Here is a 112337-nt window from a genome sequence, read left to right as displayed (position 1 = left end):
TAGCAAGATAAAATGCCGGGCATGACGCGAAATTCCCGTAATCCGAATGGCTCGCGCTTTCCCGGAGGCTTTGCGCCCGAACCGGAAGACGACGAACCGAAAAGCAAGTCGCAGCGCAAGCGCGACATGACCGCCCTGCAGGATCTTGGCGCCGAGCTCGAAGCCCTGGCCAAGGACCGCCTGGCGCGCGTGCCCATGCCCGAAGCGCTGGCCGACGCCATCCACCAGGCCCGCCGCATCAACAGCCACGAAGGCAAGCGCCGCCAGATGCAGTTCGTGGGCAAGATCATGCGCGGCCTCGAGGACGAAGAGGTCGAGGTGATCCGGCAAGCGCTGGAGGGCTTCAAGGGCACCAGCAAGGCCGAAACCGCCCGCATGCACCTGATCGAGCGCTGGCGCGAGCTGCTGCTGGCCGACGACGCGGCGCTGACGCGCTTCCTCGCCGAGCACCCCGGCATCGACGTGCAGGCGCTGCGCAACACCATCCGCAACGCGCGCAAGGAAAAGGAGCAAGGCAAGCCGCCGCGCTATTTCCGCGAGCTGTTCCAGGCCATCAAGACGGCGCTGGACGCGAAGGATGGCAACGCCGGCGCCGCCGCGGACCAACCCCCTACCCCGGAGCCCGAGGCATGACCCAGACCACGCAGCCGGTAGTCCGCAACCATCCCGATGAACTCGTTGTCGGCTTCGTTTCGATCTCGGACCGCGCCTCGGCCGGCACCTACCAGGACGAAGGCATCCCGGCGCTGCGCGAGTGGTTCGGGCGCACGCTGACCACGCCCTGGCAGGCGGTGGAGCGGCTGATCCCGGACGAGCAGGCGCAGATCTCGCGCACCCTGATCGACCTGGTCGACGTGGCCGGCTGCGACCTGGTGCTGACCACCGGCGGCACCGGCCCGGCGCGCCGCGACGTGACGCCCGAGGCCACGCTGGCCGTGGGCACCAAGGAAATGCCCGGCTTCGGCGAGCAGATGCGCCAGGTCAGCCTGCATTTCGTGCCGACCGCGATCCTGTCGCGCCAGGTGGCGGTGATCCGCGAGACCGCCAGCCGCGCCGCGCTGATCGTCAACCTGCCCGGCCAGCCGCGCGCCATCCGCGAGACCCTGGAGGGCCTGCGCGATGCCGATGGCAAGGCCGTGGTGCAAGGGATCTTTGCTGCGGTGCCGTATTGCATCGACCTGATCGGCGGCCCCTACATGGAAACCGACGAAGCCATCGTCAAGGCCTGGCGCCCGAAGAACGCCGTGCGGGCCAAGCCCGCGGCGTAAACGCCAATCCCCGCAGGCGCCCGCCTGCGGGCTCCCCTCCCCGCGCCTCAGCGCAAGCCCAGGTACAACCCCACCGGCACGAACACCACCGCGGCGATATTGCCCAGCAGCACGATCGACGCCACCTGGTCCGGCTCCTGCCGGAAATGGTCCGCCACCAGGAAGTTCAGCACTGCCGGCGGCAGCGCGGCAAACACAAAGAGCAGGCCACGCTGCAATTCGGTCAGCGGCACCCACTGCGCCAGCAGCAGCGCCACCGCGATTCCCGTCAGCGGGCAGGCCGCGGCGCCGACCAGGCCCATGCCCCAGTTGCGCAGGCTGACGTCCTTCATGCGCACGCCCAGTGCAAACAGCATCAGCGGCACGGTGGCGTCGCCCAGCAGCTTGACCGACTGGTAGACCGGGTCCGGCAGCGTGAACCATGGCCGCGCCAGCGCCAGCGCCACGCCCGCCACGGTGGCCAGCACCATGGGGTTGCGCGCGATCTGCGCCATCGACGCATGGCGGTTGACGATCTTCATGCCGATGGTGAAGTGCATCAGGTTCGATGCCGCGAACAGCGCCACCGCCGGCGCCAACCCAGCCGGACCGAAGGCAAATACCGACAGCGGCAGGCCCATATTGCCGCAGTTGTTGAACATCATCGGCGGCACGAAGGTGCGCGGATCGGCTTTCAGCAGCCGCGCCAGCGCCCACGCCAGCACGCCCGAGCCCAGCACCACCGCCACCGCGCAGCCCAGCAGCACCAGCTGGTCGGCCAGCACGAAATCCTTGCTGACGAAGGCCGACACCACCAGCAGCGGCGCGATCACGTCCAGCGTGGCGCGGTTGATGCCGGCCATGTCCGGATGGGCCTTGCGCCCGTACAGCCACCCGACCAGGATGATCAGGATGACCGGCGTGATGATGGAGACGATGCGCTCAAGCATGGGCAGGCGGGCGGGACGCGCCCCGGCGGCGGCCGCCCCGTGCGGGCGGCCCGTCGCTTGCAGTGGGTTGTTGTTCCGGGAGCAGCCGGCCCCGCTTATTGCGCGGGCGTGTCGGCGGCCGGCGCGCCCGCTGCCGGTGCGGCGCCCGGCGCGGTGTGACGGATAAAGTGCGTGCGGTAGTAGCGCAGTTCTTCGACCGATTCCAGGATGTCGGCCAGCGCCGTATGCAGTTGGCGCTTGATAAAGCCCTTGTGGATGGCCGGCTCCCAGCGCTTGCACAGCTCCTTCAGCGTGGACACGTCCAGGTTGCGGTAGTGGAAGAACGCCTCCAGCTTGGGCATGTAGCGCGCCATGAAGCGGCGGTCCTGGCAGATCGAGTTGCCGCACATCGGCGACTTGTTGGCCGGCACCCAGCGCTTGAGGAAGGCCAGCAGCTCGGCCTCGGCCTGCTCTTCGGTCAGGGTCGATGCCTTGACCTTGTCGATCAGGCCCGAGCGGCCGTGGGTGCCCTTGTTCCAGTTGTCCATGCCATCGAGCACGGCGTCGCTCTGGTGGATCACCAGCACCGGGCCTTCGGCCAGGATATTGAGTTCGGAGTCGGTAACGACGATCGCGATTTCGATGATGCGATCGGTATCCGGCTGCAGGCCGGTCATTTCCATGTCCAGCCAGATCAGGTTGTTTTCGCTTTTGACGGATTTGGCGGTGGCTTGGCTTGTCATCGGGACTGCGGAAGATAGGGATTTCAGGGAAGCGGCCGCGGCGGGGGCGGGCGCGAACAATTTATAATTCTCGCATATCCGTCCGGAATGGCCGTTTGCGCACCAGCGCCGGGGCGTTTTCCGGATATCCCGGACCACCGCCTGCCCCACCCCGGGGCCCGGCGGTCCCAACGGACGCCCGCCGCGCACAATGCGGGGCGCCCGCACCCACAACAAGGCTCTTGCCGATGTTCACGATTGTCTTTCTCGCCGCCCTGGTGCTGATGGTGCTGACCAGGCTCTGGCTGGCCGCCCGCCAGGTCCGGCATGTGGCGCAGCACCGCAATGCGGTGCCGCCGCGCTTTGCCGACACCATCAGCCTGGCCTCGCACCAGAAGGCCGCGGACTACACCATCGCCCGCACCCGGCTGTCGATGCTCGAGGTGCTGGCCGGGGCCGCGGTGCTGATCGGCTTCACCATGCTGGGCGGGCTGCAGTGGCTCAACCAGTCCTGGCTGGACACTTTCGGCCCGGGCTATGCCTATGGCGTGGCGCTGGTGGCCAGCGTGGCGCTGATCGGCGGGCTGGTCGACCTGCCGTTCTCGCTGTACGGCCAGTTCGGCATTGAGCAACGCTTCGGCTTCAACAAGATGACGTTCGGCCTGTGGCTGGCCGACATGGCCAAGATGCTGGTGGTGGCCTGCGCGCTGGGCCTGCCGCTGCTGCTGGCGGTGCTGTGGCTGATGGAGCGCGCCGGCTCGCTGTGGTGGGTCTGGACCTGGCTGGTGTGGATGGCCTTCAACCTGTTCCTGCTGGTGGTGTTCCCGACCTTTATCGCGCCGCTGTTCAACAAGTTCGAGCCGCTCACCGACGAATCGCTGCGCCAGCGCATCGAGGCCCTGATGAAGCGCTGCGGCTTTGCCAGCAAGGGCCTGTTCGTGATGGACGGCAGCAAGCGCAGCGCCCACGGCAATGCGTATTTCACCGGCTTCGGCGCGGCCAAGCGCATTGTCTTCTTCGATACGCTGCTGGAGCGCCTGACGGGCGACGAGATCGAGGCGGTGCTGGCACATGAGCTGGGCCACTTCAAGCGGCGCCATGTGGCCAAGCGCATCGTCGTCACCTTTGCGCTGAGCCTGGTGTTCCTGGCGCTGCTGGGCTGGCTGGCCACGCGCAGCTGGTTCTACACCGGGCTGGGCGTGGTGCCCAACCTGGGCGTGCCCAACAACGCGCTGGCGCTGGTGCTGTTCTTCCTGGCGCTGCCGGTGTTCACCTTCCTGCTGGGGCCGCTGTCGAGCCTGTCGTCGCGCCGCCATGAGTTCGAGGCCGACGCCTTTGCCGCCGACCAGACCGATGCCGGCAACCTGGTGTCGGCACTGGTGAAGCTGTACAAGGACAACGCCTCGACGCTGACGCCCGATCCGCTCTACAGCGCCTTCTACTACTCGCATCCGCCCGCCGCGCAGCGGATCGACCGCCTGCTGGCGCACGCATGAGCCGCGCCACGCGTCACCGCAACGCCGGCGGCGGCAGCCATGCCGGCACGGCCACCGAATCCGCGCTGATCATCGCCGCCCATGGCCGCCACTACGTGGTCGAGCTGGGCGACGGCACGCGCATGCATGCCTTCCCGCGCGGCAAGAAGAGCGACTGCGCGGTGGGCGACCATGTCAGCGTGGAACGCGCCGCCGCCGACCAGTGCGTGATCACCGCGGCCTCGCCGCGCAAGAACCTGCTGCACCGCTCCGACCAGTTCAAGTCCAAGCTGCTGGCCGCCAATATCGACCAGGTCGTGATCGTGCTGGCAACCGAGCCGGGCTTCTCCGAAGACCTGCTCGGCCGCGCGCTGGTGTCGGCCGAGGCCATGGAGATCCGGCCGCTGATCGTGCTCAACAAGACCGACCTGCCCGACCGGCTGGAGGAAGCGCGAGGGCGCCTGGCGCTGTACCGCGGGCTGGGCTACGACACGCTGGAGCTGTCGGTGCGCGCCGACCCGGCGCAGGCGCTGGCCGCGCTCAAGCCGCGCCTGGCGGGGCTGGCCAGCATCCTGATCGGGCAATCTGGCATGGGCAAGTCGTCGCTGCTGAACCTGCTGATCCCGGGCGTGGATGCGCAGACCCGCGAGATCTCGGCCAAGCTCGACTCCGGCAAGCACACCACCACCTTCACGCGGCTCTATCACCTGCCGGCCGAATGGGGCACCGTGGACGGCCATCAGGGTGCGCTGATCGATTCGCCGGGCTTCCAGGAATTCGGCCTGTACCACCTGAGCGAGGGCATGCTGGAGCGCGCCTTCCCGGAGTTCCGGCCGCTGCTGACCGCGTGCCGTTTCTACAACTGCCACCATGTCAACGAGCCCGGCTGCGGCGTGCTGGCCGCGGTCGCCTCGGGAGCGATCTCCGAGCGCCGCCACCAGCTCTACATGCAGTTGCTGCACGAATCCAACCAGCAGAAGCCGTGGTAAGGTAAGCGCACCTGGGTTACCCGGTGCGCTGCCATGAAACTGCTGCTGTCCGCCACTTCCCTCGTCCATGCGGCCCATTGCCGGAACGTCCTGCGGGCGGCCGGCATCCGGGCGGAATTGCGCAATACCTGGCTGGCCGGCGCCACCGGCGAGATCCCGTTCCGGGAGAGTGCGCCACAGGTGTGGCTGGTCGATGACGAGATGGAAGCGCAGGCGTGGGCGGCGCTCAATGCCGCCGCCAACCCGGCGCCGGGGCCGAGCTGGCAATGCCGCCACTGCCTGGAATGGCACGAGGCCCAGTTCGGGGCCTGCTGGCGCTGCGGCGCGGCCCGCGACTAGCGCGCCGCCCCCTTTTTAACGCTGGTCAGCCGACCCAGAGCGCCAGCGACAGCATCGCCAGCAGCAGCATCCACAGCACCACCGCGCGCCATACCAGGCCCACGGCCGACTGCAGCGTGCGCACGCCGGGCTCGGTGCCGAATTCGGGCGGCACCGGTTCCGGGCCGCCGTTTTCCTCTTCCATGCCGGGCGCATAGTCCACGGCCGGGCCGGCCACGCTGGCGCGCAGCACCACGGTGGAATCATCCTCGGCCAGCGGCGTGCCCAGGCGCACGCCCAGCGCCCCGCCCCCGCTGGCAAGCAGGATGCCGTTGACGGCATCGTTCCACTTGCGCGCATGGTTGCGCCAGGCGTAGACCGCGTCCTCGAAGTTGCCGACGATGGCAAATCCGATCGCCGTCAGCCGCGACGGAATCCAGTCCAGCAAATAGAAGGCGCGCGCCGCAAAGCGGCCCAGCGCGGGGCTGCGCTCGGCCGAGGGCTGGTTCCAGTGGCGGCTCAGGTATTCGGCGGTGCGGTACAGCACCACCCCGCCGGGGCCGACCGGCACCAGGAACCAGAAGAACACGCCGAACACATGCCGGTGCACGGCGATGATTGCCGCTTCCAGCGTGTGCCGCACGATCTCGGAGACCGGCATCTCGACGGTGTCCAGGCCGGTCCATTCGTGCAGCAGCGTGCGCGCGGTATGGACGTCGTCGCGGTTGAGGGCCTCGTGGATGTCGGTGAAGTAGTGGCTGAACTGGCGAAAGCCAAGCGTCATGTACAGCACCAGCACATTCCAGGCGAGCGTCAGCGCCACGCTGATCGAGGCCAGCAGGTAGTGCACCATGATCACCGCCAGGGTCAGCGGCAGGACCACGGTCAGCCAGGCCAGCGCGGCATCGCGCGGCCGGCCGGTGTCGAAGGCATGTTCCGCGCGGTCGCCGAGTGCGCGCACGATCTCGTGGATCGGGTTGTTGCGGCCCAGGGCGCGGAATTGTTCAGCGATCAGCGCCAGGAGAATGGAAACAAAGGTCATCTTGGTACGGGGTGTTCCAAGGGCACGCCTGGCCCTTCCGGGCTTGCCGGCGATGTGTCGGCGCAGGCGCAATGCATAGCGAGAAGATAGCACAGCGCTACCTGCCGGGGCCCGGCGCGCCGCGCAAAAAGCAAAAGCCCGCCGTCAGGCGGGCTTTTGCATGCGGCAATGGACGATGCTCAGGGCAGGTCGAACACCAGCACTTCGGCGCCATCGCCGCCAGACAGCGCGACCTCACCCTCGGCTTCCAGCTTCGCCGCGTCGCCGGCTTCAAGCGCCTTGCCGTTGACCGTCACCCGGCCGCGCGCCACGTGGATATAGACGCGGCGGCCCGGCGCAAGCGCCAGCGTGGCAGCCTCGTCGCCATCGAACAGGCCAGCGTACAGGCGCACGTCCTGGTGCACCACCACCGAGCCCTCGGCACCATCGGCGCTGGCCACCAGGCGCAGCTTGCCGCGCTTGTCGGCTGCGTCGAAGTGCTTTTCCTCGTAGCCGGGCTCGATGCCGTTCTCGGCCGGCATGATCCAGATCTGCAGGAAGTGGGTGGTGTCGTGCGCGGCGTGGTTGTACTCCGAATGGCGCACGCCGGTGCCGGCGCTCATGCGCTGCACATCGCCCGGGCGGATCACGCTGCCGTTGCCGATGCTGTCCTTGTGGGCCAGTTCGCCCTCAAGCACGTAGCTGATGATCTCCATGTCGCGGTGGCCGTGCGTGCCAAAGCCCATGCCCGGCGCGACGCGGTCCTCGTTGATCACTCGCAGCGGCCCAAACTGCACATGTTGCGGGTCATAGTAGTCGGCGAACGAGAACGAATGAAAGGACTTCAGCCAGCCATGATCGGCGTAACCACGCTCTGCAGACTTTCTGATTTCAATCATTTTGATGGCCCTCCTTGAGCCTGTTTGCCCGCAAGCACTGGCTTGGTAACCGTGTCGCGGCATACGTTTTCGCTTTTGATGCTAGGAAGTTTAGGGCTTGAGGCGTATATTTACGGGGATCGACTTAGAAGCAGTCATTCAGAATTTCTGAACATGGCCCTCTCGCTAGAATCCCTCGAAGTCCTGGACGCCATCGAACGCAAGGGCAGCTTTGCCGCCGCCGCCCACGAGATGGGCAAGGTCCCTTCCGCGCTGACCTACGTGGTGCGCAAGCTGGAAGAAGACCTGGACGTACTGCTGTTCGACCGGCGCCGCCACCGCGCCGAGCTGACGCCGGCCGGACGCGCCCTGCTCGATGAGGGCCGCCACCTGCTGCATGCCGCCGATGACCTGGCACGGCGCGTCAAGCGCCTGGCTACCGGCTGGGAGGCTACCCTCACCATCGTGGTCGACGACCTGATCAACTTCCGCGCGCTGCTGCCGGTGATCCACGACTTCTACGCCGAGAACACCGCCACCCGGCTGCGCTTTTCCAAGGAAGTGCTGGGCGGCGCCTGGGATGCGCTGGTCAACAACCGCGCCGACCTGGTGATCGGCGGCGCTTACGATGCGCCCAGCACGCAGGGCTTCCAGATCCGGCCGCTGGGCTCGATGCCGTTCGTGTTCGCGGTGGCCGCGCACCATCCGCTGGCCACCGAGGAAGGCCCGCTCACCACCATCCAGATCGCCAGGCACCGCATCGTCGCGGTGGGCGACACCTCGCGCAACCTGCCGGCGCGCACCCATGGCGTGCTGGCCGGGCAAGACGTGCTGGTGGTGCCCACCATGCGCGACAAGCTCGAAGCACAGATCCGCGGGCTGGGCTGCGGCTGGCTGCCGGCGCCGATGGCGCAACCCCATATCGAAAGCGGCGTGCTGCAGGCGCGCGAGACCGTCGAGGTGCGCGCGCCCGGCAACTTCAAGGTAGCCTGGCGCACCAGCAACCGCGGCAAGGCGCTGCAGTGGTGGGCCAGCAAGCTGGAAGACCCGCGCCTGGCGCAGGCACTGCTGCAGCAACCCGACTTCGCCGGCTGAGGGCAGGCCTCATGGCAGTGACAGCAACGACGGTTGCCGCGGCCGGCTATCGCGGCCGCTTCGCCCCCTCGCCCACCGGGCCGCTGCATATGGGCTCGCTGGTCACCGCGCTGGCGAGCTGGCTGGACGCGCGCGCGCACGGCGGCCAGTGGCTGGTGCGCATCGAGGACATCGACATGCCGCGCTGCGTGCGCGGCGCGGACGAAGGCATCCTGCTCACGCTGGAACGCCTGGGCATGGCGCCGGACGAGCCGCCGGTATGGCAGAGCCGGCGTGAACCGTTCTATGCCGATGCGCTGCGCCGCCTCGACGCCGCCGGGCAGCTCTACCCGTGCGGCTGTTCGCGCAAGGAGATCGCCGATTCGCTGGTACACGTGCGCGAGCGGCACCAGACCCTGGGCTATCCCGGCACCTGCCGCCACGGCCTGAACGGCAAGCTGCCGCGCGCCTGGCGCGTGCGCGTACCGGACGGCCCGGCCGCCACCGTCTGCTTCTACGACCGCTGGCAGGGCCGCCAGTGCCAGGACCTGGAAACCGAGCTGGGCGACTTCGTGCTGCGCCGCGCGGACGGGCTGTGGGCGTATCAACTGGCGGTAGTGGTGGATGACGGCCTGCAGGGCATCACGCATATCGTGCGCGGCGCCGACCTGCTCGACTCCACGCCGCGCCAGATCCACCTGCAGCACCTGCTGGGCCTGCCCACGCCGGCCTACCTGCACGTGCCGGTGGTGGTCAACCAGACCGGCGAGAAGCTGAGCAAGCAAAGCGGTGCGCAGGCAATCGACACCGCCGCACCGCTGGACGCGCTGCGCGAGGCCGGCACCCACCTGGGGCTGTCGAACCACGCGGACAATGTGAAGGACTGGCTTGCGCGCGCCACCGACGGGTGGCGCCAATTGCTGGCCGACCTGCCGCAACCCCCGCACGGATAGCGCCCCCCCAAAAGCAAATGGCCCGCGCAGGCGGGCCATTTTCAGCTACGGCAGGATCAGATCAGGACTTGCGCGGCACGCCGCCCAGCAGGGCAGCTACCGGCCGCTTGGGCGCCTGGCGGCCGCGGCTCAGCGCGGCGGCCACTTCATCGGCCGCCTTGGCCTGGGCGACGCTGGCTGCGCTGGGCTCGTACGGGCGCGAGAAGAACGGATCATCCGAGGCACGGAACACCTGGCGGTTGGCGCTGTGCTCGTGGCGGCGCGGACGCTCTTCGCCCTCGCCATTGCCGCGCGCGCGACGCACGTCGCTACGCTCGCGGCGGCGCTCAGTGTCGCCCTGGCGGGCGCGCTCGCCGGTCGGGTCGAAGCCTTCCAGCTTGCCGCGCGGGATGCTGCGCTTGATCAGCTTCTCGATATCGGACAGCAGGCGCTCGTCATTGCCCGGCACGTAGATCGACAGCGCATCGCCGCTGGCGCCGGCACGGCCGGTACGGCCGATGCGGTGCACATAGTCTTCGGCGCTGTATGGCACGTCGAAGTTGACCACGCACGGCATGTCGGGAATATCCAGCCCGCGCGCGGCCACGTCGGTGGCGACCAGCGCGTCGATGGTGCCGCTCTTGAACCCTTCCAGCGTCTGCATGCGCTCGGTCTGGGTCTTGTCGCCGTGGATGGCGGCGGCGTTGATGCCCTCGCGCTCCAAATGGCGCGCCAGGCGCGAGCAGCCGATCTTGCTGTTGACGAAGACGATGCACTGGCGCGACAGCCCCTGCTCGGCGCGCTGCTTGAGCAGGTGCACGACCGCCGCCTGCTTGTGGCCGTCTTCGACCAGGTACACCATCTGGCGCACGTTCTCGTTGGTCGAGTTGCTGCGCGCCACTTCGATGGTGACCGGGTGCTTCAGGTAGCTGGAGGCCAGCCGCTTGATTTCCGGCGAGAACGTAGCAGAGAACAGCAGCGTCTGGCGATGTGCCGGCAGCAGGTTGATGATGCGCTGCAGGTCCGGCAGGAAGCCCATGTCGAGCATGCGGTCGGCTTCGTCCAGCACCAGCATCTGCACCTGCGACAGGTTGACCGACTTCTGCTGCACGTGGTCCAGCAGGCGGCCGGGCGTTGCCACCAGGATCTCCACGCCGCGGCGCAGGGCATCGGTCTGCGGGTTCATGTCGACGCCGCCGAACACCACGGTGCTGCGCAGGTCGGTGTGCTTGGCGTAGCGCGCGACGTTGTCATAGACCTGGTCGGCCAGTTCGCGCGTGGGGGTCAGCATCAGCGCGCGCACCGGGTGGCGCGCCGGCGAGGCGCTGGCATTGGCCAGCGGCAGCAGGCGCTGGATGATCGGCAGCGCGAAGCCCGCGGTCTTGCCGGTGCCGGTCTGCGCGGCGCCCATCATGTCCTTGCCTATCAGCACGACCGGGATGGCCTGTGCCTGGATCGGGGTGGGCGTGGTGTAGCCCTGCTCGGACAAGGCGCGCAGGATGCGCGCGTCCAGGCCGAAGCTGTCGAATGTCTGCACGGCGGTCTGCCCCGCGGTAGTGGCTTCTGGTGCGTTCGTAGTGGTCATGGGTATCGGTGTCTGGCGGGAGGCGAACCCGGCACAAACGGATACGCGTCTGGAACTCATCTCGCCCTGACTCTCGCCTGGCGCCGGGAGGGTTCCGGCACGGCCAAGCTGGCTGCAGCATTTGGCCAAGAGAATCAAAGACTTAGATTTTAGCACCTCTGCCAGCACAGTGGGCATTCTGGCAGCGCCGTGCGACTGGCGCGACAGATGGCGGCACAGGCTGGCGGGATTTCAAGAAACTGTCATATCCGCCACGCAAGATGCCGGCGGCGCGGCGGCCACGGCCGGACCGCGCCACCCCACCTCACCGAGACCTACATGGACTTCGAGCTTTTCCGCCAGACCTGCCAGCAGTTCCTGCGCACCTCCAGCCAGTTCCTTGGCCTGGCCGCGGCCGCCTGCCAGCCGGCGCTGCCCTTGCCGGCGCTGCCGGCCAGCCAGCCGCAAGGGCAGCAGCCCGCCTGAGCTTCAGCCGGGCCACCGGAGCGGCATCCGAATCACTCAGTCGCCACGGATGCCATTGTCCTGGATCACCTTGCCCCATTTGCTGTAGTCGGCCTTCATGCGCGCGGCCAGCTGCTCGGGCGGCATATAGGCGGCCACCGTGCCGGCGCCCAGCATCTTCTGCTGCACGGCCGGATCGGCCAGCGCCTTCTTCAGCTCGGCCGACAGCGTGGCCACCACCTCCTTGGGCGTGCCGGCCGGCGCCAGCAGCCCGCCCCAGGCAGTGGCGTCGAAGCCCGGGAAGCCCTGCTCGGCCACCGTCTTGACGTCGGGCGTGAAGCTCACGCGCTTGGCGGAGCCCACCGCGATCGGGCGCAGCTTGCCGGCCTTGATGTGCGGCAGCGCGGCGATCATGTCCGAGAACATCATCGGCACCTGGCCCGCCAGCAGGTCGGAGATGGCGGGCGCGCTGCCCTTGTACGGCACGTGCTGCACGTCGAAGTGGCCCAGGTTCTTCAGCAGCTCGGTCGACAGGTGGCCGAAGCTGCCATTGCCGGCGCTGGTGTAGTTCAGCGCGCCGGGCTTGGCCTTGGCCTTGGCGATGTACTGCTGCAGGCTGGTCACGTCCGGCATCGCCTGCGGGTTGACCACCATCACGATGGGCAGGTCATAGGCCGCGCCGATCGGCGTGAAGTCCTTGAAGAGGTCGTAGCCCTTGCGGTTGATCAGGTGCGGCGCCAGCAGCGTGGGCGTGGCCAGCACCAGCAGCGTGTAGCCGTCGGCGGGACTCTTGGCGACGTTCTCGGCGCCGATGGTGCCGGAGGCGCCGGGACGGTTGTCGACCACCACCGGCTGCTTGAGGGATTCGCTCATCTTCTGGCCGATGATGCGCGCGGCGGTGTCGGTCGGGCCGCCCGGCGGGAACGGCACCACCAGGCGGATCGCCTTGCCGGGATAGGCCTCGGCAAAGGCCGGCGCGGCGGCGAGCGGCAGCGCGGCGGTCAGGAAGGCGGTGCCCAGGCGGCACGCGAAGTGACGGTGGAAGGTACGGCGGCTAGTGCTCTGCATGGTATGGCTAAGTCCTGCGGTAGATCGCGATAGATCGAAAACCGATGCGCGGCTCAGGGCCGCGCCGGGATGAAGCGACAGCGGTTCGGTAACGTCATGACAGATCCTGGCGTGCCTCCTCGCGAACCGGTCTTGGCCGGCCCGTCTGCTTGATGCCAATGGCGGCGGTGCTTGCGCCGCCGGCCACGAATGATTACAGGTGCAGGGGCCCGGCCTGGAACAGCCGCGCATCCATCTCGCGCAGGTCCGGCGCCACGGCCACGGGCGTTGCGCACTGGTCCAGCACATCGCGCTGCAGGACAACGCCCGGGGCGATCTCGACCAGCGTGAGGCGGGCATCGCCATCTGCGCCAGCGCGCATCTCGAACACCGCGCGCTCGGTGATGTACAGCACCGGGATGCCAAGCGACGCCACATAGGGCCCGTTGAAGCTCAGGTGCGACACCTCCGGCACGATCTTCTTCACGCGGCCTTCGCGCACGATCTGCAGGCCGCCGTCGCCGGCGCGGACTTCCAGCCCGCCCGCCGTCAGCGTGCCCATGAACACCACCGCGCGCGCGCTCTGCGTGATGTTGATAAAGCCGCCGACACCGGCAATCGATGCGCCCTCGCCTGCGCCGAACTTGCTGACGTTGACGTTGCCGTGGCCATCGAGCTCGGCCAGGCCCAGGATGGCCAGGTCGATGCCGCCGCCCTCGTAGAAATCGAACTGCGCGGGCTGGTCCACCACCGCCTCCGGGTAGGCCGAGGCACCGAAGCTGAGGCCATCCGCGGGCGTGCCGCCGATGGGGCCGGCCTCGACGGTCAGCGTGAAACCGTCCAGCCCGGCCTGGTGCGCCAGCATGCCGACCGCTGCCGGCATGCCCACGCCCAGGTTGACCACGCGCGGCGCTCGGCGCGCCAGCTCCATCACCGCACGGCGCTGCACGATGGTGCGCGCGTCGAGCGGGGCGGCAGCCACCGGCGCCGCTTCCGCTTCGGCCACCGCTGCCTCGCCCTGCCACGGCGTCACGTAGGCCGGGTTGTAGGACTCGGCAAACGTCATCTGGTGGTTGGCGGGGTTGTCGCAGACCACCACGTAATCGACCAGGATGCCGGGCACGTGGATGGCCTGCAGGATCTCGTGGTGGTCGACCAGGCTTTCCACCTGCGCGATCACGATGCCGCCCGAGTTGTGGGCCGCCTGCGCCATCGCCAGCAGCTCATGGTGGAAGGCTTCGCGATGCGTGCTGAGGTTGCCGCGGGTGTCGGCCGCGGTGCAGCGGATCAGCGCGCAGTGGATCGGGAAGCTCGGGTAGAACAGGTATTCTTCGCCGCGGAAGTCGACCGCATCGACCCAGCATGCCTTGCCCTCGGCAATGGCCTGGCGCGCGCGCTGGTTGACGGCGCCGCCGTGGTAGCGCGCATCCTGCGCGGTGCGCGGGTCGACGAAGGTGTGCAGGCCGATCTTGGTCATCACGCCGGGCTTGCCGCCGGCGATGGCGCGGTACAGGTGCGTCAGCACGCCCTGCGGCAGGTTGTAGCCCTCGCACTGCTCGGCCATGGCCAGCGTGGCGAGCCGCGTGGCCGAGCGCCAGTGGCCGCCGACGATGCTGGCGGTCATGCCGGCATTGCCGAAGTGGTTCACGCCGCGCGCGCCGCGGTCGCCCTGCCCGGCCGAGTACACCAGCGTCAGGTCGCGCGGCAGCCCGCTCTGCAGGAAGCGCTGCTCCAGCGCCTCGGTCACGGCCTCGGCATGGCCGGCGCCGACAAAGCCAGCGCTGGCCACGGTCCAGCCGTCCTGCACCAGTGCCGCCGCTTCGCGTGCGGTGATCACCTTCATCGCTGTCTCCGGTTTCGTTGTGCCGTCCCGCATCGGTGGCGGCACGTTTTTCCGTGAATCTTGTTTTGCGAACATTTGTTCGGAAAACGCTATCATACGGACATGCCGGCCGCTGGCGCAAGTCCGGATCGGCATGGAGAATCATGTGACTCCCCCTCCATTTCCCCGTATTGAGCCGAAATGCCGCAAGCAGAAGCCGCCAAGAAAGACGAACTGCTGGAATCGCTGAGCAAGGGCCTGGCGCTGCTGCGCCTGTTCGCCGCCGGCGCGGAACGCCTGACCATGCAGGACGTCGCCGAGCAGCTCGACGTGACCCGCGCCGCCGCGCGCCGGCTGCTGCTGACCCTGGAGCACAACGGCTACGTGGCGCAGGACGGCCGCCACTTTGCGCTGACGCCGCGGGTGATCGAGCTCGGCTATGCCTACTTTGCCTCGATGAGCCTGCCGCAGATGGCACGGCCCTACCTGCAGGGGCTGTGCGAGTCCCTGGGCGAAAGCTGCTCGGTGGGCGTGCTCGATGCGGAATCCGTGGTGCTGGTGGCGCGCGAGGAGCCGCGCCAGCTGCTGCGCGTGGACATGGCGCTGGGGCGGCGCATGCCGGCCTATGCGCATTCGCTTGGCCGCGTGCTGCTTGCCGGCCTGGACGATGACGCGCTCGAGGCCTACCTGGCAGGCGCCACGCTGCGCAAGCTGACGCCGTTCACGGTCAGCTCGCGCACGGCGCTGGCGCGCACGCTGCGGCAGGTGCGCACCGACGGCTACTGTGTGCTGGTGAGCGAGCTGGTGGACGGCTATGCCGGGATCTCGGTGCCGTTGCGCGACCAGGCCGGCAAGGCGGTGGCCGGGCTGGGCTTCAGCATGGTGCTGGGCAGCCGTGACCAGGCCCAGCTGGAGACGCGCTTCCTGGAGCCGCTGCGCGAGGCCGCCGCCCGCATCGAAACCATCCTGCAGGCGCGCTGAGGCGCCCGCGGCCCATGTAGAAAAGCCCCGCGTGCCGGGGAGGCAGCGGGGCTCAAATGGTAGCGGGGCAATCTGCTCGACCACCCACGCCTTGATCTTGGCGCATCGCGCTACTGCGGACATCCCCCAAATGTGGGCCATTGCCATGCCGCGTTGCCGGCAGGCCGCAAACGCGCCCTGCGAATCCTGTCAATCATGGCCCTGTCACATTCCTGAAGGAATCCGGGTTTTCGCCGAGCGGGTTTTCGCCAGCTTCCGGCCAGCAGCCGGATGCGGTCTACTGGACTCACATCGACGGCCTAGGCACCGCAAACGCCGGATCGCCGCAGCCGATGGTGCCTCAGAACAAGTCCAATGACCGGGAGACAGACCATGGTGACGAAGAAAGAAGACGCTTTCGTACTGAAGAACCTTCTCGCCCTCGCAGCAGTGGAAACCCTGGGCGGCGCGATTGCCCTGGGCATGGTCTTCCACCTGATCTGAACCCGCTTGCCTGCGCGCCGGTGCTGCCACGCCGGCGCCCGACGCGCTCATTCGTCGACAATCACCTCGAAGCCGCCAAAGATCATCCGCTGGCCGTCGAACGGCATCGGATCCATGCCTTCCTTCAGGCGCGGGTCTGCCATCGCCGCCTTCATGCCGGTGTCGCGCTTCTCGCGCGATGGCCACAGGATCCACGAGAACACCACCGCTTCATCCTCCTTGCGCTGCACCGCCATCGTAAAGGACGTGACCTTGCCTTCCGGTACATCGTCACCCCAGCATTCCACCACCTTCAGCGCGCCGTGCTCCTTGAACACCGCGGCTGCCTTCTGCGCCACCTGGCGGTAGGTCTCGCGAGTGGCCTGGGGAACGGCCAGTACAAATCCGTCGATATAGGACATGGACTTCACTCCTGGTCAGATTGAATCGGGCGAATCGGATCAAACGCGCGATTGCGTCTGACTACCATAGTCCATCGCCACGCCCTCAGCGGGTGGTCCGCTGCCCGCGCCGGTCGACCTCGAACACCATGTTTTCCCGGAAGCGCTGCCGCAGCCACTGCTCGGTCCGGCCCTGCGGCCGGCCCGACTTCGCCCAGATCAGGTCGACGCTGACCAGCCAGTCCGTGTACGGATAGGCCGCCAGGTCCAGTTCCACCAGTTCGCCGCGCTCCAGCGCCGCGCGCACCAGTTGCCGCGGCAGCGTGGCCCAGCCCAGCCCGCTTTTCACCATTTCGACCAGCGCCAGGTAGCTTTCGGCGCGCCACACCCGCGCTGCGCGCAGGTATTCGCTGGTGGGCAGCTTGTCGGCATGCGCGCTGAAGGCCAGGCGCCGATAGGCGTGCAGGTCGGCAAACGAGACCTGCTCGCGCCCGGCCAGCGGGTGTCCCGGGTGCACCACATGCACCATGATCAGCTTGCCCAACTGCACGAAGGCCAGTTCCGGCGCGTAGTGCGGCTGCGCGAAGGCGATGCCGAGCTCGGCCTCGCCCTGCAGCACCAGTTCGCTGACATCGCCGTAGACCGGATTGCGGATGGTCAGGTCGACATACGGAAACTCCCGCTCGAATTCGGCCAGCACCGGCATCACCGCGTGGTACGGGATTTCGATCGCCAGCGTCAGCCCGGGCGGGTTGGCATCGGCCAGGCTGGCGGCATGGGCCTGCAGCGAGAGGCAGCGCTCCAGCACGGCTTCGGCCTCGGTCAGCAGCTTGCGGCCGGCCCCGGTCAGCGCCGGATTGCGGCTGCTGCGGTCGAACAGCGGCACGCCGAGGTCGATCTCCAGGTTGGACACCGCCGCACTGACCGTGGACTGGGTCTTGCCCAGGCGCCGCGCGGCGGCGGAAAAGGAGCCTGTCTCAACCACCAGGGCGAATACCTGCAACTGGTCCAGCGAAAAACGCATGGCCATCCTCCCGCGACCCATCGACTGGATCGATAGGTATTGATTTGTTGTACCGATAAAGTTGCGGAGATGATGCCGCAACAACCGAGGGATCACAAATCCCGGCAAACCCGGCCGGCGCTGCCCAATCCGCTCAACGGCAGCGCCGCACAGGCCGGCACGGAAGCGCCGCTGCTGCCGGCGCAAGCCGAAGAACCCACCCAATCCTGATCCCTTTCCCCCAAACCGGAGACCCCCAAACATGACCCGAATCACAGACCCGTCCGGCGCCGAACTCTCGCCGCTCGACCTGGAACTGCTGCACCAGTCGATCGCACTGTCCGATGCATCCAGGGCCCGCGGCCGCCATCCGTTCGCCGCGCTGGTGGCCGACCAGGCCGGCAATATCATCGCCAGCGCCGGCAACAACTCGATGCCTCCGGAGGGCGACCCGACCCAGCACGCCGAACTGGTCGCCGCCGCGCAGGCCGCGCGTGCGCTGCCGCCGGAGCAACTGGCCGACTGCACCCTCTACACCAGCGCGGAGCCGTGCTGCATGTGCGCCGGCGCGATCTACTGGACCGGCATCGGGCGCGTGGTCTATGCGCTGTCAGAGCACAAGCTGCTGGGCCTGACCGGCGACCATCCGGAGAACCCGACCTTCTCGCTGCCTTGCCGCGAAGTGTTCGCGCGCGGGCAGCGCCGGGTGGACGTGGTCGGGCCAGTGCTCGAGGACGAAGCCGCGGCATCGCACGCGGGCTTCTGGAAGTAGCCATCGTGCCTGCCGTCCGCCCGGCGGACGGCAGGATCGGCGTTGGACATTCTGTCATCGGCACGTCACCCCGCCTTCCTACACTCGCCTGGCTCCGGCTCCCAGCAGCCGCCACACCCACCCAGCCAGGCGAACCCGATGCTCCCCTGCAAACTCCCAAGAACCCTGGCCGCGACCCTGATCGCGGCGGCATTGCTCACCGCATGCGGTGGCGATGACGGCGGCGGCAACCTGTCGCCGAGTGCGACTGTCACGCCGAACGCACAACCGGAACAGCCCGGCAAGAAGCCGGACCAGCGGCCCGACCCCGTGATCCGCTGCGCCCCCTGACAACGCAAGTCCCGACGCCATCCGACAAGACCATGGTCTCTCGCCGCAACTTCCTGCAAGCCGCAGCCGGCACCGGCTTCGCCGCCGCCGCGCTGGCCGCGTTCCCGCCCAGCATCCGCAAGGCCCTGGCCATCCCGGCCAACAATGCCACCGGCACCATCAAGGATGTCGAGCATGTGGTGATCCTGATGCAGGAGAACCGTTCCTTCGACCACTACTTCGGCACGCTCAAGGGTGTGCGCGGGTTCGGCGACCGCTTCACCATCCCGCTGCCCAATGCGCGCAAGGTATGGCAGCAACAGCGCGCCAACGGCGCCGTGCTGACCCCGTATCACCTGGATGGCACCAACAACAACGCGCAGCGCGCGGCCGGCACGCCGCATGCCTGGGTGGACAGCCAGCAAGCCTGGGACCACGGCCGCATGGCGAACTGGCCGACGTACAAGACCAATACCTCGATGGGCTACTTCAAGGAGAAGGAGATCCCGTTCCAGTTCGCACTGGCCAATGCATTTACGCTGTGCGACGCGTACCACTGCTCGATGCATACGGGCACTGACGCGAACCGTTCATTCCACCTGACCGGCACCAACGGCCCGACGGCTGCCAACGTGGCCTTCGTCAACAATGAGTGGGATGCGATCGACGGCCTGCCCGCGTCGGCCAACACCGGCTACACCTGGAAGACCTACGCCGAGCGGCTGGAAGCAGCCGGCATCAGCTGGATCTGCTACCAGAACATGCCGGACGAATGGGGCGACAACATGCTGGGCGCGTTCCAGCAGTTCCGCAAGGCCAACCTGGCGTCGGGCTTTCCGGTATCCAGCGGCGGCGCGCCGGGCGCGCCCTACGCCAACACCGGCCAGCCGCTGCCTTACCACGCCTACGATGCGGCCACCGACAATGCCGCCAATCCGCTATACAAGGGCGTGGCCAACACTCTGCCCGGCACCAGACCCGAGGAATACCTCGACGCCTTCCGCCGCGACATCAAGGAAGGCAGGCTGCCGCAGGTATCGTGGATCAACGCGCCGTCGATCTACTGCGAGCATCCCGGCCCGTCCAGCCCGGTCCAGGGCGCGTGGTTCCTGCAGGAAGTGCTGGACTCGCTGACCGCCGTGCCCGAGGTCTGGAGCAAGACCGTGCTGCTGGTCAACTTCGACGAGAACGACGGCTACTTCGACCACGTCCCCTCCCCCTCGGCGCCGTCGGTGAACCCCGACAAGACGCTGGCCGGCAAGGCGACGCTGAGCAATGCCGAGATGCAGGCCGAATACTTCAACCATCCGGCGCCACCGGGCAGCAGGACCCAGCCTGCTGCCGACGGCCGCGTGTACGGGCCCGGGCCGCGCGTGCCGCTTTACGCGATCTCGCCATGGAGCCGTGGCGGCTGGGTCAATTCCCAGGTGTTCGACCACACCTCCGTGCTGCGCTTCCTGGAAGCGCGGTTCGGCGTGGCAGAACCCAACATCAGCCCCTTCCGCCGCGCCGTCTGCGGCGACCTGACCAGCGCGTTCAACTTCAAGACGCCCAACTCGGAAACCCTGCCCACGCTGGGCGGGCGCACCACGCGCAGCGGTGCCGACCAGCTGCGCCAGGCCCAGCAGGCCCTGCCCGCGGTGCCGCTGCCAGTCGACATGCAATTGCCGCTGCAAGCCACCGGCACCCGCCCGTCACGCGCGCTGCCGTATGAGCTGCACACCAGCGCGCGCTGCAGCGCCGTGGGGCAGGTCGAACTGGTGTTCGCCAACACCGGCACGCAAGCCGCGGTGTTCCACGTCTACGACCGCTACCAGCTGGGCCGCATTCCGCGACGCTATGTCGTGGAAGCCGGCAAGTCCCTGAGCGACACCTGGAACGTGTTCCAGGACAACGCCGGGCAATACGACCTGTGGGTGCTGGGCCCCAACGGCTTCCACCGACATTTCCGCGGCGATACCAACCGCATCGGCGACACCGGCATCGCACCGGAGATCCGCGTCTGCTACGACATTGCCAACGGCGATGTCTATGTCGACCTGATCAACGCCGCCCGCAAGGCCTGCCACTTCAGCATCCAGGCGCTCGCGTACCGGACCGATGGCCCGTGGCCGGTCACCGTCGGCGCCAACGGCGACAAATCCGTGCACTGGTCGCTGGAGGAAAGCGGGCAGTGGTATGACTTCGCGGTGACGTGCGACAGCGACCCGGCCTTCTATCGACGCTTCGCGGGGCGGGTGGAGACCGGCAGGCATACGGTGAGCGATCCGGCGATGGGGGTGGTGACAGCGCAGGATTGAGCGGTAGTTCGAGGCAAGAAAAAAGGGACTGCAGGTATCAACCTGCAGTCCCTTTTCACATTGGTGGGCCTCCCGTGAGTCGAACACGGCACCAACGGATTATGAGTCCGCTGCTCTAACCAGGCATGAGCTAGAGGCCCTTGGAAGCGATTAGTTGCCTTCCAGGAAGCTCTTCAGCTTGTCCGAGCGGCTCGGGTGGCGCAGCTTGCGCAGTGCCTTGGCCTCGATCTGGCGGATCCGTTCACGCGTGACGTCGAACTGCTTGCCGACCTCTTCCAGCGTGTGGTCGGTGCTCATTTCGATGCCGAAGCGCATGCGCAGCACCTTGGCTTCGCGCGGCGTGAGCGAGTCCAGCACGTCCTTGACGACGTCGCGCATGGAGCCGTGCAGTGCCGCTTCGGCCGGGGCCAGCGTGTTGGTGTCCTCGATGAAGTCGCCCAGATGGGAGTCGTCGTCGTCACCGATCGGCGTTTCCATGGAGATCGGCTCTTTGGCGATCTTCATGATCTTGCGGATCTTGTCTTCCGGCATCTCCATCTTCTCGGCCAGCGTTGCCGGATCCGGCTCATTGCCGGTTTCCTGCAGGATCTGGCGCGAGATGCGGTTCATCTTGTTGATGGTCTCGATCATGTGCACCGGAATGCGGATGGTGCGCGCCTGGTCGGCGATCGAGCGCGTGATGGCCTGGCGGATCCACCACGTGGCGTAGGTCGAGAACTTGTAGCCGCGACGGTATTCGAACTTGTCCACCGCCTTCATCAGGCCGATGTTGCCTTCCTGGATCAGGTCGAGGAACTGCAGGCCGCGGTTGGTGTACTTCTTGGCGATCGAGATCACCAGGCGCAGGTTGGCCTCGGTCATCTCGCGCTTGGCTTCGCGGGCACGACGCTCGCCCTCGGCCATCTTGCGGTTGACGCCCTTCAGTTCCTTCAGCGGCAGCACCACGCGCGACTGCAGGTCGATCAGCTTCTGCTGCAGCTCATGCACGGCCGGCACATTGCGCTCGACGATGGTGCTGTAGGGCTTGCCGTCGGCGACGATGGTGTGGACCCACTCGAGGTTGGTCTCGTTGCCCGGGAAGCGGGCAACGAACTCCGCGCGCGGCATGCCGCACTTGTCCACGATGGTGTTCAGGATGGCTCGCTCGAGCTTGCGCACTTCGTCCACCTGGCCGCGCAGCGTGTCGCACAGGCGCTCGACATTGCGGGCGGTGAAGCGGATGCCCATCAGCTCGGCCTGGATGGCTTCCTGCGCCTTGACGTAGGGCTTGGAGTTGTAGCCTTCCTTCTCGAAGGCGCGGCGCATCTTGTCGAACTGCTCGGCGATCACGCGGAATTTCTCCAGCGCGTTCTGCTTCAGTTCTTCCAGCTGGCGCGCGGAGGCGCCGGCACCGGCGCCGCCTTCATCGTCCTCGTCCTCGTCGGCGTCTTCCTCGTCGTCGGACTCGAGGTCCTCTTCAGCGGCAGGCGCAGCGGCGGCGGCCGGGGACTCGGCCACTTCCTCGGCGTTCGGGTCGATCAGGCCGTCGACGAATTCGTCGATCTTGATCTCGTCGTTGGCCACGCGCTCGGCATGGGCCAGGATCTCGGAGATGGTGACCGGGCAAGCCGAGATCGCCATCACCATGTCCTTCAGGCCGGCCTCGATGCGCTTGGCGATCTCGATTTCGCCTTCGCGCGTCAGCAGCTCGACCGTGCCCATTTCGCGCATGTACATGCGCACCGGGTCGGTGGTGCGGCCGAACTCGGAATCCACCGTGGACAGGGCCGCTTCGGCCTCTTCCTCGGCTTCTTCCTCGCTGGTGGCGGACGGCGCGTTGTCGTTGAGCAGCAGCGTCTCGGCATCCGGCGCCTGTTCATAGACAGCGATGCCGATGTCGTTCAGCGTGGCGACCAGCGTGTCGATCGTTTCCGAATCGACCATGTCGTCCGGCAGGTGATCGTTGATTTCCGCGTAGGTCAGGTAGCCGCGCGACTTGCCCAGCTTGATCAGCGCCTTGAGTTTCTGGCGACGCAGCTCAAGCTCTTCCTCGGTGCCCTGCTGGGTCGAGGCGAACTCCTTGAGCAGGGCCTTTTCCTTGGCCTTGCGGTCCTTGGCTTTCTGCTTTTCGGTCTTCGGCGCCGCGGCCGGGGTTGCCGCCGGGCGCGCATCGTTCTCGTAAAACTCTTCAGTCACGTCGTCTGTTGTGCTGTCGTCGTGCTGCATCTCGGCCTTGGGCTTGCGGCCACGCTTTTTCGGCTCCGGCTTGATTGCCGGCGCAGCGGGACGCTCGGATGCAACGGATGCAGGTGTCGCGGCACGCGCCTTGGTTGCCGTAGTGTTGGTGCCGGCCTTGGCCTCCCCACTCTTGGCGCCGGCGGCTGCCGCTCGCTTGCTCTCGACTTCGGTATTCTGCTGTTTCGCCACGGTGATACTCTTACCTTTCACTGGTGCAGATGCGGCGACCTTGCCGCTCGTACTGGCGCTCTTGCCGCTCTCGCGTGCCGAAGTCGAGGCCTTTGTCTTTTCGGATGTGCGAGTCCTGGCGGGAGTCGTCACGGCGGGCGCTTGCGCGCTACGCACGGACTTTGATGGCGCAGACCGGGCTGGTGTCTTGACTGACGCGGTCGATGTCTTCGCCGCCGTTGTTTTCACAGACGCCTTGCCGCTCCCTGATTGGGGAGCTTTAGAGGTAACCCTTTCGGTTGCTTTGGCCTTTGCCATTGGCACGCTCACTTTCACCAGAACTGGAGAGAAAGATTTCGCAATCCAAACCGGCTATTGTAGCACGCCACGCATAGCCGGCTCCCTGTCAGGTGAGGTTTTCACCTGAAAAATCAAGGCTTAAGCTCGGCGGGGCCGGGCCCAGTCCCTTATCCAACGCTTACCGCTGCCTCCTGGTTGATGACCAGGGCACCCGCAGGCGCCTCAGCCAAGTTGGCGCCGCCGGTGGATTTCGCCCACCAGCCAGCGCATGCGCTGCTTGGCCGCTTCATCGGCCGTGCCGGCCACTACCTCCGCCTGCAGTCCGTCGAGTTCGCGCCGCAGCGGCTCGGCCAGCAGCTTGGTAATGGCCGCATCGAAATCCTGTATTGCAGGTGCTTCCTCGATCTCTTCTCGCAGCACCGCGGCACGCGCCACGGCATACACCTCGGCATACGGCGACTGGGCCAGGTGTTCGCTGAAGGCCGCAAAATTGACCTCGCCCTGCACGCTGTCGCACGCCTCCACCAGGTGCGCCAGCACTTCACTGTCACTGCTCTCGCCGCCCAGCAGCAGCGCGCGTGCATCCTCGTCCAGCCTCGCCGACAGCGCCGGATAGCACATCAGCAGCTGGATCACCCGCTGCTCCAGCCCAGTCGGGGCCTGACGGCGCGTGCGCGGGCGCGGCTGGGCGAAGCGGCCGACGCGGGCCGGGTCGCTGCGCAGGCCGCAGATGGCCTCGATCTCCGCGGGTGTCGTTGCCGTGGCATCGGCAAGTTCGCGCACAATCTGTAGCCTCAGGCCGCCGGCGGGCATGGCCTGCAGTAGCGGCTTGGCCTCGTACTGGGCGCGGGCGCGGCCTTCGGGCTGGCGCAGGTCCAGGTCTTCGGTGACCGACTGCAGCAGGAAGCGCGACAGCGGCATGGCGTTGCGCACCTGGGTGGCAAAGGCCTCAGTGCCCTCTTCGCGCACATAGCTGTCCGGATCGTGCTCCGCCGGCAGGAACAGGAAGCGGATGGTCTTGTTGTCCGCCACATGCGGCAGGCAGGCTTCCAGCGCGCGCCGGGCCGCGCGGCGCCCGGCAGAGTCGCCGTCGAACGAGAACACCACGGCGTCGGTCTGGCGCAGCAGCTTCTGCACGTGCACAGGGGTGCACGCCGTGCCCAGAGTGGCAACGGCATTGGCAAAACCGAGCTGGGCCAGCGCCACGACGTCCATATACCCTTCGACCACCAGCACGTAGCCGGTTTCCCGGATCGCGTGACGGGCCTCGAACAGCCCGTAGAGCTCCGTGCCCTTGCTGAACAGCGGGGTTTCGGGCGAGTTCAGGTACTTGGGCTCGCCCTGCCCCATCACGCGCCCGCCGAAGCCGATCACGGCCCCCTTGGTGTTGCGGATAGGGAACATGATGCGGTCACGGAAGCGGTCATAGCGGCGCGGCTTGCCGTCCGCATCGCGCTTGTCGCTTTCGATCAGCAGGCCGCACTCGACCAGCGGCGCCGACACGTTGTCATCACGATAGCTGCCGAACACGGCCTCCAGGCCCTGCCAGTCATCCGGCGCGTAGCCCAGGCCAAAGTTCGCGGCGATCTCGCCGGTCAGGCCGCGGCCCTTCAGGTACTGGATCGCCTGCGGCGCGCCGCGCAGCTGGCGGCGGTAGAAATCGGTGGCGCGGGTCATGGCGTCGGACAGCGCCACCGAACGGGCCTGCTGCTCCGCGCGCTGCCCGGGCGGCAGCCGGTCGCGCTCTTCCGGCACGCTCATGCCGACCGACTGGGCCAGTTCGCGCACCGCTTCCGGGTAGGACTGGCCGGAAAACTCCATCAGGAAGCCGATGGCCGAGCCGTGGGCGCCACATCCGAAGCAGTGGTAGAACTGCTTGGTCGGCGACACCGTGAATGACGGCGATTTCTCGTTATGGAAGGGGCACAGCCCCATGAAATTGGCGCCGCCCTTCTTCAGCTGCACATACTTGCCCACCACATCGACAATGTCGACACGGTTGAGCAGGTCCTGAATAAAGGATTGCGGAATCACCCGACTGACCGTCCTGAGGCATAGCCGTCCCGCGGCGGGCGGCTTCTTTTAGGAATGCGTGACCGGTGCGGCGCCCGGCTGCTTCGGAATATTGTAGTGCAGCGTGATAGGGCCGCCCGAACTGTCTGACATCTCCGTGCAACTGCACCGAACGACGCAGATCCGGTGCCTATCTTGCCAGCAACCGATTAAATCAGTATTTACTTTGCTGCAAGTGCCGCCTTGACCAGGGCCGATACGGCGGTCATGTCGGCACGGCCGGCCAGCTTGCTCTTGAGCACGCCCATGACCTTGCCCATGTCCTGCGGACCGGCGGCGCCAGTGGCGGCAACGGCCTGCTGGACTTCGGCGGCGACGTCCTCGTCCGACAGCGCAGCGGGCATGTAGGCCTTCAGCACCTCGACTTCCGCCGACTCCTTGTCTGCCAGGTCATTGCGACCTGCCTGCTGGAACTGCGAGATCGAATCCTTGCGCTGCTTGATCAGCTTCTCGACCACGGCCAGAACGGCGGTATCGTCCAGTTCCACGCGCTCATCGACCTCGCGCTGCTTGATGGCGGCCAGCAGCAGGCGGATGGTGCCGAGGCGCTCCGTTTCGCGCGCGCGCATGGCGGTCTTCATGTCTTCGCTGATACGGGCTTTGAGGGACATCGTGATCTTCCAGAAAGTGGGTGGACACTCACAGTTGGCGGCGGTGACCGCCCGCTGCAAGGTCCAGAATGCAAAAACCCGCCGAAGCGTAGGCCACAGCGGGTCGGATACAAGCGGGAGCGCCGGGGTCAGTACAGTTTCTTCGGCAGCATCTGGCTGCGGATGCGCTTGTAATGGCGCTTTTCGGCGGCTGCCTTCCTGCGTTTGCGCGCGGCGGTGGGCTTTTCGTAAAACTCGCGCGCCCGCAGTTCCGGGAGCAGCCCGTTCTTCTCGATGGTGCGCTTGAAACGGCGCATGGCAACTTCAAAAGGCTCGTTTTCCTTGAGATGGATCGTGGTCATTTGGCCAGAAAATGAAGAATTTTCGGGATAAGCGGCTCTACGAAGTTTTGGATTGTAGCACCAACAATCGAGCGCGGAAGTGGCGTGCAACGGACACTTGCCGAGTGCCGCCCACTGCCCTTCCAGCCTTCGCCAGACTACCCTTGGGCTACCGATTGCCCTGCCGAAGCGGTGCGCGATGCCTCAGCCGCGGCCTGCCCCGCCGCCACCGCGGACGCCCACGCCCACTGGAAGTTGTAGCCGCCCAGCCAGCCGGTCACGTCCACCACCTCGCCGATGAAATACAGGCCCGGCACCTCGCGCGCCATCATGGTGGTTGACGACAGCGCCCGCGTGTCGACCCCGCCCAGCGTGACCTCGGCCTTGCGGTAGCCCTCCGTGCCCGACGGCACGATGCGCCAGCCGTTGAGCGTGGCGCCAAGCTTACGCAGGGCCTTGTCGGTCACATCATGCAGCGGCATGGCGGCATCCACGCCCGAGGCCGCGCACCAGGCATCGGCCAGCCGCGCCGGCAACCGTTGCGCCAGCAGGTTGCCCAGGTGCTTGCGGCTGCCGGCCTTCTGCTCCAGCAGCCACGCGGCGGCATCCTCGCCATCAAACAGGTCGATGGCGATCGGCGTGCCGGGACGCCAGTAGCTGGAGATCTGCAGCACGGCGGGACCGGACAGGCCGCGATGGGTCCACAGCAGGTCTTCGCGGAAGGCTCCGGCCGTCTTGCCATTGCCGGTGGCGATATCCACTTCCAGCGACACGCCGGCCAGCGGCGCGAACGGCACCCAGTCCTTGCCATCGAAGGTCAGCGGCACCAGCGCCGGCCGGGTTTCGACGATGCCCAGCCCGAACTGCCGGGCGATGCGATAGCCAAAGTCGGTGGCGCCGATCTTGGGGATCGACAGGCCGCCGGTGGCCACCACCAGCGCCCCGGCCCGCACCGTGCCGGTGGCGGTGAGCAGCAGGAAGTCGTCGCCCTCGCGCCGGACCTCGGCCACGCTGCAGCCGGTCTGCCAGCGCACATGGCCGGTGTCGCATTCGGCGCGCAGCATGGCGATCACGTCTTCGGCGCTGTCGTTGCAGAACAGCTGGCCGCGATGCTTCTCGTGCCAGTCGATGCCGTAGCGGCGCATCAGGCCAAGGAAATCCTGCGGCGTGTAGCGCGCCAGCGCCGAGCGGCAGAAGTGCGGATTGGACGACAGGTAGTTGGCGGGCCCGGCCTGCAGGTTGGTGAAATTGCAGCGCCCGCCGCCCGAGATGCGGATCTTCTCGGCAAGCTTGGTGGCATGGTCGATCAGCACCACGCGCGCGCCGTTCTGGCCGGCCACGGCGGCACACATCATGCCGGCCGCGCCCGCACCCAGCACGGCCACGTCATACCGGCCCGTCCGGGCCGATGTTGCCCCGCTCATTGCACGCCTCGCGCATCCATGTGTATTGCCACCGCCAGAGAAAGGGCAGATTGTAGCGAAAAGCACGCCGCGCGCCGCTGTGCTACCCTGCGCGCTTCCTGCAACCTGTTGTTTCGACAGCCGTTTCCCTGACCGGAGACGGCCCTATGCGCTTCCCATGCTTGTCCTCGGCATCGAATCCTCCTGCGACGAAACCGGCCTCGCCCTCTATGACACCGGCGCCGGCCTGCTCGCGCACGCGCTGCACTCGCAGATCGCCATGCACCGCGACTACGGCGGCGTGGTGCCGGAACTGGCGTCGCGCGACCATATCCGCCGCGTGCTGCCGCTGCTGGAGCAGGTGCTGGCCGATGCCGGCCGTACCCGCCAGGACATCGACGCCATCGCCTTCACCCAGGGCCCCGGGCTGGCCGGCGCACTGCTGGTGGGCGCCTCGGTGGCCAATGCACTGGGCTTTGCGCTGAACGTGCCGATGGTGGGCGTGCACCACCTGGAAGGCCACCTGCTGTCGCCGCTGCTGACGCGCGAGCCGCCGCCCTTCCCGTTCGTGGCGCTGCTGGTGTCGGGCGGACATACGCAGTTGATGGAAGTGCGCGGCATCGGCGACTACACGCTGCTGGGCGAAACCCTGGACGACGCCGCCGGCGAAGCCTTCGACAAGACCGCCAAGCTGCTGGGCCTGGGCTATCCGGGCGGCCCCGAAGTGTCGCGGCTGGCCGAATTCGGCATCCCCGGCGCCTTTGCGCTGCCGCGGCCGATGCTGCATTCGGGCAACCTGGATTTCTCGTTCGCCGGACTGAAGACCGCGGTGCTGACGCAAACCCGCAAGCTCGCCAACACCTGCGAGCAGGACCGCGCCAACCTGGCGCGCGCCTTTGTCGATGCCATTGTCGACGTGCTGGCCGCCAAGTCGATGGCGGCGCTCAAGCAGACCGGCCACAAGCGGCTGGTGGTGGCGGGAGGCGTGGGTGCCAACCGGCAGTTGCGCGAGCGGCTGGACCAGATGGGCAAGCAGCGCAAGATCGACGTGTATTACCCGGATTTGGCGTTCTGCACCGACAACGGCGCGATGATCGCGTTTGCCGGCGCCATGCGCCTGCAGGCCGCGCCCGAACTGGCGCGGCACGAGTATGGCTACGGCGTGACGCCGCGCTGGGACCTGGCGGATATCCGCCTGCCTTCGGCGGCCTGAACCGGACCGAAAAAAGAGCCACCGCATGCGGTGGCTCTTTCCATTGCAGCGACAACGCGGTCAGTCGACGCGCTTGTCCCGCTCGATCACCGCATACGCGCTGTGGTTGTGGATCGACTCAAAGTTCTCCGCCTCCAGCACATAGGCCACGATGCGGTCATCCGCATTCAGCCGCATGGCGATATCGCGCACCAGGTCCTCGACGAACTTGGGGTTCTCATAGGCGCGCTCGGTGACGAACTTCTCGTCCGGGCGCTTGAGCAGGCCCCACAGCTCGCACGAGGCCTCTTCCTCGGCCATGCGCACCAGCGCTTCCACCGGCAGCTCGCCGGCCAGTTCCACGTCCATGGTGATATGCGAACGCTGGTTGTGCGCGCCATATTGCGAGATCTTCTTCGAGCACGGGCACAGGCTGGTCACCGGTACCAGCGCCTTCAGGAACACGCGCGTGGCGCCGTTGCGCACTTCGCCGGTCAGCGTGACCTCGTAGTCCAGCAGCGACTCCACGCCCGACACCGGCGCGGTCTTGCTGATGAAGTACGGGAAGGTGACCTCGATGCGGCCGGCCTCGGCTTCCAGCTTTTCCAGCATCTTGTCCAGCATCAGCCGGAAGCTGGCCAGCTCCAGCGGCGCGCGCTCTTCTTCCAGCAGCGCGACGAAGCGCGACATATGCGTGCCCTTCTGGTCCGCCGGCAGGTGCACGTCGAGATTGAAGGTGCCCACGCTCGGCACGATGCCGGTCGGGGTCTTCAGGGTCACGGGGTAACGCACGCCCTTGACGCCGACACGCTGGATGGGAATCTGGCGGTTGTCGGGGCTCGACTGGACGTCGGGCATGACGAAGGCGGGATTGATGTCATTCATCTACGGTTTCCTCCAGGGCCGCGCCCAGGTGGGACGGCACGAGCCCTTACGGTCGCGGCAATTTCGCAGTCCATCCATGCCGCGCAACGAGTGTGAAACCACGGGATCCGGCAAGTGGCACGCCGGCCCGCAGCTGCGAACACAAAAAAGGGGAGTTTAAGGGAATTCGGACGCACTCGTGGTGCGAGGGCCGAATCCCCTTCGGGACAGCAGGTGATCAGGCCACGCGCGAGGCGACCGTGACCTTGGGCTGGTCCAGCCCGAAGCGCTCGCGCACCGAGCGCTCGATGCCGGCCGCATCCAGGCCGCATTGCTGCAGCAGATAGGCCGGGTCGCCGTGGTCGACGAAGCGGTCGGGCAGGCCCAGCGTCAGCACCGGCTTGTCGATGCCGGCCTCGGCCAGTGCCTCCAGCACGGCGCTGCCGGCGCCGCCCATCACGCTGCCCTCTTCCACCGTCACCAGGTAGTCGTTCTCCGCGGCCAGGCGCTTGACCAGCTCCACGTCGAGCGGCTTGACGAAGCGCATGTCGGCGACCGCGGCGTCCAGCGCCTCGGCGGCACCCAGGGCCGGGTGCACCATCGAGCCGAACGCCAGGAAGCCCACGCGATGCCCCGCGCGCGCACCGCCCTCGCGGCGCATCACGCCCTTGCCGACTGGCACGGTGGCGAGCTCTGCGGCAATGGCCGCGCCCGGGCCGGAGCCGCGCGGATAGCGCACGGCGCTCGGGCACGCCTGGTGGAACGCAGTGGTCAGCAGCTGACGGCACTCGTTCTCGTCGGACGGCGTCATCACCATCATGTTGGGGATGCAGCGCAGGTAGGCGATATCGTAGGCACCCGCGTGCGTGGCACCGTCGGCGCCGACCAGGCCGGCACGGTCCAGCGCGAACACCACCGGCAGGTTCTGCAGCGCCACGTCGTGGATCAGCTGGTCGTAGCCGCGCTGCAGGAAGGTCGAGTAGATCGCCACCACCGGCTTGAGACCCTCGCAGGCCAGGCCGCCGGCGAAGGTCACGGCGTGCTGCTCGGCGATGCCCACGTCGTAGTAGCGGTCCGGGAAGCGCCGCTCGAACTCGACCATGCCCGAGCCCTCGCGCATCGCCGGGGTAATGCCGACCAGGCGCTTGTCGGCCGCGGCCATGTCGCACAGCCAGTCGCCGAACACCTGCGTGTAGGTCTTGCGCGCCGGCTTGGCCGCCGGGCGGATGCCCTCGGCCGGGTTGAACTTGCCCGGGCCGTGGTAGAGGATCGGGTCGGCCTCGGCCAGCTTGTAGCCCTGGCCCTTCTTGGTCACCACGTGCAGGAACTGCGGGCCCGCGCCCTCGAGCGCGCGCTCGCGGATATTCAGCAGCGTCGGCACCAGCGAGTTCAGGTCGTGGCCGTCGATCGGGCCGATGTAGTTGAAGCCGAATTCCTCGAACAGCGTGGCCGGCACCATCATGCCCTTGGCATGTTCCTCGAAGCGCTTGGCGAACTCCAGCACCGGCGGCGCCACCGACAGGACTTTCTCGATGCCCTTCTTGGTGGCCGCGTAGAACTGGCCGCTCAAGAGCCGCGCCAGGTGGCGGTTGAGCGCGCCCACCGGCGGCGAGATCGACATGTCGTTGTCGTTGAGCACCACCACCAGCGGCAGGTCCTTGTAGACGCCGGCGTTGTTCAGGGCCTCGAAGGCCATGCCCGCGGTCATGGCGCCGTCGCCGATCACCGCCACCGAGACGCGCTTCTCGCCCAGCGTGCGCGCACCCAGCGCCATGCCCAGCGCGGCCGAGATCGAGGTCGACGAATGCGCCGTGCCGAAGGTGTCGTATTCGCTCTCGCTGCGACGCGGGAAGCCCGAGATGCCGCCCCACTGGCGCAGCGTGCCCATGCGCTCGCGGCGCCCGGTCAGGATCTTGTGCGGATAGCTCTGGTGGCCCACGTCCCACACCAGCCGGTCATCGGGGGTGTTGAAGACGTAGTGCAGCGCGATGGTCAGCTCGACCGTGCCCAGGTTGGACGACAGGTGGCCGCCGGTCTGCGAGACCGACTCCAGCACATAGGCGCGCAGTTCGTCCGCCAGGGTCTGGAGCTCGCGCCGGTCGAGCTTGCGCAGGTCTGCGGGGGCGTCAATCTTGTTGAGGAGTGCGTAGGTCATGATGTCCGTTCGGCCGGCTCTCTGTTTAGTGTGTGCGCAGCACGATCAGGTCCGCCAGGTCCCGCAGGCGGTCCGCGCGCTCGCCAAAGCCGGCCAGCGCCTCGTGAGCGTCGGCGCGCAGCGTCCCGGCCAGTGCGCGTGCCGGGTCAAGCCCCATCAGCGACACATAGGTCGGCTTGTCATGGGCGGCGTCCTTGCCGGCGGTCTTGCCCAGCGTGGCGGTATCGGCAGTGACGTCCAGAATATCGTCAACCACCTGGAACGCCAATCCCACTGCCGCCGCATAGCGGTCCAGCGCGGCCAGGCCCTCGGCGTCGATTTCACCACATAGCGCACCCATGCGCACACTGGCGCGCAACAGCGCGCCGGTCTTCATGCGATGCATGGCCTCGAGCGCCTCGCGCGTCATGGCGCGGCCCACGTTCTGCAGGTCGATCGCCTGGCCGCCGGCCATGCCGGTCGAGCCCGACGCCAGCGCCAGCTCGGCCACCAGCTGCAGCCGCGCCGCGGGCGCGATCGCCCCGGCACCGGCCAGCACGATAAAGGCCTGGGTCTGCAGCGCGTCGCCAACCAGCAATGCGGTGGCCTCGTCATAGGCCTTGTGCACTGTGGGCCGGCCGCGGCGCAGGTCGTCGTCGTCCATGCAGGGCATGTCGTCGTGCACCAGCGAATAGGCGTGGATCATCTCCACCGCGCAGGCCGCCGCGTCGCAGGCGGCCGGAGCCGCCCCGCTGACCTCGCCGGCGGCATGCACCAGCAGCGGCCGCACGCGCTTGCCGCCGCTCAGTGCAGCATAGCGCATGGCTTCGTGCAGCGTATGCGGGACGGTCCCGGCAGCGGGCAGCGCCGCCTGCAGGGCGGCCTCGGTGCGGGCGCCCTGGGCCTGCATCCATTGGGCAAAATCACTCATGCCTCGTCCGCCCCCGGTGCACCGTTGGCGCCATTGCCCTCGCCGGCCAGCGGCTTGAGCACATCGCCATCCAGCACGCGGACCTGCTGCTCGACCCGTTCCAGCTTCTGCTGGCAGTAGCGCACCAGCTCGGCGCCGCGGCGGTAGGCCGCCAGCGATGCCTCCAGCGGCAGTTCGCCGCTTTCCATGCTGGCCACCAGCGTTTCCAGCTCGGCCATCGCCGCTTCGTAGGAAGCGGGCGGCGCCGATGCGCTGGTGTCGGCGGTGTTGTCGGTCTGGACCGGAGCGGTCGTCGTTTTTGGCATATCAGGACCTGGAATCAAGGACCCCGGGGGAAACCCGGATGGGGAAGCCCGGATTTTACGCCAAAGCGGGAGCTTGCCCCATCCTTGCGCACGGTCGGCGTGGACCTATCGGGGTGCACAAACCACAGAAGTGACTTGTGCGCTCGGGTCGTCTTTCCGAATGCGCCCGGTACGGCACCCCGATGACGACCCGGGTCGACTTTTTCGCTAAAAAGGCAAAAAAATCAGTCCCTTAACTTTTTGGGTCGGGTACAATCTCCCCCTCGCCGCCAGGGGGCTACCGGACCTTGCCGACCTGGCGGAAGTCTTTCCCAAATCGATTCAATTTTCGATGGTTGGGTTGTTCACTGCTTTCACCTGTTCATCTGGGAGTGGGGATAATGTCCAATCTCAGCACCGCGCTCAACCTGGCGCCGGCTGATTCGCAACTGCCCGTCGGCGTCTATTTCGACGAAGCGCTGCATCAACAAGAACTCGAACTGCTGTTCAGGAATGGCCCGGGCTATATCGGCCACGAGCTGATGGTTCCGGAAGTCGGCGACTACCACACGCTCAGGGCCGAGGACGAAGGCCGCATGCTGGTACGCAACGCCGCCGGCATCGAACTGATGTCCAACGTCTGCCGCCACCGCCAGGCCATCATGCTCAACGGCCGCGGCAATGCGCAGAACATCGTCTGCCCCCTGCACCGCTGGACCTACGACCTGAAGGGCGAGCTGCTCGGCGCGCCGCATTTCGACAAGCAACCCTGCCTGCACCTGAAGCGCTCGCCGCTGCAGAACTGGAACGGCCTGCTGTTCGACGGCAAGCGCGACGTGCGCGCCGACCTGGCCAGGCTGGGTGTGGCGCAGGACCTGAACTTCGACGGCTACATGCTGGACCACGTCGAGGTGCACGAGTGCGACTACAACTGGAAGACCTTTATCGAGGTCTACCTGGAGGACTACCACGTCGTGCCGTTCCACCCGGGGCTGGGCAGCTTCGTCTCGTGCGACGACCTCAAGTGGGAGTTCGGCGAGTGGCACAGCGTGCAGACCGTGGGCCTGCATGCCGGCCTGAAGCGCCCCGGCAGCCCGACGTACCAGAAGTGGCACGACGCGGTGCTGCGCTTCAACGACGGCGTGCTGCCCAAGCACGGTGCGATCTGGCTGACCTACTACCCCAACATCATGGTGGAGTGGTACCCCAACGTGCTGGTGATCTCGACGCTGCACCCGCTCGGCCCGCGCAAGACGCGCAATGTGGTGGAGTTCTACTACCCCGAGGAAATCGCGCTGTTCGAGCGCGAGTTCGTAGAGGCCGAGCGCGCCGCCTACATGGAAACCTGCATCGAGGACGACGAGATCGCCGAGCGCATGGATGCCGGCCGGCTGGCGCTGCTCAAGCGCGGCACCAGCGAAGTCGGGCCGTACCAGTCGCCGATGGAAGACGGCATGCAGCATTTCCATGAGTGGTATCGCCGCGCCATGGCTTACGCGGGCTAGTCCGGCGGACTAGTGCGATAACCGCACAACGCACGCAAGAATGGACCGCCCCGGCGGTCCGTTTTCCTTTGGGACGCGAAGTGCGCTGCTAGAATCATTGTCCGGTGCCGGCAGCCACACCGCTTGCGCGACGCGAGGCCAGACACGAAGCCCGCCCGCGCGCCGGACGCCTCTCCTTCCCGCTTCGTTTCGCTTCACCGCGCCCTCGCCATGCAATCGCTCTGGATGCTGTTCGCCGCCTTCGCCTTCTCGTTGATGGGGGTTGGCGTCAAGCTGGCATCCGATCTCTACACCACCGGCGAGATCGTCTTCTACCGCGGCCTGATCAGCGTGGTCATCATGTGGGTGCTGCTGTCCTCGCGCGGGATCCCGGTGCGCACGCCCTACATGCTGTCGCACATCAAGCGCAGCGTGTTCGGCGTGACCGCGCTGATGCTGTGGTTCACCTCGATCTCGCTGCTGCCGCTGGCCACCGCGATGACGCTGAACTACATGTCGCCGGTGTGGATCGCGCTGATCCTGGGCGCCGGCGCGGCGCTGGCCGGCACCGGCGGCAATGCCGACCGGCGCCTGGTGCTGGCGATCCTGCTGTCCTTTGCCGGCGTGATCTGCCTGCTGCAGCCTTCGGTCGGCAAGGACCAGCTGACCGGCGGCCTGGTCGGACTGATCTCGGGCATGTTCACGGCGCTGGCCTATGTCGAGGTGCGCCAGCTCGGCCAGCTGGGCGAGCCCGAGGGCCGCATCGTGTTCTATTTCTCGCTGGTCGGCATGATCGCCGGGCTGGTGTGGATGCTGCTGGGCGGCGTCAGCGCGCATACCTGGTACGGCGCCGGCCTGCTGCTGGCCATCGGCATCCTGGCCACGCTGGGACAGACCGCGATGACGCGCGCCTACAAGCGCGGCAACACGCTGCTGACCGCCAACCTGCAATACGCCGGCATCGTCTTTTCCAGCGTGTGGGGCATGCTGATCTGGTCCGACCGGCTGAACTGGCTGTCGTGGCTGGGCATGGGGCTGATCATCGCCAGCGGCATCGCCACCACGCTGATGCGCGCGCGCCAGGGCACCGATGCCAAGCCCACGCCGGCCACGCCGGTCAAGTCGCCGGAGGCGGAAGTCCACCCCGAGGTGTAGCATCCCCTGGTGAACTAGACCCATTTCCATCGATCGCAACAGGATTCCCATGCAGAAACCGCTGATTTCCGTCACCGCGCTGCAATCGCTGCTGGCCACCCCCGGCGGCTGCGTCGTGATCGACTGCAGCTTCGACCTGGCCGACCCGGCCGCCGGCCGCGAGGCCTACCGCACCGGCCACCTGCCCGGCGCCTTCTACCTGCACCTGGACAACGAGCTGTCCGGCCCCAAGACCGGCAGCAACGGCCGCCACCCCCTGCCCGACGCCGACGACCTGGTGGCGCGCCTGCAGGCGCTGGGCGTGGACGACGACACCCCGGTAGTGGCCTACGATGCGCAGGGCGGCATGTTCGCCGCGCGGCTGTGGTGGCTGTTGCGCTGGCTCGGCCACGATGCCGTGGCCGTGCTCGACGGCGGCAAGGACGCCTGGGTCAAGGCCGGCCTGCCGCTGGAACACGATGCCACAGAAGAGCCGGAATTCCCCGGCAAGTTCCAACGCCGCAAGTCGCTGGCGCCGACCGTCGACGCCGCCGCGCTGGTGGACAACCTCGAGCGCCCCTCGCTGCTGGTGGTGGATGCGCGCGCGCCCGACCGCTTCCGCGGCGAGAACGAGACGCTGGACCCGGTTGGCGGCCATATCCCCGGCGCGGTCAACCGCTTCTTCAAGGACAACCTGGGCGCGGACGGCCGCTTCAAGCCGGCCGAGACCCTGCGCGCGGAATTCGGCGCAGTGCTGGGTGCGCGCGCCCCGGCGCAGGCAGTGATGCAGTGCGGCTCCGGTGTCACGGCTTGCCACAACCTGCTGGCGCTGGAAGCGGCCGGCCTGCGCGGCGCGGCGCTGTACCCGGGATCATGGAGCGAATGGTGCGCCGATCCGGCGCGCCCGGTCGCTACCGGGGCCGCCTGAGGTCAGCGTGACGAGGCAATGGGCGCGGCGGGCGCAATATGGCCGTGCCCGCCGTGGCTGTGGCTCTCGTGCACGCCGTTGGTGATGAAGACGATCGCCGAGATGCCCGCGGCCACCAGCACCACCTGGATCGCCGACTCGCGCCAGCGCGGCTTGCGCTGCATCTGGGGCATCAGGTCGCTGACCGCGATATAGAGGAAGCTGCTGGCGGCAATCACCAGCACGTACGGAATCCAGCCGCTCAGCTGGTCGAGCAGGAAATACCCGACCACGCCGCCGGCGATGGCCGCCAGGCTCGACAGCAAGTTGAAGGCAAAGGCACGGGCCTTGGAGAAGCCGGCATTGAGCAGCACGATGAAGTCGCCGACTTCCTGCGGGATCTCGTGCGCCGCGATCGCCAGCGCGGTGACCACGCCGATATGCGGATCGGCCAGGAAGGCCGCCGCGATCACAATGCCGTCGGCAAAATTGTGGAAGGTGTCGCCGACCAGGATGGTCAGGCCGCTGCGCCCCGCTTCCTCGCGGTCATGGCCGTGGTGATGGTGGTGCCCGTCGCCCTCGTGGTGGTGCGAGTGGCGCAGTAGCGAGATCTTTTCCAGCAGGAAGAAACCGAGCAGCCCGGCCAGCAGCGTGCCGAACAGCGCGCGCGGGTCGGCGCCGGACTCGAACGCCTCGGGCAGCGAATGCAGCAGCGCGGTGGCCAGCAGCACGCCCACCGAAAAGCTCACCATGCGCTCGACCACGCGGGACGCCACCGTCAGCGACAGCAGCGCCGCCCCGAAGATGCTGCCCACCCCCGAGATCGTGGCGGCGAGCAGGATATACAAAAGCGTCGAATGGATGATGGGCTCCCGGGGTGGCGGTACCGGGCGGCCCCGCCGTTCCGCCCGCATCGCGCCGGGCGGCTAACGCAACAATGTTGCAATAACTCAAAGGCCGCATTGTACGTATCCGCCGGGACTTTGCAATCCTGCTGTCGGGCGAGAGGCGCCTCGCGGCGCCGGGACGGCCGGATCAGGCCACGCCGTGCTGCCTGAACCAGTCCAGGCACTTCTGCCAGCCATCCCTGGCATCGGCTTCACGGTAGCTGGGCCGGTAATCGGCATGGAAGGCATGGCCGGACTCGGGATAGACGATAAAGCGCGAGGCCTTGGCGTCCGGGTCGGACGACGCCGCCAGCGCGGACTTCATCCTCTCCACCTGCTCCTGCGGGATGCCGGTGTCCTTGCCGCCATACAGGCCGAGTACCGGGGCATGGAGCTGGCCGACCAGGTCGATGGGATTCTTCGGCTTGAGCGGGGTCGGCTCGGGCGCCAGCTGGCCATACCAGGCCACGCCGGCCTTCAGGCGCTTGCTGTGCGCTGCATAGAGCCAGGTCATGCGCCCGCCCCAGCAGAAGCCGGTGATGGCCAGGCGCGACACGTCGCCGCCGTTGGCACCGGCCCAGGCCACCGCGGCGTCCAGGTCGCCCATCACCTGCGCGTCAGGCACCTTGGCAATCACCTCGCGCTGCAGCTCCTGGATGGTGCCGAAGCTCTGCGGATCGCCCTGGCGCGCGAACAGTTCCGGCCCGATCGCCAGGTAGCCCAGCTTGGCAAAGCGCCGGCACACGTCGGCGATATGCTCGTGCACGCCGAAGATCTCGCTGACCACCAGCACCACCGGCAGGTTCTTCTTGCCTTCGGGCTGGGCGCGGTAGGCCGGCATGCTGAAGCCGCCCGAGGGGATGGTGACCTCGCCGGCGCTCAGGCCGGCAAAGTCGGTCTTGATGGCCTGCTGGGCCATCACCGGCAGCGCGGCCGCCGCAAAGGCGGAACCCAGCGCCGTCTTGACAAAGCCGCGGCGGTCGAACGTCTGGCCGGGGACGAGGCTATCCACTTCCGGTTTGAGCATGCGTGTCTCCAGGATCGTTGGTGGCTGGGCCGGGATGCGGCGCCAGCGGCAGATTTTAAGCAGACATGGAGAAAACATGGGGCGGCTTTGCAGCCACCCCCACACGCCAGCCGCCCGCGCGGCATGGTGCAGCGCGGGAAGCCCCGGCCCGGCGCGCGTCAGTGCAGTTTTACGCGCGGGCTGGTCTTGCGGCGCAGCCAGTGCGAGACCGTGTCCAGCGCCATGCCCACGGCGCCGTGCAGCGCCATCACATGCATCCGGTACAGCGACGTGTACATGACGCGCGCCATCAGCCCTTCGATGAACATCGAGCCGCCGATCAGCCCGCCCATCAGGCTGCCCACCGCGCTGAAATGCCCCAGCGACACCAGCGAGCCGAGGTCCTTGAAGGCGAACGACGGCAGCGGACGCCCGTCCAGCCGGGCGCGCAGGGCGTTGTAGAGGAAGGTGGCCTGCTGGTGCGCGGCCTGTGCGCGCGGCGGCACCGTGGTCTGCTTCTCGGCCCACGGGCAGCTGGCGCAGTCGCCGAAGGCGAAGATGTCCGGGTCGCCCTCGCTCTGCAGCGTCGGGCCGACCACGATCTGGCCCTGGCGGCTGACCGGCAGCTCCAGCGTGGCCAGCACCGGCGGCGCGGTGATGCCCGCCGCCCATACCGTAAGGTCGGCATCGATATGCTTGCCGCTGGCGGTCAGCACCGCCTGCGGCGTGACCTCGGTCACGCGCTCGCTGGTCAGGACACCGACGTCGAGCTTCTTGAGCAGCTTGGCGGTCTCGACCGAGACCCGTTCGGACAGCGCCGGCAGGATGCGTGGGCCGGCCTCGATCACGTGGATATGCACGTCGCGGCGCGGGTCAAGCTGGTGCAAGCCGTAGGCGCTGAGCACGTGCGCGGTGTTACGCAGTTCGGCCGACAGCTCAACGCCGGTGGCGCCCGCGCCGATGATGGCCACGTCAACGCGCGGCCGACCGTCCTCGCCCACGCGCCCGCGCCCGTTCTGGGCCCGCACGCAGGCCGCGATCAGCCGCTTGCGGAAGCGCTCGGCCTGCGCCACGACGTCCAGTGCGATGGCATTCTCGGCCGCGCCGGGCACGCCGAAGAAATGCGTGACGCAGCCGATCGCCAGCACCAGCGTGTCATAGGGCAGCTCGCGCGCCGGCAGCAGTTCGGCGCCGTCCTCGTCGAAGCTGGCCGATACCGAGATGGTCTTGCGGGTGCGGTCGATGCCGGTCAGCTCGCCCAGCTGGAACTCGAAGTGATGCCAGCGCGCCTGCGCCGCGTATTCCAGCTGGTGCGTGTTGGGATCCATGCTGCCGGCTGCCACTTCATGCAGCAGCGGTTTCCAGATGTGGGTGGGCAGGCGGTCCACCAGCACCACCTGCGCCTGCCCCTTGCGGCCGAGCTTGTCGCCCAGCTTCGTTACCAGTTCCAGCCCCCCTGCTCCCCCACCGACGACAACGATGCGGGGCGTCCTTGTTTCTGTCATGGTCTACCTGATGCGTTTTTTGTAAATTCTTGCCTGAGGCGTTTGCCACAGTCTGCTGCATTGCAGCATGGCTGGCAAGCCGGTGGGCCTGACTCAGCAGTCGCTTCATTCGATACCACAACGCATGGGCGGCGCAGGCTGGCTGACAGGCGGCCTCGTCAGTGCGCTTCTTCCCAGTTGGCGCCGCTGCCCACTTCGGCCACCAGCGGCACGCGCAGCTGCGCCACCGAGCACATCAGCTCCGGCAGCCGCACCTTGACCAGCTCCAGCTCATGCTCCGGCACCTCCAGCACCAGTTCATCGTGCACCTGCATGATCTGGCGCGTCTGCAGCCCGTCGCGCTCCAGCCAGCCCTGCACCGCGATCATCGACAGCTTGATCAGGTCGGCGGCGGTGCCCTGCATCGGCGCGTTGATGGCGGCGCGCTCGGCGGCCTGCCGGCGCGGGCCGCTGCCGCCGTTGATGTCGGGCAGCCACAGCCGGCGGCCGAACACGGTCTCGACATAGCCTTGCTCGCGCGCGGTCTGCCGGGTCTCTTCCATGTAGTGGGCCACGCCCGGGTAGCGCATGAAATAACGGTCGATGTAGTGCTTGGCGGCCTCGCGCTCGATACCCAGGTTGCCGGCCAGGCCGAACGCGCTCATGCCGTAGATCAGGCCGAAGTTGATCACCTTGGCGTAGCGGCGCTGCTCGCTGCTGACGGCCTCGCGCTCCACGCCGAAGATCTCGCCGGCGGTGGCGCGGTGGATGTCCTCGCCGTTGGCAAAGGCGCGCAGCAGGTTCTCGTCGCCCGAGATATGGGCCATGATGCGCAGCTCGATCTGCGAGTAGTCGGCCGACACGATCACGCTGCCGGGCTCGGCGATAAAGGCTTCGCGGATGCGGCGGCCCTCCTCGGTGCGCACCGGGATGTTCTGCAGGTTGGGCTCGGTCGACGCCAGCCGGCCGGTCACCGCGGTGGCCTGGCCGTAGCTGGTGTGCACGCGGCCGGTCTGCGGGTTGACCATCTTGGGCAGCTTGTCGGTATAGGTGGACTTGAGCTTGGCCAGGCCGCGGTAGTCCAGCAGCAGCTTGGGCAGCGGGTAGTCCTCGGCCAGCTTCTGCAGCACCTCTTCGTCGGTCGAGGGCGCGCCGCTGGCGGTTTTCTTCACCACCGGCAGCTTCATCTGGCTGAACAGGATCTCGCCGATCTGCTTGGGCGAGCCCAGGTTGAAGGGCTGGCCGGCGGCCTCGTAGGCGGCCTGCTCCAGCGCCAGCATGCGCTGGCCCAGCTCGGCGCTCTGCGCGGCCAGGCGTTCGGCATCGATCAGCACGCCGTTGCGCTCGACCTTCTGCAGCACCACCGAGACCGGCATCTCGATCTCTTCATACACGCGGCGCAGGCCCGCCGCGGCTTCCACCTGCGGGAACATCTTGCGGTGCAGGCGCAGGGTCACGTCGGCGTCTTCGGCAGCGTATTCGGTGGCGCGCGCCAGGTCGATCTGGTCGAAGCCGATCTGGCTGGCGCCCTTGCCGCACACCTCTTCATAGGTGATGGTCTTCAGGCTCAGCAGGCGCTCGGCCAGGCTGTCCATGCCATGGTTGCGGTGCGAGGCCAGCACGTAGCTCTGCAGCATGGTGTCGTGCGCCACGCCGCGCAGCTTCACACCATGGTTGGCAAAGACATGGACGTCGTACTTGAGGTTCTGGCCCAGCTTCGGGCGGCCGGCATCTTCCAGCCATGCACGCATGCGCCCCAGCACGAACTCGCGCGACAGCTGGCCGTGGTCGGGCAGCCCGGCCACGTCCGGGCCACGGTGCGCCACCGGGATATAGCAGGCCACGCCCGGCTCGACCGACAGCGAGATGCCGACCAGCTGCGCCTGCATCGGGTCCAGCGAAGTAGTCTCGGTGTCGATCGCCACCAGCGGTGCGGCCTCGATGCGCCGCATCCAGTCTTCCAGCTGGGCTTCGGTGCTGACCGTCTGGTAGCTGATCTCGGTCGGCGCGGCCTGGTCCGCTGCCGGTGCCTCGGCTGCGCCGGCCGCGGCCGGCACATCGAACAGGCCGCCTTGCGCCGGCGCGGCGGCCGCGCGGGCGCGGGCCTGGGCGCGGGCATCGGGCAGGCTTTCGCCGGTCGCTTCGCGCAGCCAGGTCTTGAAGCCGTAGCGCGAGAAAAACGCCACCAGCTTGTCCTTGTCCTCGCCGATTTCGCGCAGCGCGTGGAAGTCCGCCACCGCGGCGGAGAGGTCGCAGTCGGTCTTGACCGTGACCAGCTGGCGCGCCATCGGCAGCCAGTCCAGCGTATTGCGCAGGTTCTCGCCCACCACGCCCTTGATGCCGGGGGCGGCGGCGATCACGCCGTCGAGCGAGCCATGCTCGGCCAGCCATTTGACCGCGGTCTTGGGGCCGACCTTGGGCACGCCCGGCACGTTGTCGACCGCATCACCGATCAGCGACAGGTAGTCGATGATGCGCTCGGGCGGCACGCCGAACTTGGCCACCACGCCAGGGGGATCGAGCACCTCGCCGCTCATGGTGTTGACCAGCGTGACCTGGTCGTTGACCAGCTGCGCCAGGTCCTTGTCGCCGGTGGACACCACCGTGCGCACGCCCTGCTCCGTGGCCTGGCGCGACAGCGTGCCGATCACGTCGTCGGCCTCCACGCCGTCAACCACCACGATCGGCCAGCCCATGGCGCGCACGGCCTCATGGATCGGCTCGATCTGGCGCGCCAGGTCTTCCGGCATCGACGGGCGATGTTCCTTGTAGGCCGGATACATGTCGTCGCGGAAGGTCTTGCCCTTGGCGTCGAACACGCAGGCGCTATACTCTGCCGGGTAGTCGTTGCGCAACTTGCGCAGCATGTTGATCATGCCGTAGATTGCCCCTGTGGGCAGACCCTCCCCATTCCTCAGGTCCGGCAGAGCGTGATAAGCGCGATACAGATAGCTCGATCCATCGACGAGCAAGAGTGTTTTTGGACTATCCGACATTCCCATGGACTCAAAATTGACTGGTGCCGCTGCAGGCGGTGCCTCGACCGCCCCCCTTGCTGACCCGGATGTTTCCGACATTTCCGGCGATACCGTGCAACCCCCGCCGGAGGCTGCTTCCGAGCACGCCGCGGCCATCGCCGCGGCGGCCGATGCTGCTGCCGCGGGCAATCCGCCCGAAGTTGCTGCTGAAAAGGCCGCTGCTGCGGCCGCGCGCGCCAATCCGCGCAAGATGATCCCCAGCCTGCGTGCGCTGGCCGACGAAGACCGCGCTACCGCAAAGAAGGCGCGCGCCTCGTGGCAAATGTTCACGATTATGGCAGAGTTCATCGAGGCCACCGAGTACCTCTCCGAGATCCGCCCGGCCGTGTCGATCTACGGCAGCGCGCGCCTGCGCGAGGACTCGCCGTACTACCAGCGCACCATCGAGATCGCCCGGCTGTTTTCGGACGCCGGCTTTGCCGTGATCTCCGGCGGCGGCCCCGGCATCATGGAAGCGGCCAACAAGGGCGCGCATGCCGGCAAGTCCGCCAGCGTCGGCCTGAACATCGAACTGCCGCACGAGCAGCAGGGCAATCCGTACCAGGACATTGCCATGCGCTTTCGCCACTTCTTCACGCGCAAGGTCACCTTCGTCAAGAATTCGGACGCCTTCATCGTGATGCCGGGCGGCTTCGGCACGCTCGACGAGCTGGCCGAGGTGCTGACGCTGGTGCAGACCGGCAAGTCGCGCTCAGTGCCGGTGATCATGTTCGGCAGCCGTTTCTGGAAGGGCCTGCTGGACTGGTTCCGCTTCACGCTGCTGCCGATGGGCCTGATCGCCGAGCACGACCTGGACCTGATGAAGATCGTCGACGAACCGCACGAAGTGCTGGAAGCGGTCTACGACTACTACGAGCAGCGCGGCGGCGACAAGCCGATTCCGCCCAAGGAAGAGATGTTCTACCTGTAAGGCATGGACGCCGGGGCGCGCGGCGCCAAGCCACGTACCCGGCACCCGGCGCCCGTTGCGCAGGTGCCCCCCGGGGCACGGCAGCGGCCTGCGCACGGCAGGAATTGCTAGAATGGAACCTGTCCGTCTGCCAAGCCCGGCGCCGCCGGGTTGCAGTCCAACCGCCGCATGCCGCGGGGTTGCGCGCAAGCTGCGCCGCAGCCCCGCACAGGAGCACCTGATGACCTCCCCCTCCACCGCCCGCTCGGTCCGGCCCACGCGGTCTTCCGCCGTGGCCGGCGAGCCTGAATCGCCTGCCAGGCGGTCCGTGTCCAGCCTCGCCGCCGTGGCCGCCGCCACGCTGGCGCTGGCTTCCGGCTGGGCCGTCGCGCAGGAAAGCAATGCGCTGACGCAGCAGGAGCTGAACCAGATCAACAACCAGCCGATCGCCCCGGCGGCCAAGTCGCAACTGAACCAGCCGCGCCAGCCGAGTTTCCAGCTCAATGAACGCGATGGCACCCAGGTGCGCGAGTACCGCGACAAGGGACGGGCCACCGATATCCAGGTCAGGTCGGGTTTCGGCACTAAATACGAGATGAGCAAGCCGGAAGACAGCTCGCCCAAGATCCGCGAGCACGATGTCAACCGCGTGCCTTCGGTCAACCTGAAGTTCTGAGTTCGCTTGCCCACGGCCTGGCGTAAGCCCCAGGCCGCGCCGGCCCTCCGGCAGTGTCATGCCGCGGCGGCGGTCCGGACTTTGTCCGGAACCGGTGCCCGCCGCTTTCCGATTCGCTTCACACAACGAGTATGGCCGTATTCACCACGGTCTCGCAGGACGAGATCGCCCGCTGGCTGCTGGATTTCAACCTTGGCGAAGTGCGCGAGCTGCGCGGCATCGCCTCGGGCATCGAGAACAGCAATTTCTTCCTTACCACGGAGCACGATGGCCAGACGCGCCAGTATGTGCTGACCATTTTCGAGCGGCTCACGTTCGCGCAGCTGCCGTACTACCTGCACCTGATGGCGCACCTGGCCGAGCGCGGCATCCGCGTGCCCGCGCCGATCCCGGCGCGCGACGGCGAGATCCTGCGCCCGCTCAAGGGCAAGCCCGCCACCATCGTCACGCGCCTGCCCGGAGCATCGCAACTGGCGCCCGACGCGCAGCACTGCGCTGAAGTGGGCGACATGCTGGCACGCATGCACCTGGCCGGCCAGGACTATCCGCGCCAGCAGCCCAACCTGCGCAGCCTGCCCTGGTGGCGGCAGACCGAGCCTGAGATCCTGCCCTTCCTGGATGCCGGCCAGCGCGCGCTGCTGCAGCAGGAGATCGCCCACCAGGCCGCCTTCTTCGCCAGCGCGGACTACGCCGGCCTGGGCTCGGGCCCGTGCCACTGCGACCTGTTCCGCGACAACGCGCTGTTCGAGGAAGACGGCAGCGGACGCCACCGCCTGGGCGGATTCTTCGACTTCTACTTCGCCGGCAACGACAAGTGGCTGTTCGATGTGGCGGTCACCGTCAACGACTGGTGCATCGACCTGGCCAGCGGCGAACTCGACCCCGCGCGCACGCAGGCCTTGCTGCGGGCTTATCATGCCGTGAGGCCGCTGACCGCCACCGAGGCCGCGCACTGGCAGGACATGCTGCGCGCGGGTGCGCTGCGCTTCTGGGTATCGCGACTGTGGGACTTCTACCTGCCGCGCGAGGCCGACATGCTGCAACCGCACGACCCGACCCATTTCGAACGCATCCTGCGCCGGCGCATCGGCGCGGACCCTGCAAGCGCCCCGCTCCCCTGGATCTGATCCGTATGCAACTACTGGAAGTCCCTGCCAAGGAAGGCTACACCTGGTTCCGCCAGGGCATCTGGCTGTTCCGCAAGAACCCGCTGACCTTCCTGATGCTGCTGTTCGTCTACCTGATCGCCGCGCAGCTGGCCATCGTGGTGCCGCTGATCGGCATTATCGCGCTGCTGGTGGTCACCCCCGGCCTGTCGGTCGGCGTGATGACCGCATGCCGCGACGTGATCCAGAACAAGCGGGTGATGCCCACCGTGCTGCTGGCGGGTTTCCGCGCCAACGGCAAGGAAGCCACGCGCAACCTGCTGGTGCTGGGCGGCATCTACGCCGGGCTGGTGTTCATGCTGGGGCTGATCGCCGGCTCGGTGGTCGACATGAGCGCGCTGGTGCCGATCGTGCTGAAGGAAGAAGCGCCGACCGCCGAAGCGGTGCGCCAGCTGTACTACGCCATGCTGATCGGCGCGCTGCTGTACACGCCGATCGCGATGATGTTCTGGTTCGCGCCGCTGCTGGCAGCCTGGCACGGCGTGCCGCCGGTCAAGGCACTGTTCTTCAGCTGGACCGCGTGCTGGCGCAACCGCGGCGCATTCCTCACCTACGCGGTGCTGTTCGCGATGCTGCTGGTGGCGATCCCGTTCTTCCTGGAGGCGGTGTTCAGCGCCTTCGGCGCGGAAACGGTGCTGTCGTTCCTGGTCACGCCGTATTCGCTGCTGATGCTGGCGATCCTGTACTGCTCGTTCTATGCCACGTATCGCGGCTGCTTCAACGTGACGCCGCCGGGGGTGGATCCGGCCGCGCCGGCAACTCCCGGGGCCTGAACAACGGGCGCTCGCTACGCGATTGTGTGCTCCCTCTCCCGCTTGCGGGAGAGGGAGCACACCGCCCTCACGGGCTATTCGCAGAACGTCTTCACCATCTCGTCCGCTGCCAGGCGCAGGTCCGGCACGAATCCCATCAGCTGGTCCATCGTCATGCGTGCCATCGGCACCTGCACGGCAATCGCCGCGCAGGCGCGGCTCCGGTTGCGCATCACCGGCACCGCGACCGCGATCATGCCTTCCAGGTTTTCCTGATTGTTGACCCCCAAACGCCGCTGCCGTGTCTCGGCCAGTTCCGCGTGCAAGGCCTCGGCATTGGTAATGGTGTGCGCCGAGTGCGCGCGCAGCGGCAGGCTGGCAACCAGGCGCTGGCGCTGCGCGCTCGGCAGGAACGCCAGCAACAGCTTGCCGCTGGCGGTGCAGTGCAGCGGCACCCGCGAGCCCGGCTGCAGGTGCATGCGCAGCGGCCATTGCGTTTCCACGCGGTCCAGGTAGACCACGTCGTCGCCGGACAGCATGGTCAGGTTGCAGGTCTCACCGATCTTGTCGACCAGCTGCTGCAGGATCGCATGGCGCGCCGCCGCCGGACCTGCCTGCATCAGCACATTGACGGCCAGCTGCCGCACGCGCGATGAGCACTCGTAGTGGCGGTTGCCGGCCGTGCGCGACACCAGCCACGTGCTTTCCAGCTGCTTGAGGATGCGGTGGACGGTCTGCTTCGGCAGCTCGATCGCCTGCACGATGGCCGCCAGCGACAGCGGTCCGTCGGCCGCGGACAGGATCTCGAGAATGCGGAAGGCGCGCACGGCGGCGGCATTCGAATGATTGCTCATGGATCAAATTTAAAGGATTCCGGGACGCATGGCCGTCCCGAAAACTGAATTCTCGATCGCACCCCGGCTGCGCACTCGCGAAAGCGCACAAATTGGGACGGCCTGTCTGCCCCGCTTCACTAGATTCGATCCAGGGCCGCCGACGGTGCCGCGAAGTGCACGACAAAGCGCGGCGGCCCTGACCGTCCAAACCGCGGAGTCGAATCCATGAGTGTGCAAATACTGCATCGCCGGCAGTCCAACAATTCCGATTTGCCCCTAGCGACGGCATCGCTGCCCGTGCAGCCAGCGCAAGCCGCGGCTGAAGCCGTCGCTGCGGTCGTGGCCCGGGCCAGGCAGGCGCAGCGCGAGTTCGCGCGTGCCGACCAGGCCACCATCGACACGGCAGTCGCCGCAGCCGCGTGGGCCATCATGGAGCCCGCGCGCAACCGCCAGCTGGCCGAGCGTGCCGTCGCCGACACCGGGCTGGGCAATGTCGACGACAAGATCCGCAAGAACCACCGCAAGACGCTGGGCCTGCTGCGCGACCTGCATGGCCGCAGGACGGTGGGCGTGATCGCGCAGGATGCGGCAGCCGGCATCACCGAGATCGCGCGGCCCGTGGGCGTGGTGGCGGCCATTACGCCTTCGACCAATCCCGCGGCCACGCCGGCCAACAAGATCATCAACGCGCTCAAGTGCGGCAACAGCGTGATCGTGGCGCCGTCGCCGAAGGGGCAGGACACCTGCGCGCTGCTGCTGTCGTTCATCCACGCCGAGTTTGCGCGCGCCGGCCTGCCCGCCGACCTGGTCCAGATGCTGCCCGCGCCGGTCTCGAAGGCCGCGACGGCGGAGCTCATGCGGCAGGCCGACCTGGTGGTCGCGACCGGCTCGCAGGCCAACGTGCGCATGGCCTACACCTGCGGCACACCGGCCTTCGGCGTGGGCGCCGGCAATGTGGCATCGATCATCGACGCCAGCGCCACGCTGGATGACGCGGCGGCCAAGGTGGTGCGCTCCAAGACCTTCGACAATGCCACCAGTTGCTCTTCGGAGAACAGCCTGGTCGTGCTCGACGCGGTCTACACACCCATGCTCGACGCCCTGGCGGCGGTCCGCGGCGTGCTGCTCACGGCTTCGGAGAAAGCGCGGCTGCAGGCGCTGATGTGGCGCGACGGCAAGCTCGCCGGCACCTTCACGGGACAGAGCGCGACCCGCATTGCCGAGCTCGCCGGGCTGGAACGCGTGCGCGCGCTGCAGCCCGCGATGCTGCTGGTGGAGGAAGCCGGTGTCGGCAGCGACTACCCCTTCTCCGGCGAGAAGCTCTCGCCCGTGCTGACGCTCTACCGCGCGGCCGACTTCGCGGCGGCGGTCGAGCGCGTGGCGAGCCTGTACGCCTATATGGGCGCCGGGCATTCGGTCAGCCTGCATTCGTCCAACCCACGCCATGCGCTGCAGCTCGGACAGGAACTGCCGGTGGCGCGCGTGATCGTGAACCAGGCGCACTGCTTCGCCACCGGCGGGAATTTCGACAACGGCCTGCCGTTCTCGTTGTCGATGGGCTGCGGCACCTGGGGCGGCAACAACTTCTCGGACAACCTCGGCTGGCGCCAATACCTGAACATCACCCGCATCGCCGTGCCCATCGCCGAGCACGTGCCCGATGAAGCGGACCTGCTGGGCGATTACTTCGCGAGGGTCGGCAAATGAACGCGCGCACGGAACCCGAGGTGTTCGACACGCTTGCAGCGCTGATAGCCGTGCGCGCCGCGCAGTGGCCCGACAAGCCCTACCTGTTGTCCCCGGACAGCGGCCATGCGCTGACGTTCGGCGCGCTGGCGACGGACGCCGGCACGCTCGGCCGCCGCTATGCGGCAGCCGGCCTGGGCAGCGGCCAGACGGTGTCGGTGTACCTGCCCAACGGCGAGCAGACCGCGCGGCTCCTGCTCGGCACCATGGCCTGCGGGCTGGTCGTCAACCCGATCAACCTGCTGTGCCAGCCGGCGCAGCTGCGCTACATCCTGGGGCATTCGGATACGCGGCTGGTCTTCACCTGGCCCGACGGAGAAGCCGCCATCCGCGAAGCCCTGCGCGAGGCCGGGCTGGACGTGCCGGTGCTCGTCACCGCGCCCGACGCCAACAGCCTGCCGGCACTGCCGGCCACGCATGCCGCTGCGTCGCCACTGCCCCCACCGCAGCCTGACGCGCCCGCACTGCTCATGTACACGTCCGGCACCACCGGCACGCCCAAAGGCGTGCTGCTGACGCAGCGCAACCTGGTGGCCAACGGCGCCAACGTCAGCCGCGAGCACTGCCTCGGGCCGGCCGACCGGGTGCTGGCGACGCTGCCGCTGTATCACATCAACGGCCTGGTCGTGACCGCGATCGCGCCGCTGGTGCACGGCGGCTCGGTGGTGATGCCGATGCGCTTTTCCGCCAGCGCGTTCTGGCAGGACAGCGCGCGCCACGGCTGCACCTGGCTGAACGTGGTGCCGACCATCATCGCCTACCTGCTGAACGATCCGCACGGCCAGGCTCCGGCCGGCGTGCGCTTCTGCCGCTCGGCCTCGGCCGCGCTGCCGCCCGAGCATCACCGCGCCTTCGAGGCGCGCTTCGGCATCGGCGTGATCGAGACCATGGGCATGACCGAGACTGCCGCACCGGCGTTCAGCAATCCGCTCGACCCGGGCCAGCGGCGCATCGGCAGCATCGGCAGGCCATCTGGCACGCGCGCACGCGTACTCGGGCGCGACGGCAAGCCGGTGCCTGACGGACAGGTCGGCGAGATCGTGCTGCAGGGCGAGAGCGTGATGGCAGGCTACTACAAGGCGCCGGATATCACGCGCGAGGCCTTTACGCACGATGGCTGGCTGCGCACGGGCGACCTCGGCTACCGCGACGCCGACGGCTATTTCTACATCAGCGGGCGCGCCAAGGAACTGATCATCAAGGGCGGCGAGAACATCGCCCCGCGCGAGATCGACGAGGCCCTGCTGCGCCATCCGGCCGTGCTCGAAGCCGCGGCGGTCGGCGTGCCGGACCCGGCCTACGGGCAGGAGATCGTTGCCTACGTGGTCATGCGCGAGGCCGCGCGCTGTGATGACGCGGCGCTGCGCGCGCATTGCCTGCGCGAGCTGGGCCGCTACAAGACGCCGAAGGAGTTCCGCTTTATCGCCGAGCTGCCGCGCGGCCCGTCCGGCAAGGTGCAACGGCTGAAGCTGCTCGACCACGCCTGAACCTTCCCCCCTTCCACAACCCTCGCCAAGGAGCCTGCCCGACCGGAATCCACCAGACCAGGAGACACGACTCAAGACTGCAGACAGATTGCTCAAGGACGGGGCAGCGCGGCCGGCGCCGCGCCCCCGGCGCGCCGCAAGCGCATGGCTACGGACCGTGCGCCGGCCGCCGCCCCGTCAACACCACGCGCGCGCCGCGCATAGGAGGTGGTTATGAAGCAACGTATCAAGACCCGGCACATGATCCTGGGCGTCATGTGCCTGATGTATTTCATCGCCTATATCGACCGCGTCAACATCTCGGTCGCCGCCCCCCTGATCCGCGAGGAAATGGGGCTGACCACATCGCAGCTGGGGCTGGTGTTCTCGGCCTTTGCCTACCCCTATGCCGCCATGCAGATCCTCGGCGGCTGGATGGCCGACAAGTTCGGGCCCAAGAAGGTGCTGATCGTGCTGTCGCTGATCTGGGGCGTGGCCACCGTGCTGACCGGCTTCGCGGGCAGCGTGCTGATGCTGGTGGTGCTGCGCTTCGTGCTGGGCATCGGCGAAGGCGGCGCGTTCCCGACCGCGACGCGCGCCTTCACCTACTGGATGCCGGTGGCGGAGCGCGGCTTCGCGCAGGGCATCACCCACAGCTTCGCGCGGCTGGGCGGCGCGATCACGCCGCCGGTCGTGCTGGTCATCGTGGCCGCCGCCGGCTGGCGCGAAGCCTTTATCGTGCTGGGCGCTGTCAGCCTCGGCTGGACCTTGCTGTACGCCTTCTTTTTCAAGGATTCGCCCGACAAGCACAGCCGCGTGACCGCGCAGGAGCTGCAGGAGATCGGCTACCGGCAGGGCGACAGCCGGCAGGCCGCCAAGGCGGCCACGCCGTGGCGGCGCCTGTTCCGGCGCATGTGGCTGGTGACCTTCGTCGACTTCTGCTACGGCTGGTCGCTGTGGGTCTACCTGACGTGGCTGCCTTCGTACCTGAAGGAGGCACGCGGCTTCGACCTGAAGCAGCTGGCGCTGTTCACCGCGCTGCCGCTGATGGCCGGCGTGGTCGGCGATACGCTCGGCGGCGTGCTGTCGGACCGGATCTACAAGCGCACCGGCAACCTGCGCCTGGCGCGCGGCGCGGTCCTGTTCGTGGGGCTGGCCGGCTCGCTGATGTTCATCGCGCCGATGACCTTCACGGCCGATGCCGTCAACGCGGTGATCCTGCTGTCGCTGTCGTTCTTCTTCCTGGAGCTGACCAACGCGGTGCTGTGGAGCCTGCCGCTGGACATCGCCGGCAAGTACGCCGGCACCGCGGGCGGCATGATGAACACCGGCTTCGGCGTGGCCGGCATGGTGTCGCCGGTGGTGTTCGGCTACCTGATCGAGCGCACCGGCAGCTATGACCTGCCGTTCATGATCTCGGGGGCGCTGCTCGGGGTTGGCGCGCTGGCGTCGCTGTTCATCAATCCGCTGCTGACGGTGGACAGCCCCGACGAAAAGGCTGGCGAGGTCCGCCACGCCCTGCCCTGAGCCTCCCGGGGGCGCGGCATGGCGCGCAGCGAAGCCGGACCCGTTCAGTCGATCGCGTCCAGCTTCGCCACCGACAGCGCCAGCCACTTGGCGCCGTTGCGCTTGAAGTTGATATTGGCGCGTGCGTCGGTGCCCTCGCCTTCCAGCGCGGTGATCACGCCTTCGCCAAACTTGTTGTGGAACACCGACTGCCCCACCCGGAAGCCGGTGCCGGCCTCGCGCTTGGCATCGGCATAGCCGTTGCCGTTGTCCATGCCGCCGGTGGGGCGCGTGCCGGTATAAGGCACGTCCTCGGGCTTGCGGAACCAGTCGCGGCCCCAGGCGCTGTCGCGCTCCTGGCGGCGCACGCCGCCGTAGCCCTGCGCCGGCGGCGTCAGCCACTTGAGCGAGGCCTCGGGCAGTTCCTCGAAGAAGCGTGAGCGCACGTGGTAGCGGGTCTGGCCGTGCAGCATGCGGCTTTGCGCGAACGACATGTAGAGCCGCTTGCGCGCGCGCGTGATCGCCACGTACATCAGGCGGCGCTCTTCCTCCACGCCGTCCGGGTCCATCATGCTGTTCTCGTGCGGGAACAGGCCCTCTTCCATCCCGGTGATGAAGACCACGTCGAACTCCAGCCCCTTGGCCGCATGCACGGTCATCATCTGCACCGCGTCCTGGCCGGCCTGGGCCTGGTTGTCGCCGGCTTCCAGCGAGGCATGGGTCAGGAACGCGACCAGCGGCGTCATCACCACCGGCAGCGCTTCCGGATCCAGCACCTGCTGGGCCTGGTCGCCGTCGGCCAGTGCCGGGGCGGCGGGGCTGCGGTCAACCGGGATCACCGCGGCCAGCGCCTCCAGGCCGTAGCCTTCCTCGACCACGAAGGCCTGCGCGGCGGTCACCAGTTCCTGCAAGTTCTCGATGCGGTCCTGGCCTTCCTTCTCGCCCTGGTAGTGGGTGATCAGGCCGCTGTGGTTGATCACGTACTCGACGGTCTCGGCCAGCGTCATGCGGCGCGTGTCCTCGCGCATCTTCTCTACCAGGCGCGCAAACGCTGCCAGCTTGCTGCCGGCCGCGCCGGGCACGTAGGCCACCGCCTCGGCCAGCGCGCAGTCATACTGGCGCGCCATGTCCTGCAGCACTTCCAGCGAGCGCGCGCCGATGCCGCGCGCCGGGAAGTTGACCACGCGGCCAAAGGCGGCATCGTTGCGCGGGTTCTCCAGCAGCTGCATATAGGCCAGCGCGTGCTTGATTTCGGCGCGCTCGAAGAAGCGCAGGCCGCCATAGACGCGGTACGCGATGCCGGCCGAGAACAGCGCATGCTCGATCACGCGCGACTGCGCGTTGCTGCGGTACAGGATGGCAATCTCGGCGCGGCTGGCGCCCTGCGCGATCTGGTCGCGGATCTCCTCGATGATCCAGGCGGCTTCCTGGCCGTCCGAGCCGCCCTGGAACACCCGCACCGGCTCGCCGTGGCCGGCGTCGGTGCGCAGGTTCTTGCCCAGGCGGCGCGCGTTGTGCGAGATCAGGTGGTTGGCCGAATCCAGGATATGCCCGTGCGAGCGGTAGTTCTGCTCCAGCTTGATCAGCCGGCGCACGCGGAACTCGTGCTCGAAGTCGCGCATATTGCCGACGTTGGCGCCGCGGAACGCATAGATGCTCTGGTCATCGTCGCCCACGGCAAAGACCGCGGCCGGGTTCTGCGTGCCGTAGCCGGCCAGCAGCTTGAGCCACTGGTACTGCAGCACGTTGGTGTCCTGGAACTCGTCGACCAGCACGTGGCGGAAGCGGTGCTGGTAGTGCTGGCGGATGGCGTCGTTGTAGCGCAGCAGCTCGTAGCAGCGCAGCAGCAGCTCGGCAAAGTCGACCACGCCTTCGCGCTGGCACTGCAGGTCGTAGGCGGCGTAGAGGTCGACAAAGCGCTTGTTGAAGTCGTCGTTGGCCTCGACGTCGGCCGGGCGCAGGCCCTGCTCCTTGGCGTTGTTGATGAAGTACTGCAGGTTCTTGGCCGGGTACTTCTCATCGTCGACGTTGAGCGACTTGAGCAGCCGCTTGAGCGCCGAGAGCTGGTCCTGGCTGTCCAGGATGGCAAAGGTCTGGGGCAGCCCGGCGTCGCGGAAATGCGCGCGCAGCATGCGGTTGCACAGGCCGTGGAAGGTGCCGATCCACATGCCGCGGGTGTTGATCGGCAGCATCGACGACAGGCGCGTCTGCATTTCCTTGGCGGCCTTGTTGGTAAAGGTCACCGCCAGGATGCCCGCCGGCGAGACCCGGCCGTTCTGGATCAGCCAGGCGATGCGCGTGGTCAGCACGCGGGTCTTGCCGCTGCCCGCGCCCGCCAGGATCAGCGCCGGTTCGTCAGGCAGGGTGACGGCGGCTAGTTGTTCGGCGTTCAGGTTGGCAAGCAGGTCGGACATCGGATGAGCCTTGTGGATTGACGGCGATTATACCGGCGGGCCCTGTCCTGCAAGTCACATCCGGCGGGGCCGGATGGCCGGGAAATAGGCACCAGCCTGCCACCCCCCGTATAATTTAACGTTTTACTGGCGCAATGCCGGCCGCCGACGGCCGCCGCCTCGCCAGGCGCAGGCCGAAGCACCCTGCGACGACCCCCGACGCCAATATCGACATCCCAGCATGACCGCCCAAGACCAGTCCCTCGCCAAAAGCTTCGAACCCACCGCCATCGAGGCGAAATGGGGCCCAGAGTGGGAGAAGCGCGGCATCGCCAAGCCGACCTTCGACCCTGCCCGCCCGGACTTTGCGATCCAGCTGCCGCCGCCCAATGTGACCGGCACGCTGCATATGGGCCACGCGTTCAACCAGACCATCATGGACGGCCTGGCGCGCCATGCGCGCATGAGCGGCGCCAATACGCTGTGGGTGCCGGGCACCGACCACGCCGGCATCGCCACCCAGATCGTGGTGGAGCGCCAGCTCGAGTCGCAGGGCGTGTCGCGCCATGACCTGGGCCGCGAGAAGTTCACCGAGAAGGTGTGGGCCTGGAAGGAAGAGTCGGGCTCGACCATCACCCGCCAGGTGCGGCGCATGGGCGCTTCGATCGACTGGAGCCGCGAGTACTTCACGATGTCGCCCGAGATGTCGAAGGCGGTCACCGAAGCTTTCGTGCGCCTGCACGAACAGGGCCTGATCTATCGCGGCAAGCGCCTGGTCAACTGGGACCCGGTGCTGGGCACCGCGGTGTCGGACCTGGAAGTCGACAGCGTCGAGGAAGAAGGCTCGCTGTGGCATATCCACTATCCGCTGGTCGAGGCTGACGCCAAGGGCGGCCTGACCCACCTGACCGTGGCCACCACCCGCCCCGAAACCATGCTGGGCGACGTGGCCGTGATGGTCCACCCGGAAGACGAGCGCTATGCGCACCTGATCGGCAAGTTCGTGCAGCTGCCGCTGACCGAGCGCCAGATCCCGGTGATTGCCGACGAGTACGTCGACCGCGAGTTCGGCACCGGCGTGGTCAAGGTGACCCCGGGCCATGACTTCAACGACTATGCGGTGGGCCAGCGCCACAACCTGCCGCAGCTGTCGATCCTGACGCTGGACGCGAAGATCGTTGCCGACGCCCCCGCCGCCTACGCCGGCCTGGACCGCTTCGACGCGCGCCGCGCCATCGTCGAGGACCTGGACAAGCGCGGCCTGCTGGCCGACATCAAGAAGCACAAGCTGATGACCCCGCGCAGCGAGCGCACCGGCAGCGCGATCGAACCGATGCTGACCGACCAGTGGTTCGTCGCCATGAGCAAGCCGGCGCCGGAAGGCACCTTCTACCCGGGCCGCTCGATCGCCGAGGTGGCGCTGGAAGCCGTGCAGAGCGGCGAGATCAAGCTGGTGCCGGAAAACTGGATCAGCACCTACAACCAGTGGCTGGGCAATATCCAGGACTGGTGCATCTCGCGCCAGCTGTGGTGGGGCCACCAGATCCCGGCGTGGTACGACGATGCCGGCAACTGCTTTGTCGGCCGCACCGAAGAAGAAGCGCTGGCCAAGGCAAAGGCCGCCGGCAGCACCGGCAGCCTGCGCCGCGAGGAAGACGTGCTCGACACCTGGTTCTCGTCGGCGCTGGTGCCCTTCTCCTCGCTGGGCTGGCCGGGAGAAACGCCCGAGATGCATCACTTCCTGCCGTCGTCGGTGCTGGTGACCGGCTACGACATCATCTTCTTCTGGGTGGCGCGCATGGTCATGATGACCAAGCACTTCATCGGCAAGGTGCCCTTCCATACCGTCTACGTGCACGGCCTGGTGCGCGATTCGGAAGGCAAGAAGATGAGCAAGTCCGAGGGCAACACGCTGGACCCGGTGGACCTGATCGACGGCATCGACCTCGACACGCTGCTGCAGAAGCGCACCACCGGCCTGCGCCGCCCCAAGGACGCGCCCAAGATCGAAAAGAAGACGAAAAAGGAATTCCCCGAGGGCATTCCCGCCTTCGGCGCCGACGCGCTGCGCTTCACCTTCGCGTCGCTGGCCACGCTGGGCCGCAACGTCAACTTCGATACCGGCCGCTGCGAGGGCTACCGCAACTTCTGCAACAAGCTGTGGAACGCGACCCGCTTCGTGCTGATGAACACCGAAGGCCATGACTGCGGCATGGGCCCGTGCAACAACGACTGCGGCCCGGACGGCTACCTGGATTTCTCGCAGGCCGACCGCTGGATCGTGTCGCTGCTGCAGCGCGTGGAAGCCGAGGTCGAGAAGGGCTTTGCCGAATACCGCTTCGACAATATCGCCAACGCCATCTACAAGTTCGTCTGGGACGAATACTGCGACTGGTACCTGGAACTGGCCAAGGTGCAGATCCAGAACGGCACCGAGGCCCAGCAGCGCGCCACGCGGCGCACGCTGCTGCGCGTGCTCGAGACCGTGCTGCGCCTGGCGCATCCGATCATCCCCTTCATCACCGAAGAGCTGTGGCAGAAGGTGGCCCCGCTGGCCGGCCGCGCCAAGGGTGACGGCTCCGAGACCATCGCGCTGCAGCCCTACCCGCTGCCGGCGGTCGCCAAGATCGACGAGCAAGCCGAGCAATGGGTTGCGCGCCTGAAGGAAGTGATCGATGCCTGCCGCAACCTGCGCGGCGAGATGAACATCTCGCCGGCCCAGCGCATCCCGCTCTATGCTGAGGGTGACAGCACCTTCCTGAAGGCGGCGAGCGCACATATCCAGGCACTTGCGAAACTTTCCGAGGTACGCGTCTTCGAAGATGAAGCTGCCCTGCAGGCTGAAGGCGCCGGCGCGCCGGTCGCCATTGCCGGGGGCAACCACCTGCTGCTGAAGATCGAGATCGATGTCGGCGCCGAGCGCGCGCGCCTGTCGAAGGAAGTCGAGCGCATCGGTGGCGAAATCGGCAAGTGCCGCGCCAAGCTCTCCAACGAGAGCTTTGTCGCCAAGGCACCGCCAGCCGTGGTGGCGCAAGAGACGCAGCGCCTGGCCGATTTCGAGCAGACGCTGGCCAAGCTGCAGGGCCAGCTGCAGCGGCTGCCGGCCTGACGGCACGGCGGCCGCATTCACGCCCCTGCCTGCCGGGGGTTCTGTCCGGCTTCGTCGGACAGAACCGGACAGACGGCGCCCGCAATGGCTGGCAGGGTTATGGACTGGAATCTGAGAGGTACACCTGATATGGAAAATCGCGTCACCAAGGCTGTGTTCCCGGTTGCGGGCCTGGGCACTCGCTTCCTGCCGGCCACCAAGGCCAGCCCCAAGGAAATGCTTCCGGTGGTGGACAAGCCGCTGATCCAGTACGCCGTGGAAGAAGCCATGGCCGCCGGCATTACCGAGATGATCTTTGTCACCGGCCGCTCCAAGCGCGCCATCGAGGACCATTTCGACAAGGCCTTCGAGCTGGAAGTGGAGCTTGAGGCCAAGAACAAGCAGGCGCTGCTGGACGTGGTGCGCTCGATCAAGCCCGCCAACGTGGAGTGCTTCTACGTGCGCCAGCCCGAAGCGCTGGGCTTGGGCCATGCGGTGCTGTGCGCGGCCAAGCTGGTCGGCGACACGCCGTTCGCGGTGATGCTGGCCGATGACCTGATCGACGGCAACCCGCCGGTGATGAAGCAGATGGTGGATACCTTCAACCACTACAATTGCTCGGTGCTGGGGGTCGAGGAGATCACGCCGGAGCAAAGCCGCTCCTATGGCGTGATCGACGGCCGCGAATGGGATGCGGACGTGATCAAGGTCTCGGGCATCATCGAGAAGCCGGCGCCGGAAGACGCGCCGTCCAACCTGGGCGTGGTCGGCCGCTATATCCTGACCCCGCGCATCTTCGAACACCTGCGCGACCTGAAGCCGGGCGCCGGCGGCGAGCTGCAGCTGACCGACGCGATCCAGTCGCTGCTGGGCCAGGAGCAGGTGCTGGCCTACCGCTACCAGGGCCGCCGCTATGACTGCGGCAGCAAGCTGGGCTACCTGAAGGCAACCGTTGAATTTGCCTTGAAGCACCCGGAAGTCGGGACTGAATTCAGCGCCTACCTGGAATCGCGCGAGCACCTGACCGGCATCGGCAGCTGATCGCGCCCTGCCCTGCGGACAGGAAAGGAAGTTCCTGGACGTCTGCAGCCGTGAGAGGCCGCAACCATTCCGGCAAATGCCGGGAGGCTTGCGGCCTCTCCTTATTTGCGCTCAGGCGATGTAGGACACCGTCGGCAGCGCGAACGTTTCGCGCACCAGCCCGGCCCGCTGCGTGACCTTCGCGCACGACAGCTCCAGGTGTTCCCGCAACAGCTCAGCGGCCTTGCGCGGCGCGCCTGCGGCGGCGGCCTGCAGCACGGCCATGTGCTCGGAGAGGAAGGGATCTTCCTGCGGCATCGGCGCCGACGCTCCCAGTACATGCTTGCTCAGGGTCAGGATGCAGCGCGTGCGCTGCAGGCTGCCCAGCAGCTCCTTGTTCGGGCACAGCGACAGCAGGCGCACGTGCAGGTCATGCTCCAGCTTGTCCATGGCGGTGCGCGACACCTTCGGGTAGACACGCTGCACCTTGTGCAGGTCTTCCATCATGGCAGCCAGCTCGGCCGCGTCCGCATTGACGATGGCGCCGCGCAGCGCGGCCGGCTCCACCAGTGAGCGCAGCTCGTAGAGATCGTGGATGCGCTGCGCATCCAGCGGGATGATGACCCAGCGCTGGCGCTCGTCCTTCTCCAGGATGCCCAGGCTTTCCAGGCGCAGCAGCACATCGCGCACCACGGTGCGCCCCACGTTGAAATAGCGCGCCAGTTCGACTTCGTTGACACGGTAGCGCCCGAACACCGACAGGTGGACCAGGTTGCGCTCCACCTCGTCGTAGATGACCTCCCAGCCCAGCGTCTTGCGTGCCACGTCCGGCGCGCTGTCCACGCCCAGCATGGCCGCGTCCAGCGGCACGCGCCTGGGCTCGGTGCCGGCCGGGCCGGCGACATAGCCGCGCCCGTCGAAGCGGCTGACCAGGCCTTCGGCCTCCAGCTCGCGCAAGGCCTGCCGCACCGGCGAGCGGGTGGCGCGCAGGATCTCCGCGACCGGCCCTTCCAGCAGCACGGTGCCCTGCTCCAGCGTCCCGTCCAGCATCGCCTTGCGCAGCACCTGGTGGATCAACGCGTAGATCGGCGCATGGCGGCTGGCTTCCTCCGCTTCCAGGCTGGCAGCAAGGGGGGCGACGCGATTTTGGTCTCGTGTCGTCATCGATGGGCTCGGCACTTTGTCTCCAGAACGTGGCGGTCGGTCAGTGTAGCCATGGCGGCACGCCAGGGCATCTCATCGCATTCCATCATACACGGGTATCCACTGATATTGACCATTGCCGGCAATGGTCATATATTTCGTCCCACCACGGCGCGTGTCGCACGCCGCAAGCACGACAACGAAGCCACAACAAGAGACAGGGCGCGCGCCGGCCGCGGCGGCGCCACGAGAAGGAGAAACCCGCGCCGATGGACTACCAGTTTGATTTCAGTTTCCTGTCCACGGGGTGGCGGGACTTGCTCGACGGCGTGTGGCTGACCTTGCGCATGTCGGTCGCCACCATCGTGTTCGGCTTCGTGCTGGGCACGGCGCTGGCCGTGGTGCGCACGCAAGGCCCCGCGTGGGCGCGCCGCTGCGTCACGGTGTATGTGGACGTGATCCGCAATACGCCGCTGGTGATCCAGGCCTTCTGGCTCTTCTTCGGGCTGGCGGCGGTGCAGGTGCGGGTGCCGGCCATGGCGGCGGCGGTGGTGGCGCTGGTCGTGAACGTGTCGGCCTATACCACCGAAATCGTGCGCGCCGGCATCGAGTCGGTGCCGCGCGGCCAGCTCGAGGCCGCTTCCTGCCTGGGGCTGTCGCGCTGGCAGATGCTGCGCCTGGTGGTGTTGCCGCAAGCGGTGGAGCGCATGTATCCGGCGCTGATCAGCCAGTTCGTGCTGATGATGCTGGCCACTTCGATCATGTCGCAGATCTCGGCCGAGGAACTCACCGCGGTGGGCTACCGCATCCAGTCGGAGACCTTCCGCGGCTTCGAGATCTACCTGGTGATCGCGCTCGTCTACCTGCTGCTGTCCTGGCTGCTGCGCCTGTCGATGGCAGGCATCGGCGCCCTGGCCTTTACGCGCCGCCGGCGCCTGCAAACCCCTCTCTGAACCGGAGCGCGCCTCATGCACGGAATCTCTTTCGATCAAGTGTTGTTCATCCTGCGCGGCGCCGGCTGGACCTTGCTGCTGGCAGGCATGGGCTTTGCCGGCGGCGCGCTGGTGGGCGTACCGCTGGCGCTGGCGCGCAGCCGCGGCGGGCGCGCGCTGCGCATGCTCACGGGCGCCTACGTCCAGCTGGTACAGGGCGTGCCGCTGCCGGTGATCATGTTCGTGGTGTATTTCGGCATCAGCGTGGGCGGCTTCGAGCTGCCGGCGCTGGTCGCCGCGGGGATCGCGATGACGGCGTATTCCAGCGCCTACCTCGGCGAGATCTGGAAGGGCTGCATCCAGGCCGTGCCGCGCACGCAGTGGGAGGCCGCCGAATGCCTGGCGCTCACGCCGCTGCAGCGGGCGGTGTACGTGATCCTGCCGCAGGCCGCCCGCATTGCCATTGCGCCCACGGTGAGCTTCCTGGTGCAGATCGTGAAGAACTCGTCGTACGCGGTGGTGATCGGCTTCTTCGACCTGACCTATTCGGCGCGCGTGGTCAACAACTCCACCTTCAAGCCCTTCCTGGTGTTCACCATCGCCGCGGCGCTGTATTTCGCCATCTGCTATCCGCTCTCAATGCTCTCGTACCGCCTGGAGCGCCGCTTCAACAAGGCACGCGCCTGAGCCTGACAGCGCCAAAACCCGACAACAAAGGAACGTCATGGAGACAAGCGTGGACGAAGTGGTCCGCTTCGACAAGGTAAGCAAGTCCTTCGGACAAGTGGAAATCCTCAAGGGCGTGAGCTTCTCGGTGCGCCGCGGCGAGGTGGTGGCCCTGATCGGCCGCAGCGGCTCGGGCAAGAGCACGGCCCTGCGCTGCATCGACGGACTGGAGCGCGTGAGCGGCGGGGCCCTGCATGTGTGCGGCCATGCCATGCACGAGGACGCTGTTGACCTGGGCGCGCTGCGCAAGGAAGTCGGCATCGTGTTCCAGAGCTACAACCTGTTCCCGCACCTGACCGTGGCCGAGAACATCACGCTGGCACCGCGCAAGGTCAAGGGCATGGGGCGCAAGGAAGCGGGCGAACTGGCCCGCCACGTGCTGCGGCAAGTCGGCATGGAAGAGCGCGCCGACTACTACCCGGAACAGCTCTCCGGCGGCCAGCAGCAGCGCGTCGCCATCGCGCGCTCGCTGGCCATGCAGCCGCGCCTGATGCTGTTCGACGAAGTCACTTCCGCGCTCGATCCCGAGCTTACCGGCGAGGTGCTGCGGGTCATTGAAAAACTGGCCGAAGACGGCATGACCATGGTGCTGGTCACGCACGAGATGTCGTTCGCGCGCTCGGTGGCAGACCAGATCATGTTCATGCACCAGGGCATCGTCTGGGAATGCGGCAGCGGCAGGCTGCTTGACGAACCTGCCACGCCGGAACTGCGCCAGTTCGTCAGCAACGGCCTGTAAGCGCGGCGGCGCCCGCGCAGCAAGAACCCGATTCGATATCCAACAATACGGAGGCAACCTCATGAACTATCGCCGCTATCTCTTTGCCCCACTCGCCGCCCTGCTGCTGGCCGGCACCTCCGCCGCCTCGGCCGACACGCTCGACACCATCAAGCAGCGCAAGAAGATCCTGGTGGCGGTCGATATCAGCGCGCCGCCCTACGGCATGCTGGATGCGCAAGCCAGGCAGAGCGGCTCCGACATCGAGACCGCGCGCCTGCTCGCCAAGGACCTGGGCGTCGAACTTGAGATCGTTCCGGTCACGGGCCCCAACCGCGTGCCCTTCCTCCTCACCCGCAAGGCGGACGTGGTGCTGGCCTCCTTTTCCGTGACGGACGCGCGCAAGAAGGTCATCGATTTCTCCGAGCCGTATGGCGTGATCCCCGTGGTGGTGGGCGGCCCGACCAAGGCCCAGGTCAAGTCCTTCGCCGACCTGTCGGGCAAGACCGTCGCGGTCACGCGCGGCACCACCAGCGACCAGGAACTGAGCCGGGGCGCCAAGGCCGTGGCCGCGGTGAATATCGTGCGCTACGAGGATGACGCGACCACCAATACCGCGGTCTCCACCGGCCAGCAGGACTACCTGGCCGCGGCCATCAGCGTGATCCCGGAGGTCAGGCGCAGCAATCCGTCGCGCGACCTGGAGATCAAGTTCGTAATGCAGACCTTTCCCTATGCGATCGGCCTGCGCAAGGGCGATACGGCCCTCAAGGACTGGCTGGACGGCTGGGTCAGGACCAACCTGAAGAACGGCAGGATCAATGACATCTACAAGCGCCATTTCGGCCTGTCGCTGCCGGCCGAGATGCTGAAATAAGGAACGAGGGAGCCCATCGCATGAACGCACCTGCCAACCCCGGCAAGGCAGCACAGCCGCACGCCGCCTTGCGCGTGATCCGGCTGCACCCGGAAGACGACGTCGTCATTGCCCGCGACCAGCTCGTGGCAGGCACCACGCTCGACGCAGAAGACGTGACTGTGCTCGGCCTGGTCCCGCCCGGCCACAAGGTGGCAACGCGCGCCATCGGCGCCGGCGAGGCGGTGCGCCGCTACGGGCAGATCATCGGCTTCGCCAGCCAGGACATCCGTCCCGGCCAGCACGTGCACACCCACAACCTGGCCATGGGCGACTTCACGCGCGACTATGCCTATGGCGCCGATGCGCGCGCGCCGGAGCCGGTGGCAGCGCCGGCCACCTTCGCGGGCATCGTGCGGGCCGATGGCCGCGTGGCCACGCGCAACTACATCGGCATCCTGACCTCGGTGAACTGCTCGGCCACGGTGGCGCGCGCCATTGCCGACCACTTCCGCCGCGACATCCATCCCGAGGCGCTGGCCGCCTATCCCAACGTCGACGGCGTGGTGGCGCTCACGCACGGCGTCGGTTGCGCGGTGGACCCGCAGGGGGAAGGGCTGGCGCTGCTGCAGCGCACGCTGGGCGGCTATGCCTGCCATCCCAACTTCGCCAGCGTGCTGGTGATCGGGCTGGGCTGCGAGACCAACCAGATTTCGGCGCTGCTTGCCACCCAGGGGCTGGCCCACGACGACCGCCTGCAGACCTTCACCATCCAGGACAGCGGCGGCACCACCAGGACCATCGCACGCGGCATCGCCATGATCCAGGAGATGCTGCCCGCCGCGAATGCCGTGCAGCGCCAGCCGGTGCCTGCCAGCCACCTGGTGGTGGGCCTGCAGTGCGGCGGCTCCGACGGCTACTCGGGCATCTCGGCGAACCCGGTGCTGGGCGCGGCGGTAGACCTGCTCGTGCGCCACGGCGGCACCGCCATCCTCTCCGAAACGCCCGAAATCTACGGCGCCGAGCACCTGCTCACGCGCCGCGCACAGACACCGGAAATCGGCCGCAAGCTGGTGGCGCGCATCCGCTGGTGGGAGGACTATTGCGCGCGCCACGGTGCCAGCATGGACAACAACCCGTCGGCAGGCAACAAGGCGGGCGGGCTGACCACCGTGCTGGAAAAATCCCTGGGCGGCATCGCCAAGGGCGGCTCGGCCAACCTGGCCGAGGTCTATGAGTACGCGCAGCCGGTGCGCGCGCGCGGCCTGGTGTTCATGGACACGCCGGGCTACGACCCCATCTCCGCGACCGGCCAGGTCGCGGGGGGCGCCAACCTGATCTGCTTCACCACGGGGCGCGGCTCGGCCTACGGCTGTGCGCCCTCGCCCTCGGTCAAGCTGGCGACCAATACCGCGCTGTGGCAACGCCAGTCAGACGACATGGACCTGAACTGCGGCGCCGTGCTGGACGGCAGCGCCACCATTGGCGGGCTCGGTGAGGAACTGTTCCGGCTGATGCTGGATACGGCCTCCGGCAAGCGTTCACGCAGCGAGCTGCACGGCTACGGTCAGAACGAGTTCGTACCCTGGCAGCTGAGCGCGATCACCTGAGGCCCGCCGGCACGCAGCCGGCGACGGGGGGGGGGGACGCACTGCATGTGCCCCCGCGCTCCGTCTTGCCCCGCCTCAGTCCAGGCGGCGGCACATGCAGTGCGTCCAGGCGCCGAAGCGGCGTTGAAATTCCCTGGACAATTCCAGCTCGGTCGGCAACTCGTCCACGGATGTCAGCGAGAAGCCATAGCGCGCAAAAAAGCCGGATGCTCCGTCGTCAGCAGGACGGCCTTGGTGCAACCATTAGCGCGGGCGCGCATCAACAGGGCGGCAACCAGATGGGTGGCAATTCTTCGGTCCCGAAAATCGGGAAGCACGCCAACGGTCCTGACGACAAAGGTCTGGTCGAATATTTCCCCGCAGGCACAACCAGCTACGATTTCCCCGAATTCAGCGACATGGCACAGACATGCGGCCGGCTTCACATTCTCAACTGACAACCCACATTGCTGCAGCACTTCCGAAATAGCTTGAATATCGGCAATTCCAGCGGCTCGGATACGGACGTCCCTTGGCATCGCCTCTCCTGAATCACTTGATCAGCTTCGGCCCCCACAGTGACCATCACGGCACCAGGCAAGGGCGCAGTAGTAATTTAGCGCATACATAAAAGACAGCCCAATCCGGGTAAACACACGTGCCGCGGCGCCGGCATTATGGGGACGATAATGCAGCCCCAAACCGGCAGAAAACGCAATGGGATAATCCTCGCGAGAGGTCCCGCCTGGAATAATGCACAACTTGCGATTTGCGCCAATCTCGCATTGCCGCGCGCCTGGAAAATCGTGGTGATATTCATCGATGCAGAATCCCCAAAGAAAAAAGCCGCGTAAGCAGAATTACGCGGCTTTTTTCTTTGGGAGCGGGAGCGCTTCAGCGGCGGCGCATGTAGAACACAAACACCTTGTCCACTTCCGAGTGCGACAGCAGCTCATTGCCGGTCTGCTTGGCAAAGGCCTGGAAATCGCGCGTGGCGCCGGGATCGGTGGCCAGCACCTTGAGCACATCGCCGCTGGCCATGTCGGCCAGGGCCTTCTTGGTGCGCAGGATCGGCAGCGGGCAGTTCAGGCCGCGCGCATCCACTTCTTTCTGGAACTCCATTCGTCTCTTCCTTCGATTCTGGGGGCTGGGCGGCTGGCCGGAGGCCAGCCTCACCAACGGTATTGTAGCGAACCCCCGACCAGGCTGAAGTCGTGCGGGCGGCGCGGGTCCGGAATGTCGGCGCCGGTCTGGCGGTCGAAGAAGCGCACCGGATAGCCGCGCGCGGCCAGCCAGTCGGCCACCGCGAAGCCGGTGCCGGCCGACCAGACACGCACATCCTCCGGCGCCACCAGCTTGTAGTCGGCCAGTTCCTCGGACAGCGCCACGGTGCCGGTCGCCTTGACGTGGTAGGCGATGATCAGCTCGTTCTTGCGCATGAACTCGTAGACGCCGATCAGCGACACCGACTCGGTATCGAGGTTGGTCTCTTCCTTCAGTTCGCGCGCCACGCCCAGCTCGGGCGGCTCGTCGCGCTCCAGGAAGCCCGTCACCAGCGCGAACATGGTCTCCGGCCAGGCGGCATTGCGCGCCAGCAGCAGCTTGTCCTGGTACTCCACCACCGCCGCCAGCACCGGCAGCGGGTTGTTCCAGTGCACGAAGCCGCATTCCTGCTGCACGCAGGCGTGGCGTTCGCGCCCGGACAGCGGCAGCACCTCAAGCGGCGCGCCGCACTGCGGGCAGAATCGGTATTGCATTTGGGGGCTCCTGAAGGGTCTCGTCGTTATAGGTATGGGTGCCGGTCAGGCGCCGCAAGCCGCCCGCATGTCGGCGGCCAGCGCCTCGACCGTCTGCGGTTGCAGGTCCCATGAACACATGAAACGGCAGCCGCCGGCGCCGATAAAGGTATAGAAGCGCCAGCCCCTGGCGCGCAGCGCCTCGATCGCGGGCAGCGGCAGCTCGGCGAACACGGCGTTGGACTGCGTCGGGAACATGATGCGAACGCCCGGAATATCGCTGATGCGCTGCTGCAGCAGTTGCGCCATCGCATTGGCATGGCGCGCGTTGGCGAGCCATACGTCGTTCTCGAGCAAACCCAGCCACGGCGCGGAGATAAAGCGCATCTTCGACGCCAGCTGCCCGGCCTGCTTGACGCGGTAGGCAAAGTCCTCGGCCAGGCGGCGGTCGAAGAACACCACCGCCTCGCCCACCGGCAGGCCGTTCTTGGTGCCGCCGAAGCACAGCACGTCGACGCCGGCGCGCCAGGTGATCTCGGACGGATGCACGCCCAGCGACGCCACCGCGTTGGCAAAGCGCGCGCCGTCCATGTGCACGCGCAGCTGGCGGCGCTTGGCGATGGCAGCGATCGCGCGCACCTCTTCCACGCTGTAGACGGTGCCGACTTCGGTCGACTGCGTCAGCGACACCACCTTGGGCTTGGGGTAATGGATATCGGAGCGGCGCGTCACCAGCGCCTCGACCGCGTCGGGCGTGAGCTTGCCGTCGGCGCCGGGCGCGGTCAGCAGCTTGGAGCCGTTGGAGAAGAACTCCGGGCCGCCGCATTCGTCGGTCTCGATATGCGCCAGCTCGTGGCAGATCACCGAGTGGTACGACTGGCACAGCGCCGACAGCGCCAGCGAGTTGGCCGCCGTGCCGTTGAACACGAAGAACACTTCGCAGTCGGTCTGGAACAGGTCGCGGATACGGTCGCAGACCTTCTGCGTCCAGGTATCGTCGCCGTAGGCCTGCTCATGGCCGCTGGCGTTGGCTTCCAGGAAATACTTGAGCGATTCCGGGCAGAAGCCGGCGTAGTTGTCAGAGGCGAAGTGCTGCATGGTGGTCAGTGTGGGGCTGAATGGAGCCTTACTTCTTGTCGGCCCACAGCTCGCCGCCGGTGGCCCAGTTCTCGCGCTTGATGTCGGTGATGATGATGTCGACGGCCGAGGCCGAGCAGCCCAGGGTCTCGCAGCTGACGCGGGTCACTTCTTCGACAAACTTGCGCTTCTGCTCGATGGTGCGGCCTTCAAACATTTCGACGTGGAAAGTCGGCATGCAATGCTCCTTTGATGTATGTGGTTGAGTCGCGGCGGGAAATCGATCCCGCTCAGTCCCGGTATGAAGGATCGATTCTATCCAGTTTGCGCAGCAGCGCGGGCCACTCCATCACGCCTTCGACGGCGCCATTGTCGTAGAGCTGCTCCGAGGTCTTGTCCGCCACGGCCGCGCCGGGCTGCACCAGCGCACCGCCCGCCTGGGCGGCAATCTGGATCTCGCAGGCCTTGATCAGCGTCGCCATCAGCACATAGGCCTCGGCCACGGTGCGGCCCACCGTCAGCGTGCCGTGGTTGCGCAACAGCATGGCCGGATGCGCACCCAGCGATGCGGTCAGCCGCGCGCCCTCGGCCGGGGTGAAGGCCAGGCCTTCGTAGTCGTGGTAGGCCATGCGGCCGTGGAAGCGCATCGCATGCTGCGACAGCGGCAGCAGCCCCTCGGCCTGCGCCGATACGGCAATGCCGGCGGTGTTATGCAGGTGCATCACGCACATCGCGTCGGCGCGCGCCGCATGCACCGCGGCGTGCAGCGCAAAGCCGGTCACATTGACCGGATGCACGGTCGCGCCGACGACCTCGCCGCGGCCGTTGATCTTGACCAGGTCGCTGGCGCGGATCTCGTCGAAGGCAAAGCCGAAGGGGTTGATCAGGAAGTGATCGGGCTCGCCCGGCACCGTGGCGGAGATATGGGTGTAGATCAGGTCGTCCCAGCCCTCGCGCGCGGCCAGGCGGTAGGCGGCGGCCAGGTCGACGCGCACGCGCTGTTCTTCGGCGGAAACGGGCTGGATGGGGGCACCCGCGGCGCGCGCGGGCTGCAAGGCAAAAGACATGGGGTCGCTCCTGCGCCGCCCGGTCTCGCGTGCCGGGTACAGCCCCGGCCTTCTGTGCCGCGCCACGGGCTGCACGCCAGGCGCGGCAGCCGCTCGCGTGGCGCGCCAGGCGGCAAAGGCAATACTTTAGCGCACCTTGCCGATCAGCTCCGGGCAGCCGCGAGCGGCCAGGCGCGGCACATCCAGGCGAACACCAGCGCGCCGAGCAGCAGCGCCGCCGCCGCGCACGCAAGCGAGCCGGCAAAGCCGCCGGTGCGCGCGACCAGCGCGGTCGCCAGCGGCGGCCCGGCGATCTGGCCCAGGCCGTAGGATGCCGTCATCAGGCCCATCAGCCGCGCCGCTTGCGGTCCCCACAGGCGCCGCGCCTCGCGCATCGCAAACGCCACCAGCGCGGTGAACGGCAGCCCCGCCAGCAGGCTGCTGAGGGCAAAGCCGGCCACGGTCGGGAACACCACCGCGATCGCCACGCCCAGCGCCTGCATGCCGTACAGCAGCGTCAGCAGCTTGCGGTTGTCGTGCGCCATGCCGACCCGCGTGACCAGGAACGCGCCCACCGTCACGCCCGCGCCGAAGATCGGCCAGAACAGGTCGGCCCAGACCGTGCCGGGCAGCGCCTCGCGCGCAATCACCGGCAGGAAGGTCGCGGTGATGATGTAGCCGAAGCCGGCCAGGCCGTAGGCAAAGGTCAGCGCCCAGGTCTGGGCATCGAGCCGCGCGGCGCCGGTGTCGGCTGCCGCCGGGGATGCTGTCGCCGTCATCGGCACGGCAGGCTGCGCGACGAAGATCCGCCAGACCGCCGCCGCCAGCGCCACCGCCAGCGCCGTGAACGCGAGCCAGCCATAGTCCGCATGCCAGCCCGCGCCGACCATGCCGGATGCACCCAGCCCGGTGACCACGATGCCCAGCCCCGGCCCGCAGAAGATCAGCCCGGCGAGTTCCGGCTTGCCCAGTTCCGCCAGCCGCTGCAGGCACCAGCCCGCGGTGTAGACCATCACCACCGCGCTGGCCACGCCCGCGGCGGCGCGCCACAGCGACCATGCCGGCATGCCGCCCGGCAGGGCCATGCCCAGCGTCAGCAGCACGGTTGCGGCCAGGCCCCAGCGCACCATGCGCACCGCGTCGGGCCGGATGAACATGCACACTGCGGCGCCGGCGAAGTAGCCGATGTAGTTGACCGTGGCCAGCCAGCCGCCCTGATCCAGCGTGACGGTGCCGTCATGTAGCATCATCGGCAGCAGCGGCGTAAAGGCAAAGCGGCCGATGCCCATCACCACCGCCAGCGACACCAGGCCGGCCATGGCCACCGCCACCGCGCCGGTTTCGCGCCGTGCCGACGCCCGGGTGGCCACGCGCGCAGCGGCGGGGTGTTCAGGGTCGAGGCTGTGGGGGTTCGGCATGGCTGGGGCTGGCGGAGCAGCGGTTGCATTGCGATGCCTGTATGCTACGCTGGCTTCAGCATCCCCAAAAATGAATTATCAAGATGACATGCATCTTGATAAGAGATGGATAGCCTCAGGAGTTCCGCATGGACCTTGCCGCCCTCGAGATCTTCCGCGCCGTCGTCGAAGCCGGCGGCATCACCCGTGCGGCCGAGCGGCTGCACCGTGTTCAGTCCAATGTCACCACGCGCATCCGCCAGCTGGAGCAGTCGCTCGGGGTCGACCTGTTCGTGCGCGACGGCCGGCGCATGGTGCTGACGCCTTCCGGTCAGACCCTGTTCGACTATGCCTGCCGCATCCTCAGCATGACCGAAGAGGCACGCCAGGCGGTACTGCCGGCGCGGCCGCACGGCCGGCTGCGCATTGCCTCGATGGAGAGCACCGCCGCCAGCCGCCTGCCCAATGTGCTGGCGGCGTACCACCAGGCCTGGCCCTCGGTGCAGCTGGAGCTGGTGACGCTGGCCACGCGCCAGGCGCTGGATGCGCTGGCGCGCTTCGAAGTCGAATGCGCCTTTGTCGCCGAGCCGCTGACCGACCCGGCACTGAGCGCCGTCCCGGTGTTCGAGGAAGAGCTGGTGGTGATCACGCGCGCGCGCCATCGCCCGGTGCGCACCGCGGCCGACCTGGAGGTGCCGACGCTGCTGGCATTCGAGCCCGGCTGCAACTACCGCGCCCGGCTCGAGAACTGGTATGTGATCGGCGATGCGCCGACGCCGCGCGTGCTGCAACTGAGCTCGTACCATGCCATCGTCGCCTGCGTCGCGGCCGGCATCGGTGCAGCGATCGTGCCGCGCTCGGTGCTGGGGCTGTACCGCGACCTGCCCGCCATCCGCCAGCACAGCCTGGGCGCGGCCGGCCGCGTGCGCACGCTGCTGGCCTGGCATCCGTCCATGGCCAGCGCGGCCTTGCATGCGCTGATCGACACGCTCACCGCCCACTCACCCGGCCCCTCGGCCAGGCCTGACCTGGCGGCGGCCTGAGCGCCCGGCGCGCGGGCCCGAGGCAGCCCGCGTGCAAGATGTGCCCGGTGGCCTACACTTGAAGTGGCGCCATCACGGCACCTTGCGTGCCCCGCCCCTCTCATGAAACCTGCCACCGCGCTGCTGCGGGCCCTTCGGCCAATGTCCGGCCGGCTGCTGGCCGGCCTGGCGCTGGCGTGCGGCGCCGTTGCCCTCGCCGGCCCAGGTGCCCGTGCAGCGCCGCCCTCCGGCGCCTCGGCGCCCGCCGCCACCGTCACGACCACGGCAACCGCGCCGGTCTACGTGATTCCGCTCAAGGGTGCGGTCAGCCCCGCCAGCGCCAGCTTTATCCTGCGCAGCATGGAACGCGCGCGCGAGGGCGGCGCCCAGCTGGTGGTGCTGGAAATGGACACCCCGGGCGGGCTGGACGCGTCGATGCGCGAGATCATCCAGGCCATCCTGGCCTCGCCGATACCGGTGGCCAGCTACGTCTATCCCGGCGGCGCGCGCGCGGCCAGTGCCGGCACCTACATCCTCTACGCCAGCCATATCGCGGCGATGGCGCCGGGCACCAACCTGGGCGCGGCCACCCCGGTGCAGGTCGGCATCGGCGGGCCGCAGAAGCCAGAGGCCCTGCCCGGCGCCAAGCCCGCCTCCGCCCCCGCCAGCGAGCCAGCGCGGGCCGACGCGATGGAACGCAAGCAAATGCACGATGCCTCGGCCTATATCCGCGGCCTGGCCCAACTGCGCGGACGCAATGCCGAGTGGGCCGAACGCGCGGTGCGCGAGTCGGTCAGCCTGTCGGCCGACGAGGCGCTGGCCCAGCGCGTGGTCGACCTGGTCGCCCCCGACCTGCCCGCGCTGTTGCGCCAGGTTGAAGGCCGCACGATCACCGCTGCCGGCGGCAAGGCCGGCGTGCTGCACACCGCCAATGCGCCGGTGGTGACGCTGGAACCCGACTGGCGCAACCGCTTCCTGGCCGTGATCACCGAGCCCAGCGTGGCGCTGCTGCTGCTGATGATCGGCATCTACGGCCTGATCTTCGAATTCTCCACGCCGGGCATGGTGGTGCCCGGCATTGCCGGCGCGATCTGCCTGCTGGTGGCGCTGTTCGCGCTGCACATGCTGCCCGTGAACTACGCCGGGCTGGCGCTGGTGGCGCTGGGCATCGGCTGCATGGTGGCGGAGCTGTTCCTGCCGACCTTCGGCGCGCTGGGCGTGGGCGGCATCATCGCCTTCGCCTTTGGCGCGGTGATGCTGATCGACACCGACGTGCCGGGCTTCGGCGTGCCGCTGCCGATGGTGGCGGCGATGTCGGCGCTGTCAGCGATTTTCGTGTTCGGCATGTCGGCGATGCTGGTGCGCTCGCGCAAGCGCCCGGTGGTCAGCGGTGCCGACACCCTGGTCGGCGCCCGCGGCGAAATGCTGGACGACCTGCGCGAGGAAGGCTGGGCCACGGTGCGCGGCGAGACCTGGCGCGTGCACAGCGCCAGCTCCTTGCCGCGCGGCACGCCGGTGGTCGTCACCGCGCGCAAGGGCCTGGTGCTTGAGGTGATCGCCGCCGGCAACGCCCCGCTTGTCCCGACCACTCCACCCCAACCGACGCCAGACAAGGGAGCCTGACCATGGCCTACGGATTCAGCTTCGGCGGTTTGATCTTCCTGCTGGCACTGCTGGTGATCACCTCGTTCCGCGTGCTGCGCGAATACGAACGCGGCGTGGTGTTCATGCTCGGACGCTTCTGGCGGGTCAAGGGCCCGGGCCTGGTGCTGCTGATCCCCGCCGTGCAGCAGATGGTCAGGGTAGACCTGCGCACGGTGGTGATGGACGTGCCGCCGCAGGACGTGATTTCGCGCGACAACGTCTCGGTGAAGGTCAATGCGGTGGTGTACTTCCGCGTGGTCGATCCGGAACGCGCCATCATCCAGGTGGCGAACTTCCTGGAAGCCACCAGCCAGCTGGCGCAGACCACGCTGCGCTCGGTGCTGGGCAAGCACGAGCTGGACGAGATGCTGGCCGAGCGCGAGAAGCTCAACCTCGACATCCAGCAGGCGCTGGACGCCCAGACCGACGGCTGGGGCATCAAGGTGTCGAACGTCGAGATCAAGCATGTCGACCTGAACGAAACCATGATCCGCGCGATTGCGCGGCAGGCCGAGGCCGAACGCGAGCGGCGCGCCAAGGTGATCCATGCCGAGGGCGAACTGCAGGCTTCGGTGAAGCTGCTGGAAGCGGCCCAGATGCTGGCGCGCGAGCCGCAGGCCATGCAACTGCGCTACCTGCAGACGCTGACACAGATTGCAGGGGACAAGAGTTCCACCATCGTCTTCCCGCTGCCGATCGACATTTTCAACCGGCTCGCCGGCAAGCCGCCCGGCGACGAGCGCCCATAGAAAATGGCGCCGAAGCGCCATTAGCAGTTGCCGGGCCTGAGGGGGTTGCCCCCCTCAGCCGCTCACACCTTGCCCGCCACCCACTCGCTGACACCAGCCAGCGCCTGTGGCAGCTTGGCCGGCTCGGTGCCGCCAGCCTGGGCCATGTCGGGACGGCCACCACCCTTGCCGCCCACCTGCTGCGCGACAAAGTTGACCAGCTCGCCGGCCTTGACCTTGCCCGTGGCATCGGCGGTGACACCAGCGATCAGGCTGACCTTGCCGTCGGACACCGCACCCAGCACGATGGCCGCGCTCTTCAGCTTGTCCTTGAGCTTGTCCATGGTCTCGCGCAGGGTCTTGACGTCGGCGCCGTCCAGTTGCGCGGCCAGCACCTTCAGGCCCTTGATGTCGACCGCCTGCGCGGCCAGCTCGTCGCCCTGCGAGGCGGCCAGCTTGCTCTTCAGGCGTTCCAGCTCCTTCTCCAGCGCGCGCACCTGGTCCTGCACCTGGCCGATGCGCGGCACCAGCTCCGACGGCTGGGCCTTCAGCACGGCAGCGGCTTCGTTCAGCCTGGCGTCCAGGCCCTGAAGGTAGTGCAGCGCGTTGTCGCCGGTAATGGCTTCCACGCGGCGGATGCCGGCGGCAACGCCGCCTTCCACCACGATCTTGAACAGGCCGATATCGCCGGTGCGGTGCACGTGGGTGCCGCCGCACAGTTCCTTCGAGGTGCCGATCGACAGCACGCGCACGTCGTCGGCGTACTTCTCGCCGAACAGTGCCATCGCGCCGCTCTTGACGGCGTCGTCGAACGGCATGATTTCGGCATGCGTGTCGTCGTTGCGCAGGATCTCGGCGTTGACGATCTCTTCCACGCGGCGGATCTGCTCGTCGGTCAGCGCCGCGTTGTGCGAGAAGTCGAAGCGGGTCTTGTCCGCATCCACCAGCGAGCCCTTCTGCTGCACGTGGCTGCCCAGCACTTCACGCAGGGCCTTGTGCATCAGGTGGGTGGCCGAGTGGTTGCGCACGGTGCGCGCACGGCGCTGCGCGTCGACCTGGGCCGACACGGCATCGCCCACCTTCAGCGCGCCGCCTTCCAGCGTGCCCTGGTGGCCGAACACGTCGGCCTGGATCTTGGTGGTGTCAGCCACGGCGAAGACGGCATCGCCTGCCTTCAGCACGCCCTGGTCGCCGGCCTGGCCGCCGGATTCGGCGTAGAACGGGGTGTTGTCGAGCACCACCACGCCAGTCTGGCCCGGCTGCATGGTGTCGACCGCGGCACCGTCCACGTACAAGGCGGTAACCTTGGCCTGCGGCAGTTCCAGCTTCTCGTAGCCGTGGAACACGGTCTTGTCGCCGGTGTACTCCAGGCCGGCGGCCATCTTGAACTTGCCCGCGGCGCGGGCCTGCTCGCGCTGGCGGTTCATGGCCGCGTCGAAGGCGGCCTCGTCCACGCCGATTTCCTGCTCGCGGCACACGTCCTGCGTCAGGTCCAGCGGGAAGCCGAAAGTGTCGTGCAGCTTGAACGCCAGTTCGCCGTCCAGCGTCTTGCCGCCCTTGAGCTTCAGGTCGGCCAGCGCGGCGTCAAGGATCGACATGCCGTTCTCGATGGTCTCGAAGAAGCGCTCTTCCTCGGCCTTCAGCACTTCGGTCACGCGCGACTGGGCTTCGGCCAGTTCGGGATAAGCCTGGCCCATCTGCTCGACCAGATCGGCCACCATCTTGTGGAAGAACGGGGTCTTCTGGCCCAGCTTGTAGCCGTGGCGGATGGCGCGGCGGATGATCCGGCGCAGCACGTAGCCGCGGCCTTCGTTGCCGGGGATCACGCCGTCGACGATCAGAAACGAGCACGCGCGGATATGGTCGGCGATGACCTTCAGCGAGTTCTGGTTCAGGTTGTCGATATGGGTTTCACGCGCGGCGGCCTTGATCAGCGCCTGGAACAGGTCGATCTCATAGTTGCTGTGCACGTGCTGCAGCACCGCGGCAATGCGCTCCAGGCCCATGCCGGTGTCCACGCACGGCTTGGGCAGCGGCGTCATATTGCCCTGCTCGTCGCGGTTGAACTGCATGAACACCAGGTTCCACACCTCGATGTAGCGGTCGCCGTCTTCCTCGGGCGATCCCGGGGGGCCGCCCCAAACGTCCGGGCCGTGGTCGTAGAAGATCTCCGAGCACGGGCCGCACGGGCCGGTGTCGGCCATCTGCCAGAAGTTGTCCGACGCATAGCGCGCGCCCTTGTTGTCGCCGATGCGCACGATGCGCTCGGCCGGCACGCCCACTTCCTTGGCCCAGATGTCGTAGGCCTCGTCATCTTCCGCGTAGACCGTCACCCACAGCTTCTCGGCCGGCAGCTGGTAGGTCTTGGTCAGCAGTTCCCACGCGTACAGGATGGCATCGCGCTTGAAGTAGTCGCCAAACGAGAAGTTGCCCAGCATCTCGAAGAACGTATGGTGGCGCGCGGTGTAGCCCACGTTCTCGAGGTCATTGTGCTTGCCGCCGGCGCGCACCGAGCGCTGCGCCGAGGTGGCGCGGGTGTACGGGCGCTTGTCGGTGCCCAGGAACACGTCCTTGAACTGCACCATGCCGGAGTTGGTGAACAGCAGCGTCGGGTCGTTCGCCGGCACCAGGCTGGACGAGCGGACCACGGTATGGCCCTTCGATTCGAAGAACTGCAGGAACTTGCTGCGAATGTCTGAGACTTTCATGGGATGGCGGACGCTTGCCCTGGCGTGGCCGGGCGCGACGAATCAGTATTGGATTTGCAAACCGTTGATTATACGGGCAAGGCAGCTTGCCGGGCACGTCAGGCATGGCGCCGGGGAGCCGGCCGGCTATCGCCCAAATCCCATCGCCACAAGCGCCTTATAAGGCACTCGAAGCCGCACCGGCGATTTGCTGGTGGTACATTGCAGGCAACCCGTGCCGGCCCCTGTTTCCAGGGGGCGCGCCGCCCCCCCTCGCCGTTGCGACCGATCCCCCGCCTTACCCACTGCATTGACTACCGCCATGGGAGCTTTAAGCCATCTCCGCGTCCTCGACCTGACCCGCGTCCTTGCCGGGCCATGGTGCGCCCAGAACCTTGCCGATTTCGGCGCCGACGTGATCAAGATCGAGCGCCCCGGCGCCGGCGACGATACCCGCACCTGGGGCCCGCCCTGGCTCAAGGACGAGGACGGCCGCGACACCGCCGAGGCCGCCTACTACCTGGCCGCCAACCGCAACAAGCGCTCGGTGACGTGCGACATCAGCACGCCGCAAGGCCAGCAGATCGTGCGCGAGCTGGCGGCGCAGAGCGACGTGGTGCTGGAGAACTACAAGGTCGGCCAGCTCAGGAAGTACGGCCTGGACTATGAGTCGCTCAGGCAGGTCAAGCCCGACCTGATCTACTGCTCGGTCACCGGCTTCGGCCAGACCGGCCCGTACGCCGCGCGCCCGGGCTATGACTTCATCATCCAGGGCATGGGCGGCTTCATGAGCCTGACCGGCGAGCGCGACGACCTGCCCGGCGGCGGCCCGCAGAAGGCCGGCGTGGCCATTTCCGACCTGATGACCGGCCAGTACGCCACCATCGCCGTGCTGGCGGCGCTGGCGCACCGCGACCGCACCGGCGAGGGCCAGTACATCGACATGGCACTGCTGGACGTGCAGGTGGCGATGCTGGCCAACATGAACACCAACTACCTGGCCAGCGGCCAGGCGCCGCGCCGCTGGGGCAATGCGCACCCCAATATCGTCCCCTACCAGACCTTCCAGGCCGCCGATGGCTGGATCATCGTGGCGGTGGGCAACGACGGGCAGTTCCGCAAGTTCGTCACCGACGGCGGCAAGCCCGAGCTGGCCGACGACCCGCGCTTTGCCACCAACCCGCAGCGCGTGGCCAACCGCGACGTGCTGGTGCCGATCCTGGCCGAGATGGTGCGCCCGCGCACCCGCGCCCAGTGGATCCGCGACCTGGAGGCCGCCGGCGTGCCGTGCGGCCCGATCAACACCCTCGACGACGTGTTCGAGGACGACCAGGTCAAGGCGCGCGGCCTGCGCGTGGACCTGCCCCACCCCAGCGCCGGCGAGGTCAAGCTGGTGGGCAGCCCGATCAAGATGAGCGCCACGCCGCCGCAGGCGCTGCGCCACCCGCCGCTGCTGGGCGAGCACACCGACACGGTGCTGGCCGACACGCTGGGCTACAGCCCTGAGCAGATCGAAGCACTGCGTGCAAAGGGTGTGCTGTAAGATTCTCCTCCTGCCGGCGGGCGGCCCTGGTGCCCCCGCCGGTGCCTTCCCGAAGCAATTCAGTCCCACTGAAGCAAAGGCAAAGGAGAATCCATGCTGACCGACGCCATACTGTCCTTCCTGCATTTCCTTGCGATCTTCGTCCTGATCACCCTGATGGCCGCCGAGGCCGTGGTGCTGCGCCCGGAAATCACGCCGGCCGCGGTGCGGCGCCTGTCGCTGTACGACCTGTTCTATTTCCTGTCGGCGATGGTGGTGCTGGGCACCGGCCTGCTGCGCCTGTTCTACGGTGCCAAGGGCGCCGACTTCTACCTGCACAACCCGTGGTTCCATGCCAAGGTGGGCGTGTTCGTGCTGATCGCGCTGTGCTCGCTGCCGCCGACCTTCGCCATTGCGCGCTGGCGCAAGCAGGCGCGCCGGCTGCCGGATTACGTGCCGCCGCCGTCCGAGTTGAAAGCCGCCCGCCGCTGGGTGATGATCGAAGCCCACCTGGTGATCCTGCTGCCGCTGTGCGCGGTCATGATGGCGCGGGGCATCGGCGCCAGATAAGAATTTCAATCCCCTGAAGTCCGAGACATGCTGAAGAAACTGCTTGCCGCCGCGCTGACCGCGGCCCTGCTGCCCGCCGCCGCCGTGGCGGCCACCAATGCCTACCCGACCAAGCCGGTCCGCTTCGTGGTGCCCTACCCCGCCGGCGGCCCGCTCGACACCGTCGCGCGCGCCATCGGCGAGAAGCTGCGCGACAGCCTGGGCCAGCCGGTGGTGGTCGAGAACAAGCCCGGCGCCGGCGGCAACCTGGGCGCGGACTACGTCGCCAAGCAGCCGGCCGACGGCTACACCATCGTCATGGGCGCGGTGGCCACGCACGCCATCAACCCGACGCTGTTCAGCAAGATGCCGTACGACCCGGTGAAAGACTTCGCGCCGATCACGCTGGTGGCCGACGTCCCCAACGTGCTGGTGATGCACCCGGGCAAGGCCGCCGACCTGCACATCAACAACGTGCGCGACCTGGTCGCGTACGCGCGCAAGAATCCGGGCAAGCTGGACTACGCCTCGGGCGGCAACGGCAGCGCCGGCCACCTGTCGGGCGAGCTGTTCAAGAGCATGGCGAAGGTCAGCATGGTCCATATCCCCTACAACGGCGCCGCACCGGCGCAGTTGTCGGTGCTGTCGGGCCAGACCGACCTGATCTTCGACAACCTGGCTTCGGCCTCGGCCAATATCAAGGCGGGCAAGCTGAAGGCCTTTGCGGTCACCACCGCCAGCCGCGCCGCGGCCTTCCCGGAACTGCCGACCATTGCGGAAGCCGGCAAGGGGCTGGGCCTGGAAGGCTTCGACATCTCGACGTGGTTCGGCGTGTTCGCGCCGGCCAACACCCCGCGCGAGATCGTCGAGCGGCTTAACCATGAGATCGTGGCAATCCTGAAGACCGACGAGATGAAGGCACGCCTGGCCCGCATCGGCGCACAGCCGGCACCGACCACGCCCGAGCAGTTCGCGGCGCGGATCCAGCGCGAGCTGAAGAAATACGCGCAGATCGTGAAGGTATCCGGGGCGAAGGTGGATTGAAGACAAGGCGGCCATGGCCGCCTTTTTTGTCATTACTCCGCCTCGGCACCCTCCCCGCTCCGCTCTGCCCCGTCCTTGCGCCGGCGCGGCCATAGCCGCCCGCCCGAATCCCCGTCCAGCCGCGGCAGCAGCAACCCCACCTGCAGGATCTGCGCGCCTTCCATGCGCGTCACCGTCAGCGGCAGGCCAGCGATCGCGACGCTGTCGCCCTCCACCGGCGGCGAGGTGAAGGCACGCTGCATCGCAGTTTCCAGCGTCAGCGGCTCCTCGTCCGGGGTCAGCGCGCGCGTGCCGTACAGCGCCGCGACGTCGCGCAGCAGCGCATCGCCCGACAACAGGAAATCATGCGAGGCCTGCTCCCAGGTGGGCGCGCGGCCCAGCGCCTGGAACAGCGCGGACAGCATCGGCAGGGTCGTCACCGGCGCCAGCACCGAGACGCTGTCGCCGGCGCGCAGCACGGTCTGGTCCAGCGCCGCCAGCGCATCGTCGCGCGCCACCGTCAGCAGCCGGCAGCGCGGCGGCAGCTCCAGCTGGTCGGCGCGCACGTTCTCCACTGGCGCGTTGGGCCCTACTTCGAACTGCATCACCTCCAGGATCGGCGCGCGCGTGCCGCGCAGGCGCGACCGCGCCAGCGGCTCGGGGTAGCCGGGGCGCCGCACACGCGCCAGGCGCGCGGCCACCGACACCGTGGTGCCCTGGAACAGCAGGCTGGCCAGCACCACGGCAAAGGCGATGCGGAACAGCAGCCCCGCTTGCGGCACCTCGCGCAGCAGCGGAAACAGCGCCAGCACGATCGGCACCGCACCGCGCAGGCCCATCCAGGCGATAAAGCCAGTCTCGCGCGCATTGAAGCGGAACGGCAGCAGCGCCAGCCACACCGCCACCGGCCGCGCCACCAGCATCAGGAAGGCCGCCACCGCCACCGCCGGGCCGGCCACCTCCCAGATCCGGTGCGGCGACACCAGCAGGCCCAGCAGCAGGAACATGGCCGACTGCGCCAGCCAGGCCATGCCGTCCATGGCGCGCATGGTGTCCGACGTCACCGCGCGCTCGCGGTTACCGATCAGCATGCCGGTCAGGTACACCGCCAGGAAACCGCTGCCGCCGGCGCTCTGCACCAGCGCGAACACCATGGCGCCGCCCGAGCATAGCAGGATCGCCTGCAGCCCTTCGGCCACGCGGATGCGCTCCAGCACGCGGGCCAGGCAATAGCCGAGCGCCAGGCCGAGCACGCCGCCCACGCCGAACTGCACCAGCAGCCGCGTGACCAGGCCCAGCGGCGTCAGGCCGTCAGGCGCGGTCAGCCATTCGATCAGCGTCAGGGTCAGGAAGATCGCCATCGGGTCGTTGATGCCGGACTCGATCTCGAGCACGCTCGCCACCCGCTCCTTCAGCCGGATGCCGCTGCTATTGAGCATCGAGAACACCGCGGCGGCGTCGGTCGAGCCGACGATGGCGCCAAGCAGCAGCCCGAGCCGCCAGTCGATGCCCAGCAGCCACGCGGCGAACACGCCGACCAGCGCTGCCGTCACCAGCACCCCCACGGTCGCCAGCGACAGCGAAGGTTTCAGCGCCACCCGGAAGGTGGCAAAGCGCGTGCGCAGCCCGCCATCGAGCAGGATCACCGCCAGCGCCAGGTTGCCGACCAGGAAGCTGAGCCAGGTATCGGAGAAACGGATGCCGCCCGGCCCGTCCACGCCGGCCAGCATGCCCACGGCCAGGAAGACCAGCAGGAACGGCACGCCCAGGCGTGCCGAGAAAGCCCCCAGCACGATGCCCAGCGACATCACGACGGCGCCGATCAGAATGATGTGGTCAATGCTCTCCAAACCGCTCCTCGCGTTGCGTAGTGGTTCCTTGCGGAACCTTTCAAACCTTTCAGCGGCGGGTAGCGCCGCGCGGCGCAAGACCGCCCCGGATAATAGCGCAGCGACTGGGGCTTCTGCCCGCCAGGCCGCTCCCAGCTTGGCTTGGCGGCACTTTTAAGCGCTCTTTCACTAGGGGATACCCTCAGCATGACCCTGTTTGCAGACATCTGAAAGGTAGCTGAAAGGTCGCCCCCTTAACTTCCACCCTGCCCGTAGGAGGGCGCCCGCAAACTGCCGCATTGATGCAATGCAACAAAGGCAGCGGAAGGGAACCCTCCTGAGATTTCAAGCAGTCTTATCGAGGAGATTCACTTTGCGCATACGTAGCCAAAAGGACTTCGCCTCCGGCCTGATGTTCATCCTGGTCGGATTCGGCTTTTCCTGGGTCGCGCGCGGTTATTCCATGGGAACCGCCGCAAAAATGGGACCGGGATACTTCCCGTTCTGGCTCGGCATCGTGCTCGCCCTGCTGGGCGTGCTGGTGCTGTGGGGCTCGTTGTCTTCCAAGTCGGAAGAAGACAACTTGGCCCGCTGGGACATCAAGACGCTCTTGTGGATCCTCGGTTCGGTGGTGCTGTTCGGCCTGCTGCTCAAGCCGCTGGGCATGGTGCTGTCGGTGCTGGTGCTGGTGCTGGTGTCGTCGATGGCCAGCCATGAATTCAGCTGGAAGGGTGCCATCCTCAACGCCATCATCCTGGTGCTGATCAGCCTGGGCGCGTTCGTCTACGGCATCAACCTGCAGATGCCGGTGTGGCCGGCTTTCCTGGCAAGCTAAGGAGGCCGCCAACATGGAACTTCTAACCAACCTGGGTCTGGGCTTCTCCACCGCCCTGACCTTCCAGAACCTCGCGTACGCCTTCCTGGGCTGCGTGCTGGGCACCCTGATCGGCGTGCTGCCGGGCCTGGGGCCGCTGGCCACCATCGCCATGCTGCTGCCGGTGACCTACACGCTGCCCCCGGTGGCCGCGCTGATCATGCTGGCCGGTATCTACTACGGCGCCCAGTACGGCGGCTCGACCACCGCCATCCTGGTGAACCTGCCTGGTGAATCGTCCTCGGTGGTAACAACCATCGACGGCTACCAGATGGCAAGGCGAGGACGAGCGGGGGTGGCGCTGGCCACAGCCGGGCTGGGCTCGTTCTTCGCCGGCTGCGTCGCCACCATGATCCTGGCCGCCTTTGCCGCGCCGCTGTCGGAACTGGCGTTCAAGTTCGGCCCCGCCGAATACTTCTCGCTGATGGTGCTGGGCCTGATCGGCGCCGTGGTGCTGGCTTCGGGTTCGCTGGTCAAGGCCATCGCCATGATCGTGCTGGGCCTGCTGCTGGGCCTGGTCGGCACCGACGTGAACTCGGGCGCGGCGCGCTTCTCGTTCGACGTGCCGGAACTGACCGACGGCCTGAACTTCGTCTCGGTGGCAATGGGTATCTTCGGCTTTGCTGAAATCATCGCCAACCTGGAGCAGAAGGAACACCGCGAGACCTTCACCGACCACATCACCAACCTGTTCCCGACCAAGGAAGACTTCAAGCGCATGATCCCGGCGGTGCTGCGTGGCACGCTGCTGGGCTCGGCACTGGGCATCCTGCCGGGCGGCGGTGCATCGCTGGCTTCGTTTGCTGCCTACTCGCTGGAGAAGAAGACCTCCAAGTATCCGCAGGAATTCGGCAAGGGTGCGATCGAAGGCGTGGCGGGACCGGAATCGGCCAACAACGCGGCTTCGCAGACCTCCTTCATCCCGCTGCTGACGCTGGGCATTCCGCCCAACGCGGTGATGGCGCTGATGGTGGGTGCGATGACCATCCACAACATCCAGCCCGGCCCGCAGGTGATGACCAGCAACCCGGCGCTGTTCTGGGGCCTGATCGCCTCGATGTGGATCGGCAACCTGATGCTGATCGTGCTGAACCTGCCGCTGATCGGTATCTGGGTGAAGCTGCTGAAGGTGCCTTACCGCTACCTGTACCCGGCCATCCTGACGTTCTGCTGCATCGGCGTGTACTCGGTCCAGAACACCACCTTCGACGTGTTCCAGACCGCGGCCTTCGGCGTGGTGGGCTACCTGTTCATCAAGCTCAAGTGCGAACCCGCGCCGCTGCTGCTCGGCTTCGTGCTGGGGCCGATGATGGAAGAGAACTTCCGCCGCTCGCTGCTGCTGTCGCGTGGTGACTTCAGCGTGTTCGTGACGCGCCCGCTGTCGCTGGGCCTGCTGATCGCCGCTGCCGTGCTGGTGCTGATCGTGGCGATGCCGTCGATCAAGGCCAAGCGCGAGGAAGCGTTCCAGGAAGAATAAGCAGGGAATATCGCCGGCCCCGGGGCCGGCGGCACAACACACTAAGGGCACCGCAAGGTGCCCTTTTTTTTTTGCGCTTGCCGGCTACGTTTTGGCTCGGCCCCACCGCCACCCGACCCCCGACGACCTATATTGGTAGGACTCGGACAACGGTCGCGCTGCGCGCGTCGGAGGTTGAAATCATGACCATGTCTACCACGCTGGCGAGATGCCTGAGCAAGAAGCAGAGCCAGTTCGACACCGTCCGGCACCCCTACAGCCTCGGCAGCATGGCCACTGCGCAGGCCGCACACATTCCCGGAGACCGCCTGGCCAAGACCGTCCTGCTGGAAGACGGCAGCGGCTACGTCACTGCCGTGATTCCTTCGACTCACCACCTGAAACTGTCGGAGCTCTGCGAGCAGACCGGCCGCAAGCTGTCGCTGGCGCATGAGGATGGCGTGCGCGAAGTGTTCCGCGACTGCGACCACGGCGCGCTCCCGCCGGTCGGCATGGCCTACGGCACGCAGACCTGGCTCGACGACAGCCTGCTGACGCACCCCGACGTCTACTTCGAGGCGGGCGACCACCAGGAACTGGTGCACATGAGCACCGGGCAGTTCCTCGACCTGATGGCCGATGCGCGGCGCGGGCATTTTGCGCACAGGATGATGTAGGGTCCTGCCCTGGCAGGCCACGCGGCCGGCGCTTGCCGGCCGCTTTTCTTTCGCGTTGGCGATCGCTTCACCAGGCCGCTCGCGCGCGCATGGCAAAAAGCTGCCGTCGCCGGCCACGGTGACCGGCGAAGGATCTTCTTTCACCTCACGGACCCGGCCCCGTCAGGGGAATGACAGCCCTGACGGGACCCGGCGACCGCTCAGGCGACGTCGAACCGGTCGAGGTTCATCACCTTGACCCAGGCGGCGACGAAGTCCCGGACGAATTTCTCCTGCGCGTCCTCGCTTGCATAGACCTCGCAAAGCGCCCGCAACTGGGCATGCGAACCGAACACCAGGTCGACCCGGGTACCGGTCCACTTCTTCGCACCGGTCTTGCGGTCAAGCCCCTCGAACACTTCCCGGGCTTCCGACAGCGGCTTCCATTCCGTGCTCATGTCGAGCAGGTTGCGGAAGAAGTCATTGGTCAGCGTTTCCGGCCGGTCGGTGAAGACGCCGTGCGCATCCTGCCCGGTATGGATGTTCAGCACGCGCAGCCCGCCGATCAGCACCGTCATCTCGGGCGCTGTCAGGGTCAGCAATTGCGCCTTGTCGATCAGCAGCGCCTCCGCCGGGATGCTGTACTTCTGCTTGAGGAAGTTGCGGAAGCCGTCCGCCTTCGGCTCGAGCGCGCCGACCGACTGCACGTCGGTCTGTTCCTGCGAGGCATCCATGCGGCCCGGCGTGAACGGCACGGTCACTTGATGTCCGGCCTTCTGCGCGGCCTGCTCGATCCCGGCACTACCGGCCAGCACGATCAGGTCGGCGAGCGAAATCTTCTTGCCGCCGGACTGCGCGCCGTTGAACTCAGCCTGGATTCCTTCGAGCACCTTCAGCACCTTGGCCAGCCGCTCGGGTTCGTTGGCTGCCCAGTCCTTCTGCGGCGCCAGTCGGATGCGCGCCCCATTGGCGCCACCACGCTTGTCCGAACCGCGGAAGGTGGAGGCCGAGGCCCAGGCGGTCTGCACCAGTTGCGAGACCGGCAGCCCCGACGCCAGGATCTTCTGCTTGAGCGCGGCGACGTCCTGCTCGTTGACCAGCGGATGGTCGACCGCCGGGATGGGATCCTGCCAGATCAGCTCTTCGGCCGGCACTTCCGGGCCGAGGTAGCGCGCGCGCGGGCCCATGTCGCGGTGGGTCAGCTTGAACCAGGCGCGGGCAAAGGCATCGGCGAGCTGGTCAGGATTCTCCAGGAAGCGCCGCGAGATCTTCTCGTAGACCGGATCGAAACGCAGCGACAGGTCCGTGGTCAGCATCATTGGCCGCAGCTTCTTCGAGGGATCGTAAGCGTGCGGGATGGTTTCCCCGCCATCCTTGGCCACCCACTGGTTGGCACCAGCGGGACTCTTGGTCGGTTCCCATTCGTGGCCGAACAGGTTCTCCAGATAGCTGTTGCCCCACTTCGTCGGCGTATTGCTCCAGGTCACCTCCAGCCCGCTGGTGATGGTGTCGGCGCCCTTGCCGGTGCCAAAGGCGCTTGACCATCCCAGGCCCTGGAGTTCAAGGTCGGCGCCCTCGGGCTCGGCCCCGATGTTGTCCCCGGCGGGACCGGCACCGTGCGTCTTGCCGAAGGCATGCCCGCCGGCAATCAGCGCGACGGTCTCCTCGTCGTCCATGGCCATGCGCGCGAACGTTTCACGGATGTCGTGTGCCGCCGCGAGCGGGTCCGGGTTGCCTTCCGGGCCTTCCGGGTTCACATAGATCAGGCCCATCTGCACGGCGGCCAGCGGGTTCTCCAGGTTGCGTTCCTGGTCGGTGCGGCTGGCCTCGGAGCCATGCAATTCCTCGTCGGCGATGATCACGCCCTCGTCGTCGTACTTGCCGGCGGCACCCTTGCCGTAGCGAAAGTCACCGCCCAGCCAGGTCTTTTCATTGCCCCAGTACACATCCAGGTCCGGCTCCCAGGTATCTTCGCGGCCACCGCCGAAGCCGAAGGTCTTGAAGCCCATGGTCTCGAGCGCGACGTTGCCGCTCAGGATCATCAGGTCGGCCCAGGAGATCTTCTGGCCGTACTTTTGCTTGATCGGCCATAGCAGGCGGCGCGCCTTGTCCAGGCTGACGTTGTCCGGCCAGCTGTTGATCGGCGCGAAACGCTGCTGGCCGCGCCCACCGCCCCCGCGGCCATCGCCAATGCGGTACGTGCCGGCACTGTGCCAGGCCATGCGGATGAGCAGCGGACCATAGTGGCCGAAGTCCGCCGGCCACCAGTCCTGCGATTGCGTCATCAGCGCCGCCAGGTCCTTCTTCACCGCCGCCAGGTCGAGGCTCTTGAAGGCTTCCGCGTAGTTGAAGTCCGCGCCGAGCGGGTTGGACTTGCTGGAATGCTGGCTGAGCAGGTCCAGGCGCAATTGCTTTGGCCACCAGTCGCGATTCGTGGTACCGCCGCCGGCGGCATGAGTGACGGGACACTTTGCTTCGTTAGACATGCGTTCTCTCCTTGTGGGACGTACTGAACACGCCTGCAGCGATGGCATCGGGTCGCTGTTGCATCAGCGATCCCGCTCCGGCGGAGCTTGCGAATCCACGCCGGGAATCTCCTTCAAAAGCATGCCGGCTGACTTCTGCCGGTGCGCTGGGCATGCTCCGACGCGGTAGGTCGGGCGCCGCCCAATGGCAATGCGGCCGCGTCAGCGGCAGTCCGCAACCCCAATATATGCACAGCTGAGCGCCAGGAGAATGCGTTTCTGACTATCCTCCCGATAGACCCTGGTTATGGCGTGGACGCAACCCGCACTAGGCGCCAAACAGCTCGCTGCAGGCCGCCCGCACCGCCGCGGTCACCTGCCCGCGCCCGTGGTCGCGCCGTTCCAGCATGCCGATGTGACGCATCACCGGCTCGCCGTTGACCAGCAGCGGCAGGATGCGCAGCGCCTCGTCGTCGCGCCAGCGCGCGCGGCGCAGCAGCGGCACCACGGTCACGCCGACCTCCTGCCGCACCAGTTCCACCAGCGCCTCGATCGCGTTCAGCTCCAGGAACTCGTTGACCTTCAGGTGCGCGCGGCGCAGCGCGCGCTCGACCAGCACGCCGGTGCGCTGGCTGCGGTCGAAGCGCAGGTAGGGATTGGTGGCGAGCGCCTCGCGCGCGTCGCGGCCCGGGCTGCCGCGTGCCGCGATCGCCACCAGCGGCTCCTGGTACAGCGGCGTCCAGCGCAGCGTGCCGGGCACGCGCGCGGCGCCCTCCACCAGGATGGCGGCATCCAGCTCGCCGGCCTCGACCTGTGCCGCCAGTTCGATCGACTTGGCGCCGACCAGGCGCACGTCGAGCGCAGGATAAGTGCGCTTCATATGCGCCACCGCATGTGACAGCCCGCCCATCACCGACACTACCGCACCCACTGCCACCGCACCCGCCATGGCTTCGTCCGAGGCCAGCGGCAGGCGCATCTCTTCATACAGCGCCAGCATGCGTCGCGCCAGCGGCAGCAGCGCGCGGCCGTCGGCATTGAGCACGGCCACGCGGCCGTTGCGGTCGAACAGCTCGCGGCGCAATTCGGTCTCAAGCGCGCGCATCTGCAGGCTGACGGCGGCCTGGGTCAGCGCCACCTGGCCGGCAGCGGCGGCAAAGGAGCCGTGCTCGGCCACGGCAACGAAGGTACGGAGGAAGCGGACAGTGCTCATCGGTGCACGCAAGGGAAGAGTCAGGCATATGCCGGCAAGGCGCGATCCTTAAGATTTCCTTGTGACATTGGAAAGAAATATTAGCTTTCTTTGTGACCGACAGCACGGAATAATGAAGGCAGGCTCATGAATCGGGGCCAATCGCCTGACACCGGAGACAAGAATGAAATCCTGGCTGCGCCGCTTCGGCATCGGCCTTGGCTGCGGGCTTTGCCTGGCCGCCACGCCCGCACTGGCCGATACCTATCCCAGCAAGCCGATCCGCCTGATCGTGCCCTTCCCGGCCAGCGGCGCGACCGACCTGCTGGCACGCGCCATCGCGCAGAAGGTGGGCGCCAGCCTGGGCCAGCAGATCGTGGTCGACAACCGCCCCGGCGCCGGCGGCGCGATCGGCTCGGACATGGCCGCCAAGGCAGCGCCCGACGGCTATACGCTGCTGATCGCCACCACCAGCACGCATTCGATCGGGCCGTATATCAACACTCGCCTGCCATACAACACCGAGACCGACTTCACCCCGGTCAGCCAGGTGGCGATCGCCACCAACCTGCTGGTGGTGCCGAACGGCCTGCCGGCGAAGAACGTGCGCGAGCTGATCGACTACGCCAAGAAGCATCCCGGCGAGCTGAACTACGCCTCCAGCGGCAACGGCACCGTGGTGCACCTGACCGCCGAGGCCTTCAAGGCGCAGGCGGGCGTGTTCATCACCCACATCCCCTACCGCGGCACCGCGCTGGCCGTGCCGGACCTGATCTCGGGCAAGGTGCAGGTGCTGTTCGACAGCATCGTGTCGGGCCTGCCGCATGTGAAGGACGGCAAGCTCAAGGCACTGGCAGTGACCAGCGCCAAGCGCTCGCCGCTGGCACCGGAAATCCCCACCGCGAGTGAGTCGGGCCTGCCCGGCTTCGAGTCCGATACCTGGTTCGGCATCTATGGCCCCAAGGGCCTGCCGGCGGATATCGTCAACCGCCTGAATGCCGAGTTCAACAAGGCCATCCAGTCGCCCGAGGTCAAGGAACGCCTGGGCAAGCTGGGCGCCGAGCCGGTCGGCGGCACGCCGGCGCAGTTCGCCGCGATGGTGAAGAAGGACAGCGCGCGCTGGGGCAAGCTGATCAGGGATCGCAAGATCACGGCAGAATAAGGGCCGCAGAATTTGCGCTACAGGCGCACCGAGCACAAGGACACAGACAAGCATGCAGAACTTCAACTGGACCAACCCCTACCCCTCCGTGCGCATCCCGCTGTTTGCGCGCAACGTGGTTTCCACCTCGCACCCGCTGGCTGCGCAGGCCGGCCTGCGCATGCTGCTCAAGGGCGGCAATGCGATCGATGCCGCCATCGCCGCGGCCGCCGCCATCACCATCGTCGAGCCGGTGTCGTGCGGCCTGGGCAGCGATGCCTTTGCCATCCTGTGGGACGGCAAGGAACTGCACGGCCTGAACTCGTCGGGCGTGGCCCCGGCGGCCTGGAGCCCGGAATACTTCAAGAACAAGTACGGCACCGATGCCAACGGCCTGGCCAACCGTCCGATCCGCGGCTGGGACTCGGTCACCGTGCCCGGCGTGGTCGCCGGCTGGGCCGCGCTGCATGAGCGCTTCGGCAAGCTGCCGTTCGCCGACCTGATGGAGCCGGCAATCGAGATCGCCGAGCGCGGCTATGCCGTGCCGCCGGTGGTGGCGCACAAGTGGGCCGCCGCGGTGCCTGAACTGAAGGACCAGCCCGGCTATGCCGAGACCTTCATGCCCAATGGCCGCGCCCCCGCGGTGGGCGAGAAGTTCACCATGAAGGCTGCCGCCGAAACCCTGCGCAAGATCGGCGCGACCCGTGGCCGCGCCTACTATGAAGGCGAGATCGCCGAGCAGATTGCCGCCTTCAGCCAGCAGTGCGGCGGCGCCATGACGCTCGATGACCTGCGCAACTACCGCCCCGACTGGGTCAAGCCGATCAGCAAGTCCTACCGCGGCTACGAGCTGCACGAGATCCCGCCCAACGGCCAGGGCATCGCCGCGCTGATCGCGCTGGGCATCCTGGACCAGTTCGACATGGCTTCGATCCCGGTGGACTCGGTCGATTCTCAGCACCTGCAGATCGAGGCAATGAAGCTGGCCTTTGCCGACCTCTACCGCTACGTGGCCGACCCGCGCAGCATGGAAGTCACGCCGGAGGCAATGCTCGATGACGCGTACCTGAAGTCGCGCGCGAAGCTGATCGACATGCAGCGCGCCACGCATTTCGACTTCGGCATGCCCAAGGTGGGCGGCACCATCTACCTGACCGCCGCCGACGAGAACGGCATGATGATCTCGTTCATCCAGTCCAACTACATGGGCTTCGGCTCGGGCGTGGTGGTGCCGGGCACCGGCATCAGCCTGCAGAACCGCGGCGTGGGCTTCTCGATGGACCCGAAGTCGGCCAACGTGGTCGCGGGCGGCAAGCGTCCGTTCCACACCATCATCCCGGCCTTCCTGACCAAGAACGGCCAGCCGGTGATGAGCTTCGGCGTGATGGGCGGCGACATGCAGCCGCAGGGCCACCTGCAGACCGTGGTGCGCATGCTGGACTACAACCAGCAGCCGCAGGCCGCGTGCTGCGCGCCGCGCTGGAAGGTCAACCGCGACTTCACGCTGGACGTGGAAAGCACCATGGACCCGGCCACGGTCGAGGGCCTGAAAGCGCGCGGCCACCAGCTCAAGTCTGTGGACGATCCGTACATGGACTTCGGCTCGGGCCAGTTCATCTGGCGCCTGTCGGAAGATGCCGAGCACGGCTATGTCGCCGCCAGCGACAGCCGGCGCGATGGGCAGGCGGTGGGGTTCTGAAGCGCAAGAAGGGAGCGCGGTTTTGGGTGCACCAAAGCCGCCCGAACTAGCCTAAGCAAGGTGTTCTCCCTCTCCCGCAAGCGGGCGAGGGGAGCCTCCTGCAAGCGGCGCCGCGAACAACTCCGCCTTCCGAACTGGCCCGCCCACAAACCCGCCAACTGTCCATGGCCCGCTGGCCCGGTCTACGTACACTGTGACGGAAGATACCCGGAGCCCCCGCGCCATGACCACCTACGCCTTCCGCCTGCTCAACGTCTTTGCCGAAGCCACCTTCGGTGGCAATCCGCTATGCGTGTTCGACGATGCGCGCGGCATGGACGATGCCACCATGCAGGCGCTGGCGCTGCAGTTCAACCTGTCGGAAACCACCTTTATCCTGCCGTCGGAACGTGCCAGCGCGCGGGTGCGCATCTTCACGCCGGGCTATGAGATGCGCTTCGCCGGCCATCCGGCGCTGGGCACCGCACACGCGGTGCGCGAACTGGCCGGAACCGGCGACGCGCTGACGCTGGAGTTCGCGGCGGGCGTGGTGCCGGTGACCGCGCAGGGCGATGTCTGGACCTTCACCGCCCCCCACAGCGGCAAGCCGAAGACCGCGCCGGTGGGCCTGTCCGATGCCGACATCGCCAGCCTGCTCGGCCTGCGGGAACACGACCTGCTGGTGTCGCCGATGTGGGTCGACACCGGCGCCGACCAGCTGCTGGTGGCAGTGCGCAGCACCGATGCCGTGCGCCGCGCCAACCCCGACAGCGCGCGACTGCAGATCTGGCCGCAGAGCAGCCTGGGCCGCAAGACCGCCTACGTCTTTGCCTTCGACCCGGAGCAGCCCGGCCGCGTGCGGTCGCGCTACTTCTTCACCAAGCAGGGCGGCGGCGTGGCCGAGGACCCGGGCACGGGCTCGGCCTGCGCCAACCTGGGCGGCTGGCTGCTGGCCACCGGCCACGCGCTGCCGGCCGAGTATGCGATCGACCAGGGCGAGGCCGTTGGCCGCCCCTGCCGGCTGCGCCTGAAGGCCGATGCCGAAGGCGCCATCCGCGTGGGCGGCCGCGTGCTGGAGATCGGCCGGGGTACCGTGACCGTGTAACGGCATCTGCGCTACATTGACGGTTTCGCCCCCCGCCGACCCACGCCCCGCCTGCCATGACCTCGCACGCCATCACCACGCTGGCCGAACTGGAAGCGCTCTACGCGCAACCGGCGGCCCCGTCGCTGTCCAAGGAAGTCGACTACCTGCACCCGCACTACCGCGCCTTTATCGAGGCAGCGCCCTTCTGCCTGCTGTCGACGGTGGGCGAGGACTGGGCCGAATGCTCGCCGCGCGGCGATGCGCCGGGCTTTGTGCAGGTGCTGGACGAACGCACGCTGCTGCTGCCCGACCGGCGCGGCAACAACCGCATCGACAGCCTGCGCAATATCGTTGCCGATCCGCGCGTGGGGCTGCTGTTCGTGATCCCCGGCATCAACGAGACCATCCGCGTCAACGGCAGCGCGCAGATCAGCGTCGACCCGGCGCTGGTCGCGCGCTGCGTGGTCGACGGCAAGGCCCCGACCACGGTGCTGGTGGTCACGGTGCAGTCAGTGTTCTTCCAGTGCGCCCGCGCGCTGATCCGCTCGCGGCTGTGGGCAGCGGATGCGCAGGTGGCGCGCCAGTCGCTGCCGAGCAACGGCGAGATCCTGGCCACGCTGACCGACAACGCCATCGACGGCGCCGCCTACGACCGCGAACTGCCCGAGCGGCAGCGCACCACGCTCTATTAGCCTAACCGCGCGGCAGCCACTGCGGCGCGTGCGTGCCGAGCGGCTCGGACGGCAAGGTCCAGCGCGCCGGCGTTTCCGCCAGATGCGCCGCATGGCGCACCACCGTCAGCATGCCGAAGCCCGACGGCACCGCCTCGAGCAGGTCGGCCACGTCGTCGATCTTCTGCTCGGGCGCCTTGAGCCCGCCCGGCACGCGCCCCAGGCCGCGCAGCCACTGCCCCACCTGCGCCAGCGACACCCGCACATGCCAGCTGCCGCCCTCCAGCGCGCGCCGGTGCAGCGCGGCCATCGCGCCGAAGGCCAGCAGGTAGCCCGCGGCGTGGTCCAGCACCTGCGCCGGCAACGGGCGCGGCGTGTCGCTGCCGGCCGCCTGCGCTTCGGCATCGTTGAAGCCGGTGGCGCTCTGCACCAGCGAATCGAAGCCGCGCTTGTGCGACCACGGCCCCACATGGCCATAGGCGCTCAGCGACACATAGACGATGCCCGGACGCGCGCGCGCCGCGGCCTCCGGCCCCACGCCCAGCTCGGCCAGGCCGCCGGGGCGGTAGCCCTGCACCATCACGTCGGCACCGTGCAGCAGCTTGTGCAGCGTGCGCTTGTCATCGGGATCGCGCAGGTCCAGCTGGCAGCTGCGCTTGCCGCGGCCGGTGTCGATCACCAGCGGCGGGATCGACGGCAGGTGCGAGGCGGTGACCAGCAGCACGTCGGCGCCATGCGCGGCCAGCGTGCGGCCCGCCACCGGGCCGGCGATGATGCGGGTGAAATCGAGCACGCGCACGCCCGACAGCGGCTGCGCGTCCGCGGATGCGGGCGCCGGCAACGGTTGCGGCGGGGCGTCGCCGATGCGCTCCAGCGTCACCGGCGGCAGGCCGCACAAGGCGGCCGCCTGCGGATGGCGGTCCCATTCCTCGAAGCTGCGCAATGCCGCAACCACCAGGCCCGCGTCGGACGCCGCGGTCTCGAAGGCTTCGGCGTCCCGCTTTTCCAGTGCGGCCTGCACGGCCGCCTTGTCATTGGCGCAGCCCAGCAAGCGCACCACGCCGTCGCGGTGGTGCGGGAAATTGGTATGCAGGCGCACCCAGCGGCCGTCGCCGCAGCGGTAGATGCCGGCCAGCCTGTCCCACAGCTCGGGCGCGGGGCCACCATCGACGCGCAGGTAGCGTTCGCTGCGGAATTCGGTGATGGCGTGGCGCATGTCGACGCTGACGTCCTGCCAGCGGCCGGTGCGGCTGTGCCACAGCGCGGCGGCTGCCAGCGCCGCCGCGCCAAGGCTGGCCTGGGCGGCGGTGCCCACAGCAAAGCTCGACGGCAGCACCGGCTCGGCGCCGTCCAGCTTCAGGTGCGCCAGCGCCTCGGCGGGCAGGCCGGCATCGCGCCACAGCGCGGCAACGACTTCAGAGGGCTCAAGCGGCACTGGCGCCGCATCGGGTTGGGCGTTCATGGGCATTCCTGCAGCGATGGACCAAAGCCGGCCACCACGGGCCGGCACGCTCCCATGCTACTCCGACACATCACTTTCGTCGCAGCCAGGCGCATCCGCGCGGACGCAAATCCGGGACAAGGGCGGAAATCCGCGGCGGCTCGCGGCGTGCGGCGGCTCCGGCACGGTAAAATCCCGTTATTGGCATTCCGCCACGCAATCTGACGACCCGGCCCCAAGCACCCAGACGCATCAGGCCGGCCAACCGGCGCCATCATGAGCCACGACAACAAGCCTACCGACAGCACCCCCGCCGCCTCCAACTTCCTGCGCAGCATCATCGACCAGGATCTCGCCGCCAGCACCTATGCCGGCCGCCAGGACAAGGCCGGCGAACCGCTGCCGACCGTCATCACCCGCTTCCCGCCGGAGCCCAACGGCTACCTGCATATCGGCCACGCCAAGAGCATCTGCCTGAACTTCGGGCTGGCGCGCGACTATGGCGGCCGCTGCCACCTGCGCTTTGACGACACCAACCCGGTCAAGGAAGACACCGAATACGTCGATTCGATCATCGACGCGGTGCACTGGCTCGGCTTTTCCTGGGACAGCGAGGGCAAGGACGGCACCAGACAGCCGCACCTGTACTACGCCAGCGACTACTTCGACCAGCTTTACGCCTTTGCCGAGACCCTGATCGAGCGCGGCGCCGCCTATATCGACAGCCAGACCGCCGAGCAGATCGCCGCCAGCCGCGGCAATTTCTCCGAGCCGGGCAAGCCCTCGCCCTACCGCGAGCGCAGCGTCGAAGAGAACCTGCAGCTGTTCCGCGACATGCGCGCCGGCAAGTACGGCGACGGCGAGCACGTGCTGCGCGCGAAGATCGACATGAGCGCGCCCAATATCGTGATGCGCGACCCGGTGCTCTACCGCATCCGCCATGCCCATCACCACCGCACGGGCGACAAGTGGTGCATCTACCCGATGTACGACTTCACGCATTGCATCTCGGACGCGCTCGAGAACATCACGCATTCGCTGTGCACGCTGGAGTTCGAGAACAACCGCCCGCTGTACGACTGGGTGCTTGAGCACCTGCGCGACAGCGGCGTGTTCCGCGACCCGCTGCCGCACCAGTATGAGTTCGCGCGCCTGAACCTGACCTACGCCATCACCAGCAAGCGCAAGCTCAAGCAGCTGGTCGATGAAAAGCGCGTGGACGGCTGGGACGATCCGCGCATGCCCACGCTGGTGGGCGTGCGCCGGCGCGGTTACACCCCGGAATCGATCCAGCTGTTCTGCGACCGCGTGGGCGTGGCCAAGGCCGACAGCTGGATCGACATGAGCACCCTCGAAGGCGCGGTGCGCGACGACCTGGACGGCCGTGCCGCGCGCGGCGTGGCCGTGCTGGACCCGCTGCGCCTGGTGATCGACAACTACCCCGAAGGCCAGAGCGAAGAATGCTCGGCACCGGTGCACCCGAAAAAGCCCGAACTGGGCCGCCGCGTGTTCCCGCTGTCGCGCGAGCTGTGGATCGAGCGCGAGGACTTCAACGAGACCCCGCCCAAGGGCTACTTCCGCCTGTTCCCGGGCAACAAGGTGCGGCTGAAGTACGGCTACGTGATCGAGTGCACCGGCGTGGACAAGGATGCCGACGGCAACGTGATCGCCGTGCACGCCAGCTACCTGCCCGAAACCAAGAGCGGCACGCCGGGCGCCGACAGCGTCAAGGTCAAGGGCGTGATCCACTGGGTCAGCGCGGCGCACGCGTACGAGGCCGAAGTGCGCCTGTACGACCGCCTGTTCAACGACCCCAACCCGGATGCCGGCGGCAAGAACTTCCTGGATGCGCTCAACCCGGATTCCAAGCAGGTGATCACCGCCTACCTGGAGCCGGGCCTGCGCGAGGCCCAGCCCGAAGACCGCTTCCAGTTCGAGCGCCATGGCTACTTCGTCGCCGACCGCACCGATTCGCAGCCGGGCAAGCCGGTCTTCAACCGCATCGTCGGTCTGAAAGACAGCTGGGGCAAGTGATGGCCAAACCTGGCAAGGCAGCCGTGCAAACCATCACCTTCCCGCTCGAGGGCGAGTTCATCGCGCTCAATGACCTGCTCAAGCTGGCGGGCGTGTGCGACAGCGGCGGCGCCGGCAAGGCGCTGGTCGCCGCCGGCGAAGTCTCGGTGGACGGCGCGCCCGAATCGCGCAAGACTGCCAAGATCCGCGCCGGGCAGGTGGTGGGCCTGGCGGGCATCGAGATCCGCGTGGTCGCCGCCTGACCGCGCGGGCCAGGCCGGCGGCGCCAGTGACGGCGGCGCCGGCATTGCAACCGAAAGGACTGGACTATGCCGATCGCTTTCTGGTGCGTGCTGCTGGCCGGCATCCTGCCGCTGGTGACGGTGGCCATCGCCAAGGCCAGCGCGCCTGGCTATGACAACCATGACCCGCGCGGCTGGCTGGAGCAGCAGTCCGGCCGCGCGCGCCGCGCCGACATGGCGCACCGCAACCACTTCGAGGCCTTCCCCTTCTTTGCCGCCGCCGTGCTGGCCGCCAGCCACCTGCAGGCGCCGCAGGCCCGCATCGACGAGCTGGCCGTGGTCTTCATCGTGGCCCGCGTGCTCTACACCGTGTGCTACGTGACCGACCGCGCCACGCTGCGCACGCTGTGCTGGACCGTCGGCTACCTGTCGGTGGTGGGGATGTTCCTGCTGCCCGTGTTCGTCCACTGAACGCCGACTGAGCCATGGCCGCACGCGCGCTGGCACTTGCTGCCGCCCTGGGCATCACCGCCGCGCAGGCGGCGCCGCTTGAATACACCATCGATCCGGCGCACACCACCGTCTATTTCTCCGCCAGCCATTTCGAGCGCAGTTCGGTGCGCGGGCGCTTTGGCAAGATCGACGGGCGCCTGGTCTATGACGCGGACAGCGGCGCCGGCGCACTCGACGTGATCGTGGACCTGGCCTCGGTCGATACCGGCAACCGCACCCTGGACGGCGTGCTGCGCTCGGCACAATTCTTCGATGCCGCCCAGCACCCGGTGGCGCGGCTGCGTGCGGACCGCTTCCTGATGGAAGGCGGCCGGCTGGCGGCGGTCGAAGGCGAGCTGACGCTGCACGGCGTCACGAAGCCGCTGCGCCTTCAGGCCGAGCGCTTCCGCTGCGGCGAGGTCACCCTGTTCGGCGTGAGCCGGCAGGTCTGCGGCGGGGACTTCCGTGCCGAGGTGCCGCGCAGTGCCTTTGGCATGACCCGCTTCCTGCCCGAGGTAGGCGACACCGTGACGCTGCAAGTGGCGGTCGAGGCATCGCCCGCGGGCAGCACCCCGCGGTAACCCTATTCGTCACCTCCGGCGCAAATTTCTCTTGTAGAATCAGCGCTTTGCCCAATTCCCGGCACGCTCGCCTGCGTGTGCCTGATGGGGGCGCGCGAGACCGAGACCATGTTCGATATCCATTCCGGCGACATCGTGGCCGCCGCACTGGCAGCTGCCGGTGCTTGCCTGGCCTGCAGCATTCCAGGCGACTTCCTGCGCCGCTTCCCGCTGTGGGCAGTGCAAACCTACGGCCGCGGCGCGCTGCTGATGCCGTTCCTGGCGATGATGGTCGGCACCTGGCTGTTCCGCCTCGGGGTGGCCGGCCAGATCGACACCACCGCCGGGCAGGCGCTGATCGTTGCCGCCGGCTTCCTGGGCACGCTGCTGCTGTCGGCGCTGCTGCGCTTCTACCTCAAGGAATACCGCAAGCGCTGAGCCACTGCGCCAGTATGCCGTGCCCGCAGGCGGTGTCCGGCAAATGGCGTATGATGCGGCCTTTTGCGTCTCCCGCACCCCAGCCGGGGCGCCTGCCGCTCACTTCACCTCATGGCGCTCAAATCCACCATCTTCAAAGCTGACCTGTCGGTCTCCGACATGGACCGGCCCTACTACGGCAGCCACAGCCTGACCATCGCCCAGCACCCGTCCGAGAATGACGCGCGCATGATGGTGCGCCTGCTGGCCTTTGCCTGCGAAGCCACCGAAACGCTGGCCTTCACGCGCGGCCTGGACGAACCCGACGAACCCGACCTGTGGGACAAGCGCCTGACCGGCGACATCGCCCACTGGGTCGAACTGGGCCAGCCCGACGAAGCGCGCCTGAAGCGCGCCGCCGCGCGGGCCGAGCGCGTGACCGTCTATACCTACAATGCGGCCAGCGCGCGCGAATGGTGGAAGGGCATGGCGGGCAAGGCCGGCAAGCTGCGCAACGTCACCGTCTACAATGTCCCGGCGGAAGCGGTCGAAGCCCTGGCCGCGCTGGCGCAGCGCGCCATGCGCCTGTCGGTGACGATCCAGGACGGCGACATCTGGGTGGCCGACGACGACCGCAATGTGCAACTGACGCTGGATGTGCTCCAGCGCGCCCAAGCCTGAACGCAGCCGCGCTGCGTTCTCCTCTCACCACGTCTGTTCCCATCGGAAGGAAATACGCCATGCAAACCACGCCCTCTGGCCTGCAATACGAAGACACCACCGTCGGCGCCGGCGCCGAAGCCACCGCCGGCAAGCACGTCACCGTGCACTACACCGGCTGGCTGTACGAGAACGGCCAGGCTGGCCGCAAGTTTGATTCGAGCAAGGACCGCAACGACCCGTTCGTGTTCCCGCTGGGTGCCGGCCATGTGATCCGCGGCTGGGACGAAGGCGTGCAGGGCATGAAGGTGGGCGGCGTGCGCCGCCTGGTGATCCCGGCCGACCTCGGCTACGGTGCCCGCGGCGCCGGCGGCGTGATCCCGCCGAACGCTACCCTGCTGTTTGAAGTGGAACTGCTGGCGGTCTAACCCGGCAGCAAGGTTGTCGCGCCTGCACAGGCAGGGGCGACAACCGCGGCAACTACCCGTCTTGCTGGCGCTCCCGCGCCTCAGAACCCGATCGCGGCGTTGCCGACATCGACGCGGACCTTGTCCCGGTCCAGCAGCCGCGCCGCATGGCGGGCATAGTCCTGCGCCCAGGCAGGATCGCCGGAGAAGCGCGCCTCTCCGGAAAACTTGGCGACATTCAGGATCTTGTCGATCACCAGCACCTTGCCGACCGGGCTCGACGCCTGGCAGTCCAGCTCGGTATATTCCCGGTCGAACCAGCGCCACGCGGCGTCCTCGGTGACCGCGGCCAGCTCGTCCGTGCCGATCGTGAAGTCATATTCCTTGCCACTGCCGAACACCACCGTAAGCGTGCGTGCCATCGCGGGTTCCCCCTGTGAATTGAGGCCACCATTGTAAGGACATGGCAGCCGCGCCGGCCAGCAATTCACGTGCGCCTGATCGCGGACAAAGGTGCGGCAGCACGCGTCCGCGGCGAGTGACAGAGGCGGCACGCCGCGCCAAACGTTGTCAGGCGCCCACACCCGTGCCGGTTGCTCAGGCAATTCTGAGAAAAACTGGCACTTATGTCATTTCCCCCACCTTCCCGTGGCGCCGCTTTGATTTATGCTTCCACCATGGCCATCACGCGACAGGACCTCGAATCCGACCGTCTGCGCACCTCGCTGTGCAGTACTCCGGTCGCGTCCTCGCTGCTGCCGGAAGCCGTGCTCGAGCAGTCCCTTTCCGACACGCTGGCGCGCCGCCCGGAAGATCCCGCGCTTGGCGGCGATGTCTGGCTGTTCGGCTATGGTTCGCTGATCTGGAACCCGATGGTGGTGCACACCGAGCGCCAGCGTGCCACCGTACACGGCTACCACCGTGGCTTCTACCTCTATTCCCGCATCAACCGGGGCACCTGGGACAACCCGGGCCTGGTGCTGGGCCTGGACCGGGGCGGCTGCTGCCACGGCATGGTGTTCCGCATCCCCAGCCATGTGGTCGAGCAGGAATTCCGCGTGCTGTGGCGCCGCGAGATGCTGACCGGGGCCTACCATCCGCGCTGGCTGCGCATCCGCACCGGGGATGCCGGCGCGCCTGAGCAGCGCGCCCTCGCCTTCGTCATGAACCGAACGCACGAGGCCTACGCCGGCCGGCTGCCGGATCCCAGCGTGGTCGAGCGCCTGCGCCACGCTGCCGGACTGTACGGCCCCGCGCGCGAATACCTGCAGCAGACCTTGCTGGGCCTGGCCACCAACGGCGTCGACGATCCCTACCTGGGCCGGCTCTGGCGCCAGCTGCAGGCCGACGATGCCGCCGACGCCGAGCGCGCTGCGCACGCCGCCCGCGATGACGCAGCGCCCCTGCCGGCCAGCCCCCACGAAACCGTCTGAGCCAAGGAGCTGCCGCCATGACGCGCCCCGCCGCACGCACCCGCAGACAGGCACTCAACGAGCTGCTGGGCCTGATGGGATTGCTGATGGGGGGCGGCCTGCTGGCGGCCCAGGGCGGGCAGACCCTGGCGGCACGGCCCGCCGGCGGCGCGGCCAGCCAGCCCGCCGCCCGAGCGCCGCGCAGCGCGGCCATGCAGCCGCCGCCACGCCGCGACGCCATCGGCACGCTCGACCGCAACCTGATCACCGCCGCCAGCGCCGGCGACCAGGACCTGGTGGCGCGCCTGCTGGCCGCCGGCGCCTCGGCGCGCGCGGCCGACGAGCGCGGGCGCAGCGCCCTGCTGGCGGCGGTGCAGAACCGGCACACCGAAGTCGCGCGCACGCTGCTGCTGGCCGGCGCCGATGTGAACCTGAAGGACACCGAGGCCAACAGCCCCTTCCTGCTGGCAGCCGCCACCGGCCAGGCCGACATGGTGCGCCTGGCGCTGGCGCACGGCGCCGACCTGGCCAGCACCGACCGCTATGACGGCACCGCGCTGATCGCCGCCAGCCAGCATGGCCATGTCGAGGTGGTGAAGCTGCTGCTGAAGGCCGGCGTTGCCGTGGACCATGTCAACGACCTCGGCTGGACCGCGCTGCTGGAAGCGGTGATCCTGGGCGATGGCAGCACCCGCTACGAGGAAACGGTGCAGCTGCTGCTGGATGCCGGCGCTGACGCCAACCTCGCCGACCGTGAAGGCGTGAGCCCCACGCGCCATGCGCGCGAGCGGGGCTACAAGACGATGGTGAAGATGCTGATGCGGGTGCGGGGGCATTGAGGGCCGGCACCGCGTAAATAAAAAAGGCTGGCCGGCCGACCAGCCTTTTTCATTGGCTACCCGGCTGCCTCAGGCCGCGGGCCTCTCCTCCGCGCCGGTGTTGCGCGCATTCTCGCTTTCCTGCAGATGGCGCCACATCACCTTGCCGGTGCCCGACTTCGGCAGCGCCTCAACGAACTCCACCACGCGCGGGTACTTGTAGGCGGCCATGTTCTCCTTGGCCCATTCGATGATCTGCTCCGGCGTGGTCTTGCCCCTGGCATGGGCGCGCAGCACCACCACCGCCTTGACGGTCTCGCCGCGGTACGGGTCGCGCGTGCCGATGATGCAGGCCTCCTGCACGTCCGGATGCTTGTACAGCAGGTTCTCCACCTCGGCCGGCCACACCTTGAAGCCCGACGCATTGATCATGCGCTTGAGGCGGTCGGTGATGAAGAAGTAGCCCTCTTCGTCCATGCGGCCCAGGTCGCCGGTGCGGAAGAAGGCCTTGCCCTCGAACTCGATAAAGGCGTCGCGGGTGGCGTCCTCCTTGCCCCAGTAGCCCTTGAACACCTGCGGGCCGCTGACGATGATCTCGCCGATCTCGTTGGGCGGCAGTTCCTTGAGCGTGACCGGGTCGACCACGCGCGCGTCGGTGTTGAAGGTCGGCACGCCCAGGCACTGCAGCTTGGGCCGGTCCGACGGGTTGCTGTGCGTCGGCGCCATGGTCTCGGACAGGCCGTAGCCTTCCAGGTAGTTCAGCCCGAACTGCTCGCGCAGGCGCTCGGCCACGGCCTGCGGCATGGCCGCGCCGCCGCCGCCGATATAGCGCAGGCTGGCCAGGTCGAACTGGGCCAGGTTGGGGCTGGCCAGGAAGTCGATCACCATGGTCGGGATATTGGTCCAGTGCGTGACCTGGTAGCGCGAGATCAGGCGGCCGGCCACCTCGCGGTCCCAGCGCGGCAGCATCACCACGGTGGCACCGCTGTAGATCGGGCCGTTCATGCCGTACTGCATGCCGGTGACGTGGAACAGCGGCAGCACCGACAGGATCACCGATTCGGCGCCCGAGCCCGACCAGGTCGAGCCGCCGACGATGTTGTGCATCACCGAGCGGTGCGTATGGATGCAGCCCTTGGGGAAGCCGGTGGTGCCCGAGGTGTAGGGCATCACCGCCATGTCGTCCGGGCCGGCGGTGTGCGGGCCGGGCTGCAGGCCGGCGCCCAATGCCTCGGGCCACGCGGTGGCGCCCGCGGGCAGCGGATGCGGCGTGGTCAGCCAGGCCGGCGGCGCGTCTTCCGGATGTTCGTGCGCGGGCGGCAGCGCGTCGGCATACTGGGTCATCAGCATATGCTGCAGGCGCTCGGCCGGCGCCAGCTCCGCCTGCGCCTGCTCGACCCCGGCGGCCAGGTCGGCGGTGAAGATCGCCACGCGCGCCTGCGCGTCGGTCACGTAATGCTTGAATTCCTCGGCGCGGTTCATCGGGTTGACCGGCACCACCACCGCGTCGGCGCGCAGGATGGCGTAGTAGCTGACGATGAACTGCGGGCAGTTCTGCATGTACAGCAGCACCCGGTCGCCCTTCTTCACGCCCGCCTTCTGCTGCAGCCAGCCGGCCAGCGCGGTGGCCTGCGCCTCCAGCTCACGGAAGGTGATGGCATTGCCGAAGTAGCGGATCGCGGCCTTGTCGGCATAGCGGAGCGCCGAGACTTCCAGGTTGGCCCAGAGCGAGGTCTCCGGCAGCACGATGGCGGTCGGCAGGCGCTTCGGCCAGAACTGGAAATGCGGGCGAGCTGGGGTCTGCATGCAAGGTCTCCTGTGCGGTCTCGCGGACCGGGTCTTTTGGTATGATCAAGGACTATAACCGAACGATCGTTCTATTTTCAACCGCAGACTTTCCCGAACCCTGCGGGCACGGTATTGGCACAGGGCGTTGCATTCGGCGCCTTCGCCCTCACAATAGGGGTATAGATTGCCTTGCCCCTTCGGGCGGCCCGCCCGGGCTGGCCGCTCCCGCCTCTCCCCGATCCAGGATTTCCCATGAGCGACGTGACCCTGCAGAATTTCGAAACCGAAGTGATCGAGGCCTCGCGCCAGGCGCCCGTGCTGGTCGACTTCTGGGCGCCGTGGTGCGGCCCCTGCCGCACGCTGGGTCCGATGCTGGAACGGCTGGAATCCGAGGCCGGCGGCCAGTGGAAGCTGGTCAAGGTCAATGTCGACGAGAACCAGGACCTGGCCGCGCACTTCGGCGTGCGCAGCATCCCGCATGTGGTGGCGATTGCCGACGGCCAGGCGGTGGACCAGTTCATCGGCGTGCTGCCCGAGTCCGGCCTGCGTGAATTCCTCGGGCGACTGATGCCCAAGCCCGCGCAGACGGCCCTGCATGACGCGCTGCAACTGGCCGCCGAGGGCGACCGGGCCGGCGCCGAGGCGAAGTTCGACGAAGCCATTGCGCTCGACCCCGAGACCGACGCCGCCCGGCTGGCCTATATCGGTTTCCTGCTGGACGGCAATGCCATCGCCGAGGCCAGGTCGCAGTTCGAGGCCCTGTCGCCGCAGGCCGCGCAGCAGGACGCCCATGCCGCGCTGCGTACCCGCATGGACGCGATGGAGGGCCTGTCCGGCCTGCCGGACGAGCCCACCCTGAGCGCGCGCATCGCCGCCGACCCGCGCGACCTGGCGGCGCGGCGGGACCTGGCCAGGCTGCTGATCGCGCGCCAGCAGTACGAGCCGGCACTGGAGCAGTTGCTGGAAATCGTGCGCGCCGACCGCACCTTCGAGGACGATATCGGCCGCAAGACCATGCTGTCGGTGTTCGAGATGCTGGCCGACCGGCCCGAAGTGGTGTCGCACTGGCGCCGCCAGCTGAGCACGGCGCTGAACTGAACGGCCGGGCCGCGGCCCCGGCGCGGTAAACTGGCGGACTCAGTTCCGCCATTTTTCCTGCCATCCGCCATGCCAGCGCCCCGCCTGATCGACTTCAAGACCGAGCCCGCCCCCAGCCACGACCGCCCGCGCCCGGACCGGCTGGTGTCAGGCAACCCCGACCGCACCACCTGGACGCACTACAGCGCGCAGCACGGCGATTTCGACTGCGGCATCTGGGCATGCGAGCCCGGGGCCTGGCGCATCGCCTTTCCGGCCGGCAAGGAAGAGTTCTTCCATGTCATCAGCGGCCGCATCCGCATCAGCGACGATGCCGGCCAGGCCAGCGACTTCGGCCCCGGCGACGCCTGCGTGATCCCGGCCGGCTTTACCGGGCTGTTCGAGGTGCTGGCACCGGTGCGCAAGTATTTCGTGGTGATCGACCGCGACGCCGCCCACCCGGCCTGACTGCGCTCAGGCCGCCGTGACCGGGCCTTCGACCAGCGTGAAGCCGTGCTCGCGCATATGCTCCACCATCATCGCGTCCATCGACTTGACGTGATGGTCGAACCAGCCCGAGAGCTCGGCCACCAGGCGGCGGCCAAGCTGGAACTCGGCATCGGTGTGCACCTTGTCGCGCACCGCGACGGCCACGGCCAGCACCTGCTGGTGCTCGCCCGCGTGGCAATGGCGCGGGCCGAAGCCCATCGCCTCCATCCACTGCTCTTCCTGGGCGAAATGATGGCGGGTATGGTCGATCCATGCGTCCATCGCGGCCAGGAAGCCGGCGTCGTCGGCGCCGGCCACCGCGGCCAGCAGCTGCACGAACTCGGCATGGGTGGCGTCGGTGACCGGTTCGCCCAGATGGAGGTGGTCCGGCAGGCCGGCGGAGGAAAGCTGGTCTTTGGCGTCCATGGGATCGACGGCAATCGTGGGAGAAAACGGCAAGGATACCGAATCGGCGCGGCCCGGGCCTGATCTGGCGCAAGCCAGGGGTATGCTGTGGGCGATGCGCCCTGTCCGCTACACCTATCCCTCATGCCAAGACTGATCTTCTTCTGCGGCCATGCCGGCACCGGCAAGACCACCCTCGCCCACCGCCTGATCGGCCCGCTGATGCAGGCCACCGGCGAGCCCTTCTGCCTGCTCGACAAGGACACCCTGTACGGCCGCTACAGCGCCGCGGCCATGGCCGCGATCACCGGCGACCCCAATGACCGCGACAGCCCGGCCTACCTGGACAACCTGCGCGACCCGGAATACCAGGGCCTGCTCGACACCGCGCGAGAGAACCTGGCCCTGGGCATCAGCGTGATCGTGATCGGCCCGCTGTCGCGCGAGGTCAAGGCCCACCTGCTGCATGACCCCGGCTGGCTGCACGTGCCCGCCGGCACCACGGTGCGCACGGTCTGGGTCCATCTGCCGGAAGACGAGGCCCATGCGCGCATCATCCGGCGCGGCAATCCCAACGACGCCTACAAGCTGAGTCACTGGGAGGCCTACCGCACCCGGCGCTTCATGCCGGCGCCCGCGGACTATCCGGAACTGATCTTCTTCGACAACCAGGCACCGGGCGACGCCGAGGTAGACGGGCTGCTGCGCGCGCTGAGCGCCTGAGCGGCCCGGGCGGCTTCAGCCGCGCGCGATCTCGCCGATCACCGCCGACGCCGCGACAAAGCCGAATACCGCCGTCACCGCCACCGACGAGCCAAAGCCCGCGCACGCCAGCCCCTGCGGGCCGCGCATGGCTGGCTGGCCCGGCTGCCCGTCCAGCGGCGGCGCCTCGTCGATCTCGCAGGCCTGCTGCTCGGGTTCGGGGTATTGCAGCGGCTCGTCCGAATAGACGGCGGCGATGCCGAACTTCTTCTTCGGGTCGCGCGTGAAGCCCCATTGCTTGCGCAGGCCGGCGCGCACCTTGGACAGCAGCGGGTCCTGGATCGTGCGCGCCAGGTCGTCGATGCGCACGCGCGTGGGGTCGAGCTGGCCGCCCGCGCCGCCGCAGGTGATTACCGGCACGCCCTGGCGCCGGGCCCAGCCAAGCATCCCGGTCTTGACGCGCACTGCGTCGATGGCGTCGATGACGTAGTCATAGCCGGCGCCGAGCAGCCCGGGCACGTTGTCCGGCGTGACGAAATCATCGACCTGCGTCACCTGGCAACGCGGGTTGATGGCCACGATGCGCTCGGCCATCGCCTCGACCTTGGCGCGCCCGTAGGCATCGCCCAGCGCATGGATCTGGCGGTTGGTGTTGGACAGCGCGATATGGTCCAGGTCGATCAGCGTGATGCGCCCGACCGCGTTGCGCGCCAGCGCCTCGGCCGCCCAGCTGCCGACGCCGCCAATGCCGACCACGCACACGCTGGCCGCCTCCAGGCGGGCCAGGCCGGCGGCGCCGTAGAGCCTTGCCACGCCGCCGAAGCGGCGGTGGTAGTCATCCTCGGCCGGGCTTTCGTGGGTCAGCGGCTCGGGCAGGCCGGCCAGGTCGTGTGCGGCATCGTTCATGCTGGAGGAATCGGGTCAATGGAGAGCGGCTGGGGGTCGGCGCCTGGCTGCGCCGGGGCAAGAATCCGGCATTTTCTGGCGGCGATGTCAGCCAATCCCCGACAAAGACGAGAAGCGCGCAACTATACAATAGACGTGCAGTGGTCCGTTCGCCGCCCCGCGCTGGCGTGGGCGGCCCCGGCCCTGCCCCCCGCCAGACAGGAGAGCCCGCCTCATGCCCGTGCGCCGCAAGGTTGTTCTGTGGAGTGTGCTGACACCGGTTGCGCTGATCGCGCTGCTGGTGGTCGTGATCCTGACCTTCGACTGGAACCGCCTCAAGCCCTGGCTCAACGACCGCGTCACCGAGGCCATCGGCCGCCCCTTTGCCATCAACGGCGACCTGACCGTGACCTGGCGCCGCGGCGAAGGCGAGAAAGGCTGGCATACGCTGGTGCCATGGCCGCGCCTGTCGGCGCGCGACATCACCATCGGCAATACCGACTGGGCCAAACAGCCTCATCTGGCGACCGTGCGCGAACTGATCTTCGTGCTGCGTCCGATACCGCTGCTGGCGCACCAGATCGCGGTGCCGACCATCGTCGTCGACAGCCCGGCGGTGTGGCTGGAGCGCCTGCCGGACGCCCGCAACAACTGGACCCTCGAGTTCGGCCCCAAGAAGGGCCCGTCCGAATGGGAGCTGGATATCGGCGAGGTGGTGCTGGCGCGCGGCAACCTGGCGCTGGCCGACCAGTTCAAGAAGATCGAGCTGCAGGCGGAGCTCGACACCATCGGCGGCAGCCCGCTCTATGACAAGGCCCGCGACGGCGCGCTGGTGGCGCCCGAGGCCTCTGCGGTGCCGCCAGGGCCCCCGGCCAGTGCACCCGGCGCGGCCAGGGCAGCCTCCGCGCCAGCGGCTTCGGCGCCGGGCGCTTCCGCCCCGCCGGCCACGGCCAAGGGCCCCGACGACCGCTACGGCGTGCGCTGGAAAGCCACCGGCCGCTACAACGAGGCCACCATCAACGCCAGCGGCAAGGCCGGCACGGTGCTGAGCCTGCGCAACACCGACGTGCCGTTCCCGCTCCTGGCCGATGTGCGCGTGGGCACCACCCGCGCCGTGATCGAAGGCACCGTGACCAACCCGGCCCACCTGGCCGCGCTGGACGTGCACCTGACCCTGACCGGCGACAGCATGGCCAAGCTCTATGCGCTGACCGGCGTGGTGCTGCCGTCCACGCCCCCCTACCAGACCCGCGGCCGGCTGATGGCGACGCTGCGCAAGCAAGGCTCGATCTACGAATACCAGAAGTTCACCGGCCGTGTCGGTGGCAGCGACCTGTCTGGCACGCTGACCTTCACCAAGCGCGAGCCGCGTCCGCTGCTGGCCGGCACCCTGGTGTCCAACCAGCTGCGCTTCGTCGACCTGGCCCCGCTGATCGGCGCCGATGCCAAGCCCGGCCGCCCCGCCAAGGACAGCCCGGTGGCTCAGCCGACCGACAAGGCCCTGCCGGTGGCGCCATTCCGCACCGAGCGCTGGGACGAGATCGACGCCGACGTGCGCTTTACCGGCAAGCGCATCATCCGCGATGCCGACCTGCCGATCACCGACCTGGTCACGCACCTGAAGCTGCAGGACGGCGTGCTGCTGCTGGACCCGCTGAATTTCGGCGTGGCTGGCGGCAACCTGGTGTCGACCATGCGCCTGGACGGCAAGCGCGAGCCGATGGGGGCCACGGTCGACATGACCGCGCGGCACATGAAGCTCAAGCAGCTGTTCCCCACCTTTGACCTGATGCGCACCAGCATCGGCGAACTCAACGGCAGCGCCAAGCTCTCGGCCACAGGCAATTCAGTGGCGGCGCTGATGGCCTCTTCCAACGGCGAAGCCAAGCTGCTGGTCGAGAACGGCACGGTCAGCAAGTTCCTGCTTGAAGCGATGGGGCTGAACGTGGGCAGCGTGGTGATCCGCAAGCTGTTCGGCGACAGGCCGGTGCGGATCAACTGCGGCGTCAGCGACTTTGCCTTCACCGACGGCATCGCGCGCGCGCGCACCTTCGTGCTCGATACGGAAGATGCGGTAATCGAGACCACCGGCGGCATCGACCTGCGCAATGAAAGGCTGGCGCTGACCATCCACCCGGACTCCAAGGGCCTGCGCGTGTTCTCGCTGCGCTCGCCGCTGTACGTGGGCGGCACCATGAAGAAGCCGTCCGTCAGCCCCGATATCGGGGTGCTGGCGCTGCGCGCCGGCGGCGCGCTGTCGCTGGCGCTGCTGGCACCGGTGGCGACGGCGGTGCTGCCGCTGGTGGACCTGTCGCCGGGCGGCGAAGACAACCTGTGCGCAACGCTGCTGGCCGACCTGCGCAAGCGCCCGGTCGCGCCGCCGCCGGGCAAGACCTACAAGGATCCCAGCACCGGCAAGACTGCCGGCATGACCGCCGGCAAGCCGATCCCGAAGGAAACGCCGGGCACCGCCGCGCAGGCTGACGCCCAGACCCGCGAGCCGGCACGCCCCAGCGAGCGCGAGGTGCGCAAGCCGGCGCCAGCGCCGGCGCGCCCGGACAGCGACGCCCTGCACAAGGGCGGTTGAGGTGCGCGCAACCAGTGCACTGGCGCGTCGCCTGGCGGCCACATGTCCGCCATTGTCTGAAGCAAAATCGCAACACTTTGCCACGCTGCGACATCCTGCCGCACGCAGCCGTTGTGCCGCGCCCACGCCGGGCGCATAATTAAACGGCCATTTACAAGAAGTTTAAGCATGGCAAGCATCGGGTGCGGTGCGGGTTCGCCCGCTGCATCCTTCTGAAGGCGCGGCTGCGGCCGCCCTTTGTTTCCTCTTTGTTTCCCGCCTCGGCACGGCCGCCGGCCGCCATGAGCGCGGCCACCGCGAGCCCCCGTTCCCATGTCGCTGCCGCACGCCGCCGTCCCGCCGATCACCTGGCTGATCGCGCTGACGGTGTGCAACCACGTGGCCTTCAACGCCAGCCGCGTGGTGGTGTCGCTGTTCGCGATCTCCCTCAAAGCCTCCACCGTCACGCTCGGCGTGCTGATGTCGCTGTATGCGCTGCTGCCGATGCTGCTGGCAATCCGCGCCGGCAAGCGCATCGACGAGATCGGGCCGCGCAAGCCGATGACCGCGGGCTCGCTGATGGTGGTGGCGGGCACGCTGCTGCCGGCGCTCTGGCACGACCTCGGCGCGCTGTACCTGTCATGCGCGCTGATCGGCGTGGGCTTCATGCTGGTGCAGGTGGCGATGCAGCTGCTGATCGGCCAGGTCTCCACCAATGAGACCCGGCTGCGCAACTACACCTGGCATGCGCTGGGGCTGTCGGTGTCCGGCACGCTCGGGCCGGTGACGATGGGCTACGTGATCGAGCATGCGGGCTTCCGCCCCGCCTTCATGGTGCTGGTGGCGGTGGCACTGGTCGGCCAGGCCGGCCTGCAATGGCTGCGTCCGCGCCTGCCGGCGCACGGCGGCAATGCCGGGCGCATCGCCATCGAGGACGGCAGCCGCCGCTCCACGCTGGACCTGCTGCAGCAACCCGAGCTGCGCGCGGTCTTCATCGCCAGCGCGGTGCTGTCCGCCGCATGGGACCTGCACGCCTTCCTGATCCCGATCCAGGGCTCGCGCATCGGCTTGTCGCCGTCGTCGATCGGCTGGGTGCTGGGCGCTTTCGCCATTGCCACCTTTGCCATCCGCGTGGCGATGCCGGCGCTGTCGCGCCGGCTCTCGGAATGGAAGATCATCCGCAGCGCGCTGCTGGTGGGTGCGCTGGCCTACCTGGCCTACCCCTTCGTCACGCAGTTCTGGCTGATGTGCGGGCTGGCCTTCGTGCTGGGCCTTGCGCTGGGCAGCGCCCAGCCCAATGTCATGAACATCCTGCACACGGCGTCGCCGCACGGGCGCGCCGGCGAGGCACTGGGGCTGCGCTCGGCGGTGCTCAATACCAGCCAGGTGGTGTGGCCGCTCACGTTTGGCGTGGTCGGCACGGCGCTGGGCATGCTGCCGATCTTCCTGTCGATGGCGGGCGCGATGGGCGCGGCCGGTTACTACTCGCGGCGCCAGGGGCGCAAGGTGCTGCCACCGCCGGTTTAGCCCCGCGGCAGGTGGCGCTGCCGATACGCTTGTCGCCACGCAAATGCGATCCCCGATGCATTCGCTATACTCGAATCAGCCGGACCTGCGGCCCCGCCCCCGGGCGCACCGCGCATCCCGACCGATATCCTGATGATTGCGACATGACTCAACTTGCCGACCTTCGCCGTACCTATGTGCTGGGCTCACTGTCCGAAACCGACGTGGCGCCCGACCCGTTGAGCCAGTTCAAACGCTGGTTCGACGAGGCGGTCACGGCCAAGCTGCCCGAACCCAATGCCATGACCCTGGCCACGGTCGACGCCGACGGCCAGCCATCCGCGCGCATCGTGCTGCTCAAGGGCATCGACGACCGCGGCTTCACCTTCTTCACCAATTATGAAAGCCGCAAGGGCCTGGACCTGGCGGCAAACCCGCGCGCGGCGCTGCTGTTCCACTGGGTGCAGCTGGAGCGCCAGGTACGCGTCGAAGGGCACGTCGAAAAAGTCTCGGACGACGAGAGCGACGCCTATTTCGCCACGCGCCCGCTGGGCTCGCGCGTGGGCGCCTGGGCCTCTGCGCAAAGCCGCGAGGTGCCCGGCCGCGACGTGCTGGAGCAGCGCGAGCAGGAATACCGCAGCAAGTTCGGCGAAAACCCGCCGCGCCCGCCGCACTGGGGCGGCTACCGCCTGGTGCCGACCGCGCTCGAGTTCTGGCAGGGCCGCCCGTCGCGGCTGCACGACCGCATTGCCTTCCGCCTGCAACCCGGCGGCGACTGGCAGATCGTGCGGCTGTCGCCCTGAAACGGTTGGCACGCGCCTGAACATGCGCCAACTGCGCCGAACGGGTCGGTAGTGGGGTCTTCCGGACGGTGCGCTGCACAAGCTGCGGAATTGGACTAAAGTGAGACCGGCGTCGCTTGGTTACTCTTTTCTTGCAGCGCTCGAGACGGATTGGGCAAGGTTCCAGCTCAGTACCAACCTTGTCTGATGCGTCGGCCGCAGCGTGTGCCGCAACCATCGGGAGGTAAAGCGCATGTTCTTCAAGCAAGCCCTGGAAAAGCAACTCGACAACTGGATCGCCGACCTGCGAGAGAATGCCAATCTGCCGGTCAGCTTGCGGCTGTGGAATGGCACCGAATACCCGCTCGGGCACTTCGACAAGCCGGCTGTCACGCTGACCGTACGCGAAGCCGCGGCCCTGCCGCTGCTGCTGACGCCGAGCCTGGACAACCTGGGCGAAGCGTATGTGCAGGAGAAAATCGACTTCGAGGGCAGGCTGACGGACATCATCAAGGTCGCCTACGGCTTCTCGGCCGCGGCCACGCACCGCGCCGGCGGCGCGCTGTTCAAGGTGGCGCAGCACTTCACGCATACCAAGCAGGAAGACAAGAACTCGATCCAGTACCACTACGACGTCTCCAACGACTTCTACCAGCTCTGGCTCGACCCCAACATGGTCTACTCCTGCGCCTACTTCGAGCACGGCGACGAAGACCTGGCCACGGCGCAAATCAAGAAGATCGACCACATCCTGACCAAGATCCGGCTGCAGCCGGACCAGACGCTGCTCGACATCGGCTGCGGCTGGGGCGCACTGGTGCTGCGCGCCGCGCAGAAGTTCGGTGCGCGCTGCGTGGGCATCACGCTGTCGCAGAACCAGTTCGACCTGGCCACCGAGCGCGTCAGGGCCGCGGGCCTGTCCGACCGCATCGAGATCCGGCTGCAGGACTACCGCGACACCGCCGGCACCTTCGACCGCATCACCAGCGTCGGCATGTTCGAGCATGTGGGCAAGGACAACCTGCCCGGCTACTTCAGCCGCATCCGCGAACTGCTGGCCGATGACGGCTATGTGATGAACCACGGCATCACCTCGCCCGACCCCGACAACGGCGCGACGCCGATGGACGGCGCCGAGTTCATGGACCGCTATGTGTTCCCGCAGGGCGAGCTGCCGCATATCGGGCTGGTGCTGCGCACGCTGCAGCAAGGCGGGCTGGAAGCCTTCGACGTCGAACTGCTGCGCCGCCACTACGCGCAGACGCTGCACTACTGGGCCGACAACTTCGAGGCCCGCGGCGACACCATCCGCAGCCTGGTCGGCGAAAAGAAATACCGCATCTGGCGGGTCTACCTGGCCGGCTGCGCACATGCCTTCGAGACCGAGAAGATGTCGATCTACCAGGTGCTCTGCCACAAGGCCGGGCTGCCGGCCGATACGCTGCCGTGGTCCCGCCGCTATATCTACGACCAACCAATTGGCCGCAACGACTGAAGGCAACGCTGACGTTTGACTGAAGACCTCTTTGGCGGGCTGCCCCTGCC

Annotated in this window: 101 protein-coding genes and 1 tRNA gene; 60 read left to right on the top strand and 42 right to left on the bottom strand. The window is 67.7% G+C overall.

The genetic code is table 11. The annotated features are described in order from the left end of the window. Window positions 1-21: 21 nt before the first annotated feature. Entirely contained in the window at window positions 22-633 is a 612-nt protein-coding gene (yjgA, locus tag AC3WON_RS07975) for a ribosome biogenesis factor YjgA (RefSeq protein WP_492351566.1), read from the top strand. Beyond that, window positions 630-1268: a molybdopterin adenylyltransferase gene (gene mog, locus AC3WON_RS07970; RefSeq protein ID WP_051591363.1), complete on the top strand. Its 639-nt coding sequence runs from the start codon at window positions 630-632 to the stop codon at window positions 1266-1268. The genes yjgA and mog overlap by 4 nt, the downstream gene beginning before the upstream one ends. 47 nt (window positions 1269-1315) lie before the next feature. Here the strand turns inward: mog and AC3WON_RS07965 are convergent, their stop codons facing one another. Further along, complete coding sequence (locus AC3WON_RS07965) at window positions 1316-2197, bottom strand: AEC family transporter (RefSeq protein ID WP_010813614.1); 882 nt, start codon at window positions 2195-2197, stop codon at window positions 1316-1318. A gap of 95 nt (window positions 2198-2292) precedes the next feature. Next, window positions 2293-2919 carry an oligoribonuclease gene (gene orn, locus AC3WON_RS07960; protein ID WP_492351565.1) on the bottom strand — a complete coding sequence of 209 codons (627 nt, stop codon included), beginning with the start codon at window positions 2917-2919 and terminating at the stop codon, window positions 2293-2295. 227 nt (window positions 2920-3146) lie between these two features. On the opposite strand from orn, the gene AC3WON_RS07955 reads away from it, so the two are divergent. The 3 genes from AC3WON_RS07955 to AC3WON_RS07945 are packed head-to-tail and all read left to right on the top strand — an operon-like array spanning window position 3147 to window position 5701. Beyond that, window positions 3147-4394 (top strand): M48 family metallopeptidase, encoded by a 1248-nt coding sequence (locus AC3WON_RS07955; protein ID WP_492351564.1) that lies wholly within the window; start codon window positions 3147-3149, stop codon window positions 4392-4394. Further along, window positions 4391-5362, top strand: coding sequence for a ribosome small subunit-dependent GTPase A (gene rsgA, locus AC3WON_RS07950; RefSeq protein WP_492318700.1), 972 nt, complete (start codon window positions 4391-4393; stop codon window positions 5360-5362). Before AC3WON_RS07955 ends, rsgA begins: the two co-directional genes overlap by 4 nt. 33 nt (window positions 5363-5395) lie before the next feature. After that, complete coding sequence (locus AC3WON_RS07945; RefSeq protein WP_316150879.1) at window positions 5396-5701, top strand: putative signal transducing protein; 306 nt, start codon at window positions 5396-5398, stop codon at window positions 5699-5701. 25 nt (window positions 5702-5726) lie between these two features. Here the strand turns inward: AC3WON_RS07945 and AC3WON_RS07940 are convergent, their stop codons facing one another. Both AC3WON_RS07940 and AC3WON_RS07935 read right to left on the bottom strand, forming a co-directional pair. Continuing rightward, the gene (locus tag AC3WON_RS07940; RefSeq protein ID WP_492318701.1) at window positions 5727-6722 is read right to left on the bottom strand and encodes a CobD/CbiB family protein; all 996 of its coding nucleotides are present in this window, start codon (window positions 6720-6722) and stop codon (window positions 5727-5729) included. Window positions 6723-6901: 179 nt separating this feature from the next. Beyond that, complete coding sequence (locus AC3WON_RS07935) at window positions 6902-7600, bottom strand: pirin family protein (RefSeq protein WP_492318702.1); 699 nt, start codon at window positions 7598-7600, stop codon at window positions 6902-6904. A gap of 153 nt (window positions 7601-7753) precedes the next feature. Here AC3WON_RS07935 and AC3WON_RS07930 point away from each other — a divergent pair, with 153 nt between their 5' ends. Continuing rightward, entirely contained in the window at window positions 7754-8674 is a 921-nt protein-coding gene (locus tag AC3WON_RS07930; protein ID WP_010813621.1) for a LysR family transcriptional regulator, read from the top strand. A gap of 11 nt (window positions 8675-8685) precedes the next feature. Beyond that, window positions 8686-9606 (top strand): tRNA glutamyl-Q(34) synthetase GluQRS, encoded by a 921-nt coding sequence (gluQRS, locus tag AC3WON_RS07925; RefSeq protein ID WP_492351563.1) that lies wholly within the window; start codon window positions 8686-8688, stop codon window positions 9604-9606. 61 nt (window positions 9607-9667) lie between these two features. Here gluQRS and AC3WON_RS07920 read toward each other — a convergent pair whose 3' ends face one another. Then, window positions 9668-11170, bottom strand: a complete 1503-nt coding sequence (locus AC3WON_RS07920) for a DEAD/DEAH box helicase (protein ID WP_176844223.1) — start codon at window positions 11168-11170, stop codon at window positions 9668-9670. Between the two features lie 318 nt (window positions 11171-11488). On the opposite strand from AC3WON_RS07920, the gene AC3WON_RS07915 reads away from it, so the two are divergent. Continuing rightward, entirely contained in the window at window positions 11489-11635 is a 147-nt protein-coding gene (locus AC3WON_RS07915) for a hypothetical protein (protein WP_189374251.1), read from the top strand. Between the two features lie 36 nt (window positions 11636-11671). On the opposite strand, the gene AC3WON_RS07910 is transcribed toward AC3WON_RS07915, so the two are convergent. Both AC3WON_RS07910 and AC3WON_RS07905 read right to left on the bottom strand, forming a co-directional pair. Further along, window positions 11672-12682: a Bug family tripartite tricarboxylate transporter substrate binding protein gene (locus AC3WON_RS07910; RefSeq protein WP_492351562.1), complete on the bottom strand. Its 1011-nt coding sequence runs from the start codon at window positions 12680-12682 to the stop codon at window positions 11672-11674. A 193-nt stretch (window positions 12683-12875) separates the two neighbouring features. Beyond that, on the bottom strand, window positions 12876-14504 hold the full coding sequence (locus tag AC3WON_RS07905; RefSeq protein WP_492351561.1) for an acyl CoA:acetate/3-ketoacid CoA transferase: 1629 nt from the start codon (window positions 14502-14504) through the stop codon (window positions 12876-12878). 180 nt (window positions 14505-14684) lie between these two features. On the opposite strand from AC3WON_RS07905, the gene AC3WON_RS07900 reads away from it, so the two are divergent. After that, window positions 14685-15464, top strand: coding sequence for an IclR family transcriptional regulator domain-containing protein (locus AC3WON_RS07900; protein ID WP_492318706.1), 780 nt, complete (start codon window positions 14685-14687; stop codon window positions 15462-15464). Window positions 15465-15994: 530 nt separating this feature from the next. Here AC3WON_RS07900 and AC3WON_RS07895 read toward each other — a convergent pair. Next, window positions 15995-16348 carry a DUF1428 domain-containing protein gene (locus AC3WON_RS07895; protein WP_010813628.1) on the bottom strand — a complete coding sequence of 118 codons (354 nt, stop codon included), beginning with the start codon at window positions 16346-16348 and terminating at the stop codon, window positions 15995-15997. An 85-nt stretch (window positions 16349-16433) separates the two neighbouring features. Then, window positions 16434-17351, bottom strand: coding sequence for a LysR family transcriptional regulator (locus tag AC3WON_RS07890; RefSeq protein ID WP_492351560.1), 918 nt, complete (start codon window positions 17349-17351; stop codon window positions 16434-16436). 241 nt (window positions 17352-17592) lie between these two features. Between AC3WON_RS07890 and AC3WON_RS07885 the strand changes: the two genes are divergently transcribed. The 3 genes from AC3WON_RS07885 to AC3WON_RS07875 all read left to right on the top strand — a co-directional run bounded on the left by AC3WON_RS07885 (window position 17593) and on the right by AC3WON_RS07875 (window position 20711). Continuing rightward, window positions 17593-18102, top strand: a complete 510-nt coding sequence (locus AC3WON_RS07885) for a nucleoside deaminase (RefSeq protein WP_492351559.1) — start codon at window positions 17593-17595, stop codon at window positions 18100-18102. Between the two features lie 138 nt (window positions 18103-18240). Continuing rightward, on the top strand, window positions 18241-18432 hold the full coding sequence (locus AC3WON_RS07880; RefSeq protein ID WP_454751400.1) for a hypothetical protein: 192 nt from the start codon (window positions 18241-18243) through the stop codon (window positions 18430-18432). 32 nt (window positions 18433-18464) lie between these two features. Then, on the top strand, window positions 18465-20711 hold the full coding sequence (locus AC3WON_RS07875) for a phosphocholine-specific phospholipase C (RefSeq protein ID WP_492351558.1): 2247 nt from the start codon (window positions 18465-18467) through the stop codon (window positions 20709-20711). A 61-nt stretch (window positions 20712-20772) separates the two neighbouring features. Here AC3WON_RS07875 and AC3WON_RS07870 read toward each other — a convergent pair. Both AC3WON_RS07870 and rpoD read right to left on the bottom strand, forming a co-directional pair. Next, window positions 20773-20851, bottom strand: a tRNA-Ile gene (locus AC3WON_RS07870). A gap of 10 nt (window positions 20852-20861) precedes the next feature. Continuing rightward, entirely contained in the window at window positions 20862-23138 is a 2277-nt protein-coding gene (gene rpoD / locus AC3WON_RS07865) for an RNA polymerase sigma factor RpoD (RefSeq protein WP_492351557.1), read from the bottom strand. 19 nt (window positions 23139-23157) lie between these two features. Between rpoD and AC3WON_RS07860 the strand changes: the two genes are divergently transcribed. Further along, window positions 23158-23523: a hypothetical protein gene (locus tag AC3WON_RS07860; protein WP_010813634.1), complete on the top strand. Its 366-nt coding sequence runs from the start codon at window positions 23158-23160 to the stop codon at window positions 23521-23523. Between the two features lie 95 nt (window positions 23524-23618). Here the strand turns inward: AC3WON_RS07860 and dnaG are convergent, their stop codons facing one another. The 4 genes from dnaG to AC3WON_RS07840 all read right to left on the bottom strand — a co-directional run bounded on the left by dnaG (window position 23619) and on the right by AC3WON_RS07840 (window position 27824). Beyond that, window positions 23619-25430 (bottom strand): DNA primase, encoded by a 1812-nt coding sequence (gene dnaG, locus AC3WON_RS07855; protein ID WP_492318711.1) that lies wholly within the window; start codon window positions 25428-25430, stop codon window positions 23619-23621. Window positions 25431-25630: 200 nt separating this feature from the next. Continuing rightward, window positions 25631-26080, bottom strand: a complete 450-nt coding sequence (locus AC3WON_RS07850; RefSeq protein WP_492318712.1) for a GatB/YqeY domain-containing protein — start codon at window positions 26078-26080, stop codon at window positions 25631-25633. A 128-nt stretch (window positions 26081-26208) separates the two neighbouring features. Beyond that, window positions 26209-26421: a 30S ribosomal protein S21 gene (gene rpsU / locus AC3WON_RS07845; protein WP_492318713.1), complete on the bottom strand. Its 213-nt coding sequence runs from the start codon at window positions 26419-26421 to the stop codon at window positions 26209-26211. 137 nt (window positions 26422-26558) lie between these two features. Next, window positions 26559-27824, bottom strand: a complete 1266-nt coding sequence (locus AC3WON_RS07840) for a BaiN/RdsA family NAD(P)/FAD-dependent oxidoreductase (RefSeq protein ID WP_492318714.1) — start codon at window positions 27822-27824, stop codon at window positions 26559-26561. A 157-nt stretch (window positions 27825-27981) separates the two neighbouring features. On the opposite strand from AC3WON_RS07840, the gene tsaD reads away from it, so the two are divergent. Then, entirely contained in the window at window positions 27982-29016 is a 1035-nt protein-coding gene (gene tsaD, locus AC3WON_RS07835; RefSeq protein WP_010813639.1) for a tRNA (adenosine(37)-N6)-threonylcarbamoyltransferase complex transferase subunit TsaD, read from the top strand. Between the two features lie 60 nt (window positions 29017-29076). Here the strand turns inward: tsaD and folE2 are convergent, their stop codons facing one another. The 4 genes from folE2 to AC3WON_RS07815 all read right to left on the bottom strand — a co-directional run bounded on the left by folE2 (window position 29077) and on the right by AC3WON_RS07815 (window position 33229). After that, window positions 29077-29880, bottom strand: a complete 804-nt coding sequence (folE2, locus tag AC3WON_RS07830; protein ID WP_492351556.1) for a GTP cyclohydrolase FolE2 — start codon at window positions 29878-29880, stop codon at window positions 29077-29079. Window positions 29881-30097: 217 nt separating this feature from the next. After that, a complete protein-coding gene (gene dxs, locus AC3WON_RS07825; protein WP_492318716.1) occupies window positions 30098-32014 on the bottom strand; it encodes a 1-deoxy-D-xylulose-5-phosphate synthase in 1917 nt (638 codons plus the stop codon). A 25-nt stretch (window positions 32015-32039) separates the two neighbouring features. Next, entirely contained in the window at window positions 32040-32924 is an 885-nt protein-coding gene (locus AC3WON_RS07820; protein WP_492318717.1) for a polyprenyl synthetase family protein, read from the bottom strand. Next, window positions 32921-33229 carry an exodeoxyribonuclease VII small subunit gene (locus tag AC3WON_RS07815; protein ID WP_492351555.1) on the bottom strand — a complete coding sequence of 103 codons (309 nt, stop codon included), beginning with the start codon at window positions 33227-33229 and terminating at the stop codon, window positions 32921-32923. The genes AC3WON_RS07820 and AC3WON_RS07815 overlap by 4 nt, the downstream gene beginning before the upstream one ends. A 380-nt stretch (window positions 33230-33609) precedes the next feature. Here AC3WON_RS07815 and AC3WON_RS07810 point away from each other — a divergent pair, with 380 nt between their 5' ends. From AC3WON_RS07810 to AC3WON_RS07800, 3 genes are all read left to right on the top strand, one after another. Continuing rightward, complete coding sequence (locus tag AC3WON_RS07810) at window positions 33610-34713, top strand: aromatic ring-hydroxylating oxygenase subunit alpha (RefSeq protein WP_492318719.1); 1104 nt, start codon at window positions 33610-33612, stop codon at window positions 34711-34713. Window positions 34714-34923: 210 nt separating this feature from the next. Continuing rightward, window positions 34924-35847: a DMT family transporter gene (locus tag AC3WON_RS07805; protein ID WP_010813645.1), complete on the top strand. Its 924-nt coding sequence runs from the start codon at window positions 34924-34926 to the stop codon at window positions 35845-35847. Between the two features lie 49 nt (window positions 35848-35896). Continuing rightward, window positions 35897-36754 carry a sulfurtransferase gene (locus AC3WON_RS07800; RefSeq protein ID WP_492351554.1) on the top strand — a complete coding sequence of 286 codons (858 nt, stop codon included), beginning with the start codon at window positions 35897-35899 and terminating at the stop codon, window positions 36752-36754. A gap of 2 nt (window positions 36755-36756) precedes the next feature. Here AC3WON_RS07800 and AC3WON_RS07795 read toward each other — a convergent pair whose 3' ends face one another. The 4 genes from AC3WON_RS07795 to polA all read right to left on the bottom strand — a co-directional run bounded on the left by AC3WON_RS07795 (window position 36757) and on the right by polA (window position 43106). Beyond that, window positions 36757-37647, bottom strand: coding sequence for a ZIP family metal transporter (locus AC3WON_RS07795; RefSeq protein ID WP_011615804.1), 891 nt, complete (start codon window positions 37645-37647; stop codon window positions 36757-36759). Between the two features lie 121 nt (window positions 37648-37768). Further along, window positions 37769-38647: a dienelactone hydrolase family protein gene (locus AC3WON_RS07790; protein WP_010813648.1), complete on the bottom strand. Its 879-nt coding sequence runs from the start codon at window positions 38645-38647 to the stop codon at window positions 37769-37771. Between the two features lie 158 nt (window positions 38648-38805). After that, complete coding sequence (locus tag AC3WON_RS07785; RefSeq protein ID WP_492351553.1) at window positions 38806-40131, bottom strand: NAD(P)/FAD-dependent oxidoreductase; 1326 nt, start codon at window positions 40129-40131, stop codon at window positions 38806-38808. 158 nt (window positions 40132-40289) lie between these two features. Then, a complete protein-coding gene (gene polA, locus AC3WON_RS07780) occupies window positions 40290-43106 on the bottom strand; it encodes a DNA polymerase I (protein ID WP_492318722.1) in 2817 nt (938 codons plus the stop codon). Between the two features lie 4 nt (window positions 43107-43110). On the opposite strand from polA, the gene AC3WON_RS07775 reads away from it, so the two are divergent. The 4 genes from AC3WON_RS07775 to AC3WON_RS07760 all read left to right on the top strand — a co-directional run bounded on the left by AC3WON_RS07775 (window position 43111) and on the right by AC3WON_RS07760 (window position 46652). Next, complete coding sequence (locus AC3WON_RS07775) at window positions 43111-44058, top strand: LOG family protein (RefSeq protein ID WP_011615808.1); 948 nt, start codon at window positions 43111-43113, stop codon at window positions 44056-44058. 220 nt (window positions 44059-44278) lie between these two features. Beyond that, complete coding sequence (locus tag AC3WON_RS07770; RefSeq protein ID WP_492351552.1) at window positions 44279-44713, top strand: hypothetical protein; 435 nt, start codon at window positions 44279-44281, stop codon at window positions 44711-44713. 131 nt (window positions 44714-44844) lie between these two features. After that, window positions 44845-45840: a homoserine kinase gene (locus tag AC3WON_RS07765; RefSeq protein ID WP_492318724.1), complete on the top strand. Its 996-nt coding sequence runs from the start codon at window positions 44845-44847 to the stop codon at window positions 45838-45840. Window positions 45841-45845: 5 nt separating this feature from the next. Next, on the top strand, window positions 45846-46652 hold the full coding sequence (locus tag AC3WON_RS07760) for a BPSS1780 family membrane protein (protein ID WP_492318725.1): 807 nt from the start codon (window positions 45846-45848) through the stop codon (window positions 46650-46652). A 74-nt stretch (window positions 46653-46726) separates the two neighbouring features. Here AC3WON_RS07760 and AC3WON_RS07755 read toward each other — a convergent pair whose 3' ends face one another. Then, on the bottom strand, window positions 46727-47485 hold the full coding sequence (locus AC3WON_RS07755; RefSeq protein ID WP_010813655.1) for an IclR family transcriptional regulator: 759 nt from the start codon (window positions 47483-47485) through the stop codon (window positions 46727-46729). Window positions 47486-47692: 207 nt separating this feature from the next. Here AC3WON_RS07755 and sauS point away from each other — a divergent pair, with 207 nt between their 5' ends. The 3 genes from sauS to AC3WON_RS07740 all read left to right on the top strand — a co-directional run bounded on the left by sauS (window position 47693) and on the right by AC3WON_RS07740 (window position 52206). Then, window positions 47693-49174 (top strand): acylating sulfoacetaldehyde dehydrogenase, encoded by a 1482-nt coding sequence (gene sauS / locus AC3WON_RS07750; RefSeq protein WP_492351551.1) that lies wholly within the window; start codon window positions 47693-47695, stop codon window positions 49172-49174. Next, window positions 49171-50700: an acyl--CoA ligase gene (locus AC3WON_RS07745; RefSeq protein WP_492351550.1), complete on the top strand. Its 1530-nt coding sequence runs from the start codon at window positions 49171-49173 to the stop codon at window positions 50698-50700. The genes sauS and AC3WON_RS07745 overlap by 4 nt, the downstream gene beginning before the upstream one ends. A 213-nt stretch (window positions 50701-50913) precedes the next feature. Next, on the top strand, window positions 50914-52206 hold the full coding sequence (locus AC3WON_RS07740) for an MFS transporter (RefSeq protein ID WP_492318728.1): 1293 nt from the start codon (window positions 50914-50916) through the stop codon (window positions 52204-52206). A gap of 44 nt (window positions 52207-52250) precedes the next feature. Here the strand turns inward: AC3WON_RS07740 and AC3WON_RS07735 are convergent, their stop codons facing one another. Continuing rightward, complete coding sequence (locus AC3WON_RS07735; protein ID WP_492318729.1) at window positions 52251-54599, bottom strand: UvrD-helicase domain-containing protein; 2349 nt, start codon at window positions 54597-54599, stop codon at window positions 52251-52253. Window positions 54600-54819: 220 nt separating this feature from the next. On the opposite strand from AC3WON_RS07735, the gene AC3WON_RS07730 reads away from it, so the two are divergent. Then, complete coding sequence (locus AC3WON_RS07730; protein ID WP_492351549.1) at window positions 54820-57687, top strand: valine--tRNA ligase; 2868 nt, start codon at window positions 54820-54822, stop codon at window positions 57685-57687. Between the two features lie 129 nt (window positions 57688-57816). After that, a complete protein-coding gene (gene galU, locus AC3WON_RS07725) occupies window positions 57817-58707 on the top strand; it encodes a UTP--glucose-1-phosphate uridylyltransferase GalU (protein ID WP_011615814.1) in 891 nt (296 codons plus the stop codon). Between the two features lie 111 nt (window positions 58708-58818). Here galU and AC3WON_RS07720 read toward each other — a convergent pair whose 3' ends face one another. After that, a complete protein-coding gene (locus AC3WON_RS07720) occupies window positions 58819-59850 on the bottom strand; it encodes a GntR family transcriptional regulator (RefSeq protein WP_492351548.1) in 1032 nt (343 codons plus the stop codon). 248 nt (window positions 59851-60098) lie between these two features. Between AC3WON_RS07720 and AC3WON_RS07715 the strand changes: the two genes are divergently transcribed. The 5 genes from AC3WON_RS07715 (at window position 60099) to AC3WON_RS07695 (ending at window position 64671) form a co-directional block, all read left to right on the top strand. Continuing rightward, entirely contained in the window at window positions 60099-60782 is a 684-nt protein-coding gene (locus AC3WON_RS07715; protein ID WP_010813663.1) for an amino acid ABC transporter permease, read from the top strand. Window positions 60783-60797: 15 nt separating this feature from the next. Continuing rightward, window positions 60798-61448, top strand: coding sequence for an amino acid ABC transporter permease (locus tag AC3WON_RS07710; RefSeq protein ID WP_492318733.1), 651 nt, complete (start codon window positions 60798-60800; stop codon window positions 61446-61448). 49 nt (window positions 61449-61497) lie between these two features. Then, complete coding sequence (locus AC3WON_RS07705) at window positions 61498-62226, top strand: amino acid ABC transporter ATP-binding protein (RefSeq protein ID WP_492351547.1); 729 nt, start codon at window positions 61498-61500, stop codon at window positions 62224-62226. A 61-nt stretch (window positions 62227-62287) separates the two neighbouring features. Beyond that, window positions 62288-63082 carry a transporter substrate-binding domain-containing protein gene (locus tag AC3WON_RS07700; protein WP_492351546.1) on the top strand — a complete coding sequence of 265 codons (795 nt, stop codon included), beginning with the start codon at window positions 62288-62290 and terminating at the stop codon, window positions 63080-63082. A 20-nt stretch (window positions 63083-63102) separates the two neighbouring features. Next, the gene (locus AC3WON_RS07695) at window positions 63103-64671 is read left to right on the top strand and encodes a UxaA family hydrolase (protein ID WP_492318736.1); all 1569 of its coding nucleotides are present in this window, start codon (window positions 63103-63105) and stop codon (window positions 64669-64671) included. 173 nt (window positions 64672-64844) lie between these two features. Here the strand turns inward: AC3WON_RS07695 and AC3WON_RS07690 are convergent, their stop codons facing one another. The 7 genes from AC3WON_RS07690 to AC3WON_RS07660 all read right to left on the bottom strand — a co-directional run bounded on the left by AC3WON_RS07690 (window position 64845) and on the right by AC3WON_RS07660 (window position 69927). Further along, on the bottom strand, window positions 64845-65189 hold the full coding sequence (locus AC3WON_RS07690; RefSeq protein ID WP_492351545.1) for a GNAT family N-acetyltransferase: 345 nt from the start codon (window positions 65187-65189) through the stop codon (window positions 64845-64847). Between the two features lie 355 nt (window positions 65190-65544). Further along, window positions 65545-65772 (bottom strand): sulfurtransferase TusA family protein, encoded by a 228-nt coding sequence (locus tag AC3WON_RS07685; RefSeq protein ID WP_010813669.1) that lies wholly within the window; start codon window positions 65770-65772, stop codon window positions 65545-65547. 50 nt (window positions 65773-65822) lie between these two features. After that, window positions 65823-66407: an NUDIX domain-containing protein gene (locus AC3WON_RS07680; protein WP_010813670.1), complete on the bottom strand. Its 585-nt coding sequence runs from the start codon at window positions 66405-66407 to the stop codon at window positions 65823-65825. A 45-nt stretch (window positions 66408-66452) separates the two neighbouring features. Next, complete coding sequence (locus AC3WON_RS07675; RefSeq protein WP_058696664.1) at window positions 66453-67484, bottom strand: threonine aldolase family protein; 1032 nt, start codon at window positions 67482-67484, stop codon at window positions 66453-66455. 28 nt (window positions 67485-67512) lie between these two features. After that, the gene (locus tag AC3WON_RS07670; protein ID WP_010813672.1) at window positions 67513-67701 is read right to left on the bottom strand and encodes a 4-oxalocrotonate tautomerase; all 189 of its coding nucleotides are present in this window, start codon (window positions 67699-67701) and stop codon (window positions 67513-67515) included. Between the two features lie 52 nt (window positions 67702-67753). Then, the gene (locus AC3WON_RS07665; RefSeq protein WP_492318739.1) at window positions 67754-68530 is read right to left on the bottom strand and encodes a class II aldolase/adducin family protein; all 777 of its coding nucleotides are present in this window, start codon (window positions 68528-68530) and stop codon (window positions 67754-67756) included. A 143-nt stretch (window positions 68531-68673) separates the two neighbouring features. Continuing rightward, entirely contained in the window at window positions 68674-69927 is a 1254-nt protein-coding gene (locus AC3WON_RS07660; protein ID WP_492351544.1) for a YbfB/YjiJ family MFS transporter, read from the bottom strand. 128 nt (window positions 69928-70055) lie between these two features. On the opposite strand from AC3WON_RS07660, the gene AC3WON_RS07655 reads away from it, so the two are divergent. From AC3WON_RS07655 to AC3WON_RS07645, 3 genes are all read left to right on the top strand, one after another. After that, a complete protein-coding gene (locus AC3WON_RS07655; RefSeq protein ID WP_492351543.1) occupies window positions 70056-70949 on the top strand; it encodes a LysR family transcriptional regulator in 894 nt (297 codons plus the stop codon). Window positions 70950-71051: 102 nt separating this feature from the next. Then, on the top strand, window positions 71052-72551 hold the full coding sequence (locus AC3WON_RS07650) for an NfeD family protein (protein ID WP_492351542.1): 1500 nt from the start codon (window positions 71052-71054) through the stop codon (window positions 72549-72551). Between the two features lie 2 nt (window positions 72552-72553). Further along, window positions 72554-73321, top strand: a complete 768-nt coding sequence (locus tag AC3WON_RS07645; protein WP_492318742.1) for a slipin family protein — start codon at window positions 72554-72556, stop codon at window positions 73319-73321. Window positions 73322-73383: 62 nt separating this feature from the next. Here the strand turns inward: AC3WON_RS07645 and alaS are convergent, their stop codons facing one another. Continuing rightward, the gene (alaS, locus tag AC3WON_RS07640) at window positions 73384-76008 is read right to left on the bottom strand and encodes an alanine--tRNA ligase (protein WP_492351541.1); all 2625 of its coding nucleotides are present in this window, start codon (window positions 76006-76008) and stop codon (window positions 73384-73386) included. A 301-nt stretch (window positions 76009-76309) separates the two neighbouring features. Here alaS and AC3WON_RS07635 point away from each other — a divergent pair, with 301 nt between their 5' ends. From AC3WON_RS07635 to AC3WON_RS07625, 3 genes are all read left to right on the top strand, one after another. After that, complete coding sequence (locus AC3WON_RS07635; protein ID WP_492318744.1) at window positions 76310-77530, top strand: CaiB/BaiF CoA transferase family protein; 1221 nt, start codon at window positions 76310-76312, stop codon at window positions 77528-77530. Window positions 77531-77623: 93 nt separating this feature from the next. Then, entirely contained in the window at window positions 77624-78079 is a 456-nt protein-coding gene (locus tag AC3WON_RS07630; RefSeq protein ID WP_011615824.1) for a DUF2214 family protein, read from the top strand. 27 nt (window positions 78080-78106) lie between these two features. Continuing rightward, window positions 78107-79102 carry a Bug family tripartite tricarboxylate transporter substrate binding protein gene (locus tag AC3WON_RS07625; RefSeq protein ID WP_492351540.1) on the top strand — a complete coding sequence of 332 codons (996 nt, stop codon included), beginning with the start codon at window positions 78107-78109 and terminating at the stop codon, window positions 79100-79102. Window positions 79103-79134: 32 nt separating this feature from the next. Here AC3WON_RS07625 and AC3WON_RS07620 read toward each other — a convergent pair whose 3' ends face one another. Next, complete coding sequence (locus AC3WON_RS07620) at window positions 79135-80931, bottom strand: potassium/proton antiporter (RefSeq protein ID WP_492318745.1); 1797 nt, start codon at window positions 80929-80931, stop codon at window positions 79135-79137. Between the two features lie 352 nt (window positions 80932-81283). On the opposite strand from AC3WON_RS07620, the gene AC3WON_RS07615 reads away from it, so the two are divergent. The 3 genes from AC3WON_RS07615 (at window position 81284) to AC3WON_RS07605 (ending at window position 83917) form a co-directional block, all read left to right on the top strand. Then, a complete protein-coding gene (locus AC3WON_RS07615) occupies window positions 81284-81745 on the top strand; it encodes a tripartite tricarboxylate transporter TctB family protein (protein WP_010813683.1) in 462 nt (153 codons plus the stop codon). 13 nt (window positions 81746-81758) lie between these two features. Then, window positions 81759-83261 (top strand): tripartite tricarboxylate transporter permease, encoded by a 1503-nt coding sequence (locus tag AC3WON_RS07610; RefSeq protein ID WP_492318746.1) that lies wholly within the window; start codon window positions 81759-81761, stop codon window positions 83259-83261. Window positions 83262-83443: 182 nt separating this feature from the next. Continuing rightward, a complete protein-coding gene (locus tag AC3WON_RS07605; protein ID WP_492351539.1) occupies window positions 83444-83917 on the top strand; it encodes an aminoacyl-tRNA deacylase in 474 nt (157 codons plus the stop codon). A 200-nt stretch (window positions 83918-84117) separates the two neighbouring features. On the opposite strand, the gene katG is transcribed toward AC3WON_RS07605, so the two are convergent. Together katG and AC3WON_RS07595 are read right to left on the bottom strand one after the other, a co-directional pair. After that, the gene (gene katG / locus AC3WON_RS07600) at window positions 84118-86382 is read right to left on the bottom strand and encodes a catalase/peroxidase HPI (RefSeq protein ID WP_492351538.1); all 2265 of its coding nucleotides are present in this window, start codon (window positions 86380-86382) and stop codon (window positions 84118-84120) included. Window positions 86383-86689: 307 nt separating this feature from the next. Next, window positions 86690-87574, bottom strand: a complete 885-nt coding sequence (locus AC3WON_RS07595; protein WP_492318749.1) for a LysR substrate-binding domain-containing protein — start codon at window positions 87572-87574, stop codon at window positions 86690-86692. A gap of 163 nt (window positions 87575-87737) precedes the next feature. On the opposite strand from AC3WON_RS07595, the gene AC3WON_RS07590 reads away from it, so the two are divergent. From AC3WON_RS07590 to AC3WON_RS07575, 4 genes are all read left to right on the top strand, one after another. Then, window positions 87738-88715 (top strand): Bug family tripartite tricarboxylate transporter substrate binding protein, encoded by a 978-nt coding sequence (locus tag AC3WON_RS07590; RefSeq protein ID WP_492318750.1) that lies wholly within the window; start codon window positions 87738-87740, stop codon window positions 88713-88715. A 52-nt stretch (window positions 88716-88767) separates the two neighbouring features. Further along, a complete protein-coding gene (ggt, locus tag AC3WON_RS07585) occupies window positions 88768-90393 on the top strand; it encodes a gamma-glutamyltransferase (RefSeq protein ID WP_492351537.1) in 1626 nt (541 codons plus the stop codon). A gap of 223 nt (window positions 90394-90616) precedes the next feature. After that, window positions 90617-91477 carry a PhzF family phenazine biosynthesis protein gene (locus AC3WON_RS07580; protein WP_492351536.1) on the top strand — a complete coding sequence of 287 codons (861 nt, stop codon included), beginning with the start codon at window positions 90617-90619 and terminating at the stop codon, window positions 91475-91477. 56 nt (window positions 91478-91533) lie between these two features. Next, window positions 91534-92151: a pyridoxamine 5'-phosphate oxidase family protein gene (locus AC3WON_RS07575; protein WP_492351535.1), complete on the top strand. Its 618-nt coding sequence runs from the start codon at window positions 91534-91536 to the stop codon at window positions 92149-92151. A gap of 1 nt (window position 92152) precedes the next feature. On the opposite strand, the gene AC3WON_RS07570 is transcribed toward AC3WON_RS07575, so the two are convergent. Further along, window positions 92153-93592, bottom strand: a complete 1440-nt coding sequence (locus tag AC3WON_RS07570; RefSeq protein ID WP_492318754.1) for a CoA transferase — start codon at window positions 93590-93592, stop codon at window positions 92153-92155. Between the two features lie 255 nt (window positions 93593-93847). Here AC3WON_RS07570 and AC3WON_RS07565 point away from each other — a divergent pair, with 255 nt between their 5' ends. The 7 genes from AC3WON_RS07565 (at window position 93848) to AC3WON_RS07535 (ending at window position 98383) form a co-directional block, all read left to right on the top strand. Beyond that, the gene (locus tag AC3WON_RS07565) at window positions 93848-95605 is read left to right on the top strand and encodes a glutamine--tRNA ligase/YqeY domain fusion protein (RefSeq protein ID WP_492318755.1); all 1758 of its coding nucleotides are present in this window, start codon (window positions 93848-93850) and stop codon (window positions 95603-95605) included. Then, window positions 95605-95847 carry an RNA-binding S4 domain-containing protein gene (locus AC3WON_RS07560; RefSeq protein WP_010813694.1) on the top strand — a complete coding sequence of 81 codons (243 nt, stop codon included), beginning with the start codon at window positions 95605-95607 and terminating at the stop codon, window positions 95845-95847. Before AC3WON_RS07565 ends, AC3WON_RS07560 begins: the two co-directional genes overlap by 1 nt. Window positions 95848-95913: 66 nt before the next feature. Next, window positions 95914-96297 carry an MAPEG family protein gene (locus AC3WON_RS07555; RefSeq protein WP_492318756.1) on the top strand — a complete coding sequence of 128 codons (384 nt, stop codon included), beginning with the start codon at window positions 95914-95916 and terminating at the stop codon, window positions 96295-96297. A gap of 14 nt (window positions 96298-96311) precedes the next feature. Then, window positions 96312-96899, top strand: a complete 588-nt coding sequence (locus AC3WON_RS07550) for a YceI family protein (RefSeq protein WP_492318757.1) — start codon at window positions 96312-96314, stop codon at window positions 96897-96899. A gap of 108 nt (window positions 96900-97007) precedes the next feature. Next, window positions 97008-97316 carry a hypothetical protein gene (locus AC3WON_RS07545; RefSeq protein ID WP_492318758.1) on the top strand — a complete coding sequence of 103 codons (309 nt, stop codon included), beginning with the start codon at window positions 97008-97010 and terminating at the stop codon, window positions 97314-97316. A gap of 111 nt (window positions 97317-97427) precedes the next feature. Beyond that, entirely contained in the window at window positions 97428-97976 is a 549-nt protein-coding gene (locus AC3WON_RS07540; RefSeq protein WP_010813698.1) for a YaeQ family protein, read from the top strand. A gap of 59 nt (window positions 97977-98035) precedes the next feature. Continuing rightward, window positions 98036-98383: an FKBP-type peptidyl-prolyl cis-trans isomerase gene (locus tag AC3WON_RS07535; RefSeq protein ID WP_010813699.1), complete on the top strand. Its 348-nt coding sequence runs from the start codon at window positions 98036-98038 to the stop codon at window positions 98381-98383. Between the two features lie 80 nt (window positions 98384-98463). Here the strand turns inward: AC3WON_RS07535 and AC3WON_RS07530 are convergent, their stop codons facing one another. After that, window positions 98464-98784 carry a hypothetical protein gene (locus tag AC3WON_RS07530; protein WP_013957577.1) on the bottom strand — a complete coding sequence of 107 codons (321 nt, stop codon included), beginning with the start codon at window positions 98782-98784 and terminating at the stop codon, window positions 98464-98466. A 204-nt stretch (window positions 98785-98988) separates the two neighbouring features. On the opposite strand from AC3WON_RS07530, the gene AC3WON_RS07525 reads away from it, so the two are divergent. Both AC3WON_RS07525 and AC3WON_RS07520 read left to right on the top strand, forming a co-directional pair. Next, complete coding sequence (locus tag AC3WON_RS07525; protein ID WP_492318759.1) at window positions 98989-99795, top strand: gamma-glutamylcyclotransferase; 807 nt, start codon at window positions 98989-98991, stop codon at window positions 99793-99795. A gap of 17 nt (window positions 99796-99812) precedes the next feature. After that, window positions 99813-100613 carry an ankyrin repeat domain-containing protein gene (locus AC3WON_RS07520; RefSeq protein ID WP_081050144.1) on the top strand — a complete coding sequence of 267 codons (801 nt, stop codon included), beginning with the start codon at window positions 99813-99815 and terminating at the stop codon, window positions 100611-100613. A gap of 69 nt (window positions 100614-100682) precedes the next feature. Here AC3WON_RS07520 and AC3WON_RS07515 read toward each other — a convergent pair whose 3' ends face one another. Further along, a complete protein-coding gene (locus tag AC3WON_RS07515; protein ID WP_492351534.1) occupies window positions 100683-102398 on the bottom strand; it encodes a long-chain fatty acid--CoA ligase in 1716 nt (571 codons plus the stop codon). Between the two features lie 234 nt (window positions 102399-102632). On the opposite strand from AC3WON_RS07515, the gene trxA reads away from it, so the two are divergent. Both trxA and AC3WON_RS07505 read left to right on the top strand, forming a co-directional pair. After that, window positions 102633-103478, top strand: a complete 846-nt coding sequence (gene trxA / locus AC3WON_RS07510; protein WP_492318761.1) for a thioredoxin — start codon at window positions 102633-102635, stop codon at window positions 103476-103478. 69 nt (window positions 103479-103547) lie between these two features. Then, window positions 103548-103925 carry a cupin domain-containing protein gene (locus AC3WON_RS07505; protein WP_013957582.1) on the top strand — a complete coding sequence of 126 codons (378 nt, stop codon included), beginning with the start codon at window positions 103548-103550 and terminating at the stop codon, window positions 103923-103925. Between the two features lie 6 nt (window positions 103926-103931). Here the strand turns inward: AC3WON_RS07505 and AC3WON_RS07500 are convergent, their stop codons facing one another. Further along, window positions 103932-104372, bottom strand: a complete 441-nt coding sequence (locus tag AC3WON_RS07500; RefSeq protein WP_114131860.1) for a bacteriohemerythrin — start codon at window positions 104370-104372, stop codon at window positions 103932-103934. 123 nt (window positions 104373-104495) lie between these two features. On the opposite strand from AC3WON_RS07500, the gene AC3WON_RS07495 reads away from it, so the two are divergent. Further along, complete coding sequence (locus AC3WON_RS07495) at window positions 104496-105074, top strand: P-loop nucleotide/nucleoside kinase family protein (protein WP_492318763.1); 579 nt, start codon at window positions 104496-104498, stop codon at window positions 105072-105074. Between the two features lie 15 nt (window positions 105075-105089). Here the strand turns inward: AC3WON_RS07495 and tcdA are convergent, their stop codons facing one another. Next, window positions 105090-105959, bottom strand: a complete 870-nt coding sequence (gene tcdA / locus AC3WON_RS07490; protein ID WP_492318764.1) for a tRNA cyclic N6-threonylcarbamoyladenosine(37) synthase TcdA — start codon at window positions 105957-105959, stop codon at window positions 105090-105092. A gap of 214 nt (window positions 105960-106173) precedes the next feature. Between tcdA and AC3WON_RS07485 the strand changes: the two genes are divergently transcribed. From AC3WON_RS07485 to AC3WON_RS07470, 4 genes are all read left to right on the top strand, one after another. Further along, a complete protein-coding gene (locus AC3WON_RS07485; protein ID WP_492318765.1) occupies window positions 106174-108525 on the top strand; it encodes an AsmA family protein in 2352 nt (783 codons plus the stop codon). Between the two features lie 312 nt (window positions 108526-108837). Then, window positions 108838-110031, top strand: coding sequence for an MFS transporter (locus AC3WON_RS07480; protein ID WP_492318766.1), 1194 nt, complete (start codon window positions 108838-108840; stop codon window positions 110029-110031). Window positions 110032-110174: 143 nt separating this feature from the next. Further along, on the top strand, window positions 110175-110813 hold the full coding sequence (gene pdxH / locus AC3WON_RS07475) for a pyridoxamine 5'-phosphate oxidase (RefSeq protein ID WP_492318767.1): 639 nt from the start codon (window positions 110175-110177) through the stop codon (window positions 110811-110813). Between the two features lie 232 nt (window positions 110814-111045). Then, window positions 111046-112287 (top strand): class I SAM-dependent methyltransferase, encoded by a 1242-nt coding sequence (locus AC3WON_RS07470; protein WP_492351533.1) that lies wholly within the window; start codon window positions 111046-111048, stop codon window positions 112285-112287. The last annotated feature ends 50 nt before the right edge of the window (window positions 112288-112337 follow it).

The organism is Cupriavidus sp. FW305-46, assembly GCF_058787075.1.
This window is presented reverse-complemented; position numbering and strand designations above follow the sequence as displayed.

Bases quoted from the DNA above. Each gene is read 5' to 3' on its own strand.
- yjgA (WP_492351566.1), top strand. From the start codon at position 22: ATGACGCGAAATTCCCGTAATCCGAATGGCTCGCGCTTTCCCGGAGGC.
- mog (WP_051591363.1), top strand. From the start codon at position 630: ATGACCCAGACCACGCAGCCGGTAGTCCGCAACCATCCCGATGAACTC.
- AC3WON_RS07965 (WP_010813614.1), bottom strand. From the start codon at position 2,197: ATGCTTGAGCGCATCGTCTCCATCATCACGCCGGTCATCCTGATCATC.
- orn (WP_492351565.1), bottom strand. From the start codon at position 2,919: ATGACAAGCCAAGCCACCGCCAAATCCGTCAAAAGCGAAAACAACCTG.
- AC3WON_RS07955 (WP_492351564.1), top strand. From the start codon at position 3,147: ATGTTCACGATTGTCTTTCTCGCCGCCCTGGTGCTGATGGTGCTGACC.
- rsgA (WP_492318700.1), top strand. From the start codon at position 4,391: ATGAGCCGCGCCACGCGTCACCGCAACGCCGGCGGCGGCAGCCATGCC.
- AC3WON_RS07945 (WP_316150879.1), top strand. From the start codon at position 5,396: ATGAAACTGCTGCTGTCCGCCACTTCCCTCGTCCATGCGGCCCATTGC.
- AC3WON_RS07940 (WP_492318701.1), bottom strand. From the start codon at position 6,722: ATGACCTTTGTTTCCATTCTCCTGGCGCTGATCGCTGAACAATTCCGC.
- AC3WON_RS07935 (WP_492318702.1), bottom strand. From the start codon at position 7,600: ATGATTGAAATCAGAAAGTCTGCAGAGCGTGGTTACGCCGATCATGGC.
- AC3WON_RS07930 (WP_010813621.1), top strand. From the start codon at position 7,754: ATGGCCCTCTCGCTAGAATCCCTCGAAGTCCTGGACGCCATCGAACGC.
- gluQRS (WP_492351563.1), top strand. From the start codon at position 8,686: ATGGCAGTGACAGCAACGACGGTTGCCGCGGCCGGCTATCGCGGCCGC.
- AC3WON_RS07920 (WP_176844223.1), bottom strand. From the start codon at position 11,170: ATGACCACTACGAACGCACCAGAAGCCACTACCGCGGGGCAGACCGCC.
- AC3WON_RS07915 (WP_189374251.1), top strand. From the start codon at position 11,489: ATGGACTTCGAGCTTTTCCGCCAGACCTGCCAGCAGTTCCTGCGCACC.
- AC3WON_RS07910 (WP_492351562.1), bottom strand. From the start codon at position 12,682: ATGCAGAGCACTAGCCGCCGTACCTTCCACCGTCACTTCGCGTGCCGC.
- AC3WON_RS07905 (WP_492351561.1), bottom strand. From the start codon at position 14,504: ATGAAGGTGATCACCGCACGCGAAGCGGCGGCACTGGTGCAGGACGGC.
- AC3WON_RS07900 (WP_492318706.1), top strand. From the start codon at position 14,685: ATGCCGCAAGCAGAAGCCGCCAAGAAAGACGAACTGCTGGAATCGCTG.
- AC3WON_RS07895 (WP_010813628.1), bottom strand. From the start codon at position 16,348: ATGTCCTATATCGACGGATTTGTACTGGCCGTTCCCCAGGCCACTCGC.
- AC3WON_RS07890 (WP_492351560.1), bottom strand. From the start codon at position 17,351: ATGCGTTTTTCGCTGGACCAGTTGCAGGTATTCGCCCTGGTGGTTGAG.
- AC3WON_RS07885 (WP_492351559.1), top strand. From the start codon at position 17,593: ATGACCCGAATCACAGACCCGTCCGGCGCCGAACTCTCGCCGCTCGAC.
- AC3WON_RS07880 (WP_454751400.1), top strand. From the start codon at position 18,241: ATGCTCCCCTGCAAACTCCCAAGAACCCTGGCCGCGACCCTGATCGCG.
- AC3WON_RS07875 (WP_492351558.1), top strand. From the start codon at position 18,465: ATGGTCTCTCGCCGCAACTTCCTGCAAGCCGCAGCCGGCACCGGCTTC.
- AC3WON_RS07850 (WP_492318712.1), bottom strand. From the start codon at position 26,080: ATGTCCCTCAAAGCCCGTATCAGCGAAGACATGAAGACCGCCATGCGC.
- rpsU (WP_492318713.1), bottom strand. From the start codon at position 26,421: ATGACCACGATCCATCTCAAGGAAAACGAGCCTTTTGAAGTTGCCATG.
- AC3WON_RS07840 (WP_492318714.1), bottom strand. From the start codon at position 27,824: ATGAGCGGGGCAACATCGGCCCGGACGGGCCGGTATGACGTGGCCGTG.
- tsaD (WP_010813639.1), top strand. From the start codon at position 27,982: ATGCTTGTCCTCGGCATCGAATCCTCCTGCGACGAAACCGGCCTCGCC.
- folE2 (WP_492351556.1), bottom strand. From the start codon at position 29,880: ATGAATGACATCAATCCCGCCTTCGTCATGCCCGACGTCCAGTCGAGC.
- dxs (WP_492318716.1), bottom strand. From the start codon at position 32,014: ATGACCTACGCACTCCTCAACAAGATTGACGCCCCCGCAGACCTGCGC.
- AC3WON_RS07820 (WP_492318717.1), bottom strand. From the start codon at position 32,924: ATGAGTGATTTTGCCCAATGGATGCAGGCCCAGGGCGCCCGCACCGAG.
- AC3WON_RS07815 (WP_492351555.1), bottom strand. From the start codon at position 33,229: ATGCCAAAAACGACGACCGCTCCGGTCCAGACCGACAACACCGCCGAC.
- AC3WON_RS07810 (WP_492318719.1), top strand. From the start codon at position 33,610: ATGTCCAATCTCAGCACCGCGCTCAACCTGGCGCCGGCTGATTCGCAA.
- AC3WON_RS07805 (WP_010813645.1), top strand. From the start codon at position 34,924: ATGCAATCGCTCTGGATGCTGTTCGCCGCCTTCGCCTTCTCGTTGATG.
- AC3WON_RS07800 (WP_492351554.1), top strand. From the start codon at position 35,897: ATGCAGAAACCGCTGATTTCCGTCACCGCGCTGCAATCGCTGCTGGCC.
- AC3WON_RS07795 (WP_011615804.1), bottom strand. From the start codon at position 37,647: ATGCGGGCGGAACGGCGGGGCCGCCCGGTACCGCCACCCCGGGAGCCC.
- AC3WON_RS07790 (WP_010813648.1), bottom strand. From the start codon at position 38,647: ATGCTCAAACCGGAAGTGGATAGCCTCGTCCCCGGCCAGACGTTCGAC.
- AC3WON_RS07785 (WP_492351553.1), bottom strand. From the start codon at position 40,131: ATGACAGAAACAAGGACGCCCCGCATCGTTGTCGTCGGTGGGGGAGCA.
- polA (WP_492318722.1), bottom strand. From the start codon at position 43,106: ATGTCGGATAGTCCAAAAACACTCTTGCTCGTCGATGGATCGAGCTAT.
- AC3WON_RS07775 (WP_011615808.1), top strand. From the start codon at position 43,111: ATGGACTCAAAATTGACTGGTGCCGCTGCAGGCGGTGCCTCGACCGCC.
- AC3WON_RS07770 (WP_492351552.1), top strand. From the start codon at position 44,279: ATGACCTCCCCCTCCACCGCCCGCTCGGTCCGGCCCACGCGGTCTTCC.
- AC3WON_RS07765 (WP_492318724.1), top strand. From the start codon at position 44,845: ATGGCCGTATTCACCACGGTCTCGCAGGACGAGATCGCCCGCTGGCTG.
- AC3WON_RS07760 (WP_492318725.1), top strand. From the start codon at position 45,846: ATGCAACTACTGGAAGTCCCTGCCAAGGAAGGCTACACCTGGTTCCGC.
- AC3WON_RS07755 (WP_010813655.1), bottom strand. From the start codon at position 47,485: ATGAGCAATCATTCGAATGCCGCCGCCGTGCGCGCCTTCCGCATTCTC.
- sauS (WP_492351551.1), top strand. From the start codon at position 47,693: ATGAGTGTGCAAATACTGCATCGCCGGCAGTCCAACAATTCCGATTTG.
- AC3WON_RS07745 (WP_492351550.1), top strand. From the start codon at position 49,171: ATGAACGCGCGCACGGAACCCGAGGTGTTCGACACGCTTGCAGCGCTG.
- AC3WON_RS07740 (WP_492318728.1), top strand. From the start codon at position 50,914: ATGAAGCAACGTATCAAGACCCGGCACATGATCCTGGGCGTCATGTGC.
- AC3WON_RS07735 (WP_492318729.1), bottom strand. From the start codon at position 54,599: ATGTCCGACCTGCTTGCCAACCTGAACGCCGAACAACTAGCCGCCGTC.
- AC3WON_RS07730 (WP_492351549.1), top strand. From the start codon at position 54,820: ATGACCGCCCAAGACCAGTCCCTCGCCAAAAGCTTCGAACCCACCGCC.
- galU (WP_011615814.1), top strand. From the start codon at position 57,817: ATGGAAAATCGCGTCACCAAGGCTGTGTTCCCGGTTGCGGGCCTGGGC.
- AC3WON_RS07720 (WP_492351548.1), bottom strand. From the start codon at position 59,850: ATGACGACACGAGACCAAAATCGCGTCGCCCCCCTTGCTGCCAGCCTG.
- AC3WON_RS07715 (WP_010813663.1), top strand. From the start codon at position 60,099: ATGGACTACCAGTTTGATTTCAGTTTCCTGTCCACGGGGTGGCGGGAC.
- AC3WON_RS07710 (WP_492318733.1), top strand. From the start codon at position 60,798: ATGCACGGAATCTCTTTCGATCAAGTGTTGTTCATCCTGCGCGGCGCC.
- AC3WON_RS07700 (WP_492351546.1), top strand. From the start codon at position 62,288: ATGAACTATCGCCGCTATCTCTTTGCCCCACTCGCCGCCCTGCTGCTG.
- AC3WON_RS07695 (WP_492318736.1), top strand. From the start codon at position 63,103: ATGAACGCACCTGCCAACCCCGGCAAGGCAGCACAGCCGCACGCCGCC.
- AC3WON_RS07690 (WP_492351545.1), bottom strand. From the start codon at position 65,189: ATGCCAAGGGACGTCCGTATCCGAGCCGCTGGAATTGCCGATATTCAA.
- AC3WON_RS07685 (WP_010813669.1), bottom strand. From the start codon at position 65,772: ATGGAGTTCCAGAAAGAAGTGGATGCGCGCGGCCTGAACTGCCCGCTG.
- AC3WON_RS07680 (WP_010813670.1), bottom strand. From the start codon at position 66,407: ATGCAATACCGATTCTGCCCGCAGTGCGGCGCGCCGCTTGAGGTGCTG.
- AC3WON_RS07675 (WP_058696664.1), bottom strand. From the start codon at position 67,484: ATGCAGCACTTCGCCTCTGACAACTACGCCGGCTTCTGCCCGGAATCG.
- AC3WON_RS07670 (WP_010813672.1), bottom strand. From the start codon at position 67,701: ATGCCGACTTTCCACGTCGAAATGTTTGAAGGCCGCACCATCGAGCAG.
- AC3WON_RS07665 (WP_492318739.1), bottom strand. From the start codon at position 68,530: ATGTCTTTTGCCTTGCAGCCCGCGCGCGCCGCGGGTGCCCCCATCCAG.
- AC3WON_RS07660 (WP_492351544.1), bottom strand. From the start codon at position 69,927: ATGCCGAACCCCCACAGCCTCGACCCTGAACACCCCGCCGCTGCGCGC.
- AC3WON_RS07655 (WP_492351543.1), top strand. From the start codon at position 70,056: ATGGACCTTGCCGCCCTCGAGATCTTCCGCGCCGTCGTCGAAGCCGGC.
- AC3WON_RS07650 (WP_492351542.1), top strand. From the start codon at position 71,052: ATGAAACCTGCCACCGCGCTGCTGCGGGCCCTTCGGCCAATGTCCGGC.
- AC3WON_RS07645 (WP_492318742.1), top strand. From the start codon at position 72,554: ATGGCCTACGGATTCAGCTTCGGCGGTTTGATCTTCCTGCTGGCACTG.
- alaS (WP_492351541.1), bottom strand. From the start codon at position 76,008: ATGAAAGTCTCAGACATTCGCAGCAAGTTCCTGCAGTTCTTCGAATCG.
- AC3WON_RS07635 (WP_492318744.1), top strand. From the start codon at position 76,310: ATGGGAGCTTTAAGCCATCTCCGCGTCCTCGACCTGACCCGCGTCCTT.
- AC3WON_RS07630 (WP_011615824.1), top strand. From the start codon at position 77,624: ATGCTGACCGACGCCATACTGTCCTTCCTGCATTTCCTTGCGATCTTC.
- AC3WON_RS07625 (WP_492351540.1), top strand. From the start codon at position 78,107: ATGCTGAAGAAACTGCTTGCCGCCGCGCTGACCGCGGCCCTGCTGCCC.
- AC3WON_RS07610 (WP_492318746.1), top strand. From the start codon at position 81,759: ATGGAACTTCTAACCAACCTGGGTCTGGGCTTCTCCACCGCCCTGACC.
- AC3WON_RS07605 (WP_492351539.1), top strand. From the start codon at position 83,444: ATGACCATGTCTACCACGCTGGCGAGATGCCTGAGCAAGAAGCAGAGC.
- katG (WP_492351538.1), bottom strand. From the start codon at position 86,382: ATGTCTAACGAAGCAAAGTGTCCCGTCACTCATGCCGCCGGCGGCGGT.
- AC3WON_RS07595 (WP_492318749.1), bottom strand. From the start codon at position 87,574: ATGAGCACTGTCCGCTTCCTCCGTACCTTCGTTGCCGTGGCCGAGCAC.
- AC3WON_RS07590 (WP_492318750.1), top strand. From the start codon at position 87,738: ATGAAATCCTGGCTGCGCCGCTTCGGCATCGGCCTTGGCTGCGGGCTT.
- ggt (WP_492351537.1), top strand. From the start codon at position 88,768: ATGCAGAACTTCAACTGGACCAACCCCTACCCCTCCGTGCGCATCCCG.
- AC3WON_RS07580 (WP_492351536.1), top strand. From the start codon at position 90,617: ATGACCACCTACGCCTTCCGCCTGCTCAACGTCTTTGCCGAAGCCACC.
- AC3WON_RS07575 (WP_492351535.1), top strand. From the start codon at position 91,534: ATGACCTCGCACGCCATCACCACGCTGGCCGAACTGGAAGCGCTCTAC.
- AC3WON_RS07570 (WP_492318754.1), bottom strand. From the start codon at position 93,592: ATGAACGCCCAACCCGATGCGGCGCCAGTGCCGCTTGAGCCCTCTGAA.
- AC3WON_RS07565 (WP_492318755.1), top strand. From the start codon at position 93,848: ATGAGCCACGACAACAAGCCTACCGACAGCACCCCCGCCGCCTCCAAC.
- AC3WON_RS07560 (WP_010813694.1), top strand. From the start codon at position 95,605: ATGGCCAAACCTGGCAAGGCAGCCGTGCAAACCATCACCTTCCCGCTC.
- AC3WON_RS07555 (WP_492318756.1), top strand. From the start codon at position 95,914: ATGCCGATCGCTTTCTGGTGCGTGCTGCTGGCCGGCATCCTGCCGCTG.
- AC3WON_RS07550 (WP_492318757.1), top strand. From the start codon at position 96,312: ATGGCCGCACGCGCGCTGGCACTTGCTGCCGCCCTGGGCATCACCGCC.
- AC3WON_RS07545 (WP_492318758.1), top strand. From the start codon at position 97,008: ATGTTCGATATCCATTCCGGCGACATCGTGGCCGCCGCACTGGCAGCT.
- AC3WON_RS07540 (WP_010813698.1), top strand. From the start codon at position 97,428: ATGGCGCTCAAATCCACCATCTTCAAAGCTGACCTGTCGGTCTCCGAC.
- AC3WON_RS07535 (WP_010813699.1), top strand. From the start codon at position 98,036: ATGCAAACCACGCCCTCTGGCCTGCAATACGAAGACACCACCGTCGGC.
- AC3WON_RS07530 (WP_013957577.1), bottom strand. From the start codon at position 98,784: ATGGCACGCACGCTTACGGTGGTGTTCGGCAGTGGCAAGGAATATGAC.
- AC3WON_RS07525 (WP_492318759.1), top strand. From the start codon at position 98,989: ATGTCATTTCCCCCACCTTCCCGTGGCGCCGCTTTGATTTATGCTTCC.
- AC3WON_RS07520 (WP_081050144.1), top strand. From the start codon at position 99,813: ATGACGCGCCCCGCCGCACGCACCCGCAGACAGGCACTCAACGAGCTG.
- AC3WON_RS07515 (WP_492351534.1), bottom strand. From the start codon at position 102,398: ATGCAGACCCCAGCTCGCCCGCATTTCCAGTTCTGGCCGAAGCGCCTG.
- trxA (WP_492318761.1), top strand. From the start codon at position 102,633: ATGAGCGACGTGACCCTGCAGAATTTCGAAACCGAAGTGATCGAGGCC.
- AC3WON_RS07505 (WP_013957582.1), top strand. From the start codon at position 103,548: ATGCCAGCGCCCCGCCTGATCGACTTCAAGACCGAGCCCGCCCCCAGC.
- AC3WON_RS07500 (WP_114131860.1), bottom strand. From the start codon at position 104,372: ATGGACGCCAAAGACCAGCTTTCCTCCGCCGGCCTGCCGGACCACCTC.
- AC3WON_RS07495 (WP_492318763.1), top strand. From the start codon at position 104,496: ATGCCAAGACTGATCTTCTTCTGCGGCCATGCCGGCACCGGCAAGACC.
- tcdA (WP_492318764.1), bottom strand. From the start codon at position 105,959: ATGAACGATGCCGCACACGACCTGGCCGGCCTGCCCGAGCCGCTGACC.
- AC3WON_RS07485 (WP_492318765.1), top strand. From the start codon at position 106,174: ATGCCCGTGCGCCGCAAGGTTGTTCTGTGGAGTGTGCTGACACCGGTT.
- AC3WON_RS07480 (WP_492318766.1), top strand. From the start codon at position 108,838: ATGTCGCTGCCGCACGCCGCCGTCCCGCCGATCACCTGGCTGATCGCG.
- pdxH (WP_492318767.1), top strand. From the start codon at position 110,175: ATGACTCAACTTGCCGACCTTCGCCGTACCTATGTGCTGGGCTCACTG.
- AC3WON_RS07470 (WP_492351533.1), top strand. From the start codon at position 111,046: ATGTTCTTCAAGCAAGCCCTGGAAAAGCAACTCGACAACTGGATCGCC.